Annotated in this window: 107 protein-coding genes, 1 riboswitch and 1 other annotated feature (2 of these 109 running past the window's edge); of the genes, 85 read left to right on the top strand and 22 right to left on the bottom strand. The window is 38.0% G+C overall.

Features of this window, described 5'->3' with window-relative positions; all coding sequences use genetic code 11:
* The 5 genes from acsA to ACIQXJ_RS14205 form a co-directional block, all read left to right on the top strand.
* Nucleotides 1-1,082, top strand: the 3' portion of a protein-coding gene (acsA, locus tag ACIQXJ_RS14225; RefSeq protein WP_403054632.1) for an acetate--CoA ligase. Its footprint begins 646 nt before the window's first position; the window shows 1,082 of its 1,728 coding nt (coding positions 647-1,728); the start codon falls outside the window, past its left edge; its stop codon occupies nucleotides 1,080-1,082.
* A 233-nt stretch (nucleotides 1,083-1,315) separates the two neighbouring features.
* Complete coding sequence (gene argC / locus ACIQXJ_RS14220) at nucleotides 1,316-2,350, top strand: N-acetyl-gamma-glutamyl-phosphate reductase (protein ID WP_403054630.1); 1,035 nt, start codon at nucleotides 1,316-1,318, stop codon at nucleotides 2,348-2,350.
* Between the two features lie 97 nt (nucleotides 2,351-2,447).
* Nucleotides 2,448-3,680: a bifunctional glutamate N-acetyltransferase/amino-acid acetyltransferase ArgJ gene (gene argJ / locus ACIQXJ_RS14215; RefSeq protein ID WP_403054628.1), complete on the top strand. Its 1,233-nt coding sequence runs from the start codon at nucleotides 2,448-2,450 to the stop codon at nucleotides 3,678-3,680.
* Nucleotides 3,643-4,407, top strand: a complete 765-nt coding sequence (gene argB, locus ACIQXJ_RS14210) for an acetylglutamate kinase (RefSeq protein WP_403054626.1) — start codon at nucleotides 3,643-3,645, stop codon at nucleotides 4,405-4,407. The genes argJ and argB overlap by 38 nt, the downstream gene beginning before the upstream one ends.
* Nucleotides 4,408-4,480: 73 nt before the next feature.
* The gene (locus ACIQXJ_RS14205) at nucleotides 4,481-5,611 is read left to right on the top strand and encodes an acetylornithine transaminase (protein WP_403054624.1); all 1,131 of its coding nucleotides are present in this window, start codon (nucleotides 4,481-4,483) and stop codon (nucleotides 5,609-5,611) included.
* A gap of 225 nt (nucleotides 5,612-5,836) precedes the next feature.
* On the opposite strand, the gene ACIQXJ_RS14200 is transcribed toward ACIQXJ_RS14205, so the two are convergent.
* Together ACIQXJ_RS14200 and ACIQXJ_RS14195 are read right to left on the bottom strand one after the other, a co-directional pair.
* Nucleotides 5,837-6,718 (bottom strand): NAD-dependent epimerase/dehydratase family protein, encoded by an 882-nt coding sequence (locus ACIQXJ_RS14200; protein ID WP_403054622.1) that lies wholly within the window; start codon nucleotides 6,716-6,718, stop codon nucleotides 5,837-5,839.
* 88 nt (nucleotides 6,719-6,806) lie between these two features.
* On the bottom strand, nucleotides 6,807-9,881 hold the full coding sequence (locus tag ACIQXJ_RS14195) for a transglycosylase domain-containing protein (RefSeq protein ID WP_403054620.1): 3,075 nt from the start codon (nucleotides 9,879-9,881) through the stop codon (nucleotides 6,807-6,809).
* Between the two features lie 102 nt (nucleotides 9,882-9,983).
* Nucleotides 9,984-10,186 (top strand) — a binding site (T-box leader).
* 72 nt (nucleotides 10,187-10,258) lie between these two features.
* Here ACIQXJ_RS14195 and tyrS point away from each other — a divergent pair.
* Nucleotides 10,259-11,527 (top strand): tyrosine--tRNA ligase, encoded by a 1,269-nt coding sequence (gene tyrS, locus ACIQXJ_RS14190; protein ID WP_403054618.1) that lies wholly within the window; start codon nucleotides 10,259-10,261, stop codon nucleotides 11,525-11,527.
* Between the two features lie 75 nt (nucleotides 11,528-11,602).
* Here tyrS and ACIQXJ_RS14185 read toward each other — a convergent pair whose 3' ends face one another.
* Together ACIQXJ_RS14185 and ACIQXJ_RS14180 are read right to left on the bottom strand one after the other, a co-directional pair.
* Nucleotides 11,603-12,412, bottom strand: a complete 810-nt coding sequence (locus ACIQXJ_RS14185; RefSeq protein WP_403054616.1) for a cobalamin-binding protein — start codon at nucleotides 12,410-12,412, stop codon at nucleotides 11,603-11,605.
* A 121-nt stretch (nucleotides 12,413-12,533) separates the two neighbouring features.
* Entirely contained in the window at nucleotides 12,534-13,739 is a 1,206-nt protein-coding gene (locus tag ACIQXJ_RS14180; protein WP_403054614.1) for an iron-containing alcohol dehydrogenase, read from the bottom strand.
* A gap of 879 nt (nucleotides 13,740-14,618) precedes the next feature.
* Between ACIQXJ_RS14180 and ACIQXJ_RS14175 the strand changes: the two genes are divergently transcribed.
* Nucleotides 14,619-14,972 (top strand): KGG domain-containing protein, encoded by a 354-nt coding sequence (locus ACIQXJ_RS14175; protein WP_403054612.1) that lies wholly within the window; start codon nucleotides 14,619-14,621, stop codon nucleotides 14,970-14,972.
* A 204-nt stretch (nucleotides 14,973-15,176) separates the two neighbouring features.
* Nucleotides 15,177-15,734 (top strand): integrase, encoded by a 558-nt coding sequence (locus ACIQXJ_RS14170; protein ID WP_403054610.1) that lies wholly within the window; start codon nucleotides 15,177-15,179, stop codon nucleotides 15,732-15,734.
* Between the two features lie 262 nt (nucleotides 15,735-15,996).
* On the opposite strand, the gene rpsD is transcribed toward ACIQXJ_RS14170, so the two are convergent.
* Nucleotides 15,997-16,599, bottom strand: a complete 603-nt coding sequence (gene rpsD, locus ACIQXJ_RS14165) for a 30S ribosomal protein S4 (RefSeq protein ID WP_053485007.1) — start codon at nucleotides 16,597-16,599, stop codon at nucleotides 15,997-15,999.
* A 467-nt stretch (nucleotides 16,600-17,066) separates the two neighbouring features.
* On the opposite strand from rpsD, the gene ACIQXJ_RS14160 reads away from it, so the two are divergent.
* Nucleotides 17,067-18,950, top strand: coding sequence for a sensor domain-containing diguanylate cyclase (locus ACIQXJ_RS14160; protein WP_401009064.1), 1,884 nt, complete (start codon nucleotides 17,067-17,069; stop codon nucleotides 18,948-18,950).
* Between the two features lie 85 nt (nucleotides 18,951-19,035).
* On the opposite strand, the gene ACIQXJ_RS14155 is transcribed toward ACIQXJ_RS14160, so the two are convergent.
* Entirely contained in the window at nucleotides 19,036-19,515 is a 480-nt protein-coding gene (locus tag ACIQXJ_RS14155; RefSeq protein ID WP_403054607.1) for a GAF domain-containing protein, read from the bottom strand.
* 20 nt (nucleotides 19,516-19,535) lie between these two features.
* Nucleotides 19,536-20,333 carry a histidinol-phosphatase HisJ gene (hisJ, locus tag ACIQXJ_RS14150; RefSeq protein ID WP_403054605.1) on the bottom strand — a complete coding sequence of 266 codons (798 nt, stop codon included), beginning with the start codon at nucleotides 20,331-20,333 and terminating at the stop codon, nucleotides 19,536-19,538.
* Between the two features lie 199 nt (nucleotides 20,334-20,532).
* On the opposite strand from hisJ, the gene ezrA reads away from it, so the two are divergent.
* The 4 genes from ezrA (at nucleotide 20,533) to ACIQXJ_RS14130 (ending at nucleotide 25,337) form a co-directional block, all read left to right on the top strand.
* A complete protein-coding gene (gene ezrA, locus ACIQXJ_RS14145; RefSeq protein WP_403054603.1) occupies nucleotides 20,533-22,236 on the top strand; it encodes a septation ring formation regulator EzrA in 1,704 nt (567 codons plus the stop codon).
* Nucleotides 22,237-22,544: 308 nt separating this feature from the next.
* Nucleotides 22,545-23,705 (top strand): cysteine desulfurase family protein, encoded by a 1,161-nt coding sequence (locus ACIQXJ_RS14140; protein ID WP_403054601.1) that lies wholly within the window; start codon nucleotides 22,545-22,547, stop codon nucleotides 23,703-23,705.
* Entirely contained in the window at nucleotides 23,702-24,910 is a 1,209-nt protein-coding gene (gene thiI / locus ACIQXJ_RS14135; RefSeq protein ID WP_403054599.1) for a tRNA uracil 4-sulfurtransferase ThiI, read from the top strand. The genes ACIQXJ_RS14140 and thiI overlap by 4 nt, the downstream gene beginning before the upstream one ends.
* A 214-nt stretch (nucleotides 24,911-25,124) precedes the next feature.
* A complete protein-coding gene (locus ACIQXJ_RS14130; protein WP_173477551.1) occupies nucleotides 25,125-25,337 on the top strand; it encodes an alpha/beta-type small acid-soluble spore protein in 213 nt (70 codons plus the stop codon).
* A 126-nt stretch (nucleotides 25,338-25,463) separates the two neighbouring features.
* On the opposite strand, the gene thiE is transcribed toward ACIQXJ_RS14130, so the two are convergent.
* Genes thiE through thiM form a run of 3 tightly spaced genes read right to left on the bottom strand, consistent with a single transcriptional unit; the run spans nucleotide 25,464 to nucleotide 27,662 of the window.
* Nucleotides 25,464-26,093, bottom strand: a complete 630-nt coding sequence (thiE, locus tag ACIQXJ_RS14125; RefSeq protein ID WP_403054597.1) for a thiamine phosphate synthase — start codon at nucleotides 26,091-26,093, stop codon at nucleotides 25,464-25,466.
* Nucleotides 26,080-26,907 carry a bifunctional hydroxymethylpyrimidine kinase/phosphomethylpyrimidine kinase gene (gene thiD / locus ACIQXJ_RS14120; protein WP_403054595.1) on the bottom strand — a complete coding sequence of 276 codons (828 nt, stop codon included), beginning with the start codon at nucleotides 26,905-26,907 and terminating at the stop codon, nucleotides 26,080-26,082. The genes thiE and thiD overlap by 14 nt, the downstream gene beginning before the upstream one ends.
* Complete coding sequence (thiM, locus tag ACIQXJ_RS14115; protein WP_403054593.1) at nucleotides 26,907-27,662, bottom strand: hydroxyethylthiazole kinase; 756 nt, start codon at nucleotides 27,660-27,662, stop codon at nucleotides 26,907-26,909. The genes thiD and thiM overlap by 1 nt, the downstream gene beginning before the upstream one ends.
* A gap of 87 nt (nucleotides 27,663-27,749) precedes the next feature.
* A riboswitch (TPP riboswitch) is annotated at nucleotides 27,750-27,848 on the bottom strand.
* A gap of 193 nt (nucleotides 27,849-28,041) precedes the next feature.
* Between thiM and mbcS the strand changes: the two genes are divergently transcribed.
* The 5 genes from mbcS to ACIQXJ_RS14090 all read left to right on the top strand — a co-directional run bounded on the left by mbcS (nucleotide 28,042) and on the right by ACIQXJ_RS14090 (nucleotide 33,135).
* A complete protein-coding gene (gene mbcS, locus ACIQXJ_RS14110; protein WP_403054591.1) occupies nucleotides 28,042-29,628 on the top strand; it encodes an acyl-CoA synthetase MbcS in 1,587 nt (528 codons plus the stop codon).
* Between the two features lie 184 nt (nucleotides 29,629-29,812).
* Nucleotides 29,813-30,826 (top strand): signal peptide peptidase SppA, encoded by a 1,014-nt coding sequence (sppA, locus tag ACIQXJ_RS14105; protein ID WP_403054589.1) that lies wholly within the window; start codon nucleotides 29,813-29,815, stop codon nucleotides 30,824-30,826.
* A gap of 12 nt (nucleotides 30,827-30,838) precedes the next feature.
* The gene (locus ACIQXJ_RS14100; RefSeq protein ID WP_403054587.1) at nucleotides 30,839-31,438 is read left to right on the top strand and encodes an RDD family protein; all 600 of its coding nucleotides are present in this window, start codon (nucleotides 30,839-30,841) and stop codon (nucleotides 31,436-31,438) included.
* Nucleotides 31,439-31,613: 175 nt separating this feature from the next.
* Entirely contained in the window at nucleotides 31,614-32,117 is a 504-nt protein-coding gene (tpx, locus tag ACIQXJ_RS14095; protein ID WP_403054585.1) for a thiol peroxidase, read from the top strand.
* A gap of 88 nt (nucleotides 32,118-32,205) precedes the next feature.
* Entirely contained in the window at nucleotides 32,206-33,135 is a 930-nt protein-coding gene (locus ACIQXJ_RS14090) for a class I SAM-dependent methyltransferase (protein ID WP_403054583.1), read from the top strand.
* Nucleotides 33,136-33,180: 45 nt separating this feature from the next.
* On the opposite strand, the gene ACIQXJ_RS14085 is transcribed toward ACIQXJ_RS14090, so the two are convergent.
* Nucleotides 33,181-33,630 (bottom strand): universal stress protein, encoded by a 450-nt coding sequence (locus ACIQXJ_RS14085; RefSeq protein WP_139860572.1) that lies wholly within the window; start codon nucleotides 33,628-33,630, stop codon nucleotides 33,181-33,183.
* Nucleotides 33,631-33,929: 299 nt separating this feature from the next.
* Here ACIQXJ_RS14085 and ald point away from each other — a divergent pair, with 299 nt between their 5' ends.
* Nucleotides 33,930-35,045, top strand: a complete 1,116-nt coding sequence (gene ald, locus ACIQXJ_RS14080; protein ID WP_340823056.1) for an alanine dehydrogenase — start codon at nucleotides 33,930-33,932, stop codon at nucleotides 35,043-35,045.
* A 432-nt stretch (nucleotides 35,046-35,477) separates the two neighbouring features.
* Here the strand turns inward: ald and ACIQXJ_RS14075 are convergent, their stop codons facing one another.
* Nucleotides 35,478-36,566: a M24 family metallopeptidase gene (locus ACIQXJ_RS14075; protein WP_403054915.1), complete on the bottom strand. Its 1,089-nt coding sequence runs from the start codon at nucleotides 36,564-36,566 to the stop codon at nucleotides 35,478-35,480.
* 286 nt (nucleotides 36,567-36,852) lie between these two features.
* Here ACIQXJ_RS14075 and ACIQXJ_RS14070 point away from each other — a divergent pair, with 286 nt between their 5' ends.
* Both ACIQXJ_RS14070 and ACIQXJ_RS14065 read left to right on the top strand, forming a co-directional pair.
* Nucleotides 36,853-37,536, top strand: a complete 684-nt coding sequence (locus ACIQXJ_RS14070) for a metal-dependent hydrolase (RefSeq protein ID WP_403054581.1) — start codon at nucleotides 36,853-36,855, stop codon at nucleotides 37,534-37,536.
* 152 nt (nucleotides 37,537-37,688) lie between these two features.
* A complete protein-coding gene (locus ACIQXJ_RS14065; protein ID WP_340823061.1) occupies nucleotides 37,689-38,996 on the top strand; it encodes a DRTGG domain-containing protein in 1,308 nt (435 codons plus the stop codon).
* An 85-nt stretch (nucleotides 38,997-39,081) separates the two neighbouring features.
* Here the strand turns inward: ACIQXJ_RS14065 and ACIQXJ_RS14060 are convergent, their stop codons facing one another.
* Nucleotides 39,082-39,387 carry a YtpI family protein gene (locus ACIQXJ_RS14060; protein ID WP_340823063.1) on the bottom strand — a complete coding sequence of 102 codons (306 nt, stop codon included), beginning with the start codon at nucleotides 39,385-39,387 and terminating at the stop codon, nucleotides 39,082-39,084.
* 90 nt (nucleotides 39,388-39,477) lie between these two features.
* Here ACIQXJ_RS14060 and ACIQXJ_RS14055 point away from each other — a divergent pair, with 90 nt between their 5' ends.
* The 8 genes from ACIQXJ_RS14055 to ACIQXJ_RS14020 all read left to right on the top strand — a co-directional run bounded on the left by ACIQXJ_RS14055 (nucleotide 39,478) and on the right by ACIQXJ_RS14020 (nucleotide 49,653).
* Entirely contained in the window at nucleotides 39,478-40,422 is a 945-nt protein-coding gene (locus ACIQXJ_RS14055) for a DHH family phosphoesterase (protein WP_403054579.1), read from the top strand.
* A gap of 22 nt (nucleotides 40,423-40,444) precedes the next feature.
* Nucleotides 40,445-43,528: a DNA polymerase III subunit alpha gene (gene dnaE / locus ACIQXJ_RS14050; protein ID WP_403054577.1), complete on the top strand. Its 3,084-nt coding sequence runs from the start codon at nucleotides 40,445-40,447 to the stop codon at nucleotides 43,526-43,528.
* A gap of 133 nt (nucleotides 43,529-43,661) precedes the next feature.
* The gene (locus tag ACIQXJ_RS14045; protein WP_401020693.1) at nucleotides 43,662-44,303 is read left to right on the top strand and encodes a FadR/GntR family transcriptional regulator; all 642 of its coding nucleotides are present in this window, start codon (nucleotides 43,662-43,664) and stop codon (nucleotides 44,301-44,303) included.
* 21 nt (nucleotides 44,304-44,324) lie between these two features.
* A complete protein-coding gene (gene accD, locus ACIQXJ_RS14040) occupies nucleotides 44,325-45,182 on the top strand; it encodes an acetyl-CoA carboxylase, carboxyltransferase subunit beta (RefSeq protein WP_403054575.1) in 858 nt (285 codons plus the stop codon).
* Nucleotides 45,175-46,131: an acetyl-CoA carboxylase carboxyltransferase subunit alpha gene (locus ACIQXJ_RS14035; protein WP_403054573.1), complete on the top strand. Its 957-nt coding sequence runs from the start codon at nucleotides 45,175-45,177 to the stop codon at nucleotides 46,129-46,131. Before accD ends, ACIQXJ_RS14035 begins: the two co-directional genes overlap by 8 nt.
* 228 nt (nucleotides 46,132-46,359) lie before the next feature.
* Nucleotides 46,360-47,319: a 6-phosphofructokinase gene (gene pfkA, locus ACIQXJ_RS14030; protein WP_401009042.1), complete on the top strand. Its 960-nt coding sequence runs from the start codon at nucleotides 46,360-46,362 to the stop codon at nucleotides 47,317-47,319.
* Nucleotides 47,320-47,346: 27 nt separating this feature from the next.
* A complete protein-coding gene (gene pyk / locus ACIQXJ_RS14025) occupies nucleotides 47,347-49,107 on the top strand; it encodes a pyruvate kinase (protein WP_401009041.1) in 1,761 nt (586 codons plus the stop codon).
* Nucleotides 49,108-49,263: 156 nt separating this feature from the next.
* Nucleotides 49,264-49,653, top strand: coding sequence for an FxsA family protein (locus ACIQXJ_RS14020; protein ID WP_403054571.1), 390 nt, complete (start codon nucleotides 49,264-49,266; stop codon nucleotides 49,651-49,653).
* On the opposite strand, the gene ACIQXJ_RS14015 is transcribed toward ACIQXJ_RS14020, so the two are convergent.
* The gene (locus tag ACIQXJ_RS14015; protein ID WP_403054569.1) at nucleotides 49,637-50,602 is read right to left on the bottom strand and encodes an AI-2E family transporter; all 966 of its coding nucleotides are present in this window, start codon (nucleotides 50,600-50,602) and stop codon (nucleotides 49,637-49,639) included. The genes ACIQXJ_RS14020 and ACIQXJ_RS14015 overlap by 17 nt on opposite strands.
* A gap of 251 nt (nucleotides 50,603-50,853) precedes the next feature.
* On the opposite strand from ACIQXJ_RS14015, the gene citZ reads away from it, so the two are divergent.
* From citZ to ACIQXJ_RS13900, 23 genes are all read left to right on the top strand, one after another.
* The gene (gene citZ, locus ACIQXJ_RS14010; protein ID WP_401009038.1) at nucleotides 50,854-51,969 is read left to right on the top strand and encodes a citrate synthase; all 1,116 of its coding nucleotides are present in this window, start codon (nucleotides 50,854-50,856) and stop codon (nucleotides 51,967-51,969) included.
* Between the two features lie 80 nt (nucleotides 51,970-52,049).
* Complete coding sequence (icd, locus tag ACIQXJ_RS14005) at nucleotides 52,050-53,312, top strand: NADP-dependent isocitrate dehydrogenase (RefSeq protein ID WP_401009037.1); 1,263 nt, start codon at nucleotides 52,050-52,052, stop codon at nucleotides 53,310-53,312.
* A gap of 172 nt (nucleotides 53,313-53,484) precedes the next feature.
* Nucleotides 53,485-54,423: a malate dehydrogenase gene (gene mdh, locus ACIQXJ_RS14000; RefSeq protein ID WP_403054566.1), complete on the top strand. Its 939-nt coding sequence runs from the start codon at nucleotides 53,485-53,487 to the stop codon at nucleotides 54,421-54,423.
* A gap of 193 nt (nucleotides 54,424-54,616) precedes the next feature.
* A complete protein-coding gene (locus ACIQXJ_RS13995; RefSeq protein WP_401009035.1) occupies nucleotides 54,617-55,057 on the top strand; it encodes a MaoC/PaaZ C-terminal domain-containing protein in 441 nt (146 codons plus the stop codon).
* 55 nt (nucleotides 55,058-55,112) lie between these two features.
* Nucleotides 55,113-55,829, top strand: a complete 717-nt coding sequence (locus ACIQXJ_RS13990) for a response regulator transcription factor (protein WP_340823083.1) — start codon at nucleotides 55,113-55,115, stop codon at nucleotides 55,827-55,829.
* A complete protein-coding gene (gene pnpS, locus ACIQXJ_RS13985; protein WP_403054564.1) occupies nucleotides 55,826-57,379 on the top strand; it encodes a two-component system histidine kinase PnpS in 1,554 nt (517 codons plus the stop codon). The genes ACIQXJ_RS13990 and pnpS overlap by 4 nt, the downstream gene beginning before the upstream one ends.
* Nucleotides 57,380-57,622: 243 nt before the next feature.
* The gene (locus tag ACIQXJ_RS13980; protein ID WP_401009033.1) at nucleotides 57,623-57,988 is read left to right on the top strand and encodes a CidA/LrgA family holin-like protein; all 366 of its coding nucleotides are present in this window, start codon (nucleotides 57,623-57,625) and stop codon (nucleotides 57,986-57,988) included.
* On the top strand, nucleotides 57,985-58,698 hold the full coding sequence (locus ACIQXJ_RS13975; RefSeq protein WP_403054561.1) for an LrgB family protein: 714 nt from the start codon (nucleotides 57,985-57,987) through the stop codon (nucleotides 58,696-58,698). Before ACIQXJ_RS13980 ends, ACIQXJ_RS13975 begins: the two co-directional genes overlap by 4 nt.
* Nucleotides 58,699-59,100: 402 nt before the next feature.
* The gene (gene hflK / locus ACIQXJ_RS13970) at nucleotides 59,101-60,090 is read left to right on the top strand and encodes an FtsH protease activity modulator HflK (RefSeq protein ID WP_403054559.1); all 990 of its coding nucleotides are present in this window, start codon (nucleotides 59,101-59,103) and stop codon (nucleotides 60,088-60,090) included.
* Nucleotides 60,090-61,091, top strand: coding sequence for a protease modulator HflC (hflC, locus tag ACIQXJ_RS13965; RefSeq protein WP_403054557.1), 1,002 nt, complete (start codon nucleotides 60,090-60,092; stop codon nucleotides 61,089-61,091). Before hflK ends, hflC begins: the two co-directional genes overlap by 1 nt.
* 387 nt (nucleotides 61,092-61,478) lie before the next feature.
* Nucleotides 61,479-61,910: a DNA polymerase I gene (locus ACIQXJ_RS13960; protein ID WP_403054555.1), complete on the top strand. Its 432-nt coding sequence runs from the start codon at nucleotides 61,479-61,481 to the stop codon at nucleotides 61,908-61,910.
* A 197-nt stretch (nucleotides 61,911-62,107) separates the two neighbouring features.
* Nucleotides 62,108-64,735, top strand: a complete 2,628-nt coding sequence (polA, locus tag ACIQXJ_RS13955) for a DNA polymerase I (protein WP_403054553.1) — start codon at nucleotides 62,108-62,110, stop codon at nucleotides 64,733-64,735.
* A gap of 12 nt (nucleotides 64,736-64,747) precedes the next feature.
* Nucleotides 64,748-65,620 (top strand): bifunctional DNA-formamidopyrimidine glycosylase/DNA-(apurinic or apyrimidinic site) lyase, encoded by an 873-nt coding sequence (mutM, locus tag ACIQXJ_RS13950; RefSeq protein ID WP_403054551.1) that lies wholly within the window; start codon nucleotides 64,748-64,750, stop codon nucleotides 65,618-65,620.
* Between the two features lie 13 nt (nucleotides 65,621-65,633).
* A complete protein-coding gene (coaE, locus tag ACIQXJ_RS13945; protein ID WP_403054549.1) occupies nucleotides 65,634-66,227 on the top strand; it encodes a dephospho-CoA kinase in 594 nt (197 codons plus the stop codon).
* Between the two features lie 509 nt (nucleotides 66,228-66,736).
* On the top strand, nucleotides 66,737-67,759 hold the full coding sequence (locus ACIQXJ_RS13940) for a glyceraldehyde-3-phosphate dehydrogenase (RefSeq protein WP_401009025.1): 1,023 nt from the start codon (nucleotides 66,737-66,739) through the stop codon (nucleotides 67,757-67,759).
* 409 nt (nucleotides 67,760-68,168) lie between these two features.
* A complete protein-coding gene (gene nrdR / locus ACIQXJ_RS13935; protein ID WP_172772392.1) occupies nucleotides 68,169-68,639 on the top strand; it encodes a transcriptional regulator NrdR in 471 nt (156 codons plus the stop codon).
* 18 nt (nucleotides 68,640-68,657) lie between these two features.
* Entirely contained in the window at nucleotides 68,658-70,031 is a 1,374-nt protein-coding gene (locus ACIQXJ_RS13930) for a replication initiation and membrane attachment family protein (protein ID WP_403054547.1), read from the top strand.
* 15 nt (nucleotides 70,032-70,046) lie between these two features.
* Nucleotides 70,047-70,985 carry a primosomal protein DnaI gene (gene dnaI / locus ACIQXJ_RS13925; protein ID WP_403054914.1) on the top strand — a complete coding sequence of 313 codons (939 nt, stop codon included), beginning with the start codon at nucleotides 70,047-70,049 and terminating at the stop codon, nucleotides 70,983-70,985.
* A gap of 393 nt (nucleotides 70,986-71,378) precedes the next feature.
* The gene (thrS, locus tag ACIQXJ_RS13920; protein WP_403054545.1) at nucleotides 71,379-73,313 is read left to right on the top strand and encodes a threonine--tRNA ligase; all 1,935 of its coding nucleotides are present in this window, start codon (nucleotides 71,379-71,381) and stop codon (nucleotides 73,311-73,313) included.
* A 394-nt stretch (nucleotides 73,314-73,707) separates the two neighbouring features.
* Nucleotides 73,708-74,211, top strand: coding sequence for a translation initiation factor IF-3 (gene infC, locus ACIQXJ_RS13915; protein WP_024363824.1), 504 nt, complete (start codon nucleotides 73,708-73,710; stop codon nucleotides 74,209-74,211).
* Between the two features lie 32 nt (nucleotides 74,212-74,243).
* Nucleotides 74,244-74,444, top strand: coding sequence for a 50S ribosomal protein L35 (rpmI, locus tag ACIQXJ_RS13910; protein ID WP_024363825.1), 201 nt, complete (start codon nucleotides 74,244-74,246; stop codon nucleotides 74,442-74,444).
* A 58-nt stretch (nucleotides 74,445-74,502) separates the two neighbouring features.
* Nucleotides 74,503-74,862: a 50S ribosomal protein L20 gene (rplT, locus tag ACIQXJ_RS13905; protein WP_024363826.1), complete on the top strand. Its 360-nt coding sequence runs from the start codon at nucleotides 74,503-74,505 to the stop codon at nucleotides 74,860-74,862.
* Between the two features lie 371 nt (nucleotides 74,863-75,233).
* Nucleotides 75,234-75,506, top strand: coding sequence for a DUF1294 domain-containing protein (locus ACIQXJ_RS13900; RefSeq protein ID WP_401009022.1), 273 nt, complete (start codon nucleotides 75,234-75,236; stop codon nucleotides 75,504-75,506).
* 58 nt (nucleotides 75,507-75,564) lie between these two features.
* Here ACIQXJ_RS13900 and ACIQXJ_RS13895 read toward each other — a convergent pair whose 3' ends face one another.
* A complete protein-coding gene (locus tag ACIQXJ_RS13895) occupies nucleotides 75,565-75,960 on the bottom strand; it encodes a sigma-w pathway protein ysdB (RefSeq protein ID WP_172772388.1) in 396 nt (131 codons plus the stop codon).
* A 104-nt stretch (nucleotides 75,961-76,064) separates the two neighbouring features.
* On the opposite strand from ACIQXJ_RS13895, the gene ACIQXJ_RS13890 reads away from it, so the two are divergent.
* The 15 genes from ACIQXJ_RS13890 to ACIQXJ_RS13820 all read left to right on the top strand — a co-directional run bounded on the left by ACIQXJ_RS13890 (nucleotide 76,065) and on the right by ACIQXJ_RS13820 (nucleotide 87,395).
* The gene (locus tag ACIQXJ_RS13890; protein WP_403054542.1) at nucleotides 76,065-76,550 is read left to right on the top strand and encodes a dUTP diphosphatase; all 486 of its coding nucleotides are present in this window, start codon (nucleotides 76,065-76,067) and stop codon (nucleotides 76,548-76,550) included.
* A gap of 109 nt (nucleotides 76,551-76,659) precedes the next feature.
* Complete coding sequence (locus ACIQXJ_RS13885) at nucleotides 76,660-77,748, top strand: M42 family metallopeptidase (RefSeq protein ID WP_340823105.1); 1,089 nt, start codon at nucleotides 76,660-76,662, stop codon at nucleotides 77,746-77,748.
* 219 nt (nucleotides 77,749-77,967) lie between these two features.
* Entirely contained in the window at nucleotides 77,968-78,450 is a 483-nt protein-coding gene (locus ACIQXJ_RS13880) for a DUF2975 domain-containing protein (protein ID WP_403054540.1), read from the top strand.
* Between the two features lie 25 nt (nucleotides 78,451-78,475).
* Complete coding sequence (locus ACIQXJ_RS13875) at nucleotides 78,476-78,616, top strand: hypothetical protein (RefSeq protein WP_403054538.1); 141 nt, start codon at nucleotides 78,476-78,478, stop codon at nucleotides 78,614-78,616.
* 103 nt (nucleotides 78,617-78,719) lie between these two features.
* Entirely contained in the window at nucleotides 78,720-78,953 is a 234-nt protein-coding gene (locus ACIQXJ_RS13870; protein ID WP_403054912.1) for a DUF2975 domain-containing protein, read from the top strand.
* 10 nt (nucleotides 78,954-78,963) lie between these two features.
* The gene (locus tag ACIQXJ_RS13865) at nucleotides 78,964-79,185 is read left to right on the top strand and encodes a helix-turn-helix domain-containing protein (protein ID WP_340823111.1); all 222 of its coding nucleotides are present in this window, start codon (nucleotides 78,964-78,966) and stop codon (nucleotides 79,183-79,185) included.
* 306 nt (nucleotides 79,186-79,491) lie between these two features.
* Nucleotides 79,492-80,457 carry an ornithine carbamoyltransferase gene (gene argF, locus ACIQXJ_RS13860; protein ID WP_403054536.1) on the top strand — a complete coding sequence of 322 codons (966 nt, stop codon included), beginning with the start codon at nucleotides 79,492-79,494 and terminating at the stop codon, nucleotides 80,455-80,457.
* A gap of 302 nt (nucleotides 80,458-80,759) precedes the next feature.
* A complete protein-coding gene (locus ACIQXJ_RS13855) occupies nucleotides 80,760-81,656 on the top strand; it encodes a LysR family transcriptional regulator (protein WP_403054534.1) in 897 nt (298 codons plus the stop codon).
* Between the two features lie 201 nt (nucleotides 81,657-81,857).
* Entirely contained in the window at nucleotides 81,858-83,186 is a 1,329-nt protein-coding gene (locus ACIQXJ_RS13850; protein WP_403054532.1) for an LLM class flavin-dependent oxidoreductase, read from the top strand.
* Nucleotides 83,187-83,233: 47 nt separating this feature from the next.
* On the top strand, nucleotides 83,234-84,247 hold the full coding sequence (locus ACIQXJ_RS13845) for an LLM class flavin-dependent oxidoreductase (RefSeq protein ID WP_403054530.1): 1,014 nt from the start codon (nucleotides 83,234-83,236) through the stop codon (nucleotides 84,245-84,247).
* A gap of 12 nt (nucleotides 84,248-84,259) precedes the next feature.
* Nucleotides 84,260-84,538, top strand: coding sequence for a glutaredoxin family protein (locus tag ACIQXJ_RS13840; protein ID WP_403054528.1), 279 nt, complete (start codon nucleotides 84,260-84,262; stop codon nucleotides 84,536-84,538).
* 16 nt (nucleotides 84,539-84,554) lie between these two features.
* On the top strand, nucleotides 84,555-85,379 hold the full coding sequence (locus tag ACIQXJ_RS13835; RefSeq protein WP_403054526.1) for a transporter substrate-binding domain-containing protein: 825 nt from the start codon (nucleotides 84,555-84,557) through the stop codon (nucleotides 85,377-85,379).
* A 26-nt stretch (nucleotides 85,380-85,405) separates the two neighbouring features.
* Nucleotides 85,406-86,107: an amino acid ABC transporter permease gene (locus ACIQXJ_RS13830; RefSeq protein WP_403054524.1), complete on the top strand. Its 702-nt coding sequence runs from the start codon at nucleotides 85,406-85,408 to the stop codon at nucleotides 86,105-86,107.
* Between the two features lie 12 nt (nucleotides 86,108-86,119).
* Entirely contained in the window at nucleotides 86,120-86,827 is a 708-nt protein-coding gene (locus tag ACIQXJ_RS13825) for an amino acid ABC transporter permease (RefSeq protein WP_403054522.1), read from the top strand.
* Between the two features lie 55 nt (nucleotides 86,828-86,882).
* Nucleotides 86,883-87,395, top strand: a complete 513-nt coding sequence (locus tag ACIQXJ_RS13820; RefSeq protein WP_403054520.1) for a GNAT family N-acetyltransferase — start codon at nucleotides 86,883-86,885, stop codon at nucleotides 87,393-87,395.
* Between the two features lie 60 nt (nucleotides 87,396-87,455).
* Here ACIQXJ_RS13820 and ACIQXJ_RS13815 read toward each other — a convergent pair whose 3' ends face one another.
* The 3 genes from ACIQXJ_RS13815 to sspI form a co-directional block, all read right to left on the bottom strand.
* Nucleotides 87,456-87,992 (bottom strand): hypothetical protein, encoded by a 537-nt coding sequence (locus tag ACIQXJ_RS13815; protein WP_403054518.1) that lies wholly within the window; start codon nucleotides 87,990-87,992, stop codon nucleotides 87,456-87,458.
* Between the two features lie 229 nt (nucleotides 87,993-88,221).
* Complete coding sequence (locus ACIQXJ_RS13810) at nucleotides 88,222-89,601, bottom strand: FAD-binding oxidoreductase (RefSeq protein ID WP_403054516.1); 1,380 nt, start codon at nucleotides 89,599-89,601, stop codon at nucleotides 88,222-88,224.
* A gap of 77 nt (nucleotides 89,602-89,678) precedes the next feature.
* Nucleotides 89,679-89,888 (bottom strand): small acid-soluble spore protein SspI, encoded by a 210-nt coding sequence (gene sspI, locus ACIQXJ_RS13805; RefSeq protein WP_401009001.1) that lies wholly within the window; start codon nucleotides 89,886-89,888, stop codon nucleotides 89,679-89,681.
* A gap of 236 nt (nucleotides 89,889-90,124) precedes the next feature.
* Between sspI and ACIQXJ_RS13800 the strand changes: the two genes are divergently transcribed.
* Together ACIQXJ_RS13800 and ACIQXJ_RS13795 are read left to right on the top strand one after the other, a co-directional pair.
* Nucleotides 90,125-90,649: a sigma-70 family RNA polymerase sigma factor gene (locus tag ACIQXJ_RS13800; protein ID WP_403054514.1), complete on the top strand. Its 525-nt coding sequence runs from the start codon at nucleotides 90,125-90,127 to the stop codon at nucleotides 90,647-90,649.
* Nucleotides 90,650-90,861: 212 nt separating this feature from the next.
* A complete protein-coding gene (locus ACIQXJ_RS13795; RefSeq protein WP_403054512.1) occupies nucleotides 90,862-93,018 on the top strand; it encodes a putative bifunctional diguanylate cyclase/phosphodiesterase in 2,157 nt (718 codons plus the stop codon).
* Between the two features lie 122 nt (nucleotides 93,019-93,140).
* On the opposite strand, the gene ACIQXJ_RS13790 is transcribed toward ACIQXJ_RS13795, so the two are convergent.
* From ACIQXJ_RS13790 to ACIQXJ_RS13780, 3 genes are all read right to left on the bottom strand, one after another.
* Nucleotides 93,141-93,332 carry a small, acid-soluble spore protein, H family gene (locus tag ACIQXJ_RS13790; protein ID WP_401008998.1) on the bottom strand — a complete coding sequence of 64 codons (192 nt, stop codon included), beginning with the start codon at nucleotides 93,330-93,332 and terminating at the stop codon, nucleotides 93,141-93,143.
* Nucleotides 93,333-93,345: 13 nt separating this feature from the next.
* On the bottom strand, nucleotides 93,346-93,504 hold the full coding sequence (locus ACIQXJ_RS13785) for a YfhD family protein (RefSeq protein WP_172772364.1): 159 nt from the start codon (nucleotides 93,502-93,504) through the stop codon (nucleotides 93,346-93,348).
* 168 nt (nucleotides 93,505-93,672) lie between these two features.
* Nucleotides 93,673-95,079 (bottom strand): LysM peptidoglycan-binding domain-containing protein, encoded by a 1,407-nt coding sequence (locus tag ACIQXJ_RS13780; RefSeq protein WP_403054509.1) that lies wholly within the window; start codon nucleotides 95,077-95,079, stop codon nucleotides 93,673-93,675.
* A 177-nt stretch (nucleotides 95,080-95,256) separates the two neighbouring features.
* On the opposite strand from ACIQXJ_RS13780, the gene ACIQXJ_RS13775 reads away from it, so the two are divergent.
* The 6 genes from ACIQXJ_RS13775 to pheT all read left to right on the top strand — a co-directional run bounded on the left by ACIQXJ_RS13775 (nucleotide 95,257) and on the right by pheT (nucleotide 103,417).
* Nucleotides 95,257-96,606, top strand: a complete 1,350-nt coding sequence (locus ACIQXJ_RS13775; protein WP_403054507.1) for an FAD-binding oxidoreductase — start codon at nucleotides 95,257-95,259, stop codon at nucleotides 96,604-96,606.
* Between the two features lie 163 nt (nucleotides 96,607-96,769).
* Entirely contained in the window at nucleotides 96,770-97,564 is a 795-nt protein-coding gene (locus tag ACIQXJ_RS13770; protein ID WP_403054505.1) for an alpha/beta fold hydrolase, read from the top strand.
* A 28-nt stretch (nucleotides 97,565-97,592) separates the two neighbouring features.
* Nucleotides 97,593-98,582: a sensor domain-containing diguanylate cyclase gene (locus ACIQXJ_RS13765; protein ID WP_403054503.1), complete on the top strand. Its 990-nt coding sequence runs from the start codon at nucleotides 97,593-97,595 to the stop codon at nucleotides 98,580-98,582.
* Between the two features lie 91 nt (nucleotides 98,583-98,673).
* Entirely contained in the window at nucleotides 98,674-99,438 is a 765-nt protein-coding gene (locus ACIQXJ_RS13760) for a TrmH family RNA methyltransferase (RefSeq protein ID WP_340823147.1), read from the top strand.
* A gap of 511 nt (nucleotides 99,439-99,949) precedes the next feature.
* The gene (gene pheS, locus ACIQXJ_RS13755) at nucleotides 99,950-100,987 is read left to right on the top strand and encodes a phenylalanine--tRNA ligase subunit alpha (protein WP_403054501.1); all 1,038 of its coding nucleotides are present in this window, start codon (nucleotides 99,950-99,952) and stop codon (nucleotides 100,985-100,987) included.
* 12 nt (nucleotides 100,988-100,999) lie between these two features.
* The gene (gene pheT, locus ACIQXJ_RS13750; RefSeq protein ID WP_403054499.1) at nucleotides 101,000-103,417 is read left to right on the top strand and encodes a phenylalanine--tRNA ligase subunit beta; all 2,418 of its coding nucleotides are present in this window, start codon (nucleotides 101,000-101,002) and stop codon (nucleotides 103,415-103,417) included.
* Between the two features lie 529 nt (nucleotides 103,418-103,946).
* On the opposite strand, the gene rnhC is transcribed toward pheT, so the two are convergent.
* Nucleotides 103,947-104,873, bottom strand: a complete 927-nt coding sequence (gene rnhC, locus ACIQXJ_RS13745) for a ribonuclease HIII (RefSeq protein ID WP_403054497.1) — start codon at nucleotides 104,871-104,873, stop codon at nucleotides 103,947-103,949.
* A 135-nt stretch (nucleotides 104,874-105,008) separates the two neighbouring features.
* On the opposite strand from rnhC, the gene zapA reads away from it, so the two are divergent.
* The 10 genes from zapA to ACIQXJ_RS13695 all read left to right on the top strand — a co-directional run.
* Nucleotides 105,009-105,269: a cell division protein ZapA gene (gene zapA, locus ACIQXJ_RS13740; protein WP_024363855.1), complete on the top strand. Its 261-nt coding sequence runs from the start codon at nucleotides 105,009-105,011 to the stop codon at nucleotides 105,267-105,269.
* 5 nt (nucleotides 105,270-105,274) lie between these two features.
* Complete coding sequence (locus ACIQXJ_RS13735) at nucleotides 105,275-105,820, top strand: CvpA family protein (protein WP_403054495.1); 546 nt, start codon at nucleotides 105,275-105,277, stop codon at nucleotides 105,818-105,820.
* A 190-nt stretch (nucleotides 105,821-106,010) separates the two neighbouring features.
* Entirely contained in the window at nucleotides 106,011-107,720 is a 1,710-nt protein-coding gene (polX, locus tag ACIQXJ_RS13730) for a DNA polymerase/3'-5' exonuclease PolX (protein WP_403054493.1), read from the top strand.
* Between the two features lie 18 nt (nucleotides 107,721-107,738).
* On the top strand, nucleotides 107,739-110,105 hold the full coding sequence (locus ACIQXJ_RS13725) for an endonuclease MutS2 (RefSeq protein WP_403054491.1): 2,367 nt from the start codon (nucleotides 107,739-107,741) through the stop codon (nucleotides 110,103-110,105).
* A 21-nt stretch (nucleotides 110,106-110,126) separates the two neighbouring features.
* Complete coding sequence (locus tag ACIQXJ_RS13720; RefSeq protein WP_010860124.1) at nucleotides 110,127-110,540, top strand: DUF350 domain-containing protein; 414 nt, start codon at nucleotides 110,127-110,129, stop codon at nucleotides 110,538-110,540.
* 488 nt (nucleotides 110,541-111,028) lie between these two features.
* On the top strand, nucleotides 111,029-112,720 hold the full coding sequence (locus ACIQXJ_RS13715) for an AMP-binding protein (protein WP_403054489.1): 1,692 nt from the start codon (nucleotides 111,029-111,031) through the stop codon (nucleotides 112,718-112,720).
* 268 nt (nucleotides 112,721-112,988) lie between these two features.
* Nucleotides 112,989-113,570: a fatty acid metabolism transcriptional regulator FadR gene (locus ACIQXJ_RS13710; RefSeq protein WP_403054487.1), complete on the top strand. Its 582-nt coding sequence runs from the start codon at nucleotides 112,989-112,991 to the stop codon at nucleotides 113,568-113,570.
* Nucleotides 113,571-113,584: 14 nt separating this feature from the next.
* A complete protein-coding gene (locus ACIQXJ_RS13705; RefSeq protein WP_403054485.1) occupies nucleotides 113,585-114,358 on the top strand; it encodes an enoyl-CoA hydratase in 774 nt (257 codons plus the stop codon).
* 109 nt (nucleotides 114,359-114,467) lie between these two features.
* Complete coding sequence (locus ACIQXJ_RS13700) at nucleotides 114,468-115,241, top strand: electron transfer flavoprotein subunit beta/FixA family protein (protein WP_403054483.1); 774 nt, start codon at nucleotides 114,468-114,470, stop codon at nucleotides 115,239-115,241.
* 46 nt (nucleotides 115,242-115,287) lie between these two features.
* Nucleotides 115,288-115,343: the beginning of an electron transfer flavoprotein subunit alpha/FixB family protein gene (locus ACIQXJ_RS13695; protein ID WP_403054481.1), read on the top strand. 922 nt of this gene lie beyond the right edge of the window; the window shows 56 of its 978 coding nt (coding positions 1-56); the start codon lies at nucleotides 115,288-115,290; the stop codon falls past the right edge of the window.

Here is a 115,343-nt window from a genome sequence, read left to right as displayed (position 1 = left end):
ATACTTCTGGGTCGACAGGTGCTCCAAAAGGTGTTTTACATGTTCACAATGCGATGGTTCAGCAGTATCAGTCGACGCAGTGGGTACTTGATTTAGGTGAAAATGATATTTATTGGTGTACGGCTGACCCAGGTTGGGTAACGGGGACATCCTATGGAATTTTTGGTCCGTGGTTAAATGGTGTGACAATGCTTATTGTTGGTGGAAGATTCTCGCCACAAGCATGGTATCAAGCAATTGAGGATTATAGTGTAACAGTTTGGTATAGTGCGCCAACAGCATTCCGTATGTTAATGGGTGCAGGTAGTGGAATGCTGGAAAATTATGATTTATCATCATTGCGTCATGTATTATCTGTTGGGGAGCCACTTAACCCTGAAGTTATCCGTTGGGGTAGTGAGGAGTTAGGACATCGCATTCATGATACTTGGTGGATGACAGAAACGGGTGCACATATGATTTGTAACTATCCGAGCATGGATATTAAGCCCGGATCAATGGGCAAACCATTACCAGGTGTGCACGCGACAATTGTAGATGATGCGGGTAATGAAGTTCCACCATTTACAATGGGTAACTTAGCTGTGCGTCGTGGTTGGCCAGCCATGATGCGTCAAATTTGGGGTAATCCAGAGCGTTATGAATCATATTTCTTAAAAGGTGAGTGGTATGTGTCTGGTGACTCCGCTTATATGGATGATGAAGGTTATTTCTGGTTCCAAGGTCGAGTGGATGATGTCATTATGACAGCAGGTGAACGAGTTGGGCCGTTCGAGGTTGAAAGCAAGCTACTAGAACATCCAGACGTAATAGAGGCTGGGGTTATCGGAAAACCGGACCCTATACGTGGCGAAATTATAAAAGCATTTGTATCTTTACGAGAAGGCGTGGAGCCATCGGATGCTTTAATTGAGGATATTCGCGAGTTTGTGAAAAGGGGCTTATCAGCTCATGCGGCACCAAGAGAAATTGAATTTAAGGAAAAGCTACCGAAAACACGCAGCGGTAAAATTATGCGACGCGTGTTAAAAGCATGGGAGTTAGATTTGCCAACTGGCGATCTTTCTACGATGGAAGACTAATGGCTACAACGTATAATTTATTTTTATTCAATATATGCATCTAAAGAAGGTAGGAATTCATTCGGTTAACGAAAGGGTTCCTACCTTCTTTTTTCTTAATTAGCGGTAGAAACTATAGATTTTAAACAACTATAACAGAAGATTAAGAAAATAATATAAATAAATAAAAATTCAGTTGACTTAATAAATATGCAGACGTATACTATTTTTAACTTATTTTAGAGGTGAGTGTAATGAAAGTAGGAATTGTTGGAGCAACAGGATATGGAGGATTGGAGCTTATCCGCTTTTTACATAATCATCAGGCGGTGGAGCATATTGATTTATTTACATCTTCAGAAGAAGGTGTCGTTTTTTCTACAAAGTTTGGACATTTAGTGACGATTACAGATTCGCCATTGCAAAAAATAGATTATGAAATTTTATCGAAATTGGATGTAGTGTTTGCTAGTACGCCTTCTGGTGTGACAAGTGAACTGTTACCACCTTTAGTTGGAAAAGGTCCGCGGTTAATTGATTTATCAGGGGATTTTCGATTAAAGAATCCAATTAGCTATGAAGAGTGGTACGGAAAAAAGGCTGCTCCACTAGAAATTATTCAGCAAAGTGTGTATGGCTTAACTGAATGGAATGCTCATAATGTGAAAAATGCCTCACTTATTGCGAACCCAGGATGTTATCCAACAGCGGTTCTGCTTTCGTTATTGCCTTTGTTAAAAGAGAGACTAATAGATTCTAATTATCTCGTGATTGATGCAAAAAGTGGAATTTCGGGAGCTGGCAATAAACCATCGCAAACAACACACTTTAGTGAAGTGAACGAAAGCTTTTCCATTTATAAGACAAATACGCATCAACATATTCCTGAAATCGAGCAAGCTATTTCGATGTTTGCTGGTATAGAGACAGCTATTACTTTTAATACACATTTAGTACCGATGACACGTGGAATTTTATCCACTGCATATGCGCCGTTAATGCCAGGTATCACAGAGCATCAATTAGTCGCTTGCTTACAAGCAGCATACGAAAAACATCCGTTTGTACGGGTTGTCACCGATGTTAATAGCCTTGCTACAAACCGTGTGAAAGGCTCTAACTATTGTGATATTTTCGTAAAAGTTGATAACCGTACAAACCGTGCAACGATTGTTGCTGTTATTGACAATTTAGTTAAAGGGGCAGCGGGGCAAGCGATACAAAATATGAATGTGCAATTAGATTTACCCCAAACAACAGGCCTAGACGTCGTGCCATTTTTTATTTAAGAGCCCATTTAAGTGCCAGTCACCGAAACAATTTTGAATTTTGCCAATTGTTTTGGTGCCAGTCACTCTTATTTTAAAACTGAGGAGGAATACGTTTATGACATTAACAGCATCAACGAACGTTATGAAAAAATTATCAAGTAAAAACATCGTTTCACCCAAAGGCTTTAAAGCAGCAGGTATCCATTGCGGATTAAAGCATAAGAAAAAAGATTTAGCTATTTTAGTTAGTGACGTTCCAGCAAGTGTAGCTGGCGTATTTACAACAAATGCCGTTCAAGCGGCACCTTTAAAAGTAACGAAAGAAGTTGTCTACACAACAAAAAAAATTCAAGCAATGATTGTAAACTCCGGTAATGCTAATGCATGTACTGGTAAGCAAGGAATGAAAGATGCGCAAATAATGCAAGCTTTAGCAGCTGAAAAGTTAGGGATTGCTGCAAATTTAGTTGGTGTTTGCTCAACAGGTGTAATCGGAGAAATTATGAAGATGGAGCCGGTTGCTAGCGGAATTTCCCAACTAGAGCCGAAGGATAGTTTAGAGAGTGCAATCGATTTTGCACAGGCAATTTTAACAACTGATACGGTTATGAAAAATACGAGCTATAGCACAATTATTGATGGTAAAGAAATTATTATTGCAGGTGTAGCAAAGGGATCAGGAATGATTGAACCAAATATGGCGACAATGCTAGGTTTTATTACGACAGATGCGAATATTGAATCGGATGTATTACAAGAGGCATTATCGGAAATTACAAACTTAACGTTTAATGCGATTACGGTAGATGGAGATACTTCGACAAACGATACGGTAGTTGTGATGGCAAATGGTGTAGCTGGCAATAATCTTTTAACATCAGCGCATCCGGATTGGCATAACTTCTACTATACATTAAAAACTGTAGCAGAAGATTTAGCGAAAATGATTGCGCAAGATGGAGAAGGTGCAACGAAATTGATTGAGGTTGAAGTAGAAGGCGCCATTTCAGATGATGAAGCACGTAAAATTGCAAAAACTGTTGTTGGTTCTCCACTTGTAAAAACAGCAGTATTTGGATGCGACGCTAACTGGGGACGAATTATTGCAGCGGTTGGTTATAGTGGCGCAACAGTTGACCCAGATAAAATTACAATTCAAATTGGTGGCGCAACAATGGTCGAAAACGGTGAACCGATTGCATTTTCTGAAGATGAGTTAATTCAAATTTTAAAAATGCATGAAGTAAAAATCTTTGTGTCACTTGGTATAGGCGAAGGCAAGGGGCATGCTTGGGGATGTGACTTAACGTATGACTACGTTCAAATCAATGCATCTTACCGCTCGTAAACGCATGGTTATTAAGCTGGGTGGCAGCACGCTTGAAGGCTTAAATGAGGCTTTTTTTGAAAATTTTAAAAAACTACAAGATAGCGGAGTAGAACTTATTATTACGCATGGTGGGGGCCCTGCTATTAATCGCGAGCTTGCTGCACGAAATATTGAATCTCATGCATTAAATGGCATACGTGTAACAAGCGCAGCAGCTATTGACATTGTTCAGTCTACATTAATAGGGAATGTTAATCCTTCATTAGTGCATGAGTTAACAACAGCAGGAATTGCAGCAGTCGGGCTTAATGGCTTTGATGGCCAATTACTTGTAGCGGACTTTTTAGACAAGGAAATTTACGGCTTCGTAGGGGAGGTGCAATCGGTCAATACATCGTTGTTAGAAGCATTAATTACAGCTGGAATTGTCCCAGTAATAGCATGTGTTGGTGCTGATTACAATGGTCAAGCGCTGAATATTAACGGAGATACAGTAGCGAGTGAAGTAGCGCTTGCTATTGGGGCAGAAAGGTTACTGCTTGTTACGGATGTTTCGGGTATCCGTATTCAAGATGAATATCAAACAGAGGTAACGCCACCGTTAATAGCGAAGTGGATTGAGGAAGGTCATATTTATGGTGGAATGATTCCCAAAGTACAAGGGGCAATCGAGTGTCTGAATGCAGGCATTCCATCGGTGCAAATTGTTGGAGACACATTAGTCGGTACAACGATTTTGCCATAATGTAGTTATGTAATAAGTGGATGCCGTCTGTGCAGGTGGTGTCCGTGGAAAATGAAGTTGAGGAGCTGATATAATGAGCGCTTTATTTGGAAACTATGGCAAACGTCGTGCCCAAATCGTTAAAGGGCAAGGAACTGTTGTGCAAGATAGTGATGGCAAAAAGTATTTAGACTTCACAAGTGGTATTGCCGTTGTTAGTCTTGGGCATGCTCATCCTGCTATCGTAAAGGCTATTCAAGAACAAAGTGAAACGCTTTGGCATATGTCGAATTTATTTGATATACCTGGGCAAGAGAAGGTAGCCCAAAAATTAGTTGCAGATACACATTTTACGTATGCCTTTTTCTGTAATAGTGGTGCGGAAGCTAATGAAGCGGCAATTAAGCTCGTTCGTAAGCATACAGGGAAACATCATATTATTACATTTGAAAAATCGTTCCATGGTCGAACGTTTGGAGCAATGTCAGCAACTGGTCAAGGCAAGGTACATAATGGGTTTGGACCACTCGTTGATAAATTTACAATACTTCCATTCAATGACGTAAAGGCTCTTGAAGCAACGATAGACGATTCAGTTGCAGCCATTATGCTGGAAATGATTCAAGGTGAGGGCGGTGTTAATAGCGTGTCGCCTGAATTTGCAGCTGCAATTGCAAAAATTTGTGAGGATAAAGGCATTTTATTGATTGTTGATGAGGTGCAAACAGGTATCGGTAGAACAGGAACGCGTTATGCATATGAACAAACAATCTTGAAGCCGAATATTGTGACATTAGCAAAAGGTTTAGGGGGAGGTTTCCCAGTAGGAGGAATGTTAGGGACAGAGGAATTGTATGATACGTTTAGCCCGGGAACGCATGGCACTACTTTTGGTGGGAATCCTTTAGCAATGCGTGTTGCTGAAACGGTACTTGATAACGTTTTTGAGCCAAGTTTTTTAGAAAATGTGCAAGAATTATCATCCTATTTTGTGAAGCAACTAAAAGCCAATTTACCGACAGGCTATACAGTACAAGGTCAAGGTTTATTACTTGGAATTGGTTGTGGCGATATGGAGGTAGCACCTTTCATTACAGCAGCGGAGGACAAAGGTTTACTTCTTGTAGGAGCAGGCCCAAATGTTATTCGACTTTTACCGCCGCTTACGGTGTCTAAAACAGAGATTGACGAAGCAGTAGAAATTTTAAAAACGATATTACTATAATAGAAGTAGGTTGACTAAAACTACTAATGAAAAGGGCACTACTAGGCCCTAAAAAGAGAAAAAGCGTTAGATTGACTGCAATCAATCTAACACTTTTTTGTGTTGCCAATGATGTCCGCTACGGCGCTTCCACTAGTGCTATTTAGAACACCTTTGTCTTCTTTTTAGCATTTTTACGTTATGTCCAGCCTAGTGTTACTAGGCGTAAGCGTAAGTCATCACATATTATTGCAGTTGTTTGACCAATTTATTTACAAGGTTAGGAAGCCAAACGTTTAATTGACTAAATGCGAAGCCTGCTGCTTCTGCTTTTGCGTTTGACATATACCAATGATTTGGAATGCCATAAGGCGATTGAGAATTTTCATCGCCACCAATTAGCGAAACTTTTGCGCGTTTTCCTGTTTCCTTCTCAATTAATTCGAGTAATGCTTTCAATGAAATAGTACCAGATGCAGTTGCATTATATGGCCCTTCAATCGGAGCAACACCAGCAAAATATAAAAATGCTGCAGCTTCCTCGTACGAAATGAAACTCATTTTTGCATCCACATTCGGTAACGATATAGGTTGTTCATTTAAAATACGTTCTACGTGAAAATGTAAGCGACGCGTATAGTCGTGCTCACCAAGGACGATAGGGAAACGCACAGCGACAACAGGAAATGTCGCTTCTTTATAAAGAACAGCCTCGGCTTGACGTTTACCTTCACCATATGTGAAATCATTAATATCGCCCATACGAATCTCATATTCATACGGATTAAAATCAGCTTCTGTTTTCATCTTTCCATCTGCTTCATATGTAGCTAGTGTTGAGGTGAAGACTAGCTTTTTCGTCTTGTTCTCTAATATTTGCGCCATTTCATGTGCTTCGTTTGGTGAATAACAAATATTATCGTAGACGACATCCCATGTTGTATTAGCTAACGCTTGTGTTAATGCATGAACATCGTTGCGATCAACGGTAATCTGGTGAACTTGTTCTCCAAATGGGTTGCCACTTTGCCCACGAGTTAAAATTGTTACATCATGTTTGTTTTGAAGGCAAAGCTCAACTAATTTTTTACCAAAAAAGCGCGTGCCACCTAAAACTAAAATTTTCATTTTACCTACCCCTTTGTTAGTTGTCCTCTTAATAATGACAAAAAAATAGGCTTACTACAATTGAAATTTCATTGTAGTAAGCCTTTTATTATTCGGTTGGTGGATCCGTTGGAGGTGTGGTACCTCCGTTATTACCGGAGCCATTGCCGTTAGTAGATCCGTTTTCATTATTATCGGAACCATTGCCATTATTAGACCCGTTCCCATTATTACCGGAACCATTGCCATTGTTTGAGCCGTTCCCGTTATTACCAGAGCCATTACCATTACCATTACCAGTGCCATTGCCGCCATTAGATCCGTTCCCATTATTGCCGGAACCATTCCCGTTGTTAGAGCCATTACCGTTATTACCATTTGCCGGTGGTATTGGAACAGTAGGTGTAGTTGGATTTTCTTCATCGTCATCTTCATCTGGTTTTGTATCACTGCCACCTGTTGAAACAACATTTGATTGAGGTGAAGTTAAACCTGTAATATCAACAGCAACAACTACATAAGCTTGTCCGCTAGCAACTGTCATACTTTGAGTAGCTTCTAGTACCGAAGAAACAAGCGTGTTCCCACCATTCGTTACATTATAAATTCGATAGCCTACTACATCGTTAGACGAGCCACTCCAAGATAGCGTATTGCCATTAATTGAAGCCTTTACAGCTGCAGGCGCACTACCATCAGCTGGGAAATCGACTGCTGATACAGATGAATTTGATAGTGATGAATTTTTAGGTAGTAGACTTGCTGGGTTACCACCAAGTTTACCTAACATCCGTTTTATAAAGGCTTGGTTAATACCAGCACCACTAGCTTTTACAAACTCTGCTGGTGTATTTGGATGTGCATTATACGTTTTACCTTGAATTGTTACGACGCTCGATGAAGCTAAGCTGTCATCAGGTTGTGACGGTAAAAATACTTTTGCGTTAAATAAATCTGAGCGTACAAGTCCTGCACTAGCACAAGCCGCAGAAGGTGCAAGACCAGAAATTCCACAGAATGAAGCAGTCACAACATTTTTGGGTGCCTTAAAGTTTGTTGGAGCATCAATTTGTTGTGGATCTACATCATAGACTGAGTTCATTAATGTACCCCATAGTTTGTTAATGCGGGCACTTGGTTGCAAATACGTATTATTAAATGCATCAAGTGAGCGTTGTTTATCGTAGCCCATCCAGACACCAAGGGAAACATTTGGATTATAACCAACTAACCAAACGTCATTCGTGTATTGTGAAGTACCTGTTTTAGCTGCAAAATCAGAATTGAATTTTAATGTATTTTTTGCAACTGTCCCTGTGCCTTTTGATAATACATCTCGCAACATATCTGTCACGATATAAGACGTTTCAGGACTAAATACTTGTACAGGTTCTACTTCATGTTGATAAATAAGATTACCATCTTGGTCTTCTATTTTTTCAATCATATAGGCATCAACAAACTGACCACCATTCGCAAAAGTAGCATAAGCATTTGTATTTTCTTCAACAGTTGTACCTACTTCTAAAGCACCGATACCTGTTGAAAGGTTTGTATAATCTTCAGGTTGTAAATCCGAGAAGCCCATTTTTGCTAAAAACTCAGCAGGACGTCTATTTAAAATTTCGTAATATAGGCGTAGGGTTGATATATTTAGAGAGTCAGCTAACGCTTCACGTGCAGGAATAAGACCGCGTTCATCGTTCGCCGAAAAGTTCTTAGGACTCCACTTGCCAATAGAGAACTTAACGTCAACTAATGGACTCCCTGCACCAATCACGCCGTATTCAATTGCTGGTGCATAAACAAGTAATGGTTTCATTGTTGAACCATTTGAACGGGTAGAGCGAGTTGCGTGGTTTACTTGACTCGTTTTAAAATCACGACCACCTAGGAAACTTAAAATTCGTCCTGTGCTATTTTCCATTAAAATACTGCCTACCTGTACAGGCATTTGCACATCGATTTCCTCACCTGTTACAGGATCTTTGCCTTTACCGGTATACGTTTGTCCGTAATATTTAAAGTTATCAGCCGCTTTTTGCATGGCATCGTACATATCTTTGTTGATTGTGGAATAAATACGATAGCCTTTTGAACGAACATCGCGGTCAGCTAAGATTGAATATTTTTCTTCTAGTTTACTTTCTGTTTTTAAGCGTTCTGGATCGATGCCATCTTCTTGCGCTAACTTTTCAGCAATAATTTGCTTCGCGCGTTCTTCCAGTTCAAACGTTAACCAAGGATAACGATCTTCTGGACGTGCTTCTGGCGAACGGAAGTCTTTTGTAATGTCGTAAGCGAGGGCTTCTTTGTATTGTGTCTCGTTAATGTAGCCAGCTTCTTTCATGCGATAGAGCACCGTTTTCATACGATCGATGCCTAATTGTAAAGCTTCTTCACTTTTTAGCACACCTGTATTAGTAAATGGTGTGTAAGTATAAGGTGCCTGTGGAATACCTGCTATGTAAGCGGCTTGAGGAAGCGTTAAATCCTTTGCTTTCACATTAAATATACCTTCAGCAGCTGTTTCAATACCTGCAATATTGCGTCCAGTTGAATTTCGACCGTAAGGAATAATATTTAAATATGCCTCTAAAATTTCTTCCTTTGTCATAAAGTGTTCTAAGCGCATTGCCAGTAGCAATTCTTTTGCTTTTCGCTCATAGGAAACTTCATTTGTTAACACTTGGTTTTTAATAAGTTGTTGTGTTAATGTAGAGCCACCTGTCTGCGTAGCAGAGTTAGTTACGTCCTGGAGTAGCCCTCGAATAACGGCTTTAGGAACAATCCCATTATGCTCGCGGAAATATTCATCCTCCGTTGCGAGTACTGCATTAATTAAGTCTGGTGCAACAGCGCTAAGAGATGTTTCACGACGTTCTAAATCAGTACGCAATTTCCCAATATAAATATTGTTGGCAAAATAAATTTCACTTGTTTCCTCATAGTTAAAAATAAGGTCTCGTAATTCTTCTTTAGAGCGCAATGGCTCTTCTTTTACAAGTGAGGCAAAATAGCCGGCGCCAACAGAACCAACAAATACTGTGCCTACCAATGCAAAGACTAAAAATAGTAAAAATAAGTTCCAGACTACGCTGCCTGAAATACGTAATGTCTTCATCCATTTTTGTTCGAGTAATTCATCGATCTTTGCATTGATTTTCTCAATCCAATCTTTCAAGGTATCGACCTCCTAAAATCTTGTTTATTATAGCATATAATGAATTGCCTCGAACATAGTTATTGACATTGAAAGAGAATCGTTTAGAATAATGCTTATAGTTTTCTAGTGATGAAGAGTTTGCAGTAGTGTCTATATTCCCTGTTTAGAGAGCCAGCGGTTGGTGAAAGCTGGTCATAATGTAGAGACGAATTACGTACTTGGAGCTTAGACGTGCGCGCCTGCGATAAAGGCGGTTGAATGAGAGGAAGATGGATGACATCTTCAAGCCGGGTGGTACCGCGTTAGTTATTAACGTCCCTGCATGCAATATTTTTGCGTGTAGGGACTTTTTTGTTTCTACACGCTAAAGAAAAACATTTTAGGAGGAAGAAACAATGACAAACGAATTATTACAAGATTTAGAATGGCGTGGTTTGCTGTACCAACAAACTGACGCTGAAGGCATGGAAAAACTTTTAGCAGAACAGTCTGTTTCTCTTTACTGTGGTGTAGATCCAACAGCTGACTCTATGCACATCGGTCATATCGTGCCTTTATTAACGCTTCGTCGCTTCCAAAAAGCAGGCCACCGTCCGATTTTACTTGTCGGTGGTGCGACAGGGATGATTGGAGACCCATCTGGTCGATCTGAAGAACGTCAACTTCAAACAGTGGAGCAAATTGACAAAAACGTGCAAGCTATTCGAGGTCAATTAGAGCGCATTTTTGAATTTGCAGAGGATGGAAATGGAGCTCAACTTGTTAACAACCGTGACTGGATTGGAAATATTAGTACAATTGAATTTTTACGTGATTACGGGAAATTAATTAATGTTAATTACATGTTAGCAAAGGATACGATTGCTTCACGTCTTGATACAGGTATTTCATTTACAGAATTTGCTTACACATTAATTCAAGGTATTGATTACAATCATTTATACAACAACTACAACTGTCGCATTCAAGTGGGCGGTTCAGACCAATGGGGTAATATTACAACCGGTTTAGAAGTAATTCGTAAAACACATGAAGAAGAAACAAAAGCATTTGGTATTACGATTCCATTAGTAACAAAAGCAGATGGTACGAAATTCGGTAAAACAGCTGGTGGTGCAGTATGGTTAGATAGTAAGAAAACATCTCCTTACGAGTTCTACCAATTCTGGATTAACGCTGCTGATGCGGACGTTATTAAATATTTAAAAATCTTTACGTTCTTAACACGTGAAGAAATTGACGCCTTAGCTGTATCTGTAGAAGAAGAACCACATTTACGTAAGGCACAAAAAGCTTTAGCGGAGGAAATGACACGCTTAATCCATGGTCAGGAAGCATTAGATCAGGCTATTCGTATTACTGCTGCACTATTCTCTGGCGATTTAAAAGCTCTATCAGCTGAGGAAATGAAGGATGCATTTAAAGATGTTCCTTCTATTGAAATGGCGAAAGAAGCGAAAAATATCGTGGATTTACTTGTGGAAGCAGGGATTTCATCTTCAAAACGTCAAGCTCGTGAAGATGTGACAAATGGTGCAATTAGCGTGAACGGTGAAAAAATTACGGATTTAGAATATATCGTAGATGAAAAAGATCGTTTAGAAGATGCATTTAGCATTGTACGCCGCGGTAAGAAAAAATACCATATGGTGAAATTTATTTAGTTTGGATGCCAGTCACTCACACAATTCTCACACAATTCAACATCCCCTCGTTATTTCGAGGGGATGTTTTCATTTTTAGCATTCTAAAAAACTTGGCAGAGCGATTTGCTGATAGCTTTGAGGGTGTAGAAGCTGCGCAAGTTTTAGTGCGCCCTCAACGAGTCGAGGCGATGGACGACAGTACAACCATTCTTCCATTACATGGACATGCTGCTTTTGAACTGCCTGAAGTTCGTTGGCATGTGGACGTTTCAATAAATGAGCAGGTTTAATGCGTGTAAAGGCAACACCGACCCATGCCATCAAGATATAATCAGGATTACGTCGTACGATTTCTTCCCAGTCTGTTTGGACATTTGCTAACTCGATATCGCGAAAAAGATTTTGTCCACCTGCAAGATTGCTAATTTCAGTTAACCAATTGATCTTTCCTGGCGTAAAAATAGGATTTGGCCACCATTCCCAATAGAGTGTTGGTTTTTCTTGAATAGTTTGTGCAATCGTTTGGAGCTGTACGATAAAGTGTAAATATTCCTCAGAAATCTTTTTAGCATGTTCCTCTACTCCACAAGCAACGCCTAGTGTTATGAGATCCAGCGCAATTTCATTTAGCGAGTTGGCATTAAAGACGATGTGGGGAATGTTTCTTTCCTGTAATGCCTCTATGTTTTTTTCCATGCCAGGTACACTTAACGATGCAAGTACTAAGTCTGGCTTTAGTGCCTCTAGTGCATCTATATCAATCGATAAATCTGGGCCAAGCTTTGGCAATTCGTGCACAGCTATAGGCCAATCTGAAAAATCATCAACACCTACAAGTTGATGGGTTAACCCTAGATAGGCAACAAGCTCAGTGTTGCTTGGGCAAATTGAGATTAATCGCATATGTTTCCCCCATATCTTTTTAAGAAAAGTATAGCTGTCACTGGACGCACATACAATAAGCGATTGCTTTTTGCTCAAAAAAAGACGTGCCTCATTGAGACACGCCATTTTTATTAATTTTTTAAGAAAGTGCAACTGCTTCAAGGGATTGTGCTGTTTTTACTACAGGTCCCATTGCTGCTGTAATAATTTGTTTAATGTCCTCTAATGTAGCTTTACGAGGATTTGTTGCAGCACAAACGTCTTGCATTGCATTTTTTGCTAAAATTTCGATATCCTCATCCTTCGCGCCTAATTCACGGAAGCCACTAGGAATATTCAAGTCTTTAGACAGTTTTTCAATGGCAGTAATTGCTTTTTCAGCAGCGTCACGTTTACTGATGCCTTCAATATTTTCTCCTAGCAATTCAGCGATACGAGCAAAACGTTCTGTGCGTGCTGTCAAGTTGAAGCGGCAAACGTGTGGCAGTAAAATCGCATTACATACGCCATGTGGTAAGTTATAGAAGCCACCTAATTGGTGAGCGATCGCATGTACATAGCCAAGTGAAGCATTATTGAACGCCATACCTGCTAAAAATTGTGCATATACCATTTGCTCACGTGCTTCTAAATCTGCACCATTTGCGTATGCACGTGGTAAAAACTCAGGTACTAGCTGAAGTACTTTTTCTCCACATGCATCAGTAATAGGCGTTGCGTCTGTCGATACAAATGATTCGATGGCATGTGTTAATGCATCTAAACCAGTTGCAGCTGTTAGAGCTGGAGGTAAACAAATCATTAACTCTGGATCATTAATCGAAACTAGCGGTGTAACGTGCTTGTCAACAATCGCCATTTTAACCTTACGTTCAGTATCCGTAATGATTGTAAAACGTGTCATTTCACTCGCTGTACCAGCTGTTGTATTAATAGCGATTAATGGCACCAGTGGGTTTTCTGATTTGTCAACGCCTTCATAATCATGAATGCGTCCACCATTCGAAGCAATAAGTCCGATACCTTTTGCTGCATCATGTGCACTTCCGCCTCCAAGAGATACAATTGAATCACAGTTTTCTGCATGATAAACAGCGATTCCATCTTCAATGTTTTGATCTGTTGGATTTGGTTCTGCTTTAGGGAAAATTGCAACATCAATTCCAGCTGCTGTTATGATGTTAGCAATTTGCTCTGAGAGACCTAATTTGTGTAAGCCCTCATCTGTTACGATCAATGTCTTCTTCACTTCTAAATCATTTAAACGTTTACCAACTTCTTGAATTGCTCCAGGTCCAAATAAGTTTGTTTTTGGCATTACAAATTGCTTTAGAACGTCTGACATATTTCCAACCCCTTTTAACAAATTATTATTGCTTGAATGATGGCTAACCACCTTCCGAAATCCATATTATTCTATTTTTTTTAAAAGTTCAAGACGAATTTTTATTAAAATTGTTAATTTTCTTCCTGTTATTATTTCACAAAAAAGTAACTAAAAAGATGATAATGAAGAAGTGAATAAGGAGTAAGATGGTTGATTTGAATACATTTTAAGAAATACTATCGTATAAAAGTAAAATATATTTTTTGGAAATTCGTTCTATTTATAAGGCTAGTTGAATAGTAAATAACTGATATACAGTTGTTAATATAATGATAGTGTTTATGTTGTTTGAGAAGTGGAGAATTGCTATTTTAATGTACAGAAAAATTTACAATTAATTTAAATGTTAATATTGCAAATAATTGTGGATTAATGGACGAAAGGATTTTTTTGAAAAGATAATAACTCTTGGATTATAGAAGAGAAGCAAGTTTAATGGCGTTAAATACAAAGGACTTAGCTAATTTAATAAGTTGAAGTGCGGAGTTCGAAGTATTATGCTCACAGTGCTTTTTTTAGTAGTTATGCTATGGAGCGTAAGACGAATAAGTTGTAGGATACTTGTACAGCGTTTAACCCAACAATCATCGCTAAATAGTATGACAAAGAGGATTGTTCAAGTGTACTAGAACATAGAGACTCTATAAAAACGTTATTTTTTTATAAATAAATGCTATTGAATTCGATATCCATTTCTATTATGAAAACAAAAGTTATTTTTATAAGTTTAAAGAAAATAATAGACTTTTAAAAAAATAATGTTTAGTCATGTATAGACTGGGAATATAAATAGTGAGCTAGTCAATAGCTTAAAAAAATTATTTAGGAGGAATTATAATGGCTAACAAGCAAAACAATCGCAACAGAAACAACAATGAAAACATGACTGTAGAAGAAGCGGGTCGTAAAGGCGGAGAAGCTACCTCCAAAAATCATGATCATGATTTTTATGAAGAAATAGGACGTAAAGGCGGAGAAGCTACGTCTAAAAATCATGGACAGGAATTTTATCAAGAAATTGGACGTAAGGGTGGAGAAGCTACAGCTGAAAACCACGACGACGATTTTTATGAAGAAATAGGACGTAAAGGCGGAGAAGCACGCAGCAACCAGCTTGGTAACAACTCCAATGGAAACCAAAATCAACGTAATAAAAATAACAATAGCAATAATAATAACAACAACGACTAATTTAATATGAGGTAAAAGCCTTAAACAAGCAAAGAGGCGTTTGTAGTTTTTAACTACAAACGCCTTTTTGATGGAAAAATTCTCATTTCCTCTGAATTAACAGGATAAATATGTTGAATTTCCCCTAAATGTAGTATATATTTAATCCGCTTGTAATAAATTATCATTAGATTGTTTTCAGAGGAAATGAGGAAAGCGTTAATAATGACAACATTGCTTAAAGAAAAAGAACTATATGATGTAATTAATTCCGTTATGCAAACTGTAGGGATAACGGTGGCGATAAAACAAGATCATTGTGGTATTAATATGAGTTATAACTTTATTGGGGATTATATAGGATTTGATGCGAACAGATTAATAGAAGCAAGAAATGAGCTAATGTTACCACTTTCGCTTGAGGTTTATGTAAAAACAATTACTTTACATGAACTAGGTCATGCTGTTGACCGTGAAGCGCTACAAGCATCACTTCCAAGAACGATTGAATTTTTCAAGATGAAGAAACAGCATCCCAAAAAAGAAATTTATCGAAATGAACGTCTTTTATCTATGATAATTGAGGAGCACGAAATGAATATTCAATTTGAGGAAACTGCATGGGATAATGCACGGAACCTTAATAATACACTTCAGCTAATAGATAAAAAGGACTTTGATTATATAAAGCAGCATAGCCTAGCGACATATAATAAATTATATGAACAAGATTTACATGCATACAATAACCTTTTAAGCCAGCCTGTTTTACAGTTGGCCTAGGGAAAGCGATCGTCAGCACTCCAAATTGTTTGAGTGCCTGGCACCTAAAGTCACTCATTTGAAAATAATGAGTGACTTTCTTTTATATGTAGGAAAAATTAATACCCAAATTAGCAAATTGAATAGTTTAATATGTCTATGTGAAATCGTGTTGAAATGCAAGCTGTTTATTTAAATTGTGAATATATACAAAAACCCCGCAAACACTTGAATAAACAAGGTTGCGGGGTTTAAGAAACGAAAACAATCTAACGTTAAAAAATTAACGAGAGTAGTACTCTACGATGAATGCTTCGTTGATTTCAGCAGATAGTTCAGAACGTTCTGGAAGGCGAGTGAATGTACCTTCTTTTTTGTCTGCATCAAAAGTTAAGTAGTCAGGTACGAAGTTGTTTACTTCGATAGCTTCTGTTACTACAGCAAGGTTTTGAGATTTTTCACGAAGAGAAATCGTTTGACCTGGTTTAACGCTGAATGATGGAATATCAACGCGTTTGCCATCTACTAAGATATGACCGTGGTTTACTAATTGACGAGAACCACGACGAGTGCGTGCTAAACCTAAACGGTAAACTAAGTTGTCAAGGCGAGTTTCAAGAAGGATCATGAAGTTTTCACCGTGAACACCTTTCATTTTACCAGCGCGGTCAAATAGAGTACGGAATTGACGTTCGTTCATGCCGTACATGTGACGAAGTTTTTGTTTTTCTTGAAGTTGTAAACCGTATTCTGATAATTTTTTACGTTGGTTCGGGCCGTGTTGACCTGGTGCGTAAGGGCGTTTTTCGATTTCTTTACCAGTACCGCTTAATGAGATACCAAGACGACGTGATAATTTCCAAGATGGACCTGTATAACGAGACATATTGTTGTCTCCTCCTTTAAATTTGGTTTTTTTGTTGTAAAACAAAAACCAGTAGTACCCATTCTTATACGCATTTTATTTTCATGTATTTTCGCCTATGCAGCCGTTAGGTTACACAATACACCATCTATTTGTATCTGAGAGACTTTGTGAAGTAATACTCAGTAAAATAGAGGAATAAAATACAGTAATAAGCTCATACCACTGCTGCGTTTATTTTACACAAACTTCATTGTAACTGCTTATAGCGTAGACGTCAATTATTAGTATTGCTATTTTCAAAAAGGTCTATAGTAGGAATTTCCTTGAAAGTCATTTTACACTACTACGAAATGGTTAATGATACGGTATTAAATGTAAATTGTAAAAGTAAGGCAGAATTAAATAGTCAAAATGACACAAATTATGTATAATACATTATAAGTTAATAGTAATTGATTTGTACGTTATATAGAAAAGGTGATTTCATGACAGACCATTTACAAACGCTGAAATATATAAAATCTGATGTTTTGAGCATTTGGGTGAGTTCGAATGGAGGACTAATTAGTTTTAATGAGTATTTTTATTCATTTAAACAGTGTCTAAAGAAGCACTTGAAAATTGAAAATGCGGCATTTCTTAGCTTTGAAGGTAATAGTTTAATACCTGTGGAAGAATTAGCTAATTTGACGATTGAAACAAAACTAAATGCTGTGTCATGGCTAATGATAGAAGCTAGCTTTTACCAACAGAAAGTGGTGAAGCTTCCTTATATATTAAAAGAAAAAACAGCCTATAATATGATGACAGATATGGTGCTTTTCCAGGCGGAGGGCAAAGATCCTATTGGTGTGTTGCTTGTAGAAGCCACTGATACTTGGACGGACTTTATGACTTCGGATTATGGTGAAGAGTGTGTAGAAACGCTTACGAAAGTTTTACAACTACTGATTGAAAACCTAGAAGTAAAATTGAATGAAGACCAATATAGAAAACTTTATAATATGACGGACTTATTTCATTCAACAATGGATATTGATTTGATTTTAGAAAACGTTTTAAAAAATATTCGAGATAATTTCCCAGAATTTAATGTGGAGCTTATTTTATCCAACGATCAAGATCGCCATACGACAATCGATATAAAGCTTTTTGATTACTTATCTGAAAGACCTGCAACAATTGAAGCTTTTGTATCAGGTGAGTTGACAACTGAACTAGCTGGAGACTTAAATTGTCGATTATTAAACGCTCCTATAAAAGGGAGACAAGCCATTTATGGGATTTTACAAGTTAATGCGCCAACCACATACCTTTTTTCAGCAACTGAAAAAGATTTTGTGCGTATGCTCGCACAAGCATCTGGCAATGCACTAGAAAATGCCAAATTATATCATCAATCGCATCGCCTCGTAAGTGACTTACAACTTATCAATGAAACATCGCATCGATTAAATATGCGAATTGATATTAATGAAATGTTACTTTTCCTACAAAAACAATTAATGAAGTCTTTCCAACCAATGGAAGTTTGTTTCGCTTTTAAAGATAATGCTACCTATGTAGTGAAAGATGCTAGTACATCCTTATTTAAATCAGACGAAGGCAAGACTTATATAAATCATGTTGAACAACATTTTGAGCATACAAATGATCCACTGTTTATAGCCGATTTTAGCAGGTTAACCCCAAATCAAATAGAATATCGTTCAATTATGGCGATTCCTATCCTAATGGAGGAAAAAATTAATGGCTTTAGTATCGTATTACACAAAGAGCCGTATTTCTTTTCATTTGATAGTTTTAAGCTAATGCAATCTTTAATCCATCATTCTTCATTAGCGATAGCAAACTCTATTTTACGAAATCAGCTACAAGAAATGGTTGATCGAGATCATTTAACGAAATTATATGCACGTAGTTATTTAGACCAATTTGTAGAAAAATCATTGAAAACAGATCAATCAGGAATGTTCTTACTGATTGATATTGATAATTTTAAACGCATAAATGATACCTATGGTCATCAAATAGGTGATAAAATTCTCGTGCAAATTGCCGTGCAATTAGAGGAAACAATAGGTGCCAGTGGTATTTGTGCTCGCTGGGGTGGAGAGGAAATGTCGGTGTATGTGCCTAATGTTGATGAGCAAGAAGCTTTAGAGCTAGCATCAACAATAGTAGAAGTAATTCCGAATGCAACAGATCCTCAAGTAACAATTTCAGCAGGTCTTATTACATGGGATCAATTCTATAGACCAGCCTTTCAATCTGTTTTCCTACATGCTGACACAGCTTTATATGAAGCGAAAAACAATGGGAAAAATAGATTCTGTATTCATGATCGAACGTTACAAACAAATGCATAAACGATGTTTACAATAAATTTGCCCCGAAATGATATATTTATAATCCATTTCAGGGCATTTTTTAGTGGCTACTCGCGGACGTCTTTTAAATATGAAGCAGTAATGTTTTTACAAAATGTTCTAAGCCGAGTTGGTCATCAGTAGAAAAGCGATTTTTGATGGGACTATCAATATCAAGCACGCCCATTACCTTGTCTTGTTGAATGAGGGGAATGACAATTTCAGATTGAGAGGCAGCATCGCATGCAATATGCCCTGGAAATGCGTGAACATCATCTACGACAAGCGTTTCTTTTTTAGACACAGCAGACCCACAAACACCACGCCCAACTGGAATTCTCACGCATGCAGGTAAGCCTTGGAATGGGCCTAATACTAGCTCTTCCTCTTGTAATATGTAAAAGCCAACCCAGTTAATGTCAGGGAGGAATTGATTAAGCAAGGCAGACGCGTTGCTTAAATTAGCAATACGATCTGTTTCTCCAGTGAGTAGTGCATCTAATTGCTTTGCTAATGTATTGTATTGATCGACGATGGATCCTTCATAATTAATTTGTGTAAACATAATAGCACCTCGTTTAAAAGTTATATAATTGGAAATAAAGTTTTATAATGCTGATGTAGATCAACAGCGGTATGCGCATCAGAACCGAAAACGACAGGTAAACCGATCGTTTTACTATAATCGATAAAGGCAAATGGTGGATAAGGCTCTTGACAGTATGTTTTACTTAAACCAGCACTATTTAAATCTAACTCATATCCTTTTTGCTGCATAGTAGTTAATACTTCTTGAATGCGGACGGTATCATCAATTTTCGTATTATGGGCTAGTTGAAACTTATGAACAAGCGTTGGATGTCCGATGCGCTTCGGTTTGTATTGACCTAAATCTGCTTCGATAGATTGTAGGACAGTATCATAATATAAGTGATAAACTTGTTCAATAGAACCTACCTTTTTAGCAAAAGCTATAAAATTTTCAGCAGAAAAATCAATGCATTCATATGTGTTTTGCCATTGTAAAAAATGCACTGATAAAATAGAGTCATCTAAAAAATGCCCATATGTATCAAGGAATTTACGCGTTTCTTGCTCATAGCCTTGAATATAGTCTATCTCTAAACCAATACGAATGCGAATATCTTGTGCATATTGCTTTTGGAGCTGCTGTAAGTCCTCGAAATACGGCATTAAAAAATCTCGTTGCATTCCACTATCTTTTTCGGGTGTAGGGTCGCTAAAATTAGAGGGCAATGGTGCATGTTCTGTAAATGTAATATCCGTAAAGTTTTCAGCAATAGCTTTTTCAATATATTGTGTAAATGAATCAGATGTCCCATGTGGGCAATACGGGCTATGGATATGGCCGTCTCTTTTCATACATATTACACTCCTTTAACTAGTAAAATGATAATTACATATTTATGCTCTATGTTCAATGACATAGGCGGAACTGTCAATATGTAGGTCGTGAATACACTTTTCTGAAAATCACTTAAATTTTAGTACAAAAGGCGAAAACATAGTATATAATGTATACAACTAGCCAATTCGTTTATTGTAGAATAGGAGGCTTACGATGGAGTATATCATCATTCCAATTATCCTACTATTAATTTTAGCCATAGTAGGATTAATGATGCGAAGAAAACATACAACAATCATTTCACAACTAGAAAATGAAAAATTACAAATACAAAACAATCCCATAAATGAGGAAATTTCCAAAGTTAAATCTTTAAACATGAATGGTGAAACAGAGGAAATGTTTGAACGGTGGCGTAATAGTTGGGATGAAGTCATCGATGTACATATGACAAAAATTGATTCGCTTCTATTCGACGCTGAAGATCAAATCAATCGTCTTCGTTTTAAAAAAGCAACGTTGATAGAACGTGAAATAGAAGACTATATTCTTAAGTGTGAAAAAGATAGAGATAAAATCTTAGAAGAACTTAATGAATTAATTGGCAGCGAAGAAAAAAACCGTATTGAAATTGAACAGCTCAAAGAATATTATCGATCAGCACGTAAAACATTGCTTGCGCATCAACACTCATTTGGTGTAGCTTTACCAGCACTTGAACAAAAATTAGAAGTGTTTATTCAAAAATTTGAGGAATTTGATGTACTCACAAGCGAAGGAAATTATTTGCAGGCACGTGAAATTGTCATTAGCTTGAATCATGAATCACAACAGACATTTGAATACATCAATGACGTTCCAACTATTTTGACAGAACTGCAAGTAAAGTTACCAGGTGCAGTTCAAGAATTGCGCAATGGTCAACGTGAAATGGAAGAACAATCGTACTACTTGCATCATTTAGAGCTAACAGAAGCGTTGGACAAACTGGAAGTTGAATTTGCTACGTTAAAGGGTGAACTTGCGGAGCTGAATTTAACAGTTGTTAAACCTCGTGTTGCTGAAATAAATGAAGAAATTGACCGTTTCTATGATTTACTTGAAAAAGAAGTCATTGCTAAAAATTATGTAGACCAAAATTGTGAGCGATTATTAGGATCCATTACGAATGTTATTAGCTCAACGCGATTAGTTAGTGATGAAGCAACATTTGTTCAGCAAAGTTACCATTTGAATGAAAAAGATGCTGAAATTCCAAAGGCTGCTTTAAAACAATTAGAAGCACTCCAACGCCGATATGATTTATTGGCAATGCGTGTCTCTGAGGAAAAATCGGCTTATTCAAGTCTACAAGAGGAATTAATTGAAATTAGCGAAGAACTAGAGCGTATCCACGAAGAGCAAGGGCATTTATCAAATACAATGAAAAAGCTTCGCATTGATGAAAATAAAGCTCGTACACAAGTGGAAAACTTGAAAAAAACATTACAAGAAACAGATCGCCTGTTAAATAAGGCAAATATTCCAGGTATTCCAGAAGAGATGGATGCTCGTTTAGATGAGGCTGCTGAGCATATTTATATTGTCATGCAAAGTCTACAAGAAGTACCACTTAACATGGGAACAATTCATAATAACTTGAATGCAGCGACTCTTTGTGTTGATGATGTGCATTCGAAGGCACATGAATTGATTGAGAATGTCATGCTTATTGAACGTATCATACAATATGGCAATCGTCACCGTGCAACGAATCCAAAATTAAATGCTCGTTTAAAAGAAGCAGAACAAGCATTCCATCAGTACCGTTATGCGAAGGCTTTAGAAGAAGCTGGGACTGCGGTAGAGGAAATGGAGCCAGGTGCATTAAAGCGTATAGAAGCAATTGTTGCAGAAGAGACGCTAACAAAGTCTTAAAAGTTCGAAGTGAATAAAAGAAAATAAACAAAAGAAACAGCTACCTAAAAAGTGACGTAATGAACTTTTTAGGTAGCTATTTTATTTATTGCTACGTAACGTTAGGCTTAGCATAACTGGTCAAAAAAAGTAAATATATTCGTGCAATTCTATGATCGAAATAAATAAAAATGGGTAGTTTTTTTCATTATAAAGGTCATAAAAAAGAGACGATAAATGACTAAATCAGAATAATTAGTAGTCAATCGCGACAGATTGCGTTATGATAAATACCGTTAAATCAACGTTTTGAAAGTGTGTGAAAAATAATGAAAGTTAATACAATTTATCTTGATAATAGTGCTACAACAAAGCCTTACAAAGAAGTAATGCAGACGTTTATGGCAGTGAATGAACAGTATTATGCAAACCCTGCATCGATTCATGCCATGGGCGTAGAATCAAACGAATTATTAATGCGTGCGCGTGAGCAAGTAGCAGATATTTTGAAGACTGAAGCAAAAAATGTGCTATTTACTTCAGGTGGTACCGAGTCTAATAACACAGCAATTATTGGTTTAGCACGTGGCAACACACATAAGGGTAAACATATTTTAACTACGGAAATAGAGCATCCTTCTGTGTTAGAATCAGTCAAACAGCTGGAAAAGGAAGGCTTTGAAATAGAGTATTTACATGTAAATGCACAAGGTGTAATTTCATTAGATGAGCTAAAGGCAAAAATACGCAAAGATACTATTTTAGTTAGTATGATGCATGTAAATAATGAAATGGGTGCTATTCAACCTATTTTTGAAGCAGCTACAATCGTCCATGCAGAAAGTCGAGCGGCGTTCCATGTCGATGCAGTACAAAGCTTCGGAAAATTACCTTTAACATTTAAAGGTGAGGAAGGTCCTGATTGTATTACAATCTCTGGACATAAAATTCATGGATTTAAAGGCTCGGGTGTCTTAGCATTCCGAAAAAAAATGCAATGGCAACCATATGCTTTAGGCGGAGGACAGGAATTTGGTTTGCGTAGTGGCACAGTTGCTGTTCCGCAAGCAGTAGCACTGTCGAAAGCAGCTCGTATTGCAGTGGAAACAATGAATGAACGTGCAGAAAAATACCGTAAATGGCAGCAGGAAATCCGTGCTGAGCTAGAGCAATTTGGTGACATTGTGCATATTTTATCTACCCCAGAGAGTGCAGCTCATATTTTATCATTTAGTGTTCGTGATTTAAAAGGTGAGGTACTTATAAATGCCTTACAAAAATATGGTGTCATTGTATCTACATCAAGTGCTTGTTCGTCAAAGCAAACAAAAACTAGCCATGTTGTAGAAGCATTAAATATTGATGAACATTTTAAAAAGGGTGTTATTCGTGTGAGCTTTGGCGCACATGTAACATCTGAAGGCATAGAACAATTTATACTAGCTATCAAAAAAGTATTGATGGAACTAAAAGGAGAACTTTTATTATGATTTGGAAAGAAATATTAATTCGTTATGGCGAACTATCTACAAAAGGACGTAACAAAATGGATTTTATTCGTCGTTTACGTGAGAATATTCGTTATGCGTTTGCAGATTTAGGGCATTTACACATTCGTACAGAACGTGATCGTATGTTTATCGCCATTCAAGATGAGGCACAAATGAATGTCTTACTAGAAGGATTACCGAAAATTTTTGGGATACAATCATTTAGTCCTGTTGCTGCTTGTGACAAAGATATGGATGCCATGAAACAGCTTGCGATTACGATTATGGATACATTTAAACATGAACAATTAACTTTTAAAGTTGAAGTTAAACGTACAGATAAAACATTCCCATTAGATTCTCACAGTATTCAGCGTGAAATTGGTGGCCATGTTTTACCTCAATATCAAAATTTATCAGTAAAAGTGAAACATCCAGATGTAGAGCTACGAGTGGAAGTGCGCCACGATTCGACTTATATGATGGCGCAAGTTATTCCAGGCGCAGGTGGTATGCCAGTTGGCTCCAACGGAAAATCATTATTAATGCTTTCAGGAGGGATTGATAGTCCTGTTGCAGGCTATTTAATGATGAAACGTGGTGTACGTCTAGAGGCAATACATTTCTTTAGCCCACCATATACAAGTCAAAATTCATTAGAAAAAGTAAAAGTGCTAGCAAATGAGCTAACAAAATTCGGCGCAAGTATTCGACTACATGTTATTCCGTTTACAGAAATCCAAGTACTTATTAAAGAAAAAGTACCGTCTAATGTGTCTATGACTACAACACGTCGTATGATGTTAAAAGTTGCAGATAAAGTACGTGAAGAAATTAACGCACTTGCCATTGTAACAGGTGAAAGTCTTGGACAAGTAGCAAGTCAGACGCTTGAAAGTTTGACTGCTATTAACGCAGTAACGAATACACCGATTTTACGTCCGCTTATATCGAATGATAAGTTAGATATTATTGAAATTGCGGAGAAAATCGGCACATATGAAACGTCGATTCAGCCATTTGAAGATTGCTGTACAATTTTCACACCTGCTAGTCCGAAAACGAAACCAAAGCTTGAGAAAGTAGAGCATTATGAAAGCTTTTCTGATTTCGATGAACTAATTGAGCGTGCTGTGAAAAACCGTGAAGTTTACATTTTTCCGAAAAAAGAGCAGCCTACAGATAAATTCGCAGATCTTTTATAAAAAAATTACGGATGTAAAAAATAAATTCATCGTTGTTTTTCATTTATTTAAAAACGCCATTTAATAAGAAGGAAACCGTCTCAAAATCGTATTTGAGACGGTTCTTTTTTTAATTTTCTAGTCAATTTCCTTTAGAGTTACATTTTACCTTTATTTTTTTCGTATTAAAAAACAAATATCGCACATTCTATAATCACAAGGAGGTGAGACAGACATGACAAACAACAATGGTAGTTCAAACAAGCTTGCAGTACCTGGTGTACAACAAGCACTTGATCAAATGAAATACGAAATTGCACAAGAATTTGGTGTTCAATTAGGAGCTGACGCTTCAGCTCGTGCTAACGGTTCCGTTGGTGGTGAAATCACTAAACGTCTTGTACAAATGGCAGAATCTCAATTAAAAGGTATGCCAAAAAACCAATAATTGCAGAATAAGTAATTATTGAACTTAAAACCAGTGACCGTAAAAGGCACTGGTTTTAGTTTGTTTAAATTTAGTTTTTTTATGCCATATGATTACATGCATACATATAACAAAAAATTTACGCTATTAATACAATGATTTGAAAGTTGAAGCCGTTTTTTGAATGTCATTACTTTCGCAAAGAGCGGAAATAACAGCCACACCGTCTGCACCTGCTTTAATAACATCAGGTGCATTCTGGCAGTGGATGCCACCAATTGCGACAATCGGCAGCTGCGGATACATGCATCTTGCTTGTTGTAAAAATTCCGTTCCACAAGGTAGTTTGGCATCGATTTTAGATGTGGTTGCATAAATAGGGCCAATACCTACATAATCTGCCCCATATTTTAAAGCAACTTGCAATTCAGTAGCTGTATGGACAGAAACACCAAGGATCATTTGTCCAATTTTTTGTCGTACTAGTGAGATGGGATAATCATCTTGGCCAATGTGAATCCCATCTGCATTGAGCTTTAGGGCAAGGTCGAGATCATCATTCACAATAAAGGGAACGTTGTATTTCCTGCATAGATTTTGGCATTGACGTGCAAAATGTTCGTAGGGCTCATTCGTCAATGCATATTGTCCTTTTTCACGAAATTGAAACATCGTAATGCCTGCTTGCAATGCTGCCTCAAGTATTTCTAAAGGTTGTCTATTTTTCACATTCGCTGTACCCATTATAAAATAAAGCTGTAAGTCACTGCGTTTCATGTATGGTCACCTCGCAAGTATCATGAAACTTTTTGTAAGCAAAATGATTCGTTGGTCCATTGCCATTTCCAATCGATAAATCATGGCTAATGGCTAGCTGAATAAATTTCTTGGCTTCAATAATTGCTTGTTTTAAAGGCATTTTCCGACCAATAAAAGCGGTTAATGCAGCAGAAAATGTACATCCCGTTCCGTGCGTGTTTTTCGTTGTAATTCGAGTAGATTGCATTGAAAATGTTTCGCCATCTTCAAAAAATACATAATCCGTTGCAAAATTATCGTCATGTAAATGTCCACCTTTGATAATGACACATTGAACACCTAATTTTAATAATGATTGTGCAGCTTGCTGAATGTCTGATAAATTGTGTATTTTTCTAGCAGTAAGTGTCTCTGCTTCTGGGATGTTAGGCGTTACGATTGTAGCAAGAGGTAATAAAGCTTCTTTTAATGCTTCAACTGCTTCTTGTTGTAATAAGTTTTCGCCACCTTTGGCAATCATCACAGGATCAACGATAAGGGGAATATTTAAATTAGATATAGCTCTTGCAATTGTATAAATAATATCAGAGGAAAAAAGCATTCCTGTTTTTACTGCACTAATTGGAAAATCATCTAGGAGTGAATGAAGTTGTTTATTTACAAAAGCATGTTCAATTGGAAGCACACCGTTCACTCCTAAGGTGTTTTGTGCTGTTAAAGCAGTTATAACGGATGTCCCGAATACATCTAATTCCTGAAATGTTTTTAAATCAGCTTGGATACCAGCTCCACCACCACTATCTGAGCCAGCTATTGTTGTTACAATATGCATTATTTTTCACCGTCCTTCGATAAACGGTGTAACTCATTTAAGACCGATACTGCAAAATCACCGTTATATGGCGCAGATGAGGCGGCATGTTCAGCAACTTTTTTATAGCTCGTTAATGTATTGCACAACTGAGAAAATGGCTTATTGCCTGCAATATAAGCTGCACAGCAAATGGCACTTAACAAACAACCAGTTCCTGTAACTTCTGTCATTCGAAAATGTCCGCCAATAATCCATTTGGAATGCTCTCCATCAGTTATAAAATCCTTTTCACCAGTTACAATAACGATACAATTATATTTTTTAGAAATTTCTTTCGCTTTATCTTCAACTGAAATGGAACCGCTGCCACTATCTACTCCTTTTTGTTGCCAACGAACATCAGCAATAGCGGCAAGTTCACCGATATTACAGCGAATAACAGCAAAATGAACGGCTTCTAATAATTGCTGTACCGTTTGTTTACGTAAATTTGTTGCTCCAACACCAACTGGGTCCAAAATAACCGGTACACCTAGCGCGTTTGCCTTTTTTCCAGCAAGTAACATCGATTCTTTTGTACGGGTAGTGAGTGTGCCAATATTAATCAATAGGGCTGATGCAATCGATACCATCTCCTCAACTTCCAGAGATTCATCTGCCATTACAGGTGAAGCACCAATTGCTAATAAGCCGTTTGCTTGAAAATTTGCCACAACATAATTTGTAATACAATGAATGAGTGGCTGTTTTTTACGAATAGTTTGAAAAATCATCGTAGTCCTCCTTTTTTGGATGGACGTAAGCATGCAAAAAGCTCTTTTTCGTGCAAAGTATACACGTAAAAAGAGCTTATCATCAATAATAAGATGTGTGTTGCTCCCTACGTCAGTATTAACTAACAGGTTCAAAGGGTCAGGTTTTACCTTCTCAACTCACTAAGAGTCCCCCTGCAATCATGAAGTTTTAGTTGTCCAAAATGTAACATACCTATCCACAGTATTCAATAGCGTTTTATCATTATCTGGAAAGCAGTGACTGATGCCATATAATAAACCATGATAATTGTCATGACTTTCTTAAAATAAGGTTCATCCATTGAAAATCATAAAAAATGAGTTTTATAATAAACCTAGCAATAAGGAGGAAGTTATTATGAAAAGACAGGATTTAATCGCACCAGAATGGTATAACATTGTTGAGGAGATTGAGAAGTATGCTCAGGACCCTACTAAAAATGCATTAATTGTTTATAACAATCACGAAGAAATTCAACACATTACATATGCAACTTTACTTGAAAAAGCAAATCAGGCGGCCCATGTATTTACTTCGCAAGGACTAACAAAAGGCGACGTGCTTTTAGTTATGGTTCCAAGATCTGTCGAGGCATATATCGTCTACATAGCGGCTTTGAAAGCGGGCTTAACGATTATCCCTAGTTCAGAAATGTTACGTACAAAGGATATTGAATATCGAATCACACATGCAAATGCAAAAGGAATAATTGCCTACGAGCCATATATTGAGCAATTTGACGAAGTAAAAAACTTAAATGGTATTTTGCAATATGTTATTGGACATGCTCATGCACCATGGCAGCCGTTGCTTGAAAAAATGGAGCAGCATCCTACAGACTATACGAATCCTACACCGACAAAAAGTACAGACAATGCTTTTTTAGCCTATACAAGTGGGACAACTGGCAATCCTAAGGCAGCTGTTCATACGCATAGCTGGGGTTATGCTCATTTACGGACAACAGCACCGAATTGGTTAGGTGTGCAAGAAAATGATATAGTATGGGCTACTGCGGCACCTGGCTGGCAAAAATGGATTTGGAGTCCGTTCCTAGCAACTTTAGGAAGCGGTGCAACAGCTTTTGTTTATAAAGGCAAATTTGATGCATCAATTTATTTGTCATTGCTTGAAAAATTTAAAGTAAATGTATTATGTTGTACACCGACAGAGTATCGTTTTATGGCAACACTCAATAATTTACAGGACTATAATTTAAGTGAGATTCGCCAAGCTGTATCAGCGGGTGAACCACTGAATAGTGAAGTTGTAAAAGTGTTCTCAGAAACGTTTGATATACAGGTTCGTGATGGTTACGGCCAAACGGAAAATACGTTACTTGTTGGGACAATGGTTGGCATGGAAGCGCGCGTCGGCTCAATGGGTAAACCGACACCAGGAAATACAGTAGAAATAATTGATGACCTAGGACATCCTGTGTCTGAAGGTGTTGTTGGGGATATTGCAGTGCATCGCGAAACACCTGCACTCTTTAAAAAATATTTCCAAGATCCTGAACGCACAAACCTACAATTCCGCGGAGATTGGTATATAACTGGAGACCGTGCCTATAAAGATGCTGATGGCTATTTTTGGTTTGAGGGTCGCGGAGATGATGTCATTATTTCTTCAGGCTATACAATAGGGCCATTTGAAGTAGAAGATGCATTAATGAAACATCCTACAGTAAAGGAAGCTGCTGTTGTTGCTAGTCCAGATGAAGTAAGAGGAAATATTGTTAAGGCATTTATAGTCCTTCGTGAAGATGAGACTGGGGATGAAACACTTATTAAAAAGTTACAAAACCATGTGAAATTAATGACTGCACCATATAAATATCCACGTGCGATTGAATTTGTAGAAGCGTTACCGAAGACTGCATCTGGTAAAATTCGTCGTGTCGAATTACGACAACAAGAAAAAGCTCATTACACACATCAATAAATATTTCCTAGGAAATAAAGTCGGAAAATCAAAGTTCATGTTTTTTTATGAACTTTTGATTTTTTGTTGTAGCCCCTTTTATTTATAGTAAAATAATAAACAACAGAACATTTTTACATAAAAATTACTTAAAAGTGAAACGTTTTGGACATTAAGACGTATAACGTGTTGAGGAGGCGTTTGTATGAATGTGAAAAGGTGGATAGCCTTGGCTATTGCAGCTGTGTTGTTAGTATTTTCATTAGGGATTAATACGATTTTTGCAATATTTAAATCAGACTTCTTTAGTAATTTTGACAGCATTGTTGCTGGAAATAATTTAGATGTTTATGAAACGGTTATTGAGGGTGAAGATTATAGTAAGCGTATTGCCTATTTAAAAGTGGATGGAACAATTCAAGATGTTGGATCGAACACATTATGGCAAACCGTTGCATATGATCACCAGTTTTTCTTAAATCAGTTGGACAATATTTTATATGATGATTCAGTACAAGGTATTGTTCTTAGTGTTAATTCACCAGGTGGCGGTGTAAAGGAATCGGCAGAAATTTATAAAAAACTGTTACAAATTAAAGAGGAACGTCAAATTCCAATTTATGTGTCAATGGATTCGATGGCAGCATCAGGTGGTTACTACATTTCAGCACCAGCAGATAAAATTTATGCACATCGTGATACGATAACAGGTTCAATTGGTGTAATTATGCAATCTATTAATTATCAGGAACTTGCAGAAAAAGTTGGCGTGAAGTTTGAGACGTTTAAATCTGGGCAACATAAAGACATGTTGAGTCCAACGCGTGAAATTACAGCAGAAGAACGCGCTATGATGCAGGACATGATTAACGAATCGTATGAAGAGTTCGTTGATATTGTTGAACAAGGACGAAATATGTCTGAAGCCGACGTGAAAAAAGTGGCAGATGGTCGAATTCTTGGTGGTACAAAGGCTCTTGAAGCTGGCTTAATCGATGAAATTGGCGACGAGCAAGCAGCTATTGCAGCTCTACGCCAAGATTACGGTTTAGAGGATGCAGTTTTGTTTGAATACAGCTATGATCAAGGTGGCCTACCGTCATTAATTGGGATGAAAGTAAGCTCTCTTTTTGGCCCATCGGCTGAAGAAAAAATGCTAATGAAAATTATGACGGAATACAAGGCACCGAAAATGATGTACTTATATGGTGAATACTAAGGAGGGCATACCATGACAAACAATGAATTCGTTTTGCAAGGGTCACCCTCGATTAAACAAGAACTGCTAGATAAGCCAACGACACCAATAGTGACTACAAATTACGAATTGAAGACTGCAGGATTTTGGGTGCGCTTTTGGGCATTTGTCTTAGATGGATTAATTATTTCAGCTGTTGGTGGCATCGTTGCCAATCCGATATTTTACTTAATGGACTGGTCACTATCGGATTCGGTCTGGTATGCACCAATCTCAATTATTTCAGCTATTCTCTATTATTGTTATTTTGTTCTAATGACGAAATTTTTCGGGCAAACGTTAGGGAAAATGGCATTTGGACTGCGCGTTATCTCACTAGAGCATGACAAACTTACATGGTCAGATGTACTGTTCCGAGAATGGATTGGTCGCTTAATTAGTAACATAATTATGCCACTTTATATTTTTGTTGCGATTTTACCTGACAACCAAGGCATACATGATTATTTTGCAGATACGACGGTTGTCCATGAAAAAGTATACGTAGCAAAAGAAACAGCACAATTAGCGACACCAACTCAGGAAAAACCAAAAGAGCCTGAACAGATAGTGGAGAAAATTGAAGAAGAATAATACTGGGCCACCTCCAACGCATGAGGTGGCTCTTCTGTTTTGGGCTGTTGCCGAGCAATATTAGGAGGCAGATTACTGGCATTCACAAAGTTTGCCTATAATAAGCTGTCCGAGTTGCAATTAATTCCCTACATTTAGTAAGATTATGTACATATGATGATTAGGAGGCGTTTTCATGGCACAAATTACATTTAAAAAAGGTCCAGTAACACTTATAGGTAAAGAAGTAAAGGTTGGAGACCAAGCACCGGATTTCACAGTATTAGCAAATGATTTATCACCTGTTTCTTTAACAGATTCAGAAGGTAAAATTCGCTTATTTAGTGTTGTTCCGTCATTAGATACAGGCGTATGTGATGCACAAACACGTCGTTTTAATGAAGAAGCTGCAAATTTAGGAGATAACGTAGTTATTTATACAGTGTCTGTTGACCTGCCATTTGCTCAAAAACGTTGGTGCGGGGCTGCAGGAATTGATGCAGTTCAAACAGTTTCAGATCATCGTGATCTTTCATTCGGTGAAGCATATGGTGTATATATTAAAGAATTACGTCTTCTAGCACGTGCAGTATTTGTGGTAGATGCAGCTGGAAAAGTGACTTATGTCGAGTATGTACCTGAGGCTACAGATCATCCAGACTATGAAGCAGCAATTGCAGCAGTTAAAGCACTAGCATAATTTGCTTCTTTTAGGCTAAGATAATACTAGACAAAAGGGCTGTGACAGAGTTTGTCACGGCTCTTTTCTGCGTGAAAGGAAGTTATGTATGGAAAAGATTGAAAAACTATTTGGGATGCTAAATGAGCATGCAGAAAAAATAGAAAAAGAGCAAGATACGACGTTATTAGAGGGTGTACTTGATGGACTAGAGGCTTGGCTTGATGGGGATGTAGATTTCTCACAGCAAGGTGCAACGAAAGAAGACGTGCGCAAGTCCATTCAAATTGCTATTTTAAAAGGTATGCGAAAAGGTTCCCAGCCAAATCATCAAATGACGCCAGATACTCTTGGTCTATTAGTTGGCTATTTCGTAGAACAAATTTTTGCGGATCGATTAGCAAAAGAAAAACTGACTATGTTGGACCCAGCAGTTGGCACTGGTAACTTACTGTTAACTGTTATGAATTTACTCGATGGTAAAGTAGAGGCATCTGGTGTGGAGGTTGATGAGTTACTTATTCGATTAGCCGCAGCAACAGCAGATTTAACAGAGCAGCCAGTTTCTTTATATCGACAGGATGCTTTGCAAGACCTATTAGTTGATCCTGTAGATGCCATTGTTTGTGATTTACCAGTCGGTTACTATCCGAATGAGGAAGTGGCAGTAGATTATGAGCTTTGTGCATCTGAAGGCATGAGCTATGCACATCATTTATTTATTGAGCAGTCGGTTAATTATACGAAGGATGGGGGCTATTTATTTTTCCTAGCTCCGACGCATCTCTTTGAATCCGAACAGTCTAAGCAACTGCATAAGTACATTCAAAAGCATGCTTGGATTCAAGCAATAATTCAATTGCCAGATACGATGTTTGCTAATAAATCGCTTGAAAAAAGCATCGTTATTTTACAAAAACAAGGGGAAGCTTTTAAAGCTCCGAAAGAAGTATTATTGGCGAAAGTACCCAATATGCAAAATAAACAAGCTCTTGCGATGTTCTTTGAAAAAGTGAAAATGTGGCAAGAAGAGAAATAATAAAAAAGGTATCCAAATTTGGATACCTTTTTATGTATTGCCTTATTAAGCTTCTGGTGTACGAATAACAAGTACGTCACAATTAGCTGAACGTACGATTGCTTCTGAAACTGAACCGATTAGGAAGCGTTCTACTGCATTTAAACCAGTAGCACCACAAATAATTAAATCTGCATCTACGATTTTAGAAAGCTCTTTTGTAATAATATTTTTAGGAGATCCATACTCAATTATAAGGTTTACGTTTGCTAAGCCTTCATCTTCAGCTTGTTTTTTGTAACCATTTAATAATTCTTCTGAGAAAGCTTGTGCACGTTCTGCAATTGAACGGTCATATGCTTCAATAGCAGCAAATGAACGCGTATCAATTACGTTTACTAGGTTTAATACAGCACCTTCGTTACGTTTAGCAACGTCAATTGATTTACGAAAAGCGTACTCCGCTTCTTTAGAACCGTCTACTGCAACTACAATGCTTTTATAATGATTAGCCATTTGTATTACCTCCCTATTTGTATAATGTAATTATACCAAATCATTTTCTAAAGGAAATACTTTCCGGAGAAAATTTGTGAATAAGTAAAGGCGTTTACTATGAAATACCTCGTTTTGCTTGATTAGTAGTAATATTTAGTATTTTAAAAATGTTGTGAATTTAAATAGTATTTGCTTTAATTAAAGCATTTTTTTCACTTGTTTGGTAAGATGGAAGTGCAAGGGGGTCATCATCTACGAGGAATCGTATTTTGGTGAAATATTGCTTAGTTCATAGGTTATGAAAGGGGATTGGAAATATGAAGATTGGTATTCCAAAAGAAATTAAAAACAACGAAAATCGCGTAGCAATGACACCAGCAGGGGTTGTCTCATTAACGCATGCTGGCCACGAAGTGTATATTGAAGCAGGGGCTGGTATAGGTTCAAGCTTTACAGATGCAGATTACGCGGCAGCGGGTGCGCATATTGTTGCATCAGCAAAGGAAGCATGGGCTCAAGAAATGATTTTAAAAGTAAAAGAACCCGTAGCATCGGAATACGATTACTTTTATGAAGGACAAATCTTATTTACCTACTTACATTTAGCGCCGGAGCGTGAGTTAACGCAGGCATTAATAGATAAAAAAGTTGTAGGTATTGCCTATGAAACAGTACAACTTGCAAATGGCTCTTTACCTTTATTAACGCCAATGAGTGAAGTTGCAGGTAAAATGGCAACTCAAATTGGTGCGCAATATTTAGAGAAAAATCATGGTGGTAAAGGGATTTTATTAGGTGGCGTATCTGGTGTACAACGCGGGAAAGTAACTGTTATCGGTGGCGGAATTGCTGGCACAAATGCTGCGAAAATCGCTGTTGGTATGGGTGCGGATGTAACGGTCATTGATTTAAGTCCGGAACGTCTACGTCAATTAGAAGACATGTTTGGTCGCGATGTACAAACGTTAATATCTAACCCTTATAATATTGCAGAATCAGTGAAAAGCTCAGATTTAGTTGTCGGGGCTGTTCTGATTCCTGGCGCTAAAGCACCGAAGCTAGTATCGGAAGAAATGATTCAATCGATGCAACCTGGCTCTGTTGTTGTTGATATTGCTATTGACCAAGGTGGGATTTTTGCGTCATCTGATCGCGTTACAACACACGATGATCCAACATATATTAAGCATGGGGTTGTGCATTATGCTGTTGCCAATATGCCAGGTGCTGTACCACGTACATCAACGATTGCTTTAACAAATAATACAATTCCATATGCGTTACAAATTGCAAACAAAGGCTATAAGCAAGCATGTATTGACAATCCTGCATTGAAAAAGGGTGTTAATGCATTAGACGGGCATATTACTTATAAAGCAGTAGCAGAAGCACAAGACTTGCCATATGTGAATGTTGATGAATTAATAAAATAAAATTTTATAATAAAAATAGAGACTACTGCCGTTGATTTCTGCTACGGGCAGATACATTCTGTGCGGATATATCTAGGTGGCATAAAAAGTGCCAAAAGGGCGACAGAGGTGTTTGTAAAGTTTTGCCTATTCTTTCTTTTGCAATAAATAAAAAATTAGAAGAGAGCACTAGTTGTTGGTAGCGAAGGCGGTGACTCCTGAGGGAACGCACAAGATGTAAGACGCAACAAACCGCGCGTTAGCGAGGGTTGCGACTTACGGTGTGCCCCCGGAAAGCAACCGCCGTAACGGACAACAACGGCATAGAAAAAAGTGTTAGATTGATTGCAGTCAATCTAACACTTTTTCTCTTTTGTCGACTATCTGAAGGAAACACCAAAGTAATGGGTCCACCCTCTACATAGTATTTCTAACTGTAAAACACTTTGTCAATTACAGTACAATTAAGTCTTTAGGGAATTTTGTTAAAACTTCTACGCCATCATTTGTAACGACAACATCATCTTCAATACGTACACCTGTCACATCTGATTTGTAAATACCTGGCTCGATTGTGAACACCATACCTTCTTCCATAACCATCTCATTCGCTCCTGTAACAGATGGGAATTCATGTACGGAAATACCAAGTCCATGGCCAAGTCGATGCGTGAAATATTCTCCATAGCCTGCATTAGTAATCGTATCGCGAGCAATTTTATCTAAATCCATTGCGCGTACTCCAGGTTTTACTGCCGCAATTGCATTTGTATTAGCAGCTAATACGGCATCGTAGATTGCTTTTTGTGCCTCAGAGGGCTCTCCAAATGCAACTGTACGTGTGATATCTGAGCAATAGCCATCGTAAATTACTCCTAAGTCAAATAAAATCATATCGCCTTTTTCGACTTTACGAGAGCCTGGTTTACCATGTGGTGAAGCCGATTTAGGACCACTTAACACCATTGTTTCAAAGGACATCTTACAGCCCTTTTCTTGAATAGCACTTTCAATAGCCGTTAAGATTTCCATTTCAGTTTTACCTTCAGCAATTTCTTTACAGCCCACTTCAATTGCGTAATCTGCAAGCTGTGCGGCTTTACGAAGCTTGTTCAACTCATCTTCATCTTTAATAACACGCATTGCATTAATTTTTTCATCTAGACGTACAAAATTTGCCTGTGGAAATGATTGTTGTAAAGCTTCTAAACGCTCTACAATAAGCTGTGCTTTTTCAATTGCAAACGTTAATGGGTTTACATTGCGAGCTATAATTGCTTGTGCAAGAATATCCATAGCATTGTCTGTATCTTGGTGACCGACGACTTCATATGACCAGCCTGCAGCTTTTGCATCTGGAATCTCCATTTGTGGACAAATTAAAAAAGGCTCTGCCTCTTTAAAAATCATCACCCCTAGTAATCGTTCGTGGGGATTACTTTTGAAACCCGATACGTAAAAAACATTATCGGGAGTTGTAATGAAAGCAGCATCAATTTGATTTTTTTGTAAATAATTTTGGATTTCTTGTACTTTTGACATCATCCATTTCCTCCTCATATTGCACCTAGTTTGCTGATGTTAGCCTATAGCGGCACGCCTTCATGTAGCTTCAATTATTTAAGGTGAAAGCAAGGCAAAGTTTACTAGTGCCCACTACTTAAAAGTAAAACACGGCGTGGCTTTTTCTCAGCATTTGCATGTCGGGAAAAGCTAAGCACTATACACTTTTCATATCCTGTTTAAGCATATCAAAAAAAGGGAAAAAGCGCATGGATAGCGAATTAAAAGATGGAGCAAATATTCTCAATATCAGGAGGAACGATTAATGCAAATTAGTTATCATGGACATTCTGTTGTTAAAATTCAAACAAATGGTAAAACAATTTTAATTGACCCTTTCATTAATGGAAATAGCCAAACTGATTTAAAGGTTGCTGAAGAAGCACCAGATATTATTTTGCTTACACATGGGCATAATGACCATGTGGGGGATACAGTGGAGCTTGCAAAGAAAAAGGATGCTCTAGTTATTGCACCGAATGAGTTAGCAAACTGGATTTCATGGCAAGGTGTGAAAGCGCATCCAATGCATATTGGGGGAGCGAGAGAGTTTGATTTTGGAAAGGTCAAATTTACACAGGCATTCCATGGCTCTTCTTATGTAACAGAAAACAATGAAATTATTTATATGGGTATGCCTGCAGGTGTTTTATTGTTTATCGAAGGATTAACAATTTACCATGCTGGTGATACAGCACTATTTAGTGATATGAAATTAATTGGAGAGCGTCATCCAATTGATGTTGCATTTTTACCAATTGGCGATAATTTTACGATGGGTCCTGAAGATGCGGCATGTGCAGTATCATTTTTAAAGCCGAAAATCGTTGTGCCAATCCATTATAATACATTCCCTCCAATCGAACAGGATCCGCAAATTTTTGCTAATTTAGTGCAAAATGCAGAAGTTCAAACTTTAAAAGCGGGTGAAAAAGTAAACTGTTCCTAATCATTTAAGTTGCTGTACTATAATGATTGACACCACGTGCGTAGTTGAAATAATGGGAAACGTAAAACATTTTACACCTTTATACTCAATATTTTCGCAAAAAATATGGTACACTAATAACAGAATTAATTGCTTGAGAAATAGGTGATATTTTGTCAACAAAACATGAGAAGATTTTACAATACATCGAATCACTACCCGTGGGCGATAAAATTTCAGTACGACAAATTGCAAAGGAAATGCAAGTAAGTGAAGGAACGGCTTACCGTGCCATTAAAGAAGCGGAAAATCGTCGTCTTGTAAGTTCTATTGAGCGCGTAGGAACAATTCGTATTGAAAAGAAAAAGAAAGAAAATATCGAACGATTAACATTTGCAGAAATTGTTAATATTGTGGATGGCCAAGTGTTAGGTGGTAAAACCGGTCTACATAAAACTTTAACAAAATTTGTAATCGGTGCGATGCAATTAGAAGATATGATGCGTTATACAGATGCAGGTAGCTTACTGATCGTCGGAAACCGTTTTAAAGCTCATGAAAATGCGCTCCGAGCAGGTGCAGCTGTATTAATTACAGGTGGATTTGATACAACGGATGACAACAAACAGCTTGCCGATTCACTAGATTTACCGATTATTTCTACTAGTTACGATACCTTTACCGTGGCAACGATGATTAACCGTGCGATTTACGACCAGTTAATTAAAAAAGATATTTTATTTATTGAGGATATTTTTGTGCCAATGACCGAGACATCTGTGCTCCATAATGATGAAACGATTCATCATTTCCATAAGTTAAATGAGCGTACAACTCATGGTGCCTTTCCGGTAGTAACTGCTATGAATAAGCTAGTTGGAATGATTACGGTTAAAGACGTAATCGGTAGGGAAGAGGACGAGCTTATTGAGAAAGTGATGACGAAAAATCCAATTGCTGGATCAATGAAAATGAGCGTCGCTTCAGCAGGGCATCGCATGATTTGGGAAGGCATCGATTTACTGCCAATTGTAAATGACGATAATGTTTTACAAGGGGTCATTAGTCGACAAGATGTGTTAAAGGCGTTGCAGCTTGCGCAAAGACAGCCTCAACACGGTGAGACCATTGATGATTTAGTGAAAAATGAAATGAAAGTGCTTGGCGATGAAGATTTAATCGTGGAGTTTAAAGTGACACCGCAAATGACAAACCAATATGGGGCTATTTCTTATGGAGCATTTACAACTTTATTAGCCGAAGTTGGATCATTTGCATTAAAGCGTCGTAAGCGTGGCGATGCAGTTGCAGAAAACATGACAATTTATTTCATCAAGCCGGTTCAAATGGAAAGCACACTTACTGTCAAACCTCGCATATTAGATATGAGTCGTAAGTTCGTAAAAATGGACTTCGAAGTATTTAATCAGCAAATGCTTGTCGGTAAAGCAATGATGATGTTCCAGCTATTAGAGCGTTAAGCAAACAAAGAAGGGATGGCCTAGGGCAAATACTAGGTCATCCCTTTAACAGTTTTTTGCAATTATATGTGTAATGCAGTAATAGTTATCGATTAATACGGAACTCTTCATCAACAAATTGACCATAGTGACGAGCCTTTTTAATATTTTCAACAACAACAAAGATGCCTAATACGACAAGAATTGCTACAATGATAAATGTAAACGTTCCAGGGAATAAGTAAGCTTGGTTCAATGCAAATGCAAGAATAAAAGAACCTAAACCAATATTCGACTTACTTTTGTACCAATTTTTAGCAATAGGTAATGGAGAACGGAACTGTTTTGTTTTAAAATAAAAATAAAAGACAAATGATATAATTATTGCAAACACAAAAATTAAATTGAACATAGTAAACCTCCTAGCATAACTAGACATTATTGTAACGATAATTGAGGGAAAATGCTAACGGTTATTACTATCATTTTGGGGGAAACCATTTTGAAAAGACAAATCATTGACACAATTGCTTCATATGAGACAATCGTTATTCATCGACATGTACGTCCAGATCCTGATGCATATGGGTCACAATTAGGGTTAAAAGAATTAATTTTAGCAAATTATCCAGAAAAGAAAGTTTACGCTGTTGGTGAGCATGATACATCCTTGTCGTTTTTAGCTGAACCTGATCAAATAGCGGATGAAGTATATGAAAATGCATTGGTTATCGTTACAGACACGGCGAATACTGAGCGTATTGACGATCAGCGCTATACAAAAGGCAAAATGGTCGTAAAAATAGATCATCATCCTAATGACGATCAATACGGAGACTTATTGTGGGTAGAAACAACTGCTAGTTCATGCAGTGAGATGATTTATGAGCTTTTTGAAGAAGGAAAAGAAATCGCAAATTGGAAACTTTCAGATGCATCCGCACGATTATTATTTGCTGGTATTGTAGGAGATACAGGTCGTTTCCAATTCCCAAGCACGACTGTAAAAACATTTAAAGTTGCAGCGGAACTAATTACATATAACTTTGATCGAAATCAAATTTTCGATGGGATGTATGAAATGGAACAAAAGCTGTTAACTTTGCAAGGATACATTTACCAAAATTTCATTATGGATGAAAATGGTGCAGCGTATGTTAAGCTGACAAAAGAATTGCTTGCCGAATTCAAGGTTGTACCATCTGAAGCATCGCTTTTAGTGGGCTGCTTAGGTAGCGTAAAGGGAATTTGTGCATGGGTAATTTTCATAGAAGAGGAAGACCAAATTCGTGTTCGTCTGCGTTCTAAGGGTCCGATTATTAACACATTAGCGAAGGAATTTAATGGTGGTGGGCATCCACTTGCTTCTGGTGCAACCGCCTATTCATGGCAAGAAGCGGATCGCGTCACTACACGTTTGAAAGACATTTGTAAGACATATCAATAATTTTTGAAAGGCAGGGATTCTTTTGACACATGTATATACACAAATGCATACGAGCGCGGATTTATTAAAAAGCACGATTCGGCTTGAACAATTGATCCCTTTTTTACAAGAACAAAATACGCAGGCCTGTGCAATCGTCAATTCGAAGTTGTACGGGCTTTTGCCTTTTTGTAAAGCTATGCAGCAGGCTAATATTCATGCTGTTATAGGGCTTTCGGTGAAGGTGCAATGGGATAATAAAATAATACCGCTCGTACTGTATGCACAAACACAGGAAGGTTACCAGCATCTTTTAAAGATTAGTAGTGCTGTTTCTATTCGAGAAGATGAGGTATTGCCTTGGAGATGGCTTGAAGGCTATGCAGCGGGTTGTATAGCGTTACTTTCGGCAATGGATATAGCGGAAATAGCAGAATGGGTAGAAATAACAAGTGCTTTACAACAACTATTTGGAAAACGTCTATATGTAGGGATTGCAAGACCAGGAGGCATAATAGCAGACAATGAAGCTATGATTTCACATTGGTGCGAGACAAAAGATATTTCAATCGTAGCTACTCAGCGTTGTTATTTTTTACAACCTGAAGATCATTTTGCTTATGAGGTTGCTAGAGCAATTGATACAGGGGAAAAACTTCAAGACACAATGCTAACAGCTCATTTAGAAAACTATTTTGCGCCAACTGAGGAACAGTGGAAGGGATGGTATTTAGACCGTCCTGAATGGATTGAGGCAAGTGTAGGCATGCTTGCTAGCTGTGTAGCGAAAATTCCTGAAAAGCATGTTCAAATGCCAAAATTTCCGATCCAAGAGGGTGAAACAGCCGAAAGTTTGCTTGTAAAAGAAACGTTTTCTGGCTTAGCAGAGCGCTTAAAGCTATCTGAGGTACCAGCAATTTATCGTGATAGACTGCAATATGAACTAGAAATTATATGTTCAATGGGCTATGCTGATTACTTTTTAATCGTTGCAGATTTTATGCGCTTTGCCAAAGAAAATCGTATCTTAACTGGACCAGGACGTGGCTCTTCGGCAAGCTCGCTTGTTGCATTTAGTCTTTCCATTACACAGGTAGATCCACTTGCCTATGGATTATTGTTTGAACGATTTTTAAATCCTGAACGTGTAACATTGCCGGATATTGATATTGACTTTGTTGACAGTAAAAGACAACAAGTGATTCAATACGTCGCACAAAAATATGGCAAGGCTAATGTTGCGCAAATCATTACGTTTGGCACTTTATCTGCGAAAGCAGTGGCGAGAGATGTAGCACGTGTTTTTGGATTTGATGCTGAAGTGATGGAAAAAATATCGAAAATGATTCCGAACAAACCTGGTATGACTTTACAAAGAGCTGTAGCGGAGTCACAAAACTTTCAAAGTTGGTTAGCTGAAGATGAATACCACCGACGTTGGCTTGACGTAGCTTTAAGATTAGAAGGCTTGCCGAGAAATTCTTCTACGCATGCTGCAGGCATTGTCTTAGCACCGACGCCATTAGTTGATACAGTCCCAATTGAGGATGGACATGAAGGGATTTATTGTACCCAGTGGCCGATGGGAGACGTGGAAGAACGTGGGCTTGTAAAGATGGACTTTTTAGGGTTGCGCAATCTAACAATTTTAGAGCAAGTACGTTGGTCTATTTACAAAGCAGGGGGACCGTGGATAGAGTTTGATCTTATCCCTATGCATGATGAGCGCACTTTTCAGTTACTTCAAAAAGGAGATACAGTAGGTATTTTCCAATTAGAGTCAGATGGCATGAAACAAGCATTACGTGATATTCATCCAACGCATTTTTCAGATATTGTTGCTGTTAATGCACTTTATCGTCCAGGACCGATGGAATTTATTCCTGTCTATGCAAGAAGAAAGGCAGGCAAAGAACATGTAACGATGCCACATCCGTTGCTGGAGCCGATTTTACGTGAAACATTTGGTGTAATTGTCTATCAGGAGCAAATTATGCAAATTGCTGCGACTATGGCCGGTTTTACGATGGGGCAGGCGGATTTATTACGCCGTGCGGTTAGTAAGAAAAATCGCGATATACTAGAGGAGCAACGCACTGCCTTTGTAGATGGAGCATTGAGACAAGGTTTTGATCGGCAAGTTGCAGAGGATGTCTATGCGCTAATTGTACGCTTTGCGGACTATGGCTTTCCAAAAAGTCATGCTGTTGCTTATAGTGTCATCTCGTATCATATGGCGTATTTAAAGGCACATTACCCACAAAGCTTTTATGCAGCATTATTAACAAATGCGACAGGAAATGTAGAAAAAATTCAACAGCTTGTTGCGGAAGCGAAGGAAAAAGGCATTCCGTTTTACCCGCCATCATTATTGCAAAGTACTAAATTCTTTTTAGTAGAAAAGGATGGAATTCGCTATAGTTTATCTGGCGTTAAAGGTGTACCGCACACCTTTTTAGAGAAAGTAGTAACGTTACGTAAAACGAATCCAGATGCCTTTCATAATTTATTTGATTTGGCTGTAGCTTTAAGTGCGCAGCATTTTAAACCGAATGTAATGGAGTCTCTCGTTTATGCAGGTGTGCTCGATTATTTAGAGAAGGATCGTGCTGTACTTGTGGCTACCTTAGAGGCAGCATTAAAACAGGCAGAGCTGGTGCGCCCAACAGAGGATGTAGATATAGAAACGGCAACTGCCTTTAATTTTGGGAAACCGAAGTATATGCAAGCTGAAGCGATGTCTCAGAAGGAAAAGCTCCAGCATGAGAAAGAATGTTTAGGTTTTTATATATCTGCTCATCCAGTTACTGAAGAAAGAAGTTACTGGGGAGACGTTACTGTAACATGTGCTGAACTGAAGTATGCGCGTGAAGGAACGTATGTAAAAATGATAGGCTTAATTGAAGAAGTGAAAAAAATAAGGACAAAAAAAGGAGAGCAAATGGCCTTTGTCCAACTTCAAGATGAATTTGGAATTGTATCAGTAACCCTATTTCCACAAGTATTTCAACTAGTACAGGAAATTTTGATAGAAGATGAATTGCTTTATATTGAAGGTACACTTGAAAAACGTTTTGGAAAATCGCAAGTGAAAGTAAAACATGCACAATCGACTAAAAAGATATGAAATTAAACAAGATTTTAGAAACTGCATAGAATTTTATGCAGTTTTTTCTTTACTTTTAAACAGTTATTTTGTAAGATGTAGTCAATGCTAAAAAAAGTGGTCAGACCACTTTTTGATAACGGGAGTTAATCATATGGATAAACAAACCGAACAAAAAAAAGTGTTTTTAGAAATCGTTCAGCAATTGCGTCAACTTATTCGAATGGAAAAAATTCAAGCTGGAGAGAAGCTTCCTTCTGAACGTGTTTTATCAGAAAGGTTAGGTGTTGGGCGATCCTCTGTAAGGGAGGCACTGCGCAGTTTAGAGTTACTTGGACTCATTGAAACGCGACACGGTGGAGGTACATTTCTTGCCTCAACACATAAGCATCAGCTTGTAGAAGTACTGTCGATGTTTATATTAGAAGATGAAAAATCAAAAAAAGATGTCGAATTAACGCGACAAATTCATGAAAAGGAAGCAATTCGCGTAATAAGTTGTACAGAGATTCTTCGTACACTACCTGTGTGGGATAGTTTTTTTGTGAAGCTGGAAATTGAAGGAACAGTAAATTGTCGTGATGTATTGCGAGAAATATTAGTTACGTCAGGCAATCGGCTTTCGCTGAAAATCTGGTTTCAACTTGCAGCATATGACGGTGACCGTTTAAATCGAAACTCAACGGAAGATGAAAAACTAATCCTTCAAACGATGTTGAAATCGATGCAACTTGGCTATGAAAAAGAAGCATTACTAGCTTACGAGCAGTGGATGGGTACTGGTCAAACTTTTTAGACAATAAAGGGGGAGTCAAACATGGCAATACGCGACATATTTAACGCAAATCGAAAAAAGAAACAGGATGGTCAGGAAAAGGCATTTCCAGAAGGACTCATGACAAAATGTCCAGAATGTCGTCATATTCAGTTAACAAAAGAATTAGAAAAGCATCATAAAGTATGCACGAAGTGTGGCCATCATTTTAAAATGACTGCACAAGAGCGTGTTGACTATTTCTTAGATGAAGGATCATTTGTTTCTATGGACGACCATTTACAAACAAGTAATCCGCTTAATTTCCCTGCCTATGTTGAGAAAATTAATGCCGATCAACAAAAAACAGGTCTAAATGAGGCTGTATTGACAGGTTTAGGTACGCTTGATGGTGAAGAGGTTGTAGTAGCGATAATGGATTCTCATTTCCGTATGGGTTCAATGGGCTCAGTTGTTGGAGAAAAAATAACACGTGCGGTTGAAAAAGCAACTGAATTAGGTTTGCCGTTTATTATTTTCACTGCAAGTGGTGGAGCCCGTATGCAAGAAGGTGTTCTTTCTTTAATGCAAATGGCGAAAACAAGTGTTGCCTTAAAACGTCATAGCAATCAAGGCTTATTATTTATTTCAATCTTAACGCACCCAACTACTGGTGGTGTTTCTGCAAGCTTTGCCTCTGTAGGGGATATCAATATTGCAGAACCTCAGGCACTAATCGGCTTTGCAGGAAGACGTGTAATTGAAGAAACGGTAAGAGAAAAACTACCGAGTGATTTCCAAACAGCAGAATTTTTATTAGAGCATGGTCAACTGGATGCCATTTTCCATCGTAAAGATTTACGGAAACAAGTATCTGTGCTTGTAAAAATGCATACGAAAGGTGGCGTGCAACATGTCTAAAAATTTAGCTTTTGAAGAGCCAGTAGTTCAACTGCGCGAAAAAATTGATGAATTAAAAACAATTGCTGCTGAAGCGGACGTAGATATGACAGGGGAGATTGAAAAGCTAGAAACGCGTTTAACGCAACTCGAGCAATCAATCTATGCCAATATGAAGCCGTGGGATCGCGTGCAAGTAGCAAGACATCCTGAACGTCCAACAACGTTACAGTATATTGAAGCTATGTGTGAAAACTTTATTGAATTACATGGAGATCGTACGTTTGGAGATGATGCAGCGATTCTAGGCGGGATTGCCCTTTTTGAAGGACAACCTGTCACTGTTATTGGACACCAACGTGGTAAATCAACGAAAGAAAATATTCGTCGTAATTTTGGTATGCCCCATCCAGAAGGCTATCGTAAAGCGTTGCGCTTAATGAAACAAGCAGAGAAATTTAATCGCCCAATCATTTGTTTCATTGATACAAAAGGTGCCTACCCTGGTAAAGCAGCGGAAGAGCGTGGTCAGAGTGAGGCGATCGCTCGTAATTTAGTAGAAATGGCGGGATTATCAGTACCAGTCATTAGTATCGTTATTGGAGAAGGCGGTAGTGGTGGTGCCCTAGCTTTAGGCGTAGCAAATCGCGTTTACATGTTAGAGAACTCTACTTATTCTGTTATATCTCCAGAAGGTGCTGCTTCAATTTTATGGCGTGATGGTAGCCTTGCTAAGCAAGCAGCAGAAGCAATGCGTATTACTGCCCCTGATTTAAAAGAGCTTGGTGTGATTGATGGTATTATTCCTGAGATAACTGGCGGAGCACATCGCAATGTGGCGAAGCAGGCAATCTATATAAAAGAATGTATTAGCGATACACTAAAAGCATTAAATTCTTTAGATGGTGAGCAATTAATTGAAGATCGATATGATAAATTTAAAAAAATCGGACAATATATAGAAGAATAGACAAATCACATGGCGATGCTCTAAAGGTCTAATCCGTTAAATTAAAGCGAAATATTTTTATAAAATGTTAAATTTTAGATGCTTTGTGATGGAAAGAGTGTGTGAAAGCGCATTCTTTTCATTTTTTATGTAAAAGTTATGTTTTTCTAGCTCTAGAACCCTTACATAGTTTGTTTTTTCGTGTTAATGTGAATAATATTAGATAACACTGCAGGAGGTTGTTCGACAATGAAAAAAATTGCCGTATTAACAAGTGGTGGAGATGCCCCTGGCATGAACGCAGCCATTCGAGCAGTCGTTCGTAAGGCAGCTTATCACGGAATGGATGTTGTTGGAATTAAGCATGGCTATGAAGGTTTAATAAAAGGATCTTTTGAGCCCCTTGATTTAGGTTCTGTAGGTGGCATCATTCAAAGAGGAGGTACCAATTTATTTTCAGCACGGTGCCCTGAATTTAAGGAAGATGCTGTTCAGCAGCAAGCAATTGCTAATATGCGTGAAGCAGGTATCGAAGGGTTAGTTGTTATCGGTGGTGATGGTTCTTACCGAGGTGCAATGGATCTTGTGAAAAAAGGTTTTCCAGCTGTTGGAGTGCCTGGCACAATTGATAATGATGTTCCTGGAACAGAATACACAATTGGCTTTGATACCGCGCTCAATACAGTCGTAGAATCAATCGATAAAATTCGTGATACCGCGACTTCCCATGAAAATTCTTTTATTGTTGAAGTAATGGGGCGAGATGCAGGTGATATCGCATTATGGGCAGGGCTTGCAGCAGGTGCTGAAACGGTCTTAATTCCTGAAGAAGAATATGATTTAGACGACATCGTATCACGCTTAGAGCGTGGTGAAGCACGAGGGAAAAAGCATAGTATCATTATTGTGGCAGAGGGTGTAATGTCAGGTAGCGAGTTGGCAAAATTACTGAAAGAAAAAACGGGGAAAGAGACGCGAGTTTCTGTTCTTGGTCATATTCAACGCGGTGGTTCTCCAACGGCACGTGATCGTGTCCTCGCAAGTCAATTTGGTGCACATGCGGTAGAATTATTAATGGAAGGTAAATCTGGTCGAGCTGTAGGAATACGCAACCATACAGTTATTGACTATGATATGCCAGAGGCTTTTGAAAAGAATCATGAGTCTGATGTAAGCTTATATACTTTAATGAAAGAACTATCAATATAATTTTGCGTAAAACGGAGTGGGCAGAGAATGAGAAAAACAAAAATCGTATGTACAATTGGTCCGGCAAGTGAGTCACCAGAAATTTTAGAAAAACTAATTGAGGCAGGTATGAATGTAGCCCGCTTGAATTTTTCACACGGTTCACATGAAGAACATGAAGTGCGTATTAATTTAATTCGTGAAGTTGCAAACAAATTAGGGAAACCAGTAGGTATTTTGCTCGACACAAAAGGACCTGAAATTCGTACGCATAACATGCAAAATGGGGAACTACATTTAAAAGCAGGTCAGGTAATCGACATTTCGATGACGGAAGTAGAAGGAACAGAGGCAAGTTTTTCTGTAACGTATGAACGACTGATCGAAGACGTACAACAGAACTCAATTATTTTATTAGATGATGGCTTAATTCAATTACGTGTGTTAGCAACAGATACGGAAAAAGGGCTTATTCACACAATAGTAGAAAATGCGGGTGTCTTAAAAAATAAGAAGGGTGTTAACGTCCCTGGGGTTTCAGTTCAACTACCTGGAATTACTGAAAAAGATGCACAAGATATTTTATTTGGTATTAAACAAGGTGTGGATTTCATTGCAGCTTCATTCGTTCGTCGAGCTAAGGATGTATTAGAAATTCGCGAATTACTTGAGCAAAATGGCGGTAGTCATATTCAAATTATCCCGAAAATCGAGAACCAAGAAGGTGTCGATAATATCGACGAAATCATTTTAGTATCTGACGGATTAATGGTTGCACGTGGTGACCTAGGCGTAGAAATTCCAGCTGAAGAGGTACCATTAGTTCAAAAGAAATTAATCTTAAAATGTAACCAAGTTGGCAAACCAGTTATTACGGCAACTCAAATGTTAGACTCTATGCAACGTAATCCTCGTCCAACACGAGCTGAAGCAAGTGACGTTGCCAACGCCATTATTGATGGAACAGATGCGATTATGCTATCTGGTGAAACAGCAGCAGGGACATACCCAGTTGAATCCGTACAAACAATGAACAAAATTGCACAACGTACAGAAGATTCATTAGATTATAAAGCAATCGTTTCTACACGTAGTCGTGAAAAAGAAGCAAATATGACAGAGGCTATTTCTCAGGCAGTAGCATATACTTCGATAAACTTAGGCGTAAAAGCTGTACTAGCACCAACAGAAAGTGGAAACACAGCTAGAATGATTGCAAAATATCGTCCTGGTGTGCCGATTGTGGCTGTTACAGGCTCTGAAAACACTGCAAATACACTAACACTTGTATGGGGTGTTTATCCTGTAGTTTGTCAGCGCGTTACAACGACAGACGAAATTTTAGAACTAGCAGTTGACGAAAGCTTGAAGCATGGTTTTGTAAATCATGGTGATGCAGTTGTTATTACAGCAGGTGTTCCTGTAGGGGAAGCTGGTACTACAAACTTAATGAAGGTACACATTATTGGCGATTTACTTGCGCGTGGTCAAGGGATTGGCAAAGCGTCAGTAATTGGTAATACAGTTGTAGCAAAAAATGCAGCTGAGGCATTAGCGTATGATACAGAAGGATGTATTTTAGTAACGGTCGGTTCAGATCGTGATATGATGCCAGCTATTGAAAATTGTATCGGGCTAATTACAGAGGAAGGCGGACTGACAAGTCATGCCGCTGTAGTAGGGCTAAGCCTTGGTATTCCTGTAATCGTCGGTGTAAAAGAAGCAACAACATTAATTCGCCACGGTCAAGAAATAACAATGGATGCTGAAACAGGTGTTATTTATAAGGGACATGCAAGCGTACTTTAATGGATAGTAAAAAGGCTCTAGTATGGGGTAACCGTACTAGAGCCTTTTAAATAACAATAAAAAATAGTATTTACGCCTGATTATTTTTTAGTTGAAACTTATTGGGCTATAATAACGTATAGAAGGTATAGCTTTTTCAATAGAAAGGAGAAAAATATGAAAAAATTTTTTCTTAGTTTTGTTGTATATGCATTAGCCGAACTGGCGTTATTAATAGTTATTGGTCAAAATATTGGCGTTTTCAATACATTATTGCTTGTTGTCGCAACGACTATCATTGGCATTTATATAGCGAAAAATAAAGGTATTAATTCAGTGAAAAACGTAAAACATATGGTAGCGCGAGGAGAAGCGCCTGGACCAGTATTAGTGGATGCGATGTTGAATTTTAGTGGCGGTGTGCTTTTAGCATTGCCAGGTTTTATAACAGATGTAATCGGTTTATTAATGCTGCTACCAGTGACACGTAAATTGTTCCAACCACTTGTATTTTATTGGATGCGTAAAAGAATGAAAAAAGGTCAATTTATTATCGTTCAAAAATAGACTTTTCTTTCAGCTTAACAGCTAAAAATAAAAAAATTGGGCTGAGTAAAATACCGTAAAAGCCAAATAATAAGATGGAGGCAGCGCTGATGAAAAACGTATGAAACGTTCGTAATTGCAACGTATTTGACCAAAGCATAGATTCAGCGAGCTGCCTTGTTAGTTGAACAAACAAATACAACAGTAAAATTGCACCACATAAAAAGGTGTTGCCATTGAAATAGAAGTAAATGCTCATTGGTACAAGAAAGACACCGATACCAAAGAAGGGCAGTACATCAGCAAATGCAACAATAAATGCTTTAATAATGGCTTGTTCAAATTGAAATATCATAAAGCCCGCGCAAAGTATAAGTAATGTTATCGTAAATAATTGAAATTCTACAAATACAAAGTAATGAAAAAGTTGCATGACTTTCGAAAAATGAGATTGCCATTGATTTCTATATTTTTTGGGGACATATTGAAAGAACCAGTAACGAGATTTTCTTGTTTCGATTAATGCAAAATAATAAGCTACAAGGAATATAAAAACTTCAATGACGTGCTTCATAAATATTTGAAATAAATTTGCAGTATAAACGACGATAGAATCAAAAATAGACATTGATTTTTCTTGCAAAAACTGAATAAATATGGATTCATACTCAGTGAACAATGGAAAGTTTTGAAGTGTGTCACGTATTTCAGGAAAGATGAGTATAATACTGTTTATTGAGATGACTATGAGGAGAACTATACAAGAAAGTATCAATATTTCCACGATAATAGCGGCAATCCAGTAATTGATTTTAAAGTACTTATGAAGGAAATTTATTATAGGATATGTTGTAAATGATAAAAATATAGCAAGTGATACAGGTAAAACGAACCAAAGAATGACTAAATAAAAAATAAACAATAAAACATTAATAGTTCTTTCGTATGAAAAATATTTAATATTCCTCATTTTAACAATTTCACCCCAATTCAAATGAAAATATATTGTCAAAATATACAAAATACCCTCTTTAGTACGCTTATATAGTCGCTCGTCCGACTTTTTCTTAATTTGAAGGTTTTTCATTCACAAAGCTGTCAAAAATGATTATAATAACAATGTAAGCGATTTACTTAATGGTTCATGTGAGCAAAAACGTAAATGCTATGGTTGAAAAAGCGTTTACAACAAAAATTATTAGTATGAGGGAGCGATAATTTATGTCAGCAACAAAAGGATTAGAAGGTATCGTAGCAGCGGAATCTAAAATCAGTTCAATTATCGATGACACACTTACATATGTTGGTTACAACATTGATGATTTAGCAGATAACGCATCATTTGAAGAGGTAATTTACCTACTTTGGCATACTCGTTTACCTAAAGCGGACGAGCTTGCTGAATTAAAACAACAATTGGCAGACAACATGTCTATTCCACAAGCAATTGTAGACCAATTCAAAACTTACCCACTTTCAACTGTACATCCAATGGCTGCACTTCGTACGGCAGTATCTTTACTTGGTGTATTCGATGAAGAAGCGGATGTTATGGATCCAGAAGCTAACTACCGTAAAGCAATTCGTCTACAAGCTAAAATTGCAACTGTTGTTACTGCATTTGCACGTGTACGTAAAGGTTTAGAGCCAATTCAACCTAAATCAGAACTTAGCTATGCAGCAAACTTCCTATATATGTTAAAAGGTGAAGAGCCAGCACCAATCGAAGTAGAAGCATTCGATAAAGCGTTAGTATTACATGCTGACCATGAATTAAATGCATCAACATTTACTGCACGTGTATGTGTAGCTACATTATCAGATGTTTATTCTGGTGTAACTGCAGCTATCGGCGCATTAAAAGGACCACTTCACGGTGGTGCAAATGAGCAAGTTATGAAGATGTTAACTGAAATTGGTTCTCTTGAAAACGTTGAATCTTACATTCAAAATAAATTAGATAACAAAGAAAAAATCATGGGCTTCGGTCACCGCGTATACCGCAAAGGCGACCCACGTGCACCACACTTACGTGTAATGTCACAAAAATTAACTGAACTAACTGGTAAACCAGAGCTTTATGAAATGTCAGTTAAAATCCATGACATGATTGTTGAACAAAAGAAACTACCTGCAAACGTAGACTTCTTCTCTGCATCAGTGTACGATTCTTTAGGCATCGATCATGACCTATTCACACCAATCTTTGCAGTTTCACGTACTTCTGGTTGGGTAGCACATATTCTTGAGCAATATGCTAACAACCGCCTGATCCGTCCACGTGCAGAGTATGTTGGACCAGGTATGCAAAAATATGTTCCAATCAGCGAGCGCTAATTTGGAAAATATGCTAGAATATTTGGGACTGTGTTACCTATAACACAGTCCTATGATTATGAATTTAGGAGGCAACAACAATGTCAAACAAAATTGTAGTTGAAAACGGCGTACTTAATGTACCAAACAATCCAGTAATCCCATTCATCGAAGGTGATGGAATCGGTCCAGATATTTGGGCAGCAGCATCTCGCGTAATTGACGCAGCTGTAGAAAAAGCTTATAACGGTGAAAAGAAAATCGAATGGTTAGAAGTTCTAGCTGGTGAAAAAGCATTCAACCAAACTGGTGAATGGTTACCACAAGAAACTTTAGATAAAATTAACGAATACCTAATTGCAATTAAAGGTCCTCTTACTACTCCAATCGGTGGTGGTATCCGCTCTCTAAACGTAGCATTACGTCAACAACTTGATTTATATGTTTGCCTACGTCCAGTACGTCACTTTGATGGAGTACCTTCTCCAGTTAAACGCCCAGAAGACGTTGATATGGTTATCTTCCGCGAAAACACAGAAGACATCTATGCTGGTATCGAATTCGAATCAGGCTCTGAACAAGCTAAAAAAATCATCAACTTCTTACAATCAGAATTTGGTGTAAATCAAATCCGTTTCCCAGAAACTTCAGGTATCGGTGTAAAACCAGTATCTAAAGAAGGTACTGAGCGTTTAGTTCGTTCTGCTATCGAATATGCAATTAAACATAACCGTCCATCTGTGACACTAGTTCACAAAGGAAACATCATGAAATTCACTGAAGGTGGATTCAAAAAATGGGGTTATGAATTAGCTGAAACTGAATTTGCTGATCAAACATTCACTTGGAACCAATATGATGCAATCAAAGCTGACCAAGGTGAAGAAGCAGCAAACAAAGCACAAGCTGAAGCTTTAGCAGCTGGTAAAATCTTAGTAAAAGATTCTATTGCTGATATCTTCTTACAACAAATCTTAACTCGTCCAACTGAGTTCGATGTAGTAGCAACAATGAACTTAAATGGTGACTATATTTCTGATGCATTAGCTGCACAAGTTGGTGGTATCGGTATTGCTCCAGGTGCGAACATTAACTACGTAACTGGTCACGCAATCTTCGAAGCTACTCACGGTACAGCACCAAAATATGCTGGTCAAGATAAAGTAAACCCATCTTCAGTGTTACTTTCAGGTGTATTAATGCTTGAACACTTAGGATGGCAAGAAGCGGCTGACATGATCACTAAATCTGTAGAGAATACAATCTCTTCAAAAGTTGTAACTTATGACTTCGCTCGTTTAATGGACGGCGCTACAGAAGTGAAATGTTCAGAATTCGCTAACGAACTAATTAAAAACTTATAATTTTTACGAATCTGTAAAAATTATCACTGTAACAATCCAGCGTGGTTAACTGATATTTGTTTAATGTAAAATTGGTTTGCTACAGTAATATTAGTACCTGGTTTAATGGAGGGAGAGAGAATTTATTCTCCTCCCTTTTTTAGCATACAACCTAAAAAAGGAGCGTATTCAAATGACTTTGAAACGTAAAAAAATCTCAGTAATCGGTGGCGGATTCACCGGCGCTACTGCAGCATTTTTAGCAGCGCAAAAGGAACTTGGCGATGTTGTATTAGTAGATATTCCACAAGCTGAAAACCCAACAAAAGGTAAGGCTTTAGACATGTGGGAAGCTGCTCCAATACAAGGTTTTGATTCTTTTGTTAAAGGTACTTCTAACTATGCAGACACTGCAGATTCTGATGTAGTAATTATTACTGCGGGTGTTGCCCGTAAACCTGGCATGAGCCGTGATGACTTAGTTCAAATTAACCAAGGTGTTATGAAGACTGTTTCAAAAGAAATCGCCACACATTCGCCAAATGCAACCATTATCGTATTAACAAACCCTGTTGATGCGATGACTTACACAGTATTCAAAGAAACAGGTTTCCCTAAGAATCGGGTAATCGGTCAATCTGGTGTACTTGATACTGCTCGTTTCTGTGCTTTTGTTGCAGAAGAGCTAAACATCTCTGTAAAAGACATCACTGGTTTTGTATTAGGTGGTCATGGTGACACAATGGTGCCACTTACTCGTTATTCGTTTGCTGGCGGTATTCCTTTAGAAACTTTAATTGCCCCAGAGCGTTTAGAAGCAATCGTTGACCGGACGCGCAATGGTGGTGCAGAAATCGTGAACTTACTTGGAAATGGTTCTGCCTACTATGCTCCAGCAGCAGCACTTATTGAAATGGCTGAAGCAATTATTAAAGATCAAAAGCGTATCCTACCATCAATCGCATACTTAGAAGGCGAATATGGGTACAACGATATTTATTTAGGAGTACCAACATTACTAGGTGCTAATGGTATCGAAAAAATCTTCGAGCTTGAATTAACTGACAAAGAAAAGGCAGAATTGGATAACTCTGCTGAAGCCGTAAAAACAGTTATGAAAGTTTTAGCTTAATAAAAGCTTATGAAATCGAGTAGGAATCATTCTTACTCGATTTTTTTATTGTGCATAAAGAAACTTTAAAAACAGCCTCTATTATTCTTCATAATATGCATACACATAAAATGGTTATTCTGCTTTTCATTGTACTTTTAGAATAAAATTGATACTATGAAGGTAGTATGATAGAAAAGGGGTTGGCGTATCTTTGCTTCAAAAGAACAGTAAGCTTGGTCTCACTATTGATGAAATTACAGTTGGCGAGAAGATTCATATTACTGAAAAAATAGAAGATAAGGATTTATTGCTTTATTTAGGACTTACAAATGATAATAATCCGCTTTACATTCAACATGATTATGCAGCGATGACGCCTTTTAAAAAGCCGATTGTACCAACTATTATGTTAAATGGCATTATTACGTCAGCTGTGTCGAAGTATATTCCAGGACCTGGTGCGCGTATTATAGAACAACATTTAACCTATTTAGGGCCACTCTATCATTATGAATTGTTCGATACGCTTCTAGAGGTAACAGAAGTAAATAAAGTACAGAATACCATTACCGTTTCTGTGCTCTCCTATAATGAACAAAAGCAGCTTGTAATTGAAGGTACATTGCTGGTGACACCACCACTGGCATTATAGCGAGCGTCTTGAGATTTGAAATGGGGGTTTCAAATCACTAACGGAGGCAATATACATGACAAAAACTATTTTAGTTGTAGAAGATGAATTTTCTATTGCGACCTTATTAAAATATAATTTAGAACAGGCTGGCTATTTAGTTGAAACAGCAGCAGACGGTTTAGAAGGGTTAAATAAAGCAATGGAAATACAGCCTGATTTAATCCTTTTGGACTTGATGCTCCCTAAGCTGGATGGCATGGAAGTTTGTAAACAAATTCGTCAGCAACGTATGAATACACCAATCATTATGCTAACGGCAAAAGATGATGAGTTCGATAAGGTGCTTGGTTTGGAGCTAGGGGCAGATGATTATATGACAAAACCCTTTAGTCCACGGGAAGTTTTAGCACGTGTCAAAGCAGTCTTAAGAAGATTTACACAAAATGTTGTAATAGAGGATAAGGATGAGCCTCAAGAAAAAATGTATGAGTTTGGTCAACTGCGTGTATTTCCTGAGCGTTTTGAAGTATTTTTACAAGAAGAAGCACTTGAATTTACACCGAAGGAATTTGAGCTACTCATTTATTTACTAGAAAATAAAAATCGTGTATTAACTCGTGATCAGTTATTGAGTGCTGTTTGGAAATATGATTTTGCAGGCGATACTCGTATTGTGGATGTGCATATTAGTCACCTCCGCGATAAAATTGAAGAAAATAGTCGTAAGCCGATGTTTATCAAAACAATTCGTGGTCTTGGCTATAAATTTGAGGAGCCGAAAACTTCATGAAATCAATGAGCAACCGCTTATTCTTGACATTCATGCTCTCGCTCGGAACAATTCTTGCTGTCCTAATGATTGTTATAGGTCAGCTTTTTCCTGTTTATGTAGAACAATACAATGATCGATCGAGTTCATATAGTCAAGAAGCAATGGAAAAAGTACTTGATGAACGGCAAATTTCCTTATCTGAGGAAGATAAGAAAGCTTTATTTGCAGCCCAAACAAACGAAATGAAGGACTCACTGCTGTCATATGTACGTGCGAGGCTTTTTGGTGTGTTAGCGATACTATTTACAATTACGCTTATATTAATTGCTGTTGTAAGTCGCTATATGATTCGAAATTTCACCGCACCGATTGATAATGTGACGGAAACGGCACTTGAATTGGCAAAAGGAAATTATCGTGCTCGTGCACACGAAAATGAGCATGAGCGCATGATGCCACTGAGCCATTCTATCAACATTTTAGCTCGTAATTTACAGGATATTACGACGATAAGAGAGGTAGAGGAAGAAAGGCTAAAAACGTTAATTGAAAACATGGGTAGCTCACTTATGATGATTGGTCGTGAAGGCAACATATCAATCGTTAATCGAGTGTTTTTAGAACGTTTTGGCATGCAACTTGAGCATGTGCAAGGAAAAGTCTTCCGCACGATTGGATTACCGAAAACACTTGAGCAATTTATTGACCACGTGTTTTTAACGGAAATGCCATATCGACAGCAAATAAAGATGGAAGTACAACAAGAGCTATACAATAAAGAAGTATATGGTGCACCAGTAATTGGTGATCACGGACGATGGCTAGGCGTTGTCATTGTCATGCATGATATTACGGAGCTTGTTCGACTTGAGCAAATTCGTAAAGATTTTGTAGCCAATGTATCGCATGAACTACGTACACCGATTACATCGATTAAAGGCTTTTCTGAAACTCTACTGGATGGTGCTTATAAAGATGAAAAGATGCTACTATCCTTTTTAGAAATTATGCATAAGGAGAGCAATCGTCTTCAAATGCTTATCCAAGATTTATTAGAGCTTTCTAAAATAGAACAACATGGATTCACTGTAAATATTATGCCAATGGGCTTGCAGGATGTACTTATACGTGGAGCAGAATTAACAGGTCCTCGGCTCGATGAAAAAAATATGAGTTTTCAAGTGGATATTGCCCGTGATGTAGAAGTAATGGGGGATGCCAATCGGGTTATTCAAATTGTTACGAATCTCATTACAAACGCGATTACGTATTCACCTGAAAATACAACAGTAACGATTCGCTTGAAGGAAAATGACACATATGGAATTATTGAAATTGAAGATGAAGGTATCGGCATAGAAAAGAATGAAATTGCACGCGTCTTTGAACGTTTTTATCGTGTCGATCGTGCGCGTAGCAGAAATTCCGGTGGAACTGGGTTAGGGCTAGCCATTGTGAAGCATCTAGTGGAGGCACATCATGGACGGATTCAGGTAGAAAGTAAAGTTGGCGTTGGCACAAAGATGATTGTAATGATTCCGAAAAAATTAACAAATTCTTTACAATAATAATATATAAGATTCAAAATAGAGGGCTATACTATTTTATAGAAACCCCCTATTTTATACAATAAGATGAAAATAATTTTGAAATCTAACTATGCTTGAATGAAGATTTTTATGGTTACTACTTTAGCTTCACCACAGAAAGAATCTGTTTCCTATTTTTAGGGGATGGATTCTTTTCTGTTTTACACATCAGTGATTTAGGTGTAAAGTATAGTAGCATAAAAAATTGAGAGAAGGTTGACCATGAAAATCGTCAAAAGTTTCGTGCAAATTGGCTATCTTTATATAGTGTTATTTATAGGAAATAGCATTGCGCGTTTACTTCACTTGCCGATTCCAGGTAGTATAATTGGGCTTGTTTTATTATTTTTACTATTACAGTTTCATCTTATTAAACTAGAATGGATCGAGTTAGGCGCAGGATTATTACTTAGTGAATTGTTATTGTTTTTCATTCCTTCAGCGATAGGTGTCATTGATTATGATGCGTTAATCGGTATACAAGGTATGAAAGTTGTAGTTGTTATTGTAGTAAGTGCATTCGTCGTGATGTTAGTGACGGGTTTTACTGCACAGTGGTTAGAGAGAAAGAAGGGTGACGCTATATGAGTATAGTTATTGCTGTCATCAGTTTACTAGGAACCATTGCTATTTTTTATGCTTGCAAAGCATTCTATCAAAAGTTTCCTAAAGAATGGCTTACTCCCATATTGATTAGCCCATTAATTATTATTGTATTATTACTATTAACCGGTACATCTTATGAGTCATATAATGCAGGCGCAAACATTTTGTCTAATTTATTGGGGCCTGCAACAGTTGCATTCGCTGTACCGATTTATAAAAATTTTAATCTATTAAAAAAACATGCTTTTGAAATTATTTTTAGCATTGCTGTCGGGTCAGCTGTTGCAATTGCCTCTTCTTTTATCATAGCACGCGTTGTTGGTCTAAATGATGAACTTGTTCATAGCTTAGTGCCTCGTTCGGTCACTACTCCTATTGCGATGGATATTTCCAATATGATAGGAGGATCACCTACACTTACTGCTGTTTTTGTTATGACAACAGGTATTTTGGGTAGTTTGATTGCACCAATGGTTATTCGAATATGCCGTTTCCAAAAGCCATCTGCAAGGGGCTTAATGCTTGGGATGGGTGCGCATGGTACTGGTACATCAAAAGCATTTGAATTGGGAGAACTAGAAGGTACCTTTGCTAGTTTAGCGATGATTGTAGCCGCCTTAATTAGTATTGTTTTATCAACTACATTTTTCCCAGTATTAGAACACCTAGTTATGAATATCCTGTTACCTTAATGGTGACAGGATTTTTTAATTTTTATTTATAAGTGCCAGTCACTCAAACAATTTACAAACAATTTCTAAGCTAGTCAAACTCCTGATTACGATGTACTGATTGAGAACGCGTCCACACGAACGCAAAAAATGATGCTTGTGCCAGTCACTCAAACAATTTTGTATTCAACAGCACTGCTAGTAAATTCTATATGTATTTCCAAGTAAAAATCCACGTAGACTCCTGCGGCTTATACTGTGCCCGCGGAAAGCGAAGCGGATTTTTACGATTTAGGAGCCGATATTTTCATTTATATGTATTTAATATAAAAACGTTTAAGCAATTCACTTTATGAAATTATTTTGAATCTTTTTAAAAGCTATACCGTATACAATAGTACTAAGCAAAAGGGAGGAACAGACATGGGTGTGAAAAAGACACTAATGATGGTAGGACTTGGGATATTCGGCATTGTAGCACTTATCGCTGTATTTACTTCGTGGTACACAGTCGATGAATCGGAGCAAGCTGTTGTCATAACATTTGGTCGTGCTGATGAAATGGTCACAAATCCAGGCTTACATTTTAAATTACCTTGGCCGGTACAATCAGTTGAGATTTTATCGAGAGAAACATTCAGTTTACAGTTTGGTTATAAGCAAAATAAAGAAGGCGAATTAGAAGCCTTTGATGCAGAAACGAAAATGATTACAGGTGATGAATATATTGTTCTAACAGATCTTGTTGTTCAATGGAAAATTACAGATCCTCGAAAGTACTTATTTAATGCACAAAATCCAGAAGAAATTTTACATAGCGCTACATCAAGCGCGATTCGCTCCATAATTGGTAGCTCGACTATTGATGCTGCGCTAACAGATGGAAAAGCAGATATTGAAGCTAAAACAAGAGAATTACTTGTTTCACTAGTAGAAAAATATGATATTGGTATTGGTGTATTAGGTGTCAAATTGCAGGATGTAGAATTACCGAATGCAGAGGTACGTGCGGCATTTACAGCCGTAACAGACGCACGTGAGACAAAAAATACAAAAACAAATGAGGCTCAAAAATACAAAAACCAACGAATTAGTGAAGCGAATGGTGAAAAAGATGCGATTATTTCAAAAGCAAATGGTGCAAAAACAGCACGTATTGAACAAGCACATGGGGATGTAGCAGTTTTCAATAAAATGTATGAGCAATACAAAGGGAATCAACAAATTACACGTGAACGTTTAATTTTAGAAACTCTTGAAAATGTGTTACCTAAGGCACAAATTTATATTATGAATGATGATGGTAGTACGATGAAGTATTTGCCACTACAGGCGTTACAACCAACCATACAACAACAAGCACCAACAGAGCAACAATCATCGCCAGAGAAAAAAGAAGGGAGCGGTAATTAATGGACCAGAAAAATAAAGATCTTGAAAAATTTCTAAGTTTTTTATCGGGGAAATCAAAAAATACTGCTTCTAGTGATGGAGACAAGGTAATTAAGATGTCAAAAAAGGGCCCGTTAAATCCTAAAAAGTACCTTTCTCTTGTTGTAACTTTAACGATTGTTTTTGCTGTTGCGGTAATTCTCTTTGCTAATGTGTATATTGTAAAAGAATCTGAATACGCAGTAGTTCGGCAGTTCGGTGAAGTTGTAAAGTTTGAACGTGATCCAGGCTTGAAAATGAAGGTGCCTTTTATTCAAAGCGTGACAACACTTCCGAAAAATCAATTAACTTATAATATTTCAGAGGAAGAAATTAATACAAAGGATAAAAAGCGTATCATAATTGATAACTATGCAGTTTGGCGCATTACAGATCCGAAAGCGCTAATCTCCAATGCTGGAACGCTTACGAAGGCGGAATCTAGGATGGAGGAGTTTATTTATTCGGTAATTCGAACAGAGCTTGGTCAACTAAGATACGATGAAATCATTAATGATGAAAACTCCTCACGAGGTAGCTTAAATGACCGTGTTACAGAGCGTGTGAATGAACTATTACTAAACGATAAGTACGGTATTGAAGTAGTAGATGTGCGCATTCGTCGAACGGACTTACCAGCAGAAAACGAGCAGTCTGTTTTTACGCGCATGGTTTCTGAACGTCAATCTACTGCACAGCTGTATTTATCTGAAGGTGATGCGGATAAACGCCGAATTGAAGCACAAACAGATAGAGAAGTGCAAGAGATGCTAGCTACAGCAAATAAAGAAGCGGCATTGATTCAAGCGGAAGGAGAAGCGGAGGCAGCGAAAATTTACAATAGCTCATTTTCGAAAGATCCTGAATTTTATTCACTATACCGCACATTAGAATCATATAAGAAAACAGTTGGTGAGGATACGGTCATCATACTGCCTTCAACTTCACCATATGCAAAACTATTATCAGGCTATATAGAATAATATTGTAATCCTTGCAGGGGTTTAATAAAGAATATACCTTAATATAACTTGAAATTTTAAGAAGAGGGACCAGTTATTAATTCTTTTGTAATAGATAAAATTTGAAGTGAGCAGAGCAATAGTTGATGGTAGTGAAGGTGGTCTCTCCTGCGGTTGCAGCTTACGGTGTGCCCGCGGAAAGCACCGCCGTAGCGGACATCGACTGTATAGCAAATAAAAGTGTTAGATTGATGGCAGTCAATCTAACACTTTTTCTCTTTTGTTCCGATTAAAGTGCCTGGCACCAAAACAGAGAAAATAATGCAAACAAATAATTGGTGGTGTCATAGATTGCTATTTTCTGATAAAATGATGATGTTTAGAAATGATTAATGGGGGGTAATAGCTGTGAAAATATATTTTAGCACGTGGCTCCAAAATTTAGGGATTGCTTGTAGTATTGCATCACTTTTTACACTTTTCTTCCGTATAACTGATTTTGCATGGGTGACGAAAAGTGTTTATTATATTCCGGTATTTTTTGTAATTTTGTTTTTATTAGGTTTAGTCATTGCAGAGGATGTACGAAAAGTTTTCAAAAAAATGTTCTGGTATGAGAAACGTAAAGAAAAACGTCCAATATGGCAAGTTGGAATTGGTTTTATTTTCTTCCTATCACAAATCGGTGTGATTATGGTATTTAGTACAGGGCTAACACATTTAACGCTAGGTGGAATGCCTTTATTTTTCGTTATTGCTTTTATGAATGCTTTCATTATGACAGTTATTTATGAGGAAATATTCCACTGTAAAGAAAGAGTTAATAACGTAAGTCAATAATAGTAGGTGAGTCGATTGCAATTTGCAATTGACTTTTTTTATGGATTTAGCAGAAAAAACACATGAATTTTTTAACTGATATGCGTCCTATGATTGGTAAAAAGTTTACTTTCCCGATAAAGTAGAGGAAAGAGCATTTTCAAACATACGTTTTCGTTTTACAATTAAAAGAACGACGACTTCAGGAGGATAATAAAATGACTAAGGAAAAATTACTATTACTAGACGGTAATAGTTTAGCTTACCGTGCATTTTTTGCGTTGCCATTACTAACGAATGATAGCGGTATTCATACGAATGCTGTGTACGGCTTTACAACAATGTTGCAAAGAATTTTAGAGGAAGAGCAACCTACGAAGATGCTCGTTGCTTTTGATGCAGGTAAAACAACGTTCCGTCACGATACATTTACAGAATATAAAGGCGGCCGTCAAAAAACGCCACCAGAACTATCAGAGCAGTTTCCTTATATTCGTAAACTTATCGATGCTTATGGGATTAAGCGTTATGAACTTGAAATGTACGAAGCCGACGATATTATAGGAACATTAGCGAAAGAAGCAGCAGAACAGGATATGGAAGTAATTATCGTGTCAGGAGATCGTGACCTAACCCAGCTGGCAACAGAGAAGGTAACAGTGTACATTACGAAAAAAGGTATTACTGAAATTGAAAAAAATACGCCTGCATTTATTGAAGAAAAGTATGGCTTAACACCTCTTCAAATTATAGATATGAAGGGTCTCATGGGGGATGCTTCGGATAATATTCCTGGGGTACCTGGTGTTGGAGAAAAAACAGCAGTTAAATTGCTAAAAGAGCATGGTTCAGTTGAGGCACTATATGAAGCAATGGATACGTTAAAAGCTTCAAAGATGAAAGAAAAGCTAGTTGCAAATGAAGAACAGGCTCTTATGAGTAAACAGCTTGCTACAATTTTCACAGAGGCACCAATTGAAGTAACTTTTAATGATCTTGCTTACAGTGGACCAAATGAAGAAGAGCTAATTAGTGTGTGGCAAGAGCTTGGCTTCAAATCACTACTTGAAAAAAGTGATTTTTCTGTGGAAGAAGAACAACGTGCTCCATTTGACTATGACATTATGCAAGAGGTAAAGCCAGAGCAATTAAAGGATGTCATGGCGATACATTTAGAGTTAGAGGACGAGCATTATCATACATGTCAGCAGTTAGGTATCGCATTAACGGATGGTACTAATACGTTTTATGTGCCATTCGATGTGGTCTCTACATCAGATGAACTTCGTCGTTGGCTAGAGGATGCAACTAAAACTAAATATATTTCAGATACGAAGGCAGCACAGGCAGCTTTGAAACGAGTAGGCATTCGTTTAGCAGGTGTCGAGTTTGACCTATTGCTAGCTTCTTATATCAATAATCCGGCACTCAGCGGTGATGATGTGGCTACACTAGCAAAAGACCTTGGATATCGTGAAGTGCAAGCTAATGAGGCGGTATATGGAAAAGGAGCAAAACGTGCTATTCCTGCTATCGAAATTTTAGCTGAACATGCCAGTCGAAAAGTGTTTGCTGTGTGGGAATTACAACCTAAGCTAGAGGCATTGCTAAAGGAAAATGAACAGTTTGACTTGTATAAAAACCTAGAATTACCATTGGCTTCGATTTTAAGCGAGATGGAAAGCGAAGGCATCACAGTGGACCGTTCAACACTTGAAACGATGGGGCAAGAGTTGAGTAATAAGCTAGTCGTTATTGAGCAAGAAATTTATGCTGAAGCAGGAGAAGCGTTTAATATTAATTCACCAAAGCAGTTAGGCGTTATACTTTTTGATAAGCTTGGTTTGCCAGTCATTAAAAAAACGAAAACAGGTTATTCCACAGCGGCTGATGTGTTGGAAAAATTAAAGCCAGAACATGCTATTATCGAGCATATTTTATTGTACCGTCAGCTTGGTAAGTTACAATCTACTTACATTGAAGGCTTGCTAAAAGAAATTCATGAAGCGGACAGTAAAGTGCATACACGCTTCCAGCAGGCACTAACGTCAACAGGCCGTCTAAGTTCAACAGATCCTAATCTACAAAATATTCCTATACGCTTAGAGGAAGGTCGTAAAATACGTCAGGCATTTGTGCCATCACAAGAAGATTGGATTCTTTTCTCTGCCGACTATTCACAAATCGAATTGCGTGTCTTAGCACATATGTCTGAGGATAAAAACTTAGTGGAAGCTTTCCGCGAAGGCATGGATGTTCATACACGTACAGCGATGGATGTTTTCCATGTTACTGCAGAAGAAGTTGATAGCAATATGCGTAGGGCTGCTAAAGCAGTTAACTTTGGGATTGTTTATGGAATTAGTGACTATGGGTTATCACAAAATTTAGATATCACACGTAAGGAAGCAGCTATTTTTATTGAGAAATATTTTGCCAGCTTCCCAGGTGTTAAAAAATATATGGATGAAATTGTACAAGATGCGAAGTTTAATGGTTATGTCACAACGCTATTAAATCGCCGTCGTTATTTACCGGATATTACAAGTTCGAATTTCAATTTACGTAGTTTTGCGGAGCGTACAGCGATGAATACACCAATTCAAGGAAGTGCTGCAGACATTATTAAAAAAGCAATGATAGATATGGATGCACGCTTGAAAAAGGAAAACATGCAAGCAAAGCTTCTTCTACAGGTACACGATGAATTAATTTTTGAAGCACCTAGGGAAGAAATTGCATTACTAGAAAAAATCGTACCAGAAGTAATGGAAAATGCCATTGAACTAAATGTTCCATTGAAAGTGGATTTTGACTTTGGGGCAACATGGTACGATGCAAAGTAAGGAGGAGTTAAAATGCCTGAATTACCAGAGGTAGAAGGTGTCGTACAGGCATTAAAGCCAGAAATTGAAGGTCGCACAATAAAGCAGGTACAGCTTTCAGAAGTTATTCGCTTTTCTTATGATGAAGGAAAGCAATGTATAGTGAAGCAAGCTGAGCCGGATGCATTTGAGATGGCATTATCTCAAATGAAGATTACGAAAATTGAGCGTCGTGCAAAATATATATTTTTTCATTTGATGAAAGAGGAATTGTCCTATGTTTTGGTCAGTCATTTAGGCATGACAGGTGCATGGTTTATTGTGGACACTCCTGAAGATATCAATGAGGAAAAATTTAAAAAGCATATTCATGCGACTTTTCAAATGGCAGACGGTGGCTATTTAATATACTCTGATATTCGTCGTTTTGGTGAGCTGCGGTTTTTAACGAAAATAGAAGATCATGCACCACTAACAAAAATGGCGCCTGAACCGTTTGATGAGGCTGCGAGCGATTATTTTATAGCTAAATCATTGCTACCGAAATATGAGAAAAAGGCTGTTAAAGAAGTAATTATGGACGGACAAGTTATCTCGGGCTGTGGCAATATATATGCCACAGAGGCGCTGTTTGCCCAAAAAATGCACCCTGCCCGCAAAATGAACCGCATAAGTGAAAAGCGCAAACGTGCACTTTTTGAAGCAATTGTTGATGTTCTGCGTCAAAGCATTGAAGCAGGAGGTTCGACAATTTCGGATTATCGAAATATTAACGGTGAAGCAGGGAGCATGCAAAATCGATTACAAATGTATGGAAAGAAAATATGCCCGGTATGTGGTACAGAGACGAGTCAAATGACAATTGGTGGACGTACATCTGTATTTTGTCCAAATTGTCAACATTAAAGGGGAATTAATTATGATTATCGGACTAACAGGAAGTATTGCGAGTGGCAAAAGTACAGTCGCAAAAATGATGACAGCACTTGGTTTACCGATTGTCGATGCAGATGTTGTTGCACGTGATGTGGTAAAACCAGGAACGGAAACGTTAGCACTCATTGTTCAAAATTTTGGCGAAGACATATTGCTTGATGACGGCAATTTGAATCGTCCAAAGCTTGGGGATATTATTTTCCATGAGCCTGCGAAACGAAAAATTTTAAATGATATTATGCATCCTGCTATTCGTCAGGAAATGCTACGTCAACGTGATGCATATTTAGAGGTAGGACAAAAACATGTCGTGATGGATATTCCATTACTTTTCGAAAGCAAATTGCAGCATTTTGTTGAGCGCATACTTGTAGTTTCAGTTAGCGAAGAGGTGCAGCTCCGACGATTAATGGAGCGCAATCAATTATCAAAAGAAGATGCGCTAGCACGCATGCATTCGCAGTTACCGATGTCTGTGAAAGAAAAAAGTGCACATGCTGTCATTTATAACAATGAAAATTTACAGCAAACAGAAGAGCAGTTAATTAAGATTCTTACTCATTGGGGCGTACTTTAGAAAAGTGCGGGGATAGCTAGTTGCTACCGTTGATTTCCGCTCTGGGCGGGCGCTTTTCGCGGGCACACCGTAAGCCGCAACCCTCGCTAACGCGCGGTCTGTTGCGTCTCACGTTTTGTGCGTTCCCGCAGGAGTCGCCCGCCCTCCGCTCCAATCAACTGAACATTATAAATCATGTTTTGCTATCTTAAATTTTAAAATGATATCTTGGTCAATGGCCTTATAGAGGGAATTTGCCAAAGGGGATGTTCAATTTTGCTTGAATACGACTTTGTCAGCATTCTTTTGCGCAGCGATAATTGCTGCGCATTTTTTTGTTTTTATGCGAAATAATAAGGATGAAGTACTGATTTTTTTCATTTCTAAAATGGCTCTATTTTTCAGAAAATAAGAACTTTTTCATTATGGATATATAATGTTCATCTTTTTTGAAATTGTGTTATACTAATTAGCATAAAGTATCATAAAGTATAATGAATATGAGTATGCACTCACAGGAGGATTTTATAATGACAGTCTCAGTTGCTATTAACGGTTTCGGACGTATCGGACGTATGGTATTCCGCCAAGCGATCGTACAGGAAGGTTTAAATATTGTTGCAATTAATGCAAGCTACCCAGCAGAAACGTTAGCACATTTGATTAAGTATGACACAAATCACGGAACATTCGAAGGTACGATTGAACCAGCGGGCGATGCTTTAATTGTAAATGGTAAACATGTCCAAATTATTAGCGAACGTGATCCATTAAAATTACCATGGGCTACAATGGGTGTAGATATTGTAATTGAAGCAACTGGTAAATTCAATGATCGTGAGAAAGCAGCTATGCATCTTGAAGCAGGCGCAAAAAAAGTTATCTTAACAGCACCTGGTAAAAACGAGGATGTTACAATTGTTTTAGGTGTAAACGATGAAAAGCTTGATGTTGAAAAACATGACGTAATTTCAAATGCTTCTTGTACAACAAACTGCTTAGCACCAGTAGCAAAAGTGTTAAATGATACATTTGGTATCGAAAGCGGTTTAATGACAACAGTTCACGCATATACAAATGACCAAAAAAACTTAGATAATCCACATAAAGATTTACGTCGTGCGCGTGGTTGTGCACAATCTATTATTCCAACTTCAACAGGTGCTGCCAAAGCATTAAAATTAGTGTTACCTGAATTGGAAGGTAAAATTCACGGTATGGCACTTCGTGTTCCAACACCAAATGTATCATTAGTAGACCTTGTTGTAGATTTAAATACTGATGTTACAGTGGATTCTGTCAATGCTGCGTTTGTGAAAGCAGCGACTGAAGGCCCTATGAAAGGCATTTTAAACTTCTCAATCGAGCCGCTTGTATCTTCGGATTACAATACAACAACATACTCATCAACAGTTGATGGTCTTTCAACAATGGTGATGGGTGATCGTAAAGTGAAAGTACTTGCTTGGTACGACAACGAGTGGGGCTATTCTGCACGTGTAGTAGACCTAGTGAAAAAAGTTGCAAAAGCATTAGAAACAGTTAGCGCTTAATGAAGTCTTAGCACATTGAAATCTTGATGGTTTCAATGTGCTTTTTTTTATAAGCAAACTATTTGACTCCTAAAGTGTAAAAATCCACTGCGCTTTTCCGTGGTACGATGTAAATCGCCACCGTCGCTGTGGCTCCTCCTGTTGCGGCTTACACTGCGTGCATTTCCACAGAAGTCTTCCAAGATTTATATTTGGGAAGGGAATAGCAAAAGCATTTTTTTGTTGTTTTAGTCTTCTCAAAGGCGTTTCCAGCACCTTGTTTGCTGAAAAGAAAAGAAGGGAAAATGTACACTGTTCTAGGTCTGTAAGCATCTGCCATACTACGGTTAGATGAATGAGCTTTTCTTACTTGTAGGAAATTTGTTATAATATAAATATCAAATTGTTGTGGAATCAGGAGAGTAAAAATATGAGATGTCCTTCTTGCCAATTTAACGGAACACGTGTAGTGGATTCGAGGCCAGTAGATGATAATAAAGAAATACGTAGACGTCGTGAATGTGAGTCGTGTGGCTTTCGTTTTACAACGTTTGAAAAAATTGAAGAGACACCGTTAGTCGTTGTGAAAAAAGAAGGCTCGCGAGAAGAGTTTAGCCGCGAGAAGGTTTTGCGCGGTCTTATTCGTGCTTGTGAGAAACGTCCTGTCGCTTTAGATGTATTAGAGGCACTTGTAATGTCTATTGAAAAAGACCTTCGACGTATTGGAAATGCTGAAGTACGATCAGAGGATGTTGGAGAAATGGTAATGGACCGCTTAGCAAAAATCGATGAAGTTGCCTATGTTCGTTTTGCTTCGGTTTATCGTCAGTTTAAGGATATCAATGTATTTATCGAGGAAATAAAAGAAATTATTCAACGTCAAACAGAGCAAAAATCATAGGGAAAACAGAGAGGGTGAATGACGTTGATTCATTTGTATAAAGAATTGCAACCAGCAGATACTTTTGACATTCGTCTACCTCATGCACTTTCCACGATGGAACGTCAATTAGTAACGTTATTTTATCAACCACTAACTGGTGCTGAACCAATTAGTCTCTATTTAACGTTATGGGCTGAAGCAGAGCAAATGCCAAGACAGCAAATGAATCATTATTATTTAATGAATGTGCTCGGGCTGCCAATAGGCAAAGTGTTCGAAGCGCGTATTGCCCTTGAAGCAATCGGTTTATTGCGAACATGGAAAAAAGAAGAGCTAGAACAGCGATGCTTTGTATATGAGCTAATGCGCCCTCTTGATGCAGATAGCTTTATGAAAGATCCGCTATTGTCTATGTTTTTGTTTAGTAAAATTGGAGAACAGGCGTATCGAAAGTTGCGCCAACGTTTTATTCAACCTGTAAGAGGTGCAGAATTTAAAGATGTATCACGTGCCTTTATGGATGTCTTTAAACCAGTAAACACCAATATACCTACAGACCTGCAAGGTGGGATTGAAAGCAAAGAAAATTCGCAAAAGGTTTATCCGTTTTATTTTGAGCAATTTGATTTTGAGTTGTTACAGGCAGGTTTATCTGACCAGTTAGTACCAGCAAATTTACTGACGCTTGAAGTGCGTGAAACAATTGCGAAACTAGCATTCTTATATCATTTAACTGCGTTAGATATGCAAAAAGTTGTTATTTTAGCCCTTGATGATGATTTAGGTATTTCATTAGAACGTTTGCGAAAAGCAGCAGCTGATTTTTATAAACTTACAGTTTCAAAAGAGCCGCCGAAGCTTGCAAAAGTATTTGCTTCCCCGGTAGTGGAAGATGCTGTTCAAAAAACGAAGGATGAGGAGCTGCAACATTATTTAGAATCAACGCCTCCTGTCCAAGTGTTACGAGATATTAATAATGGGAAAGAGCCATTGCAAACATCTGTCCAGCTAGCCGAGAATTTAATTGTCCAGCATGGGATGCCAGTAGGCGTAGTCAATGCACTCCTTGAGTATGTCATGCTCTCAACGGATATGAAGCTACCAAAGAAGTATGTAGAAACGATTGCCGACCATTGGGTACGAAAAAATATTAAGACGGCGAAGGAAGCAATGGAACTTGCACGCCAAGAACATGATAAATACACAACGTGGAAAAATAAACCACAGACACAGACTAAAAATAATCAATATGCTAAAGGTCGAGTAGACAATCAGCGTAAGGAAAAGGTGCCTGAGTGGTTTTATAAACGCAATGAGCAACCCGAAGAAGGCGCATCTTCTTCAAGCGCAATGGATTTTGAAAAAGAGCGTCAAAAAATATTAGCAATGCTAGGGAAAAGCGATAAGTAAGGTAGGTGAATGGCAATCGAACCAATTAACAAGCCATTAAAAAGAGCAATTAATGTACCATCATTTCAAGAGCGATATGAAGCGATGCGTAGAGAAATTTTAGAACACCCTAGAGTGCAAGCTTTTTTAGCAGAGCATGCAGAAGAGCTTAGCTATGATGCAGTCGAACGCAATTTACCAAAGCTTCATGAATTTATTAGTCAGTCTACTGTTTGCTGTGGCTGCGATAATACAGCACATTGTACAAACTATTTAAAAGGTTTTATTCCAACATTACGTGTAGTACGCAATACGGTAGAAATTGATTACGTACGCTGTGAACAAAAGGTACGTGAGGATGAACGTCGTGATGTTGCTAATATGATTGCTAGCATGCATATGCCGAAAGATGTGCTTCTGGCGACAATCCAAGATTTAATGATTGATGATGAATCTCGTGTCCTTATTGCGCAAAGAGCGGCACAGTTTGTTAAGAAAACTGAGGAAACAGGGAAGCTTCCAACGAAAGGTTTTTATTTATATGGAAAGTTTGGTGTAGGAAAATCCTTTGTGCTGGGTGCACTTGCTAACGAATTAGCTTCAAAGAAGATTCGTTCAGTAGTTGTTTTCGTACCTGAATTTTTACGTGAAATGAAGAATGCTATTGGTGACAATACTTTAAATGACAAAATAGATTATGTGAAAAAGGCGCCAGTGTTGATGCTCGATGATTTAGGAGCGGAAACGATGTCAGCTTGGACGCGCGATGAAATCTTGGGAACTATTTTCCATTATCGAATGGCAGAGCAATTGCCAACATTCATTACATCGAATTTTAATTATGATGAATTAGAACATCATTTAGCTCAGTCCCAAAAAGGGGATATTGAGGTTGTGAAAGCTGGACGTATTATGGAACGTATTAAAGCTTTAACAGAGCCAATTGAAATGCGTGGCAAAAATCGACGTTTATAATATTGGCAGTTGCATTTTACGACAATCGAGCGTATACTGTCACATATACTATATATAACAATGCAATGATGAGGACATGAATTTTGTGTAACAGCTTTAAGAGAGGGAAGTCATCGGCTGTAAGCTTCCTAGTTTGGGCACATTTTTTACTACCTGCTGAGCAGCGAAAGGGAATATCTTTCGCCGGTCCCTAGCCCGTTAGCTAGCCTTGAGCTTCGTCTGACTATTTTGTCGGAAGGAAGAAGGGTGGAACCACGAGCATACGCTTCGTCCCTTTTGTGAGGGACGGGGCTTTTTTGTTTTTGGGGATTTTTTAGTGCTTAAACTTACACAACATAAAGTCCACTATTTCATCATGCATCACAAAAACAACCATATAAGGAGTGCAGAAAAATGTCAGATATGATTAAATTAACGTTCCCTGATGGCGCAGTAAAGGAATTTGCAAAAGGTACATCTACTGATGATGTAGCATTATCTATTAGCCCAGGGCTTCGTAAAAAAGCATACGCAGGTAAAGTAAATGGGGAATTAGTAGATTTAAAAACACCAATTGAAGAAGATGCAACAATTGCAATTATTACGCAAGATGATGAGGAAGCATTAGAAATCCTTCGTCACTCAACTGCCCATCTTACAGCACAAGCGATTAAACGTTTATTCCCAGAAGTGAAGCTTGGTATTGGTCCAGTTATTGAAGGTGGCTTCTACTATGATATTGATGCACCAACACCAATCACTGCTGAAGACCTTCCAGCAATCGAAAAAGAAATGAAAAAAATTATCGCTGAAAATCTAGAGGTAGAGCGTAAAAATGTAAGCCGTGCAGAAGCACAAGCAATCTTTGAAGAAATTGGCGATGAATACAAATTAGAATTACTTGAAGCGATTCCAGCTGATGAGCAAGTGTCTATTTACTATCAAGGTGAGTTTTTCGACCTTTGTCGTGGTATTCATGTACCATCAACAGGTAAACTACGTGAGTTTAAATTACTATCATTAGCAGGTGCTTATTGGAGAGGAAACTCTGATAACAAAATGCTTCAACGTATTTACGGTACTGCTTTCTTCAAAAAAGAAGAATTAAAGCATCACCTACAAATGTTAGAAGAAGCAAAAGAACGTGACCACCGTAAAATCGGTAAAGAATTGGAGTTATTTACAACTTCTCAAAAAGTTGGTCAAGGTTTACCACTTTGGTTACCAAATGGTGCAACAATCCGTCGTGTTATTGAACGCTATATTGTAGATAAAGAATTATCTCTTGGTTATAAACATGTATACACACCAGTACTTGGTTCAAAAGAGCTTTACCAAACTTCTGGTCACTGGGACCATTACCAAGATTCAATTTTCCCACCAATGGAAATGGACAATGAAACATTAATTATGCGTCCGATGAACTGTCCACACCATATGATGGTTTACAAAAACAGCATGCACTCATATCGTAACTTACCATTACGTATTGCTGAGCTTGGTACAATGCACCGTTATGAAATGTCAGGTGCTGTTTCAGGATTACAACGTGTACGTGGGATGACTTTAAACGATGCACATATTTTTGTTCGTCCAGATCAAATTAAAGCAGAGTTCCAAAAAGTGGTGCAATTAATTTTAGAAGTATACAAAGACTTTGATTTAAAAGATTACTCATTCCGTCTTTCTTACCGTGACCCTGCGGATACAGAGAAATACTTTGATGACGATGAAATGTGGGAAAAAGCACAAAGCATGTTAAAAGAAGCAATGGATGAACTTGGCCTAGACTACTTCGAAGCTGAAGGTGAGGCTGCATTCTACGGTCCTAAACTTGACGTCCAAGTAAAAACAGCGATTGGTAAAGAAGAGACATTATCAACTGTACAATTAGACTTCTTATTACCAGAACGCTTTGACTTAACATACGTAGGTGAAGACGGCAAACCACACCGTCCAGTTGTAATTCACCGTGGTGTTGTGTCAACAATGGAGCGTTTCGTAGCATTCTTAATTGAAGAATACAAAGGTGCATTCCCAACTTGGTTAGCGCCAGTTCAAGTAGAGGTAATTCCTGTATCGAACGAAGCACACTTTGATTATGCAAAACAAATCGAAGAACAGTTGACAGCAGCAGGTTTACGTGTTGAAATGGATGACCGTGAAGAAAAACTTGGTTACAAAATTCGTGAAGCACAAATGAAAAAGATCCCATACATGCTTGTTATTGGGGATAAAGAAGTTGAGGCAAACGGTGTTAACGTGCGTCGCTACGGCTCAAAAGACTCAGAAACAATTTCATTTGAGGACTTCCTAGCGAATATTAAAGCTGAGGTTACACGTTTTTAATAGAACAAATGAGTAGATAATGTTCTTTCGTTGTGTTATATTACGTATAAAGTTGCAATGTATTGCACATAATAATTATAAGATTGTAAAAAACATATTTGACAATCTAAATTGTACATGCTAATATAATTAAGGTTAATGAATACAAAGTTTGTGGTTGAAGTAGAGGCTGCCCGCTTCTCACCTGATACAACGCTTAGGCTGTGAACAGGTATGACACGTTGAATTGTTTTGCGTACACTTACGCATGCACATATAGCGGGCGGACATCTTCAAAATGTCCGTCCTTTTTTTATGGACATGACAAGAGGATGTACCGTTCAACCGGGCAAGGCTTTGCCCAAACCATGTATTCGCGACAACTACTTGGAGGTGGATTACTATTAGCAAAGACATGTATGTAAACGAAGGCATTCGCGCACGTGAACTTCGATTAATCGATCACAATGGTGACCAGCTTGGTGTAAAGACACGTAACGAAGCGCTAGAAATCGCCACTCGTGTAAACTTGGATCTTGTCCTTGTGGCCCCTCAAGCCAAGCCGCCAGTCGCTCGTATCATGGACTATGGTAAATTTAAGTTTGAACAGCAAAAGAAAGACCGCGAAATTCGTAAAAATCAAAAAGTCATCGTGATGAAAGAGGTTCGTTTGAGCCCAACAATCGATGAACATGATTTCCAAACAAAGCTACGTAATGCGATTAAATTCCTTGAAAAAGGTGATAAAGTTAAATGTAGCCTACGTTTCAAAGGTCGTGCGATTACACACAAAGATATTGGTCAACGTGTATTAGATCGATTTGCTGAAGCTTGTGCTGAAGTATCTACGGTTGAACAAAAACCGAAGATGGAAGGCCGAAGCATGTTCTTAGTTCTTCAACCAAAGAACGAGAAATAGTATTAGACGAAACAGTTTAGGAGGAATTCGACATGCCAAAAATGAAAACTCACCGTGGAGCTGCGAAACGTTTCAAAAAAACGGGTTCAGGTAAATTAAAATATGACCGTGCTTACGGAAGCCACTTATTCGCAAACAAATCTACAAAACAAAAACGTCACCTACGTAAAGGTAAAGTTGTATCATCAGGTGACTTCAAACGCATCAAATCATTACTTGTTTACATGAAATGATTGACTACACAAAATAAACTAATATTCATTTTTTAATGAAAAGCAGGAGGTAATTCATATGCCACGCGTAAAAGGCGGAACAGTGACGCGCAAACGTCGTAAAAAAGTATTGAAATTAGCTAAAGGTTACTATGGTTCTAAACATACATTATATAAAGTTGCTAACCAAGCAGTAATGAAATCAGGTCAATATGCATACCGTGACCGTCGTCAGAAAAAACGTGATTTCCGTAAATTATGGATCACTCGTATCAACGCAGCTGCTCGTATGAACGGTCTTTCATACAGCCGTTTAATGCACGGTTTAAAAGTTGCTGGTATCGAAGTTAACCGTAAAATGTTAGCTGACTTAGCTGTAACAGATGCTGCAGCATTCACACAATTAGCAGAAGCTGCTAAAAAAGCAGTAGCTAAATAAAAAAGAGCGACTATGTCGCTCTTTTTTATTTCTGCCCCGAAAGCGAAGCGGCAGGGGCAAAATAAGGTTTCTGCCCCGAAAGCGAAGCGGCAGGGGCAAAATAAGGTTTCTGCCCCGAAAGCGAAGCGACAGGGGCAAAATAAGGTTTCAGCCCGGAAAGCGAAGCGACAGGGGCAGAAGATATTTCTGTCCCGAAGTGAAGTAACAGGGGCAAAACAGGTATAGTTCAGCCCTGAAGTGAAGTAACAGGGGCAAAATAGATGTATAAATTTCTGCCTCGTAAGCTAGAGCGACAGGGGTAAATAAATTAGTGTATAGTTAAGACTGATGGGGGTTATTTCATCAGTCTTTTTACATAGGAGGTTGTTTTAATGGCTCAAGCATTACTTGCCTATATGGCAATTGTTTCAGTCGTATTGCTCGTTATGATGGGCATGGATAAATCACGCGCAAAAAAGCATGAATGGCGCATTGCCGAGCGTACGTTATTTACACTAGCGATTGCAGGTGGGGCAGTTGGTGGCGTGTTAGGCATGTATTTATTTCGTCATAAAACACGCCATAACAGCTTTGCGTTTGGCTTCCCATTGATTGCGGCAATTCAAATTTTTATTATTGTGCAATTATGGGGCAGCTCTTTCTAGAAATTGTGTGAGTGACTGGCACTTCCCGCGGGCACTTTTTGCGTAAAAAAACACATCCTCATGTGGAGGATGTGTTACGCATAAGCTGTTCAATGGGTTGCTTCCAGTTAATTTTAGCGTTAGGGTAGTTAAATAGGATTTCTTGCTGGAGATATTCGAAATCACTCCTAGTAAACCCTTGTAAAGTTGCAGCATCACGAGCACCTACAAATATGGTAACGACCTCAAATGCATCTTCTGTTGTGCCTAAGTATTTTTCACCTTCAAAAAGCGCACCCTTAAAAGAAATAAAGAAATTCTTTCGAACATTTTTTACGTCATCATAAAAGTAATATTGGCCTTTTTCATAGGCTTCATCGAGTTTACGTTTAGGATCGGTTATATATCGAATCGCTTTATAGAATACATAGATAATAAGCGCTATCACAGCAAGTCGAATAAGTAACGGTAACATTTTAAAATTCCCCCTTGAAGAAAGGTTATTCCTACCTATACGATTAGGGAAGACATTTAGTTTCACTTTTTAAAAATATTTTTTTAGAAATTTAGGAGAAAAAAATGAATTTACAACAATTATTTACGATGCAAAAAGAACTAGATCATTTTATTGAAACTACACAAAAAATTGAACGTGATGTTTTTAAAGAAAAAGGCCTCGCATTAATGGTAGAACTAGCGGAACTTGCTAATGAAACACGTTGCTTTAAGTTTTGGAGTACGAAAGGGCCGTCCGAGCGTGATGTAATTTTAGAGGAGTATGTGGATTCTATTCATTTTATTTTATCGCTAGGACTATTAAAAGGGTATACGTCTATTGAAAAATGGCCTGTTGTTGAGGAGAAACGAGATTTAACAGAAACATTTTTAATGACACAGGACTATATATTAACGTTTGTTAACCATCCAACAGAGGATAGATATTTAGCGATTTGGCAATGCTACGGTTTACTTGCGTTTAACCTCGGTTTCACATTTGAGGATGTCGTGTCAGCATACATTGAAAAAAATGAAGAAAATTATAATCGCCAACGTAGTGGCTATTAATTTACTAGACTAAAGAGTAAAAAAAACACCAATTTTCAGACAAATTCACTAGGAATATTTCGGTAAACGAAGTATAATAGATGAGATACAAAATGTAGGAGGCAAAAGGATGACACAACTAGATTCAACTTTGCAAATGTTTAAAGATTTAACAGACGCGAATGGGATTGCAGGTAACGAGCGTGCACCACGCGAGGTCATGAAAAAATACATCGCACCATACGCAGATACTGTAGAAACAGATCATTTAGGTAGTGTAATTGCTAAAAAAGTGGGCGATGAAAACGGTCCAAAAATTATGGTAGCTGGCCATTTAGACGAAGTAGGCTTTATGGTGACTCAAATTGATGAAAAAGGATTCATCAAATTCCAAACAGTTGGTGGCTGGTGGAGCCAAGTAATGCTTGCACAACGCGTAACAATTACAACACGTAAAGGTGAAGAAATTATTGGGGTAATCGGTTCTAAACCACCTCATATTTTACCAGCTGATGTGCGTAATAAAGTGGTAGACATTAAAGACATGTTTATTGATGTTGGTGCTGCATCAAAAGAAGAAGTACTTGAGTGGGGAGTATGCCCTGGTGACATGGTAACACCTTATTTCGAATTCAATGTAATGAAAAATGACAAATACTTATTAGCTAAAGCATGGGATAACCGTATTGGCTGTGCGATTGCAATTGATGTCATGAAGGCATTGAAAGATGAAAAACATCCAAATATCCTATATTCTGTAGGGAACGTACAAGAAGAAGTAGGTCTTCGTGGTGCGAAAACAGCAACACATAAAATTCAACCAGATATCGGTTTTGCAGTTGATGTAGGTGTGGCAGGAGATACTCCAGGCGTAACACCGAAAGAGTCAAACAGCAAAATGGGTGCTGGTCCACAAATCGTTGTTTATGATGCTTCAATGGTATCACACCGTGGTTTACGTGAATTTGTTTTAGATGTGGCTGATGAAAACAATATCCCATATCAATTTGAAGCAATGGCTGGTGGCGGTACAGACGCTGGTTCAATCCATGTAACGGCAAATGGTGTGCCTGCTTTATCAATCGGTATTGCAACACGCTATATCCACTCACACGCAGGTATTTTACACCGTGATGACTACGATAACGCTGTTAAGCTAATGGTTGAAGTTATTAAAAAATTAGACCGCGATGCAGTAAACAAAATTACATTTGATTAATTGTTACAATAAAAAAAGCCTTCTAACTAAAATGTTAGAAGGCTTTTTTATGCTTATGTCTGAGTAAGTTGGCATTGTACTCTAGCGATGGAATTGGTGAAAACATTAAAGGTTAACTAAGTTAACAATAATATTTTGGTGAAATTCAATGTTTTTTTATTGTAAAACGATAAAATTTAGTATAAAATCAAATTGAAAATAAACCAATGAGGTGTTTTTATGAAAATAGCAACAACTTTGTTTTTAAAAATAGCAGTGATGCTAATGGCCATTCCAGTTCTAGCATTGTGTATTTTTCTTGTCCCTGAATTAGGAAAGCTTTCAGCAGAACTGCTACCATCGTTTTCATCAATAAAATATATCGTTTCGATTATTTTTTATGTTTCTTCGATTCCATTTTATTTTGCTTTGTATCAGGCTTTTCAACTTTTACGCAATATCGATCAAAACAAAGCATTTTCGGAATTATCCGTTAAATCATTAAAGAAAATCAAATACTGTGCCATTACAATTAGCAGTCTACATGTGCTAGCTTTGCCACTGTTTTACCTTTTTGCAGAGATGGACGACGCACCGGGTGTAATATTTGTTGGATTGCTTGTACCTTTTGCATCTATGGTCATTGCCGTATTTGCGGCGGTACTTCAAAGACTATTACAAGAAGCGATCGATATTAAATCAGAAAACGACCTAGTAGTTTGAGAAGATTGATATTAGGGGGTGTTTGATGAAACGAGGTGCAACGATATTTTTAAAAGGAGTTATTCTCCTTATAGAAATCGTGACATTAACTTTTTATTTATTTTGTGTGCCTGATATAGCTAATAGTGAAGTAAAAATGAATCCAGAGTCTGCTTATTTACAATAACCTTTTTTACTAGCTGCCTATGCAGTGGCTCTCCCATTTTTTATTGCGTTATATCAAGCATTGAAGCTTTTAATTTACATTGATAAAATAATATTTTTTCGCAATTATCAGTGGGGTATTAAAGGTTATTAAGTTCTATGCAATCATCATCATTGCATTTATTGTAGGTGGAACCCTTTTTGTAGCGGTATTTCTTGATGGGGACAGAGCTGGTATTATGGCATTAGGGTTATATTTTACTTTTGCTTCAAGTGTCATTGCAACCTTTGCTGGTGTTCTCCAACATCTTGTTAAAGAAGTCGTAGATATAATATCTGAAAATGAGTTAATAGTGTGAGGTTGAGGATATGGCAATTATAATTAACATCGATGTGATGTTAGCAAAACGAAAAATGAGTGTAACGGAACTTTCGGATAGGGTTGGCATAACGATGGCTAATCTTTCTATCTTAAAAAATGGAAAAGCAAAAGCGATTCGCTTATCTACTTTAGAGTCGATTTGTAAGGCATTAGAATGTCAGCCAGGAGATATTTTAGAATACCGAAGTGATGAAACTACGCTAGATTAATAAAAGAAACATTCAATTTGCTAATGGAGCTTGCCTACGGGTAAGCTCTTTTTTATAGTGCTTTACATAAGTAGGCAGGATGAACTGATCCTAAATTTTTTCGATGAAACGATTGGGGGCTTCATTATTTTTTAGCCGTTATGCTCTACAATTGTAGAAAATGCATAAATATTCAAAAGGACGCATTTTTGTCACAAACCACATATGAATTCTAACTTTTGAAAATAAACATAAAAATTCAGTTGATTTTATATTTATGCATGTGTATACTAAACTCAACAGTTACAAAAGCAAGGAGAGAAGGCTATGAAATTACTAGAAGAAGTACAGTTAAAGTTAGTGTCAAGCTTAAAAGGAAAAGACTTACTAACTTTGCTAGACTATACAAGTGAAGAGGTTCAGCAGTTAGTTGCACTTTCGACGCAACTTAAAATTATTACAAAAGAAGGTAAATGTCCGAAGCTGCTTGAAGGGAAAACACTCGGCATGATTTTTGAAAAACATTCAACTCGTACTCGTATTTCATTTGAAGTGGGAATGGAACAATTGGGCGGTAAAGGTATGTTTATGCATGCGCGTGATTTACAAATTGGTCGCGGTGAATCAATATATGATACTGCACATGTGTTATCAGGTTATTTAGATGGCATTATGATTCGTGCAAACTCTCATGCGATGGTTAAAGAGCTTGCAGAGCATGCAACGATTCCTGTAATTAATGGCTTAACGGATATATATCATCCTTGCCAGGCATTAGCCGATTTAGAAACAATCGCTGAAATTAAAGGTGAATTACAAGGTCTTAAAATTGCCTATGTTGGTGATGGCAATAACGTGGCGCACTCTTTAGTAGTCGCTTCTGCACACGTCGGGATGAACGTCGCAGTAGCAACGCCAGTTGGCTATGAATGTGATGCAGAGGTTATCGCAAAAGCACAAGCTATCGCAATGGCAAATGGCAGTACAATCACAATTACGAATAATCCTGTGGCAGCAGTTCAAAATGCAGATGTAGTGTACGCAGATGTTTGGACATCAATGGGCCAAGAAGAGGAAGCGGCGAAACGTTTACTTGATTTTGCTGGTTATCAAATCAATGATGAGCTAGTGGCACATGCAAAGCCAAATTATATGTTCCTACATTGCTTACCAGCACATCGTGAAGAGGAAGTGGCAACCTCTGTTATAGATGGCCCAAATTCTTATATTTTTGAGCAAGCAGAAAATAGACTCCATGCTCAAAAAGCTGTTTTAGCTTCAATTATGGCTTAAGAAAAAAGAGATGATAGTTGACTCTCTAATGGAGAGTTCCTATATACAAAGTTCACATTCGCAACAGAGGGTGTCAATGTGAGCAAGATACCAGTGGCATACAGACAGAGGGATGTAAGCTGCGCGCGATGTACGTTGTCAAGATGGATGACTTCATCGCTACATAGTGAAAGTAACCTGGGAGACGCTGGGTTACTTTTTTTATTTTAATAGCACATATACGTAGTTTTCCTATATGTTATAGAGAAATGAAAAATAAATCTATATAATAGGGACAATACGAAATTTTAGGAGGGCTTTAATTGAATATTGATCATATCGAGGCTTTTTTATATGTAGTTCATTATAAAAGTATTCATAAGGCTGCTAATGCTTTGTTTTTATCACAACCAACTGTAACAGCTCGCATCAAATCATTGGAGCGTGAGTTAAATGTAGAATTATTTTATCGTGATGCACGAAGTGTTATATTATCGGAAAAAGGAAAGGACTTTTTACCATTTGCGACACAGATTGTGCAAACGTTCCAGCATGGCAAAAAACAATTGCAGGAAACACATGCTTCAAATGAAGTCTGCATAGGAACAAACGGTGTGACGGCTCAATATTTTTTAGCCTATGCACTACCTAAATGGAAAGAACGTTTTCCGAATATGCGTTTTCAAATCATTACAGGTTCTACTGCTATCATTTTAGAAAAATTACAAAGTCACCAAATTGATTTTGCTTTTATTCAATATGTGCATAAAGAAGGGGTATGCAATGAGCTGTTATTAAATAATGCTGTGAAGCTCGTTATGCATCGCGATCATCCATTTACACTAGAGACCAATATAAAAGCAAAACAATTAGCAAAGCAAAAAATGGTGTTTTTTGAATGCGGCGCGTTTGATTGGAATTATGTGCATAAAATGTTTGAGGTAGAAGGCGTGTCAGCAAATATTGAAGTTCGTACAGACCATTTAGAAGTAGCAAAGGCATTTATTCGAACGAAAGAATATGTGAGCTTTTTACCACATCTATGTGTGAAAACGGAGCTTGAAAGTGGCGAGTTTGTTGAAATTGATGTGAAGCATTTACTCGATATTAATCAGCATATTTTCTTAACGTATTTAAAGAAGGACACGCTAGAATCAGCTTTTTGGGACAACATTTTAAGTACAGCCAATCAATTTGAAAGCATCCAAAAGCTGCATTGATAAAAAATTTTATAGAACATAAAATTTTTTTCTATTACGAGAACTATTGCATTCACGTTCATTGAACGGTAATATCTTCCTCAACCCTATTTTATTTATGAATGTCCATCTGACAGCATAAGTGAAATATTATTTTTTAGCTTAAAACATACTTAACCACTAAGTTTAGTAAAAATAATGATTTCGAGGAGGATTAACATTATGGTGAGACAGGATAAAATTCGGTTTGGGGCGATTATACACGGTGTAGGTGGGAATATTTCTAGCTGGCGCCATCCAAAAGTAGCTAGCAATCAAAGTGTGAGTTTACCGTTTTATATACAACAGGCGCAGAAGGCGGAGCAAGGGAAGTTTGATGTTGCTTTTATCGCAGATGGTTTATTTATCAATGAAAAATCGATTCCTCATTTTTTAAATCGCTTTGAGCCACTAACGATATTATCTGCACTAGCAGTTTCAACAAAAAATATAGGGCTCGTTGGAACAGTATCGACATCCTATAGTGAACCATTTACGGTGGCACGACAGTTTGCATCACTCGATCATATTAGCAACGGTCGGGCAGGCTGGAATGTTGTAACGACGCCATTAGAAAGCTCGGCGTTAAACTACAACAAAACGATAGAACAGCACCCAAGTCATGCAGAACGTTATCAAATTGCAGAGGAATACTTAGAGGTGACAAAAGGACTTTGGGATTCATGGGATGATGATGCCTTTATAGCCGATGTGGAACATGACGTGTTCTTCGATCCAAAAAAATTACACACATTGCAGCATAAGGGCAAATACTTTTCTGTGCAAGGACCACTTAATATTGCACGCTCAAAACAAGGTCAGCCTGTAATTTTCCAAGCGGGATCATCTGATGCGGGTATTCGTCTAGCTGCAAAAGATGCTGATGCAATATTCACGCATGGGGCATCGTTAGAAGAAGCGCAGAAATTTTATAAAAAGGTGAAAACGGAGGTCGCTGCTTTTGGACGAAATCCTGATGAAGTAAAGATTTTTCCAGGGATATCGCCAATTATTGGTGACACGATCGAAGAAGCGGAGGCAAAGTATCAGGAAATCGTAGAACTCGTTTCGATTGAACGTGCACTTGCTTATCTTGGTCGCTATTTCGATCATCATGATTTTACTCAGTATGATGTGGATGCATTGTTCCCAGAGCTAGGTGAAATTGGAGCAAACAGCTTCCGTAGTACGACAGAGTATATAAAAAAATATGCCAAGCAAGAGGGGCTTACGCTTCGTCAAGTAGCATTACGTGAAGCGACGCCAAAAACAGCATTCTTTGGCACTGCTGAACAGATTGCCGATTTGGTGCAAGAATGGTTTGAAAAAGAAGCGGCTGATGGCTTTATTGTTGCTGTAACAGTGCCAGGTGCACTTGATGACTTTGTCGATAAGGTTGTCCCGATTTTGCAATCACGTGGTATTTACAAAGAGGAATATGAAGCAGATACATTGCGTGGTAATTTAGGCTTGCCGTTTAAAGAAAGTCGATATGTCACACAGTCTGTTTGAAAACCAAGTAAACTTATTTGAATAAATATATTTAGAGGAGGTATTGTATGAGTTATTCTTTAGGCATATTAGACCAAAGTCCTCTTATCGAGGATGCAACAAACGAGCAAGCATTACAACAAACAGTCGCTTTGGCGCAAAAGGCTGAGCAGCTAGGATATACACGTTTTTGGGTGTCGGAACACCATAATAGCGAGACATTAGCGGGGACATCACCAGAGGTTTTAGTATCGTATTTACTTGCAAAAACGACATCGATTCGTATTGGCTCCGGTGGTGTTATGTTACAACATTATAGCCCCTATAAAGTGGCAGAAAATTTTCATGTGTTAGCATCGTTGGAACCAGGAAGAGTGGACTTGGGCATTGGAAAAGCACCAGGGGGTCTACCGCTGTCCACAAAGGCATTGCAATATGGCACGCTAAACGATAGTGAAGACTTTGAGGAACGGCTAACGTTTTTACAACAATTAATTGCGAACACGCTGCCAGTAGAACATGAGCTAAATGGTGTGCAGGCAACACCTATTCCAAAAATAAAGCCATCGTTATTTTTACTTGGTGCAAGTCCGAAAAGTGCAGAACTTGCAGGGAAACTTGGTATTGCCTTTGTCTTTGCGCGTTTTATCAATAGTGATATCGATGTTTTGACTGAAGCGGCTAAGACCTATCGTACGCATCTGCCGAATGGTCATTTTGCTGTTTCGATTGCAGCACTTGCTGCACCAACAACGGAAGAAGCGCAGGCATTAGTAGGGGAACAAAAAATTACAAAGGTGCATTTAGCAAGTGGGCGTAGTTTGACCCTACAATCGGTTGAATTAGCCGAAAAATATGGGCAAGAATCAGGGGAGGCTTTCACTGTACAGCAGTATGATGCTGATATTTTATTTGGCACCCCTGAAGATATCAAAGCTACATTAGATGCCTTTCACAAGCAATATCAAATTGATGAATTCATTTTGCATACGCCTGTTTTAAAAGCATTTGAACGGCAACGCTCATTTGAACTTTTAAGTCCTGTGAATTTACACTTACAACAAAAAGAAGCAGTGAGCTAAGGAGGAAGAAATATGGCAAAAAAGATAGATGTAGTCGTTTGGTCAAAGCAAGGCTGTAGCTATTGTGATGAAGTAAAAGCATATTTACAAGAGTTGGAAATTTCGTATAAAACAGTTGATGTCACACATCACGATACTTTTCGGGACATTTTACAAGCAAAGTATGGTGTACGTTATGTACCTATAGTAGAAATTGGGTCAAGTGAAGATGGTGTGTACAAAGCTGTGACAGAAATAGGGCTAGAGCATGTCAAGACAGCACTTGCTATTGATCTACCATCAAAAGTATAGAAAAGAGGGAGATATTATGAGGAAACTAGCGGTCTATATAACTTTCGTGCTTACGTTATTTTTAACGGCTTGCTCAAGTACTGAAAAATCTCAGGTGGGTATTAGTGACAACGTTAAAGCTCAAAGTAAAGGTGACGTTCAAACAATACTAGTTGGTACGGGAACACAATTTCCGAATATTTGCTTCCTCGATGAAAAGGGGAATTTAACAGGCTATGATGTAGAACTTGTTCGAGCGATTGATGAAAAGCTACCTGAGTATAATTTCGAATTTAAAACGATGGAGTTCTCGAATCTATTACTAAGTTTAGAAACGAGAAAAATAGATTTAATCGCACATCAGATGGAAGTTAATCGTGAGCGTGAGGAAAAGTTTCTATTTAACAAGGAGCCTTATAATGTATTCCCATTACAAGTAACAGTGAATGCGAAAAATAAAGATGTACAATCAATCGCTGATTTAAAAGACAAAAATGTTAGTGTCTCACCAACGAGTAACTCTGCAGTCTTTATTGAGCAATACAATAAAGAACATAATCTAGGGATCAACATTGTGTATTCCTCTGGTTCAGTGGATGTTAATAATCAACTTGCAACTGGTCGTATTGATGCAATTATTACGACACCATTTGCGGTGAGATACTATAACGAAAGCAATGAAGCCCAGCAAAAAGTAGTAGGTGAAGCACTATTAAACTCGAAAGTTTACTTCCTACTGAACAAGGATGAAGTGACATTGCAGGAACGTATCGATGAGGCAATTAGAGAGTTAAAGACGGAGGGAGTCATTAGCGAGCTTAGTAAAAAATGGCTAGGTGATGATTATACTGTAGATTTCTAAACGACATAAGAGAGGAAGAAGGAAGTATGGCCAATGATTTTGACTTGATGCTAATAGCGAATGTACTTCCGATATTGCTTCAATATTTACCTGTAACACTTGAAATTTTAGTATGCTCCACCCTTTTTGGGATGTTATTTGGAATTGTAGTGGCTATACCAAAGCTACTGCAAATACCTATATTGAAGCAAATCGTCACGGTGTATATTTCATTTATTCGTGGAACGCCTATTTTAATACAGTTGTTTTTAGTGTTTTATGGCATTCCAGCAATATTAAAGCTAGTTCATATTGATGTTACAAGAATGGATGCTATTTATTTTGTCATGATAACCTATACTTTCAGTAATGCTGCAGCGTTTGCTGAAATTTTCAGAGCGGCTATATTAACGATTGATAAAGGACAAATGGAAGGGGCGTTGTCAGTTGGCCTAAATCGAGCGCAAGCATTTTTCCGTATTATATTACCACAGGCGCTACGTGTTGCTTTTCCGAATATGTCGAATACTATGATTAGTTCGTTAAAGGATACTTCCTTGGCATTTTCAATTGGTGTAATGGATATGGTCGGTCGGGGAGAAACCCTTATTGCTTCGACGACACGGGCACTAGAAATTTATTTGGCACTTTCAGTTGTTTACTATTTTATTGTGATGCTATTAGAAAAGGTATTAAAACGCAATGAACGCTATCTCAATCGTTATATGAAAGAAATAGCGACGAGCTAGGGGGATTTGGTGATGACGATAGATGTTGCATTTATAATAGATGCTTTGCAGGAAATTATTAAGGTGTTGCCATTAACCTTGTTTATGACCTTTACACCTGTATGTATAGGTATAGTAATCGGTATAGCCGTAGCCTTTGTGCGGATACAACAAATAAAAGGTATAGCACCATTATTAAATTTTTATGTATCCTTTTTCAGAGGCACACCGATTATTATGCATATTATGTTAATTTACTTTGGAATACCAATTATTGTGGATACAATCGCACAACTGTTGAAGCTGAATTTTCATTCAAATACTATTCCTATATTATTTTTTGTCTTATTGGCATTGACGTTAAGCGCGGGTGCCTATGCTTCAGAAATTATACGATCTGGTATTTTAAGTGTTCCCAAAGGACAATTGGAAGCAGCGTATGCTGTAGGAATGACGTTTTCACAGGCAATGCGACGCTTGATTTTACCACAAGCATTTAGTAAATCGATACCTAATTTTACAAATGTCTTTATTGGCTTTTTACATGCGACTTCTTTAGCATTTTTTGTGTCAATAAAGGAGTTAACAGGTGCTGCAAATATTGTAGCTTCAGTTAATTTAAAATTTTTAGAGGCATTTATAGCAGTCGGCTTAATTTATTGGAGTGTTTCGATTGTTGTTGAATGGATTGCCCATCTAATAGAAAAAAGAGTGACGGCTTATAGTAAGGGTAGCGTGTAGTTGTGTTCAAATGACCCCGACAAATAAAGAAGAAGAATTGAAAGGAGTGTTGTCTATGGCAGTAGCAGAAATTGTTATTGAACATTTACGACAAGAAGATTATCCAGCTTATTTAGAAGTGCTTGTGGAGAGTTATGCGCAGTATGAGAAGGATTATAAAGATCCAGCACATTGGGCGCAATATTTACAAGATATTCGGGCATCAGTTGGAAATCCGAATGCGGAGACGATATTGGTCGCAAAGCGTGAGCAAGAAATAGTAGGCGGATTACAGTTATTTACAAACTCTGAAAAAGCATATGGTCTTCCTGAACTTAGTATTGAATCAACGATTGTACGTTTATTAGCAGTCCATCCTAAAGGGAGAGGGCAGGGCGTGGCCAAAAAATTATTAGAAGAAAGCTTTGCCTTTGCTCGCAAGCGTCAAGATCAATCTCTTTATTTGCATTCAGGTGATATTATGCAAGTTGCAATAAATCTGTATTTATCACTCGGATTTGTTAGAGATGAGTCCAAAGAGTTTTACAAGGGCAATATATTGGTGAAAAGCTTTCGTTATGATTTGTAAAAGAAAACCCGCTGATAAGCATGCTATCAGCGGTTTTTTTTTGTTCAAGTGAGACTATTCTTAAATCGTTCCATATGCAAGGTAAGGGAAAAATCCTTCGAAAAACCGTTCTGTTGCGGGCATGAAATAGGAACCAAAGTGGAAATCAGGATCAAGCGTTGTAACAATCCATTTTCCAGCAGTTGAATGTGCATCTATATAGAGCACAGCACCACCATCTTCTGAAGCAATTAAAATATCAGCATGCTCAGGTGGCCAAAAAACGCCATGTTGATGCCAAGTGCAATCTACCAATGAGAGATAACTATTGAATAAAGGATGTGCTGGATTTTGCAGTACTAAACCACTAGAAGCATCTTTATCAAGCCACCACCAGAAGTTTGTTATGCGTTCTTCCCAATGCTGCGCAGGAATCCAATTCCAAGGTTGTGGTCCAAAAGCAACGACTATGCCATCATTCTCTGCAAAAGCGTGGATTTTTCCAACGCTTGCTAGCAATAGCTGATAGTTTAATTGGGAGGGCACGATGAGCACATCAAGGTCGTCAATATCGGTATCTAAAAAATCTGGATGGTAAATTAGCTTTGCAATGTTCAAGAGGTAATGACTGAGTCTCGAATGAAGGAATTTTTCGGTATAGAGCTGAAAAAAATAATTTACGAGGAAGAGGATTATTTTGTCGAAACGATGGTTCCTCGTGCACTAGGCCAGAATGTAATATGAGTGCCTGGCACCTTTAATGTAAAAACACGGTCCCTACCATAGTGGAGGAGACCGTGTTTTCTTTGGTGATGGAATGAATTGCAATTGCGAAAATTTCGAGCAACTATAAGTTGAAAATTTTCCCTGGATTCATAATGTTATGCGGATCGAGTGCTGCCTTAATGCTCTTCATTACGAGTAACGAGGCACCATGCTCCATCGATTGATATTTCATTTTGCCAATACCTACACCATGTTCACCTGTACAAGTTCCACCGCGAAGCAGCGCATATTGCACAATATGCTCATTAAAACGGTCAGCTTTTGCCCGTTCGTGTGCATCAGATGGGTCTAACATTAACAATGCATGGAAATTTCCATCTCCGACATGTCCGACAATTCCTCCCGCTAGACCGACGTTGTTTAACTGTTCACGGGCATACAATATCGTTTCAGCCAATTTCGAAATCGGAACACAAACATCGGTTGACATAAGCTTTTTCCCTGGGTAAGCATGAATATATGCATAGGCCAATGAATGTCGTGCCTCCCATAGCTTATTGCGAGCTGCATTGTCTTGCTCAAACTCGACAGACGTACACCCGAAGTCCTCAAAAATTTCTGTAGCAAATTCAATATCTGCTTGCATACCTGCATCATTACCGTGGAACTCTAAAAACAGTGTCGGTTTTTCATCATAAGAAGTTTCATTATAAATATTAGCTTGTGTAATAGAAGCTTCATCGACAAGCTCTACACGACCAATGGAAATACCAGCCTGTAACAATGCGGCAACTGCACTGACAGCATCGTCAACTGTTTCAAATACAGCACGACCCGCAGTTACAAATTCCGGAATACCATAAACTTGCAATGTTAGCTCTGTAAAACAACCTAGTGTACCTTCAGAGCCAACAAATAAGCCATTCAAATGATAGCCTGATGATGATTTAGCTGCTAAGCTCCCTGTATGAATAACAGTACCGTCTGCAAGTACAACTTCTAAATCACGCACTTGATCGCGCATAACACCATAACGAACAGCTGTGGTACCACTGGCATTTGTTGCTGCCATTCCTCCAAGTGTCGCATCCGCTCCTGGATCTACCGTAAATTGAAGGCCATGTTTTTTTAATTCTTTATTTAATTGTGCACGAGTCACACCCGGTTGCACTTTAACTAGTAAATCTTCTGGGCGAATATCTAAAATTGTATTCATTTCAGAAAAATCGATAGAAATACCGTTGGCAATCGGAATAGCATTTCCCTCTAAACTTGAGCCAACGCCAAATGGTACGACTGGTATAAGATTTGCATGTGCGATTTTCATTATGGCACTAACGTCTCCTGTAGAACGTGGAAACACTACTATATCTGGCAAGTTCATTGCATGATGGGATTCATCTTTGCCATGTAGCTCTCGTACCGTATCGTTTGTTGACACCTGCTCATCCGATAATACCTCTCTAAGTTGATTTACTATTAGCTCTACTGCAACAGTCATTCCAATCCCTCCAAACTTTCTGATAAATCTAATTTATCATGCGATTAGTGGAAATGGAATGTACTGTTTATAAAAAATCAGTGTGCAAATACTTTTTCTAGCTTTTGTACGAATGCATCTTGTTCTTCTGTAGACGATTGTTGCCACCATTTTTCGAAAAATACACCTAGCCCAGGTAGTAAATGCTCTTCACCACGTGAAATGGCATCTTGGACTATATCCTTAAATTCTGCTGCTGATTGACCATGGACATTTGCAGTAATGGCATCTCTTATTTGAAAATTCATCTATTTCGCCTCCTTAGTCATAATTTGTCCACTGAAATTAGAAATATGTATAAAAATTAATGCAAAACATAGGATTTTTTTAAATTCTCTCGATTTTTCCTTTAAATTTAGACAGAAATTTATGCAAATCTTTAAAGATTTATTGTAAAAAGGTCATTCGACGTGCTTTCTATCGGAAGATAAGCTAATAACACCTAGGAATAATGGACTGTGCACAAGTCGTTAGGAAAGTATCAGTGTCATTTGATAAACATACACAAATTCTTTCACCAAAACAGCCATTTGAGGAAATATTAGAATTGGTCCAACCGATGATTACCTCCATATTATTAAAGTGCCATATTTACAAAGACTTTGAGTATTATCGCCATATTGCAGCAATTGCTGTATGGAAAGCTTACGAGAATGCTAATCCTTCGAAGGGGAAATTTTCTTCCTATATTTATACAACAGTGAAAGGTGAAATTTTGAAAGAACTTACGAAAGAAAGACGATTTCAGGACAATGTATCATTAATTTCTGATGCCACTTTGAACTTTATAAGTTGTCGTGAGGAACAAATAAATCGACTAGAAGAGCGCTTACTAGTAGAAAAAATAATGAATCAATTAAAAGAGGAAGAAAGAAAGATACTGCAACTTTATTACCTTGAAGGTTATAGGTATGAAGAAATAGCTAAAGTACTACAGCTATCTGTCGCCGCAGTCAAAAAAAGACGCACTAGACTAATGAACAAACTGCGTAGTCACCTTTGTCAATAAACTAAATTACTACTAAAAGATAGTAAAAGTATGCTAATATCAAAATAAATTGAATATTAGCATACTTTACTAATTGCATACAAAGTCCAGTTAAAATGCTATGATTTGTAAGAAGTCAAAGAAATATACAATTTTAAGACCTTCGAAAATAATATATAGGTATAGCTACCTATCTATTTTGATTGTGTATATATTGATATGGAGGGTTAGTATTGGAAAACGCGCGTAATCATTTAATTATAGATAAAAGGGAGCTATGGTATAGTGCGATACCGCTGCTTCTATTGATACCTCTATTAGCTTTTAATGATCAACTTATTACTATCTTTATAGAAGGAAGTGTCGTCGATTATTTAAGATTGATTATGAAAATACTAATTGTTGTTTTCACTATGACAATCGCTATTCATTCATGGCTAGTATTTTCGCATTTATTAATTAATCATACATTATACATAGGCAGTATTTTTTTCCTTATCGCTTTGCTAGAGATTACTAATATTGTCATAGCAGTCCCGCAAAGTTTAGATACTGTATTAATAGGCGTCTGGATACAGATTCTGATGCGAATTGCTTTAGTAATAGGTATGCTACTTATTATTGTCAAGCCTAGAATAAAGTTAACATTGGCTCACCGAAGGGTTGCTTATGGCATCGCCCTTTTTACTGTTACGCTTATGCTTTTTATTTTATATCAGGCGCAGCCATTGCTTGAAAATAGTCATCCGATAATACCACAGACAGTCCAAGTATTGACTGGGATGATACAAGGTGTTTCTATCTATTTTTTAAGCAAGCATTATAGACGTGCGCCGAAACAGGTGTTATGGCTTATTAGTGGGTCAGTATACTTAATTTTAAGCGATCTTTTGTTTGTTTTCAGCAAAGACTACAGTGCCATTTGGATGTTTAGCGCTCTACTTTACCAGTTTTTAGCTTATTATGTTTTCTTAAAGGCGATTTACTATACTTCTGTGGAAAAACCTTATCTACAGCTATTGAAAATTAAGCAAGACCTGGAACAATCGCAACAGGAGCTAACTTTTCAAGCTTATCATGATGATATTACACAACTTCCAAATGAGCGTCTTCTGTTGAAAACATTAAAGGAGGAGTTGCATAAGGATGGTAAATGTAAGGCAGTTATTTCTATTGAAATAGACCGTCTTGCAACCATTAGCGATTCCTTAGGTATCAGCAATTCCAATAAAATGATGAAACTTGTAGCGGAAAGAATTCAAGCAATGCTACCTCCGCATTATTTTGCAACAAAGTTACGGGAAAGCCAATTTGTTATTTATGTTAATCATGTACAAACACATGAAGAACTAATACAGTTTTGTCTGAACTTAAAAAGTGCAATGGATAGGCCACTACAAGTACAGCTTTTCTCATTAAAAGGTAATGTGAATATTGGCATTGCTTTCAATGAAAAAAATTGTTCTGCTGAAGAATTATTGATGCATGCACAGCTGGCAATGCGTGAAGCAAGCCAAATACCGCAACGTTTCCTTTTTTATAAAGAGCATATGTCAACTGGCGTGACAGATCGCATATTACTAGAGCAGGAATTACATAGAGCACTCGATCAACAGGAATTTTATTTGGATTACCAACCTCAGATTAATTTGAAAACAGGGAAAATCGAATCGGTGGAGGCGCTTGTGCGTTGGCGACATCCAGTTCGTGGCTTTGTTCCACCAGATAAGTTTATTGAGATTGCTGAGGAGTCTGGTCTAATTATTCCTCTTGGTAAATGGATATTAGAAACCGCATGCTTGCAAGCGAAGGTGTGGGAGGCACAAGGTCTACCTAAAATGAAGGTTGCTGTTAATTTATCGCTCGGGCAATTATTTCAGCAAGATTTAGTGCAAATGGTGAAGGAGATTTTACAACGAAGTAAGCTGGAACCAAGCTATCTTCAGTTGGAAATAACCGAAAGTATGACAATGAATATTGATCAAATGACACAATTATTACATGAATTAAAGGCACTAGGAATTCAAATAGCAGTCGATGATTTTGGGACAGGCTACTCGTCCTTGTCATATTTAAAAGAATTTCCAATTGATTGTTTAAAAATCGACCGCGCTTTTGTACATAATATTCAGCATGACGCTAATGATGAAGCGCTTGTTTCGATGATTTTGTCTATGGCTAAGCATTTACGTCTAAAGGTTGTGGCTGAGGGGATAGAAGAAGTTGCTCAGCTGGCATTCCTTATTGCGGGCGATTGCGATTATATACAAGGTTATTTATTTAGTAAACCTATTACTGCCGAGCAGCTGACTGCGACGTTTAAAGATTTACATGTTCATGCTAATCAGATTTTAGAGCAGTTTAAATGCGGTGAAGAATATCACATTTAATGCACTGAGTGTAGGGAAATAAAAGGCAAAATCCGCTTTGACTTAAGTTGGGACAGCAAATTTGGAAGTAATATGCTGACCGACAAAAGTACAATGCGGATTTTTTTAGGATGGGGTGTTATTTAATGAACGAGGTATTCTTCTTTTAGCTCGGAAATCGTGACTTCAGAGCGTTCTTCTAGTGAGCGTCTTAAATGAACGGTTGCTGTTTTGCCATCATCATGTAACTTATCAATCCACACAGAAACGCCATTATAACTCACTTCATATTCCTTTGGAGAGGCAACAATTTCTTGTGCGCGTAAATAATCCAATCGAAGACCCTCCTTATTTTTTTTGCTTGTTTTTCGTTACGGAATTAATAAGCTCCGTAAATTCTTGAGAAAATTCTTCTTTTACTTTGTTTGGGGCAATTTTTTGGTTTTTTGGCGTCTGCGGTAATGAACCTTTGTTATTGCTTTGCCCTTGCTTATTATCTCTTCCCATGTTTGGATGCTCCTTTCGCTTTAATATTTCTTAATATGGCTTCGAATTGATATTTTTATCAAGGGAAAAACTAGGGAAACATAAGAATAACATGTAGCAATGCAAAAAAATTTAGTGTATATGCATGCTTATGAAAGGTCGAGTTTAGGTAAATGATAAGAGCAATATTTATTTTTTTATTGAAAAATTATTATCTAACAGTGCCCAGTTTTGTGGGAAAGGAAAACCTAAAGCCCAATAGCTAATACCACGGAGATTATATTCCTTTGTTAGGTCGAACTTAGCTTGTGCGCTTCTTGCATCTTCAAACCAAACTTCATGATTTCCTCCTTGCTTGTCAACATAGCGAAAATAAGGGGATTGTGCCGTTCTATCATATTGGATGGTTGCTCCATACTGTTGCGCTCTTGCAACCGCTTCTTGAGGGCTAAATGTTTCTGCTTCTTGACCTTTCACGTGTGGAACGAGCCAATCGCGTGCATAAATTTGGAAGCCTAAAAATATTTTATTAGCAGGCATTACTGTTAGAGCATATTCTACAACTCTCCTCATTTCATTAATTGGAGAGATTGCCTGCGGTGGTCCAAGTCGATAGCCCCATTCATAAGTCATCAACACGACAAAATCCGCAATTCTTCCATGTGCCTCATAATCATATGCTTCATAAGTTGATCCTGCTGGAGATGGACTTGTTTTTGGAGCAAGTGCAGTTGATACTAAATATCCTTTCGGGTGTAGGCGATCAACCGCCAATTGAAGGAATTGGTTATAGTTTTCTCGATCTGCGGGTAGGACATTTTCGAAGTCTACATTTAGTACTTTATAGCCTTTATCTTCCATGACTTTTAATATATTATCGATGACTTTTTCTGATAATTGTTGATTCGACAATATTACATGGGTTAAGTTGGATCCGGTTTCTGTAGAAGTGAAGTTCGTAACGGTTAACATCGGAATAATATTTTGAGAATTAGCAGCATCGATCATTGCTTTGTCGTTCAAAGGTTCTAATGTTCCGTCTGCATTCATCAAATAAGCAAACGGACTAAAATAAGTAAGAAGATAGCCCACTGCATTTAGTGACTGAACAGCTTCATCGGGTGTTTGGTACGTATAGGCATTTACTTCAACGGTAGGTTTCGTTCTTGGAATAACTAAGTGCGAACCGACATAAATCATATTGGGGTTTGTAATATCGTTTTCCTCTATAATGGCTTGAACGGTTGTACTATAGCTCCTAGCAATTTGTGATAATGTCTCGCCAGCTTCCACAATATGAATGATTGGAGGAATGATTAGTTTTGTTCCAGGTGTTAAAACATCGGGATTTGTAAGATGATTTACTTGGATAATGGATTGCAATGACACGCTATATTGTTGGGCAATGGACGACAACGTTTCGCCTTTTTTTACGGTATGCGTTGTAAAAGAAGAAGGTATAACGAGCGATTGTCCGATCACTAATTGATTTGGGTCAGGTAAAGCATTCAATTGAATAATAGCACTCATTGGTGCAGCATAGCGGTTCGCAATTTGCCAAAGTGTTTCACCAGCGCTTACCACATGTATTAACATTCGGACTCCTCCTAAATAGGTTTTGTTAATGCATCATATGTAACCAAATATCTACCTAATGATGAAATATTACGTAATTTTTAATTGTTTAATCAATTCAATACTCATATTTTTTTCTTATTAGTTATACATAGTATAGTACGTGCGAATTGTATCATTTGAGAAAGGAGCTGGACGTTGAAGAAAGTAAAGCTCACAGGAAGAATTGTTAGCCCAGGTGATCCAGATTATGACGAAGCGAGAACAAATAATAATTTAAGTCTGCCGAAATTCCCGAGTAAAATTGTTTTCTGTCAAAAAACAAAAGATGTAATCAATGCTTTAAGGTGGGTCAGGGAAAATAATGAAGAATTTCGAATAAGGAGCGGGCGCCATAATTATGAAAATTATTCCTTAGTCAATAACGGTCTAATTATAGATGTGAGTGAAATGAACAACATTTCAGTTAATTTGGAGGAAGGAACTGCTCGAATTGAGGCTGGTGCTAATCTGGGGAAGGTATACCGTACATTATGGGATCATGGTATGACAATCCCAGCCGGAACCGAAAGCAGTGTAGGGATTGTTGGCTTGACACTAGGTGGTGGTATTGGCATGCTATCACGTCCTTTCGGGCTTACTTGCGATCAATTGATTGAAATTGAAATGGTCAGAGCGAGTGAACATCTAGGAGCCGAGCTGATTCAGGCAAACCGACAGGCTAATAGTGATTTATTTTGGGCTAGTTGTGGCGGCGGTGGGGGCAATTTCGGTATTGTTACTGCCCTTACGTTCAAGCTTCAACCAATTTCAGACGTTACCCTTTTCGCCATCGTGTGGGAGTGGGATGATTTTGAGATTGCTTTTGATGCTTGGCAAAAATGGGCGCCATTTACGGATGAACGCATAACTTCACAAATAGAGCTAAAATCACAGGAAGTAGGCGAAATTGTGGTGCAAGGTTTATTTGTTGGTGCGGCTTCTGAATTAAAAAAGCTTTTACGACCTTTAAGGAAAAGTGGTTCACCTACGGAAGTGTGGATAAAAGAAGTACCGTACATAAAAGCGGTACGATTTTTTGATGTTGCAAGTGGCAATCAACCAGCATATCGCAAAAGATCAGGTTCCTTTATTGAAAAACCTTTTCCGCATGTGGCAATTTCGAAAATGAAACAATTTTTAGCAGATGCCCCTAATAGAAATGCTAGTATCTGGCAACAGTCACTAAGAGGTGCTGTAGGTCATATTGCATCAAGCAGAACTGCCTATTATTATAGAAATGCGCTGATTGCCCAAGAATATATCACTTCATGGGAAAATCATGAAGATGAAAAGGAAAATGTGCAGTGGGTTGAGGATATAAGAAGGACATTATCTCCTTTTACTATGGGTGATTATGTGAATTTTCCAGATCAAGCTATTCAAAATTGGCCAACCGCCTACTATGGACGAAATTTTAGACGATTAAGAGAAGTGAAAACCAAATACGATCCTTACAATGTTTTTACATTCCCTCAAAGTATTCCAACGATTAAAAAGTGGATGTAATGCTAGAACAAGTTTTTTAGAATATCGTTAGATTAAGAGTAGAGTGCATAGAAAATTAGCATTCTACTTTTTTATTAAGTTTACTATTATTATTTCCTTGATAATTATTGAAAGCACAGTCAAAATGGAGATATTACATATATTTCTAGAAGGGGTAAATGCAATGATGGATATTGTTGAACGCAATAATGTGAAAATAATTGGAAAAGGGCAGAAACCGATACTTTTTGCGCATGGATTTGGTTGTGATCAAAATATGTGGCGCTATATTACACCAGCTTTTGAGGAACAATATCAAATTATTTTGTTTGATTATGTTGGTTCAGGTAATTCAGATCTAAACGCCTATCAATCCGAAAAATATCAGTCTCTTCAAGGGTACAAGCAGGATGTCTTAGACATCATTGAGACTCTTGGACTACAACAAGTCATTTTTATTGGTCATTCTATTAGTTCAATGATTGGTTTGCTTGCATCCATTGAACGCCCTGATTATTTTGAAAAACTAATTATGATTGGACCTTCGCCACGGTATTTAAATGATGGGAATGGCTATGTTGGTGGATTTGAGCTGAGTGATATTACAGAAATATTAGATATGATGGAAATGAATTTTTCAGGTTGGGCTAGCTTTCTAGCGCCTATTGCCATGAATAATCCTGAATCTCCAAAACTAACAAAAGAGCTTGAACAGACTTTTAAATCTGCTAACCCAGTTATTGCAAGGGAGTTTGCCGAAGTAACGTTCTTATCAGATCATCGAAACGATTTAATAAAGGCTAGTGTTCCTATTTTAATTATGCAATGTTCGGATGATAGTATAGTTCCAATTGAGGTTGGTGAATATTTGCACAACCATTTAAAAGCAAGTACGTTTCGATTAATGGCTGCAAAAGGTCATTATCCTCATATTAGCCATCCGGAGGAAACGATTCAGTTAATTACACAATTTCTGTAATGAAATATGAAAGGATTATGAATAATTCATGGATAAACGATTGAACTATGCACCTTGTGGATTTATTGCCATTACACATGATGGAATGATGATAGAGGTGAATCAGACCTTTCAGGAGTGGATGGGTTATGAACGGGTGGATTTAATACACCAGCATATTGAATTGCTAATGTCCAAGCCGAATAAGATGATATTTCATTCTTATTTTTACCCAACTATAAATCTAAACAATCATGTAGAAGAACTCTTTATCAGTTTAAAGCATCGCAATGGTACAGCCGTACCTTTTCTATTAAATGGCAGGAAGTATTTGATGGGAGAGACTGAATGTATTGATTGTATTTTAGTACCGATGAAAAAGCGCATAGATTATGAGTTAGAATTACGCTCAGCCAAAAAGCAACTAGAGGCTGCTTATTTAGAAAAGAAACAGGCTTTAGTTAAATTAGAGCAACTCCATTTGGAAATTGAGCAAAAACAAGATGAACTACTAAACATCAACGCCACGTTAGTAGAACTTTCCGTAACTGATAAGCTAACAGGATTGAAAAACAGAAGATTCTTTCAAGAGCAGCTTGAAGAGCAGCTAGCTATATTCCACGAAACAGCCAAACTATTCTCTCTTTTAATTTTAGATATCGATCATTTTAAAAAGGTAAATGACACATTCGGACATCAAGTAGGTGATGAAGTCCTTGCCCAATTGGCACAAATTTTAAATGCCCAAGCTCGTCAAGGTGATGTAGTTGCTCGTTTTGGTGGGGAGGAATTTGTCATCATTTTACCTGAAACAGATGTGAATGCATCGATGACTATTGCCGAGCAATTACGTCAAACTGTTGAACAGGCACAGTGGCAAACTGGTAGAATCACGATAAGCATCGGTATTGCGACAGTAACTGAAGAGGATACTGATTTGACGATTTTGAAAAAGGCGGATCAGGCTTTGTATGTTTCGAAGGAGAATGGAAGAAATAGAGTAAGTGTTTTTGAGTGCCAGACACCCAAACAATTCTGACAATTGGCTACATTTCGCTGGACTATGTAATTTGTTGTTTTCTACTGTATAATAATGAACAGTAAATAGGAAAAAGGCGGTACGAAAGACGATGAAGAGAATAGAATCTACGCAAAATGCGTTAGTGAAATATTGGAAAAAATTAGCGACTACTCGAAAAGAGCGTGAGCGTTCAGGTGAGTTTTTAGTTGAAGGGTTCCATTTAGTAGAGGAAGCGTTGAAAAATAGTGGTCAAGTGTTACAGCTAATTGTGCGTGAGGGCGTTGATTTACCGATGCTATGGCCAATTGATGATGTGGCAATGGTAGAAGTGACAGCAGCTGTAGCAAAGGAATTTGCTGAGACTGAGACATCACAAGGAGTCTTTGCAGTTTGTAAGCAGATGACGGTAGAGCAAGATGTGATGGTTTCTTGGCGTAAAGTACTTCTAATCGATGCTGTACAAGATCCAGGTAACATTGGAACAATGATTCGAACAGCAGATGCAGCTGGTTTGGATGCGGTTATACTTGGCAAGGGCTGTGCGGATCTTTATAACCCGAAAACACTCCGTTCTGCGCAAGGATCACATTTTCATATTCCAGTGATTCGTGGGGAATTAGAGGATTGGATTGATATGCTTCAAGAAAATGGTGTGCCTGTATTTGGAACAGCACTTGATGAGGATGCTGTTGTTTACAATGATATTCAGCATACGGGTGCTTTCGCTATTATGATGGGGAATGAAGGCAGTGGCATTAATCCGCAGTTATTAGCAATGACTGATCAAAATATCATTATTCCTATTTTTGGACAAGCAGAATCATTAAATGTCGCTGTTGCAACAGGTATTGTTTTATATGGATTTGTAAAATAGGTATTGACTTACACATATTAGACTAGTCAATATCGCCGAAAAAACGTTGGTAATCGCCGATAAAATTACGGCAATCGCTCATAAAACAGCTGCAATCTTCGATAAAACAAATCATATTGCAACTAGGAACAGATGCCCCTTGCTTTGAAGCGTCGTAATAATGTATAATCACATTTAAAATGTAATTAAGTATATTGAAATGCTTTGACCGGGAAGTAGTAAAGATTGTGAATGGACGACAGGGAGCGTAGGCCGGAGATTGAGAGCCAGCGCCGAACCAATACAATTTTGAATTCAGCCCGCGAGCAGCTACCGGGACCAGCAAGTGAAAATAGCTGTAAAGGTATGCCGGCTTCAATCGAGTCGTTATGTCAATGAAGTGATTGTGCGGAGTTAATCGTGCAATAACTAGGGTGGTACCGCGAATATGTCCTCGTCCCTTTTTTGGGGGCGAGGTTTTTTTGTGCCATTTGTGCAAGCGGGCACTTATATGAACAAGGAGGTTTTACACATGGAAGAGCAATTAAAGCAATTAGAGCAAGAAGCGCTAGCAAAAATTGAAGCAGCAGCAAATTTAAAAGAATTAAATGATGTGCGTGTCGCTTATTTAGGGAAAAAGGGACCAATCACGGATTTATTAAAAGGCATGGGGAAACTATCGGCTGAGGAACGTCCAAAAATGGGTGCTTTAGTTAATACAGTTCGTGAAAATGTCACAGCGGTGCTAGAAACTAAAGTAACTGTTTTAGAAGAAGCAGCTATTGCTGAAAAATTAGCGAGTGAGTCGATTGATGTTACATTACCTGGTCGTGACATTAAAGTAGGTAACCGTCACCCATTAACACGTGTTATCGAAGAAATTGAAGATTTATTTATCGGTATGGGTTACGAAATTGCTGAAGGCCCAGAAGTAGAAAAGGATTACTATAACTTTGAAGCTTTAAACTTACCAAAAGGTCACCCTGCTCGTGATATGCAGGACTCGTTCTATATTTCCGAGGAAATATTATTACGTACACATACGTCACCGGTACAGGCGCGCACAATGGAAGCAAAAAAAGGCGAATCTATTCGTATAATTTGCCCAGGGAAGGTATTCCGTCGTGATAATGATGACGCAACACACTCTCACCAATTTATGCAAATTGAGGGTTTAGTAATTGGCGAAAATATTCGTATGAGCGACCTTAAAGGTACGTTAGATACGTTAGCGAAAAAAATGTTCGGAGCTGATCGTGAAATTCGTTTACGCCCAAGCTTCTTCCCATTCACAGAGCCTTCTGTAGAGATGGACATTTCTTGCTTCAAATGCGGTGGCTCAGGCTGTAACGTATGTAAAGGCACAGGTTGGATTGAAATTTTAGGTGCGGGTATGGTACACCCGAATGTGCTTGAAATGGCTGGTTATGATCCGAAGAAAGTTTCTGGTTTCGCATTTGGTATTGGTGCAGAACGTATTGCTATGTTGAAATATGGTGTCGACGATATTCGTCATTTCTATACAAGTGATACACGTTTCTTATCACAATTCGAGCGAACAGAGGCGTAAGGGGGACTATAAATGTTAGTATCATTAGAATGGTTAAAAGATTATGTAAGTACACAGGACTTAGCGCCTGAAGATTTAGCAGAAAAAATTACACGCTCTGGCATAGAAGTAGACGCAGTTATTGACCGTGCTAGCGGTATGGATAAAGTCGTTGTCGGCTATGTTGTGTCAAAAGAGAAGCACCCTGAAGCCGATAAATTAAACATTTGCCAAGTAGATGTTGGGGAAGCCGAGCCACAACAAATTATTTGTGGAGCGCCAAACGTAGATGCAGGACAAAAAGTAATCGTTGCTCGTCCCGGTGCACATTTACCAGGTGGCATTAAAATTAAAAAAGCAAAACTTCGTGGACACGAGTCAAACGGCATGATTTGTTCATTACAAGAGCTTGGTATTGAAGGTAAGTTAGTACCGAAAGCTTATGTTGAGGGCATTTATGTGTTACCAGCAGATGCAGAGGTGGGCTCTGATGCACTAGCGCTTTTAGGTCTTCGTGATACAGTGCTTGAGCTTGGCTTAACACCAAACCGCTCCGATGCGCTTTCGATGTTAGGGGTAGCTTATGAGGTTGGGGCAATACTTTCAGAAGAAGTAAAGTACCCAGAAATCGCTTATAATACATCTTCTGAAAAAGCAGAGGACTTGTTAAAGCTTCGAGTGGAAGATTTACAAGCAAATCCAATGTACGTAGCGAAAGTTGTGAAAAACGTTAAAATTGCAGAATCACCAATGTGGTTACAGCACCGCTTAATGGCAGCTGGAGTACGTCCTCATAACAATGTAGTCGATGTGACAAACTATATTTTAATGGAATATGGTCAACCACTTCATGCATTTGACTATGATAGCTTAGCAACAGGTGAAATTGTTGTTCGTAAAGCAACAGAAGGTGAAAAAATCACGACTTTAGATGACCAAGAGCGTACATTAAAGGCGACTGATTTAGTGATTACGAATGGCAACGAGCCAGTAGCGATTGCAGGTGTAATGGGTGGGGCAAATTCTGAGGTAACAGAATCTACAACAACTGTTGTTATTGAATCTGCCTATTTCGATGGCTTAACAGTGCGCCAAACTTCACGTAATCTAGGTCTTCGCTCGGATGCATCAGCTCGTTTTGAAAAAGGCGTTGATCCAAACCGAGTGCTTCCAGCAGCTGAACGTGCAGCAGCATTACTTGCTGAGTTAGCTGGCGGTGAAGTGTTAGAGGGTACGTGTATTGTAGATGAATTAGATAAAACACCAGCACGTGTTATTGTCTCTCCAGACTTTATTAACGAACGTCTTGGCATGAAAATCTCATTAGAGGATATGCTTTCTATTTTAGAGCGTTTGAAATTTGGGGTTGAAGCAGCGAATGGCTTATTAATTATCGATGCACCAACACGTCGTCAAGATATTAAAATTGAAGAAGATATTGTTGAAGAAATTGCACGTTTATATGGTTACGATGAAATTCCAATGACTTTACCAGAAGGTGCTAACCAAGTTGGGACATTGACAGCTTACCAAGCAAATCGTCGTGTAGTGCGTAACTTTATGGAAGGTGCAGGACTTTATCAAGCTGTCACTTATTCTTTAACATCTGCAGCACTATCACAACGCTTTGCACTAAAAGCAGAGCCAGTAACGCGTTTATTAATGCCGATGAGTGAAGACCGTTCAACACTACGTCAAAGCTTAATTCCACATTTAATTGAAGCAGCAGCATATAACATTGCGCGTAAAGCAGATAGCGTAGCATTATACGAAGTTGGTTCTGTCTTCCTTGGTCAAACAGATGAGGGGCTACCGTTTGAAGAAGAGCATGTTGCAGCTGTTCTAACAGGTAAATGGTTAGATCATGCTTGGCAAGGCGAGAAAAAGGAAGTAGACTTCTTCGTATTAAAAGGTATTATCGAGGGCGTAATCGGTAAGCTTGGTTTAGCAAATCGCATTACATTTGTTAAAACAGAAGTAGCTGGCTTACATCCTGGACGTACAGCTAGCATTTTATTAGATGGTGAACAAGTTGGTATTATCGGTGGCTTACATCCGGCAGAACAAAAAACATGGGGTGTAAAAGATACGTATGTAATGGAAATGAATTTAGTAGCATTACTTCATGCAAATGCAAGTGAAGCACCACTTGGTTATAAACCAGTTCCCCGTTTCCCAGCCATGTCTCGAGATATCGCACTTGTTATGGACCGTGCAACAGCAGCGGGTGAAGTAATTACCGCTATTCGTTCAGCAGGCGTGAAGCTGTTGAAGGACATTCGCGTGTTCGATGTCTACGAAGGTGAAAAAATGGAGGAAGGTAAAAAATCTGTTGCCTTCTCATTAACATACTTTGATCCAGAACGAACATTAACAGATGAGGAGGTTGTTGCAGCACATAACAAAGTGTTAAAAGCAATCGCCACAATTGAAGGAACAGAAGTACGTTAATGTATACTAATTAAAAGCCGTCTCGAATGCCGAGACAGCTTAGATTGTCGACAAAAGGCATCTAGAGGTTCGCTCTAGATGCCTTTTGTCTTTTTTTTACTTTTCATGTTCATAAAAGGAGGCTGGCGACTCCTGCGGGAACGCACAGAACGTAAGATGCAATAGAGCGCGCCTTAGCGAGGGTTGCAGCTTACGGTGTGCCCGCGGAAAGCGTCCGCCCGCAGCGGAAATCAACGGCAGTAGTCTTTTATAATTATTTCGAATACACCTTAGTTTTATCCCGTGCTTATACTTTTTGGCTTCAATAGTCTCTTATGCCTACACTCTGTTACCTCAAATTTGTTATAGATAGTAAAATGTCAGCTTTATCTATTAAGTTAATTGGAGCAAAGGGCTGGCGACTCCTGCGGGAACAGCACAAAACGTCAGACGCAACAATCCGCGCGTAAGCGAGGGGTGCGGCTTACGGTGTGCCCGCGGAAAGCGTCTAGCCCGTAGCGGAAATCAACGGCAGAAGACCCCTATAAATTTATTTTAACTTCCGAGCCTTTTCTGTATTTGCAAAATGCCATTTCGTGATCGAGCGCAAAAATTCCTCGCCTTGTCCACGCCAAATTCGTGCAGCTAATGCATCGACCTTGCTAGAAGCTCCTTTTTGTAATTCTATGCCAGCAAGCTCGCTTAGTCGATCCATTTCCTTTAAGAATGCAGCGCGTGCCAAAATCGATGCGGTAGCGACGGAAACATGTAATTGTTCTGCTTTCGTTGAAAAAAGTACGTCTTCTCTGACAATTTCGCGCTCATTTTTTAAGTAATTGTAATAGACTCCACGTTCAGCGAACTGATCAATTAATATATGCGCAGGCTTTTCGGGGGCCATTTTTGACAATGTATTGCCGAGCGCCTTATTATGCATCATTGCTTTCATTTTCCCCTGAGAGTAGCCTCGTGCTTGTAATGCATTATATTTTTCATTGCGTAATACGAGTACGCTATGGATACATGCCGCACGTAAATCGGGTGCTATTTTTCGCATATAGTCATCAGTAAGCATTTTAGAATCTTTAACGCCGAGCTCATTTATTAGTTCTATTTTTGAAGAAGGTACGTAAACGGCAGCGACAGTTATAGGCCCAAAATAATCGCCTGTCCCTGTTTCATCGGAGCCTAACACAGACATGGAAGCAAAGCCCTCGGGAAGCGTATCTCCTTTTGCTCCAACGGTTGAGGACTTTTGGGTTGTTGTTACCCCAGAGGAACCCCATCTTGCCGCTTCTCGCTCAGCACCCCCTCCTTGAAACATACATTTCCCTGATTTGTACATCGTAATAGCTGTATCAGGAAGTTTTGCGGCGAACACGACACCTGGTGCTTTTCGCTCTACATAATAACTTGCGTAATAAGACATCACCTCTTTTTGTGCATTTGTTGAAATTAAAAGTACAATATTTAACATTTAAACGTTCCTTTCTATCCTCATTGTTCACAATTTTATACCTTTCATGTTATGATAATATATAGCTTTTTTGTGTGGCCGTTGCTCATTACTGTCAAAATCGTGAGCAAAATGATTTTATTGGAGGGTGCGACTATGGAAAATCAAGAAAAGAATAAAATTTCTGTGGAAATATATGGTCATACATATAAAATGGTCGGCTCCGAATCCATTGGACACATGCGACTTGTCGCTTCTATTGTTGATGACCGTATGCGCGAAATGAATTTACATAATCCCTCACTTGATAGCACAAAGCTTGCCGTCCTTACAGCTGTAAATACGGTGCACGATTATTTACTCTTAAAAGAGCAAATAGAATTACTAGAAGAAGAATTGAAAAAATTAAAGGGTTGAAGTGAATGCTAGATTTAATCATATTAGTAGTTCTATTAGTTGGACTGCTAGTGGGGGCAAAACGTGGCTTCATTGTACAAATGATGCATATTGTCAGCTTTGTCGTTGCCCTAATTGTTGCGTATATTTATTATAAGCCATTAGCACAGAAATTTGTGTTTTGGGTGCCATATCCAGGTGTTACGGATTCGGGAAGCCTTGGGGTTGTCATTGACAGCTTAGATTTAGACCGCACGTTTTATCGTGTTATAGCATTTGCGGTCATTTTCTTTGCAGTGAAAATTACATTGCAAATTGTGGCATCTATTTTTGATTTTATTGCCTATCTACCTGTATTTAATACAGTGAACCGTTGGCTTGGTGCACTGCTTGGCATGATTGAAAATTATTTAATTTTGTTTATTGTGTTGTATGTTTTGGCATTAGTACCGATTGATTTGGTGCAGAATTTAATGTCGAAGTCGTTCTTATCAGGCCTTATTTTGGAGCATACGCCGATTATTACAAAGATGTTCCAAAATTGGTGGTATATTTATCTCCTTGCTTCATAAAATTTGGCGTCTACGCATGGAAAACTGAATGTGGTGTTCACTTGTTTGTCCGTAGAAATCCGCTTAAATAGCGAAGTTGCTGTTAAGGGCACAGCTATTTTGTGCGCAGAGCCGTAATGAATAGGCAATAGTAATCGATGCACTTCTCTCGGACTAGAGGGAAGTGTTTTTACGATAGGAGGAATTCTAAATGAACAAAAAAACAATTATCCGTACACTAGAGAAAATTGCATTATATATGGAGTTACAAGGTGAGAATCCATTTAAGGTATCCGCATTCCGTAAGGCCGCTGCAGCACTTGAAGGAGACGAGCGCTCCTTAAGTGAAATGGAAGATGTAACAAAGCTTAAGGGAATCGGTAAAGGCACAGCTGCTGTTATTGAAGACCTGATTAAGACAGGAGAATCAAGTCTCTTAAAAGAATTACAAGATATCGTGCCAAAAGGATTACTGCCACTATTGAAGTTGCCAGGTTTAGGCGGCAAAAAAATTGCTAAGCTTCACCAAGAGCTAGGCATTGACTCTGCAGAAAGCTTACAGGCTGCATGTGAGGCAGGTAAAGTGCGCGAGCTAGCGGGCTTTGCAGCAAAAACTGAAGAAAAAATTTTAAAGGAGCTTGCTAACTTTGCCAATCGTTCTGAACGTTTGCCAATTTGGCTGCTAGAGCCTGTTGTTTTACAAATTGAAGCACTTCTCGGTAGTATGGAGGAAGTGACACGTTTCTCAGTAGCTGGAAGCTTCCGTCGTGCCTCAGAAACGAGTAAAGATATTGATTTTATCGTTGTAACTGAAGCAGTTGAGGTAGTCCGTGAAAAGTTATTGAGTGAACTTGCAATTCAGGAAGTCGTGGCTGCGGGCGATACAAAAATTTCAGTTATTTTAGATTTAGATGAACCGATAAGTGTTGATTTTCGATTAGTGAAGGATGTTGAGTATGCAACGGCCTTGCACCATTTTACTGGTTCAAAAGATCATAATGTTCGTATGCGTCAACTTGCAAAAGCACGTGGGGAGAAAATTAGTGAATATGGTGTAGAGCAAGGAGATGGCTCAGTACTGACATTTGAGGATGAGACGGCATTTTTTGAACATTTTGATATGCCTTTTATTCCACCTAGCTTACGAACAGGGTCAACTGAGTTTGATCGCCAAAGTGAAGTGAAGGATTTAGTAAAGTTAGAGGATATTGTGGCAGATTTGCATATGCATACGACATGGTCAGATGGTGCATACTCCGTTGCTGAGATGGGAGAGGCATTAATGTCACGTGGTTATCACTATGGCGTTATTACCGATCACTCCCAGTATTTAAAAGTGGCGAATGGTTTAACACCTGCACGTTTAGAGAAGCAACGAGTGGAAATTGATGCATTTAACGAAGTACATCCAGACTTTAATTTATATGCAGGAACAGAGATGGATATTTTACCTGATGGTTCGTTAGATTTTGATGACGAAGTACTAAAAAAATTAGATTTCGTAATCGCTTCTATACACTCGAGTTTTACACAATCGCAGGATAAAATTATGGCACGTTTGCACACGGCAATGCAAAATCCGTATGTTCATATGATTGCTCATCCAACGGGTCGCATTATTGAGGATCGCGCTGGTTATAATCCAGATATAGCACAGTTAATTGAATGGGCGAAGGAATATGGTAAAATTTTAGAGTTAAACGCAAATCCATATCGTTTAGATTTATGTGTTGAGCACTTAGAAATGGCTGTTGCAGCAGGTGTACCTGTAGCGATTAATACCGATGCTCATGATACCGTTCATTTACGTTTTATGGATATAGGCGTGCGCTATGCGAATAAGGCATGGCTGAAAAAAGATATGATTGTCAACACATGGACGCGTGAACAGTTTGAGGCGTTTATTCGACGAAATAAATAGGTTGAGGAGGTGTTCTCAGTGATCGCAAACCGCGCATTGAAAACACTAGAATATGATAAAGTACGTCAACAAGTGGCTATATACTGTACTTCTTCAATCGGCAAATCAGCCATTGATGAGCTTGTACCACAAACAGACTATGAAAAAGTAGTTCAGTTGTTAGAAGAGATGGATGAAGGGCTATCCATTTTACGCGTAAAAGGTAATGTACCAATGGGTGGTATTTTCGATGTTCGACCTGCTGCAAGACGTGCCCAAATCGGCGGGATGCTTTCAGCGATGGAATTAATGGAAGTATCCAGTACGATTCGAGCTAGTCGTATTCTTCGCAATTTCCTTGAGGATTTAGAGTCCGAAGAAATCATTGAAATTCCTCATTTCATTACTAAAAAGGAAATGATGCCTGTATTAACAGGATTACAACATGAAATTAATAACTGTATTGACGATAACGGCGCTGTTTTAGATTCAGCAAGTCAAACATTGCGATCTATTCGTCAATCTCTGCGCGCTGAAGAGGCTAAAGTGCGTTCGAAACTAGAAAGCTTAACTCGAGGTAGCAATGCGTCAAAAATGCTTTCTGATGCCATTGTTACGATTCGAAACGACCGATATGTAATTCCAGTTAAACAAGAATATCGTCATCATTATGGTGGAATTGTGCATGATCAATCGTCATCTGGCCAAACGTTATTTATCGAACCAGATTCAGTTGTACAAGCAAATAATGAAATACATCGACTTAAAATGAAAGAGCAAACGGAGATTGATCGTATTTTGCTTGCTTTAAGCGCGATGGTTGAGGAAGTTGCACCAGATTTATTTAACTTAGTGAAAATATTAGGTGAAATTGATGTTATTTTAGCAAAGGGCAAATACGGCCAAGCCAATAAATGCACAATGCCAAAGATGAACAAGGACGGTTATATCCGACTTGTGCGAGCGCGTCATCCACTTTTACCTATTGAAACTGCTGTTGCTAATGACATCGAATTTGGGAGAGACATTACATCAATTGTGATTACGGGACCAAACACTGGTGGTAAGACCGTTACGTTAAAAACAGTTGGTCTTTGTACATTAATGGCGCAGGCAGGCTTACCAGTGCCAGCATTAGATGGTTCAGAGCTAGCGGTATTTGAGCAGCTATTTGCTGATATCGGTGATGAACAATCAATTGAACAATCGCTTTCTACATTTTCATCTCATATGGTAAACATCGTCGACATTTTACAGCAATTCGATCACGAGTCACTGGTGTTATTTGATGAATTGGGTGCAGGAACAGATCCACAAGAAGGTGCTGCCTTAGCAATTTCTATATTGGATGAAGTGCATGGTCGTGGCGCACGTGTAATGGCAACGACGCACTATCCTGAATTAAAAGCATATGGCTATAATCGTCCTGGCGTTGCCAATGCCAGTGTAGAATTCGATATCGAAACTTTAAGTCCGACATATCGCTTACTCATTGGGGTACCAGGTCGTTCCAATGCATTTGAAATTTCTAGTCGTCTAGGTTTACCAGAGTCGATTATTGACCGTGCTAAAAGCTTCACTGGTACGGATCGTCATGAGGTTGAATCAATGATTGCTTCCTTAGAAGAAACGAGACGCCAATCAGAGGATGATGCCGAGCGTTCCCATGACTTACTATTAGAGTCTGAGGCACTTCGTAAAGAGCTACAAGACAAGCTTCAAGCATATGAAGATCGCAAAGAGGCGCTCGATAAAAAAGCGAAAGAAAAAGCACGTAAAATTGTGGATGATGCAAAAAGAGAAGCAGAAACAATTATTACCGAGCTTCGCGAAATGCGTAAAAATGCTAATGAAGTAGTGAAAGAGCATGAGCTTATTGAAGCACGTAAACGTTTAGAAGAAGCGACACCACTAGAGCATAACAAAGTATTGAAAAAAGCAGCGCAAGTTAAGGCGCGTGCACAAAACTTGGTTGTCGGTGATGAGGTAAAGGTGTTAAGCTATGGTCAACGAGGTACTTTACTAGAAAAAGTATCTGATGCTGAATGGGTTGTACAAATGGGCATTTTAAAGATGAAAATTGCCGATACAGATATAGAATACATTAAACCTGAGAAAGAGCCTATTCAACGAGTATCTGGTGTGAAAAATCGAGATAGCCATGTGAAATTAGAGTTAGATTTACGTGGGGAGCGCTATGAGGATGCGATTATTCGCACTGAAAAATATATAGATGATGCGCTACTTTCAAACTATGGTCGAGTGTCGATTATTCACGGTGTTGGGACAGGAGCATTGCGTCAGGGCATACAAAGTTACCTGAAAAAACATAAACGGGTGAAATCCTTCCGTTTTGGAGAAGCAGGCGAAGGTGGATTTGGCGTTACTGTTGTGGAATTGAAATAAGCTGTAAAGGGGACGGAGAAAATGCTAAATTCTAGCTTTTGGCGATATCCAATTATCGAAACGGCAGGATATTTTAGTGTTGTTGTGTTATGTTTAGTCGTCTCGATGGCATTGTTCGAAGTCGTTACGAAATATAAAAACTGGGAAGAAATAAAAAATGGTAATGTAGCTGTTGCGCTTGCAACCGGCGGTAAAATATTAGGGATTTGCAATATTTTCCGTTATTCGATTGCACGCCATAGTACGCTGAGTGAAATGATTGGGTGGGGGCTATTTGGCTTTACGTTACTAATTGTGGCCTATTTCTTATTTGAATTTATGACGCCACGCTTTAATGTAGATCAGGAAATTGCCAATGATAATCGCTCAGTTGGCTTTATTTCATTTACGATTTCAGTCGGTCTATCGTTCGTTATTGGGGCAAGTATTGCATAGGAGTGTTATGAGATGGAAAAATTAGCGAAAGTTCTAATCATAGTCTGCATCGCATTTTTGGCAGTCGGTATTTACTATATGTTGACCGTATAATTTTATAATGTAGCCTCAATAATGTGAGGGAATATCTAGCTGTAGAGAAACTTGGAATTTAAAGTTTCTCTACATTTTTTTTGTTTCGAAAACGAAATTGCTAATAGAGAAAATCTATTTACTTTACAAAATGATAGAAATACTTTTGAAGAAAATTGTTTTTTTAATATAGAAATAGAAAGCGTATCAATTGTATAAAAAATGAAACAATGAATGAGTATTCATAAGGGGGAGTCGACTTAAACCCTTTATGTAGTAGTTATATAAATGTTGTAAAACGCATAATAATTAATCGAAAATACATTTATTTTCTATTTTGTGTTTGAAAGTACATTTCTTTTTCATTATAATTAAATTAAGAATTTACAAAGTTTGGGACAAAGGGGAGAGGACGTATGACAGCAAAACCATGGCTAGCAAATTATCCTGAAGAAGTACCACCGTCTTTAACGTTTGAGGAAATTCCTGTGCAAGAGTTTTTGACACGTGCCTATAAAAAGAATCCTTCTAAAGTGGCAATTCATTTTATGGGTAAGGATTTGACGTACACCGAGTTATATGAGTCTGCACTTAAGTTCGCGAACTATTTACAAGCACTTGGTGTAGAAAAGGGAGATCGGGTGGCAATTATGTTACCAAACACGCCACAAAGTGTAATCGCTTACTATGGGGCGATGTATGCCGGAGCGGTCGTAGTACAAACAAATCCACTTTATACTGAACGTGAATTGCAATATCAATTGACGGATTCAGGTGCGAAAGTCATTTTAGTAATGGATATTTTATATCCGCGCGTGATGAAAATCATGAAAGAAACGGCTCTTGAAAATGTCATTGTAACAGCCATCAAAGACTACTTGCCATTCCCAAAAAACTTAGTATATCCATTTATTCAAAAAAAGCAGTATGGCTTTAGTGTGAAAGTTGAGCATAGCGGGCAAAACCATTTATTTACAGAAATTATGAAGTCCTCACCTGTAAAAATGATTGAAATGCCATTTGATTTTGAAGAAGATCTTGCATTACTTCAGTATACAGGCGGGACGACAGGGTATCCCAAAGGTGTTATGTTAACGCATAAAAACTTAATTGCCAATACGACAATGTGTGATGCATGGATGTATAAATGTGTCCACGGCGAGGAAACGATTATGGGTGTGCTTCCATTTTTCCATGTTTATGGAATGACGACTGTCATGCTACTATCTGTGTTCACTCAAAATAGAATGGTATTATTACCGAAGTTTGATGCTGAAACAGCTTTGAAAACGATTGATAAGCAAAAGCCAACTTTGTTCCCCGGTGCTCCTACATTGTATATTGGATTATTAAATCATCCAGATATTGCGAAATATGATTTATCGTCTATTAAAGCATGTCTAAGTGGCTCGGCTTCATTGCCTGTAGAGGTACAGGAGCAATTTGAGGCAGTAACAGGTGGGAAGCTTGTTGAAGGTTATGGGTTAACCGAAACCTCGCCAGTAACGCACGCCACACCGATTTGGGGTAACCGGGTCATAGGTTCAGTAGGTTTACCATGGCCGAATACTGATTCTGTCATTTTACGTACGGGTGATACTGAACAACTTGCTGTTGGTGAAGTAGGCGAAATTGCTGTTAAAGGTCCGCAAGTAATGAAGGGCTATTGGAATCGTCCAGAGGATACAGCTGCGACTTTTGCAGATGGTTGGTTTTTAACCGGTGATCTTGGTTATATGGATGAAAAAGGATTCTTCTATGTAGTCGATCGGAAGAAAGATTTAATTATAGCGGGTGGCTTTAATATTTACCCTCGTGAAGTCGAAGAAGTATTATATGAGCGGGAAGAAATTCAAGAATGCGTAGTAGCAGGCATTCCAGATCCATATCGAGGGGAAACAGTAAAAGCTTATATTGTTGTAAAAGAAGGATATTCAGTTACTGAAGACGAATTAAATAAATACTGTCGTCAGCACTTAGCTGCTTTTAAAGTGCCACGCTATTATGAATTCCGGGATGAGTTACCAAAAACAGCAGTCGGAAAAATTCTACGTCGTACTTTAGTGGAAGAAGAAAAAACGAAAATGGCGAATAAAGAAGCAAAATAACTACGTGGTAAAGTATTGACAAGCGCGAATGTAAAATATAATATGAAAATATGAATGAATAACCATTCATATTTTCATATTTTTTGTTTCTTTAAAACCACGCCATGTTAATCATGAAGAACCGCTTCAAAATTTTGTTTCGAAACTTCAGCGTTTAAGGAATTACACAGTGTCACATATTGGCAAATCATTATCTTAACGGTAAGTCAATTATGTCACAAAATATAATTAGGTGTGCGTATGTTTTTTGTAGGTGGTGATTTAAAAAATGAAACGAGATAAGCCAAAATATAAGCAAATTATTGATGCAGCTGTCTTCGTTATTGCAGAAAATGGTTATCACCAAGCGCAAGTATCGAAGATTGCAAAACAAGCAGGAGTAGCCGACGGAACAATCTATTTATATTTTAAAAATAAAGAAGATATATTAATTTCTGTCTTTAATGAAAAAATGGCTGTTTTTGTAGAGACATTACAAGATATAATAGAAAATGGGAGTACGTCGAAAGACAAACTTTCTCGGATGATTGAAAATCATTTTAGTGTTCTAGCTACAGATCGATCACTTGCGACCGTTACACAATTAGAACTTCGACAATCAAATAAAGATTTACGACAAAAGATCAATGGTGTATTAAGAGATTACTTACAATTGCTTGATCAAATTTTAATTGAAGGTATGGTTTCAGGTGAGTTCAATCAAACGATGGATGTTCGCTTAGCGCGTCAAATGGTATTTGGAACAATTGACGAAACTATTACGTCTTGGGTTATGAATGACTATCGATATGATTTGATAGAACAGGTTCCGAAAGTTCAGGCATTAATCCTGAACGGCATTAAAGCTTAAAAGGATGTGGAGAAATGGAATTTCTAAGTTGGAAAGTAGAAGATGGAGTAGCAATTATTACGATTGCACGTCCTCCAGCAAACGCATTATCTCGCGGAATCATTGCAGAAGTAAATGCTGTATTAGATGCCGTAGAAAACGATGACGCAGTACGTGTCCTTGTACTTCATGGCGAAGGCCGTTTCTTCTCAGCAGGTGCAGACATTAAAGAATTTACAGAAGTTGAATCTGGGGAAGAGTTTACGAAGCTTGCAGGCAATGGTCAACAAGTATTTGAACGCGTTGAGTCGTTCCCTAAGCCAGTAATCGCCGCAATTCATGGTGCCGCACTTGGCGGTGGTCTAGAATTAGCTATGAGCTGTCATATGCGCTTTGTAACGGAATCTGCAAAATTAGGATTGCCTGAACTACAACTAGGTCTTATTCCAGGCTTCGGTGGCACACAACGTTTACCACGTTATGTTGGGGTAGCTAAAGCAGCAGAAATGATGTTTACAAGCGATCCTATTTCCGGTACAGAAGCAGTGCAATGGGGACTAGCAAACCGTGCTTATACAGATGAAGTATTACTTGAGGAAACACTAAAGGTAGCGAAAAAGATTGCGAAGAAGAGCCCGATAGCATTAAAAGAAGCTATTCAAGCATTACAATATGCGAAACATGCTTCATTTTATGAGGGGATTCAAGCAGAAGCTAAATTATTTGGTACAGTATTTGTATCAGAAGATGCTAAAGAAGGAATTCAAGCATTTATTGAAAAACGCGAGCCTGTGTTTACTGGCAAATAGTTTTCCATCAGTGTTGTTAACCACATAAGGGGAGTTTATCCACACTGAAAATATATAATATTTACAAGTTTACTTGGGAATTTAAAAAACGTTGCAGGGGGTATGAAATATGAACATTTTTGCATTAATTAAACGTACGTTTGATACAGAAGAAAAAATCGTTGTGTCGGGTGGTAAAATCCAAGAGGACGGCGCTGAATTCATTATTAATCCTTATGATGAGTATGCAATTGAAGAAGCAATCCAAGTTCGTGATGCAGCTGGTGGTAAAGTAACAGTTGTTACAATCGGTGGCGAGGATGCAGAAAAGCAATTGCGTACAGCGTTAGCAATGGGTGCAGATGAAGCGGTTCTTATTAATACAGAAGATGATCTAGATGAATTAGATCAAAATGCAGCTGCTTACATTTTAGCTGAGTACTTAAAAGATAAAGATGCTGACTTAATTTTAACAGGAAATGTGGCAATTGACGGTGGTTCTGGTCAAGTAGGCCCACGTGTTGCAGATTTATTAGGCATCAACTATGTTACAACAATTACAAACCTTGAAATCGATGGCACATCTGCAAAAATCGTGCGCGATATCGAGGGTGATTCAGAAGTGATTGAAACGTCTTTACCACTTTTAGTAACTGCTCAACAAGGTTTAAATGAGCCACGTTACCCATCTTTACCAGGCATTATGAAAGCGAAGAAGAAACCGCTTGCAGAGCTTGAATTAGATGATTTAGATATCGATGAAGATGATGTTGAAGTAAAAGTAGAAACAGTCGACATTTACTTACCAGCTCAAAAAGCAGCAGGTCGTATTTTACAAGGCGAACTTTCTGAGCAAGCAAAAGAGCTAGTCAACCTACTTCATTCAGAAGCGAAAGTTGTTTAAGTGTTAGCGCAAATCGAATCTTAAAGGGTAACGGAGGGAATATACTATGTCAAAAAAAGTATTAGTATTAGGTGAAGTTCGTGAAGGAAGCTTACGTAATGT

The sequence above is a fragment of the Lysinibacillus sp. NPDC097868 genome (assembly GCF_044761135.1).
Classification (GTDB): Bacteria; Bacillota; Bacilli; order Bacillales_A; family Planococcaceae; genus Lysinibacillus.
The sequence above is the reverse complement of the archived record's forward strand: the minus strand, read 5'-3'. Positions and strand labels throughout refer to the sequence as shown.

Bases quoted from the DNA above. Each gene is read 5' to 3' on its own strand.
- argC (WP_403054630.1), top strand. From the start codon at position 1,316: ATGAAAGTAGGAATTGTTGGAGCAACAGGATATGGAGGATTGGAGCTT.
- argJ (WP_403054628.1), top strand. From the start codon at position 2,448: ATGACATTAACAGCATCAACGAACGTTATGAAAAAATTATCAAGTAAA.
- argB (WP_403054626.1), top strand. From the start codon at position 3,643: ATGACTACGTTCAAATCAATGCATCTTACCGCTCGTAAACGCATGGTT.
- ACIQXJ_RS14205 (WP_403054624.1), top strand. From the start codon at position 4,481: ATGAGCGCTTTATTTGGAAACTATGGCAAACGTCGTGCCCAAATCGTT.
- ACIQXJ_RS14200 (WP_403054622.1), bottom strand. From the start codon at position 6,718: ATGAAAATTTTAGTTTTAGGTGGCACGCGCTTTTTTGGTAAAAAATTA.
- tyrS (WP_403054618.1), top strand. From the start codon at position 10,259: ATGACAAACGAATTATTACAAGATTTAGAATGGCGTGGTTTGCTGTAC.
- ACIQXJ_RS14185 (WP_403054616.1), bottom strand. From the start codon at position 12,412: ATGCGATTAATCTCAATTTGCCCAAGCAACACTGAGCTTGTTGCCTAT.
- ACIQXJ_RS14180 (WP_403054614.1), bottom strand. From the start codon at position 13,739: ATGTCAGACGTTCTAAAGCAATTTGTAATGCCAAAAACAAACTTATTT.
- ACIQXJ_RS14175 (WP_403054612.1), top strand. From the start codon at position 14,619: ATGGCTAACAAGCAAAACAATCGCAACAGAAACAACAATGAAAACATG.
- ACIQXJ_RS14170 (WP_403054610.1), top strand. From the start codon at position 15,177: ATGACAACATTGCTTAAAGAAAAAGAACTATATGATGTAATTAATTCC.
- rpsD (WP_053485007.1), bottom strand. From the start codon at position 16,599: ATGTCTCGTTATACAGGTCCATCTTGGAAATTATCACGTCGTCTTGGT.
- ACIQXJ_RS14160 (WP_401009064.1), top strand. From the start codon at position 17,067: ATGACAGACCATTTACAAACGCTGAAATATATAAAATCTGATGTTTTG.
- ACIQXJ_RS14155 (WP_403054607.1), bottom strand. From the start codon at position 19,515: ATGTTTACACAAATTAATTATGAAGGATCCATCGTCGATCAATACAAT.
- hisJ (WP_403054605.1), bottom strand. From the start codon at position 20,333: ATGAAAAGAGACGGCCATATCCATAGCCCGTATTGCCCACATGGGACA.
- ezrA (WP_403054603.1), top strand. From the start codon at position 20,533: ATGGAGTATATCATCATTCCAATTATCCTACTATTAATTTTAGCCATA.
- ACIQXJ_RS14140 (WP_403054601.1), top strand. From the start codon at position 22,545: ATGAAAGTTAATACAATTTATCTTGATAATAGTGCTACAACAAAGCCT.
- thiI (WP_403054599.1), top strand. From the start codon at position 23,702: ATGATTTGGAAAGAAATATTAATTCGTTATGGCGAACTATCTACAAAA.
- ACIQXJ_RS14130 (WP_173477551.1), top strand. From the start codon at position 25,125: ATGACAAACAACAATGGTAGTTCAAACAAGCTTGCAGTACCTGGTGTA.
- thiE (WP_403054597.1), bottom strand. From the start codon at position 26,093: ATGAAACGCAGTGACTTACAGCTTTATTTTATAATGGGTACAGCGAAT.
- thiD (WP_403054595.1), bottom strand. From the start codon at position 26,907: ATGCATATTGTAACAACAATAGCTGGCTCAGATAGTGGTGGTGGAGCT.
- thiM (WP_403054593.1), bottom strand. From the start codon at position 27,662: ATGATTTTTCAAACTATTCGTAAAAAACAGCCACTCATTCATTGTATT.
- mbcS (WP_403054591.1), top strand. From the start codon at position 28,042: ATGAAAAGACAGGATTTAATCGCACCAGAATGGTATAACATTGTTGAG.
- sppA (WP_403054589.1), top strand. From the start codon at position 29,813: ATGAATGTGAAAAGGTGGATAGCCTTGGCTATTGCAGCTGTGTTGTTA.
- ACIQXJ_RS14100 (WP_403054587.1), top strand. From the start codon at position 30,839: ATGACAAACAATGAATTCGTTTTGCAAGGGTCACCCTCGATTAAACAA.
- tpx (WP_403054585.1), top strand. From the start codon at position 31,614: ATGGCACAAATTACATTTAAAAAAGGTCCAGTAACACTTATAGGTAAA.
- ACIQXJ_RS14090 (WP_403054583.1), top strand. From the start codon at position 32,206: ATGGAAAAGATTGAAAAACTATTTGGGATGCTAAATGAGCATGCAGAA.
- ACIQXJ_RS14085 (WP_139860572.1), bottom strand. From the start codon at position 33,630: ATGGCTAATCATTATAAAAGCATTGTAGTTGCAGTAGACGGTTCTAAA.
- ald (WP_340823056.1), top strand. From the start codon at position 33,930: ATGAAGATTGGTATTCCAAAAGAAATTAAAAACAACGAAAATCGCGTA.
- ACIQXJ_RS14075 (WP_403054915.1), bottom strand. From the start codon at position 36,566: ATGTCAAAAGTACAAGAAATCCAAAATTATTTACAAAAAAATCAAATT.
- ACIQXJ_RS14070 (WP_403054581.1), top strand. From the start codon at position 36,853: ATGCAAATTAGTTATCATGGACATTCTGTTGTTAAAATTCAAACAAAT.
- ACIQXJ_RS14060 (WP_340823063.1), bottom strand. From the start codon at position 39,387: ATGTTCAATTTAATTTTTGTGTTTGCAATAATTATATCATTTGTCTTT.
- ACIQXJ_RS14045 (WP_401020693.1), top strand. From the start codon at position 43,662: ATGGATAAACAAACCGAACAAAAAAAAGTGTTTTTAGAAATCGTTCAG.
- accD (WP_403054575.1), top strand. From the start codon at position 44,325: ATGGCAATACGCGACATATTTAACGCAAATCGAAAAAAGAAACAGGAT.
- ACIQXJ_RS14035 (WP_403054573.1), top strand. From the start codon at position 45,175: ATGTCTAAAAATTTAGCTTTTGAAGAGCCAGTAGTTCAACTGCGCGAA.
- pfkA (WP_401009042.1), top strand. From the start codon at position 46,360: ATGAAAAAAATTGCCGTATTAACAAGTGGTGGAGATGCCCCTGGCATG.
- pyk (WP_401009041.1), top strand. From the start codon at position 47,347: ATGAGAAAAACAAAAATCGTATGTACAATTGGTCCGGCAAGTGAGTCA.
- ACIQXJ_RS14020 (WP_403054571.1), top strand. From the start codon at position 49,264: ATGAAAAAATTTTTTCTTAGTTTTGTTGTATATGCATTAGCCGAACTG.
- ACIQXJ_RS14015 (WP_403054569.1), bottom strand. From the start codon at position 50,602: ATGAGGAATATTAAATATTTTTCATACGAAAGAACTATTAATGTTTTA.
- citZ (WP_401009038.1), top strand. From the start codon at position 50,854: ATGTCAGCAACAAAAGGATTAGAAGGTATCGTAGCAGCGGAATCTAAA.
- icd (WP_401009037.1), top strand. From the start codon at position 52,050: ATGTCAAACAAAATTGTAGTTGAAAACGGCGTACTTAATGTACCAAAC.
- mdh (WP_403054566.1), top strand. From the start codon at position 53,485: ATGACTTTGAAACGTAAAAAAATCTCAGTAATCGGTGGCGGATTCACC.
- ACIQXJ_RS13990 (WP_340823083.1), top strand. From the start codon at position 55,113: ATGACAAAAACTATTTTAGTTGTAGAAGATGAATTTTCTATTGCGACC.
- pnpS (WP_403054564.1), top strand. From the start codon at position 55,826: ATGAAATCAATGAGCAACCGCTTATTCTTGACATTCATGCTCTCGCTC.
- ACIQXJ_RS13980 (WP_401009033.1), top strand. From the start codon at position 57,623: ATGAAAATCGTCAAAAGTTTCGTGCAAATTGGCTATCTTTATATAGTG.
- ACIQXJ_RS13975 (WP_403054561.1), top strand. From the start codon at position 57,985: ATGAGTATAGTTATTGCTGTCATCAGTTTACTAGGAACCATTGCTATT.
- hflK (WP_403054559.1), top strand. From the start codon at position 59,101: ATGGGTGTGAAAAAGACACTAATGATGGTAGGACTTGGGATATTCGGC.
- hflC (WP_403054557.1), top strand. From the start codon at position 60,090: ATGGACCAGAAAAATAAAGATCTTGAAAAATTTCTAAGTTTTTTATCG.
- polA (WP_403054553.1), top strand. From the start codon at position 62,108: ATGACTAAGGAAAAATTACTATTACTAGACGGTAATAGTTTAGCTTAC.
- mutM (WP_403054551.1), top strand. From the start codon at position 64,748: ATGCCTGAATTACCAGAGGTAGAAGGTGTCGTACAGGCATTAAAGCCA.
- coaE (WP_403054549.1), top strand. From the start codon at position 65,634: ATGATTATCGGACTAACAGGAAGTATTGCGAGTGGCAAAAGTACAGTC.
- ACIQXJ_RS13940 (WP_401009025.1), top strand. From the start codon at position 66,737: ATGACAGTCTCAGTTGCTATTAACGGTTTCGGACGTATCGGACGTATG.
- nrdR (WP_172772392.1), top strand. From the start codon at position 68,169: ATGAGATGTCCTTCTTGCCAATTTAACGGAACACGTGTAGTGGATTCG.
- ACIQXJ_RS13930 (WP_403054547.1), top strand. From the start codon at position 68,658: ATGACGTTGATTCATTTGTATAAAGAATTGCAACCAGCAGATACTTTT.
- thrS (WP_403054545.1), top strand. From the start codon at position 71,379: ATGTCAGATATGATTAAATTAACGTTCCCTGATGGCGCAGTAAAGGAA.
- infC (WP_024363824.1), top strand. From the start codon at position 73,708: ATGTATGTAAACGAAGGCATTCGCGCACGTGAACTTCGATTAATCGAT.
- rpmI (WP_024363825.1), top strand. From the start codon at position 74,244: ATGCCAAAAATGAAAACTCACCGTGGAGCTGCGAAACGTTTCAAAAAA.
- rplT (WP_024363826.1), top strand. From the start codon at position 74,503: ATGCCACGCGTAAAAGGCGGAACAGTGACGCGCAAACGTCGTAAAAAA.
- ACIQXJ_RS13900 (WP_401009022.1), top strand. From the start codon at position 75,234: ATGGCTCAAGCATTACTTGCCTATATGGCAATTGTTTCAGTCGTATTG.
- ACIQXJ_RS13895 (WP_172772388.1), bottom strand. From the start codon at position 75,960: ATGTTACCGTTACTTATTCGACTTGCTGTGATAGCGCTTATTATCTAT.
- ACIQXJ_RS13890 (WP_403054542.1), top strand. From the start codon at position 76,065: ATGAATTTACAACAATTATTTACGATGCAAAAAGAACTAGATCATTTT.
- ACIQXJ_RS13885 (WP_340823105.1), top strand. From the start codon at position 76,660: ATGACACAACTAGATTCAACTTTGCAAATGTTTAAAGATTTAACAGAC.
- ACIQXJ_RS13880 (WP_403054540.1), top strand. From the start codon at position 77,968: ATGAAAATAGCAACAACTTTGTTTTTAAAAATAGCAGTGATGCTAATG.
- ACIQXJ_RS13875 (WP_403054538.1), top strand. From the start codon at position 78,476: ATGAAACGAGGTGCAACGATATTTTTAAAAGGAGTTATTCTCCTTATA.
- ACIQXJ_RS13865 (WP_340823111.1), top strand. From the start codon at position 78,964: ATGGCAATTATAATTAACATCGATGTGATGTTAGCAAAACGAAAAATG.
- argF (WP_403054536.1), top strand. From the start codon at position 79,492: ATGAAATTACTAGAAGAAGTACAGTTAAAGTTAGTGTCAAGCTTAAAA.
- ACIQXJ_RS13850 (WP_403054532.1), top strand. From the start codon at position 81,858: ATGGTGAGACAGGATAAAATTCGGTTTGGGGCGATTATACACGGTGTA.
- ACIQXJ_RS13845 (WP_403054530.1), top strand. From the start codon at position 83,234: ATGAGTTATTCTTTAGGCATATTAGACCAAAGTCCTCTTATCGAGGAT.
- ACIQXJ_RS13840 (WP_403054528.1), top strand. From the start codon at position 84,260: ATGGCAAAAAAGATAGATGTAGTCGTTTGGTCAAAGCAAGGCTGTAGC.
- ACIQXJ_RS13835 (WP_403054526.1), top strand. From the start codon at position 84,555: ATGAGGAAACTAGCGGTCTATATAACTTTCGTGCTTACGTTATTTTTA.
- ACIQXJ_RS13830 (WP_403054524.1), top strand. From the start codon at position 85,406: ATGGCCAATGATTTTGACTTGATGCTAATAGCGAATGTACTTCCGATA.
- ACIQXJ_RS13825 (WP_403054522.1), top strand. From the start codon at position 86,120: ATGACGATAGATGTTGCATTTATAATAGATGCTTTGCAGGAAATTATT.
- ACIQXJ_RS13820 (WP_403054520.1), top strand. From the start codon at position 86,883: ATGGCAGTAGCAGAAATTGTTATTGAACATTTACGACAAGAAGATTAT.
- ACIQXJ_RS13810 (WP_403054516.1), bottom strand. From the start codon at position 89,601: ATGACTGTTGCAGTAGAGCTAATAGTAAATCAACTTAGAGAGGTATTA.
- sspI (WP_401009001.1), bottom strand. From the start codon at position 89,888: ATGAATTTTCAAATAAGAGATGCCATTACTGCAAATGTCCATGGTCAA.
- ACIQXJ_RS13785 (WP_172772364.1), bottom strand. From the start codon at position 93,504: ATGGGAAGAGATAATAAGCAAGGGCAAAGCAATAACAAAGGTTCATTA.
- ACIQXJ_RS13780 (WP_403054509.1), bottom strand. From the start codon at position 95,079: ATGTTAATACATGTGGTAAGCGCTGGTGAAACACTTTGGCAAATTGCG.
- ACIQXJ_RS13770 (WP_403054505.1), top strand. From the start codon at position 96,770: ATGATGGATATTGTTGAACGCAATAATGTGAAAATAATTGGAAAAGGG.
- ACIQXJ_RS13765 (WP_403054503.1), top strand. From the start codon at position 97,593: ATGGATAAACGATTGAACTATGCACCTTGTGGATTTATTGCCATTACA.
- ACIQXJ_RS13760 (WP_340823147.1), top strand. From the start codon at position 98,674: ATGAAGAGAATAGAATCTACGCAAAATGCGTTAGTGAAATATTGGAAA.
- pheS (WP_403054501.1), top strand. From the start codon at position 99,950: ATGGAAGAGCAATTAAAGCAATTAGAGCAAGAAGCGCTAGCAAAAATT.
- pheT (WP_403054499.1), top strand. From the start codon at position 101,000: ATGTTAGTATCATTAGAATGGTTAAAAGATTATGTAAGTACACAGGAC.
- rnhC (WP_403054497.1), bottom strand. From the start codon at position 104,873: ATGTTAAATATTGTACTTTTAATTTCAACAAATGCACAAAAAGAGGTG.
- zapA (WP_024363855.1), top strand. From the start codon at position 105,009: ATGGAAAATCAAGAAAAGAATAAAATTTCTGTGGAAATATATGGTCAT.
- ACIQXJ_RS13735 (WP_403054495.1), top strand. From the start codon at position 105,275: ATGCTAGATTTAATCATATTAGTAGTTCTATTAGTTGGACTGCTAGTG.
- polX (WP_403054493.1), top strand. From the start codon at position 106,011: ATGAACAAAAAAACAATTATCCGTACACTAGAGAAAATTGCATTATAT.
- ACIQXJ_RS13720 (WP_010860124.1), top strand. From the start codon at position 110,127: ATGCTAAATTCTAGCTTTTGGCGATATCCAATTATCGAAACGGCAGGA.
- ACIQXJ_RS13715 (WP_403054489.1), top strand. From the start codon at position 111,029: ATGACAGCAAAACCATGGCTAGCAAATTATCCTGAAGAAGTACCACCG.
- ACIQXJ_RS13710 (WP_403054487.1), top strand. From the start codon at position 112,989: ATGAAACGAGATAAGCCAAAATATAAGCAAATTATTGATGCAGCTGTC.
- ACIQXJ_RS13705 (WP_403054485.1), top strand. From the start codon at position 113,585: ATGGAATTTCTAAGTTGGAAAGTAGAAGATGGAGTAGCAATTATTACG.
- ACIQXJ_RS13700 (WP_403054483.1), top strand. From the start codon at position 114,468: ATGAACATTTTTGCATTAATTAAACGTACGTTTGATACAGAAGAAAAA.